82 protein-coding genes and 1 pseudogene are annotated in these 98,068 nt (G+C 61.3%); 58 read left to right on the top strand and 25 right to left on the bottom strand.

Annotation, left to right across the window (positions count from 1 at the left end; translation table 11 throughout):
• Window positions 1-378: 378 nt before the first annotated feature.
• On the top strand, window positions 379-855 hold the full coding sequence (locus tag BMY98_RS05410; RefSeq protein ID WP_074885784.1) for a hypothetical protein: 477 nt from the start codon (window positions 379-381) through the stop codon (window positions 853-855).
• Here the strand turns inward: BMY98_RS05410 and BMY98_RS05405 are convergent.
• On the bottom strand, window positions 845-1,774 hold the full coding sequence (locus tag BMY98_RS05405; RefSeq protein ID WP_074885781.1) for a polyprenyl synthetase family protein: 930 nt from the start codon (window positions 1,772-1,774) through the stop codon (window positions 845-847). The two genes, BMY98_RS05410 and BMY98_RS05405, sit on opposite strands and share 11 nt — an antisense overlap.
• A gap of 198 nt (window positions 1,775-1,972) precedes the next feature.
• On the opposite strand from BMY98_RS05405, the gene fni reads away from it, so the two are divergent.
• The 5 genes from fni to crtB are packed head-to-tail and all read left to right on the top strand — an operon-like array spanning window position 1,973 to window position 7,964.
• The gene (gene fni, locus BMY98_RS05400) at window positions 1,973-3,028 is read left to right on the top strand and encodes a type 2 isopentenyl-diphosphate Delta-isomerase (protein ID WP_074885779.1); all 1,056 of its coding nucleotides are present in this window, start codon (window positions 1,973-1,975) and stop codon (window positions 3,026-3,028) included.
• Window positions 3,025-4,299 (top strand): glycosyltransferase, encoded by a 1,275-nt coding sequence (locus BMY98_RS05395; protein ID WP_074885777.1) that lies wholly within the window; start codon window positions 3,025-3,027, stop codon window positions 4,297-4,299. Before fni ends, BMY98_RS05395 begins: the two co-directional genes overlap by 4 nt.
• Window positions 4,296-5,486 (top strand): lycopene beta-cyclase CrtY, encoded by a 1,191-nt coding sequence (gene crtY, locus BMY98_RS05390; RefSeq protein WP_074885774.1) that lies wholly within the window; start codon window positions 4,296-4,298, stop codon window positions 5,484-5,486. Before BMY98_RS05395 ends, crtY begins: the two co-directional genes overlap by 4 nt.
• A gap of 1 nt (window position 5,487) precedes the next feature.
• A complete protein-coding gene (locus BMY98_RS05385; RefSeq protein ID WP_074885771.1) occupies window positions 5,488-6,978 on the top strand; it encodes a phytoene desaturase in 1,491 nt (496 codons plus the stop codon).
• Entirely contained in the window at window positions 6,975-7,964 is a 990-nt protein-coding gene (gene crtB / locus BMY98_RS05380; protein WP_074885768.1) for a 15-cis-phytoene synthase CrtB, read from the top strand. Before BMY98_RS05385 ends, crtB begins: the two co-directional genes overlap by 4 nt.
• Here the strand turns inward: crtB and BMY98_RS05375 are convergent.
• On the bottom strand, window positions 7,846-8,391 hold the full coding sequence (locus BMY98_RS05375) for a sterol desaturase family protein (RefSeq protein WP_074885764.1): 546 nt from the start codon (window positions 8,389-8,391) through the stop codon (window positions 7,846-7,848). The two genes, crtB and BMY98_RS05375, sit on opposite strands and share 119 nt — an antisense overlap.
• A gap of 476 nt (window positions 8,392-8,867) precedes the next feature.
• Between BMY98_RS05375 and BMY98_RS05370 the strand changes: the two genes are divergently transcribed.
• The 3 genes from BMY98_RS05370 to BMY98_RS05360 all read left to right on the top strand — a co-directional run bounded on the left by BMY98_RS05370 (window position 8,868) and on the right by BMY98_RS05360 (window position 11,965).
• The gene (locus BMY98_RS05370) at window positions 8,868-9,683 is read left to right on the top strand and encodes a hypothetical protein (protein ID WP_074885762.1); all 816 of its coding nucleotides are present in this window, start codon (window positions 8,868-8,870) and stop codon (window positions 9,681-9,683) included.
• A 103-nt stretch (window positions 9,684-9,786) separates the two neighbouring features.
• Complete coding sequence (locus BMY98_RS05365) at window positions 9,787-10,035, top strand: hypothetical protein (RefSeq protein ID WP_074885759.1); 249 nt, start codon at window positions 9,787-9,789, stop codon at window positions 10,033-10,035.
• Between the two features lie 316 nt (window positions 10,036-10,351).
• Entirely contained in the window at window positions 10,352-11,965 is a 1,614-nt protein-coding gene (locus BMY98_RS05360) for a methyl-accepting chemotaxis protein (RefSeq protein ID WP_074885816.1), read from the top strand.
• 100 nt (window positions 11,966-12,065) lie between these two features.
• Here the strand turns inward: BMY98_RS05360 and BMY98_RS05355 are convergent, their stop codons facing one another.
• Complete coding sequence (locus BMY98_RS05355) at window positions 12,066-14,468, bottom strand: glucose/quinate/shikimate family membrane-bound PQQ-dependent dehydrogenase (RefSeq protein WP_074885756.1); 2,403 nt, start codon at window positions 14,466-14,468, stop codon at window positions 12,066-12,068.
• A gap of 467 nt (window positions 14,469-14,935) precedes the next feature.
• On the opposite strand from BMY98_RS05355, the gene BMY98_RS05350 reads away from it, so the two are divergent.
• Window positions 14,936-15,346, top strand: coding sequence for a hypothetical protein (locus BMY98_RS05350; protein WP_139214439.1), 411 nt, complete (start codon window positions 14,936-14,938; stop codon window positions 15,344-15,346).
• A gap of 82 nt (window positions 15,347-15,428) precedes the next feature.
• Window positions 15,429-16,160, top strand: a complete 732-nt coding sequence (locus tag BMY98_RS05345) for a GNAT family N-acetyltransferase (protein ID WP_074885751.1) — start codon at window positions 15,429-15,431, stop codon at window positions 16,158-16,160.
• A 9-nt stretch (window positions 16,161-16,169) separates the two neighbouring features.
• On the opposite strand, the gene BMY98_RS05340 is transcribed toward BMY98_RS05345, so the two are convergent.
• Genes BMY98_RS05340 through BMY98_RS05330 form a run of 3 tightly spaced genes read right to left on the bottom strand, consistent with a single transcriptional unit; the run spans window position 16,170 to window position 18,570 of the window.
• Window positions 16,170-16,769, bottom strand: a complete 600-nt coding sequence (locus BMY98_RS05340) for a methyltransferase domain-containing protein (protein WP_074885748.1) — start codon at window positions 16,767-16,769, stop codon at window positions 16,170-16,172.
• The gene (locus tag BMY98_RS05335; protein WP_074885746.1) at window positions 16,766-17,527 is read right to left on the bottom strand and encodes a PIG-L deacetylase family protein; all 762 of its coding nucleotides are present in this window, start codon (window positions 17,525-17,527) and stop codon (window positions 16,766-16,768) included. The genes BMY98_RS05340 and BMY98_RS05335 overlap by 4 nt, the downstream gene beginning before the upstream one ends.
• On the bottom strand, window positions 17,524-18,570 hold the full coding sequence (locus BMY98_RS05330) for an acyl-CoA dehydrogenase family protein (protein WP_074885743.1): 1,047 nt from the start codon (window positions 18,568-18,570) through the stop codon (window positions 17,524-17,526). Before BMY98_RS05330 ends, BMY98_RS05335 begins: the two co-directional genes overlap by 4 nt.
• Window positions 18,571-19,011: 441 nt before the next feature.
• Between BMY98_RS05330 and BMY98_RS05325 the strand changes: the two genes are divergently transcribed.
• Window positions 19,012-19,620 carry an SCO family protein gene (locus tag BMY98_RS05325; protein ID WP_065987131.1) on the top strand — a complete coding sequence of 203 codons (609 nt, stop codon included), beginning with the start codon at window positions 19,012-19,014 and terminating at the stop codon, window positions 19,618-19,620.
• A complete protein-coding gene (locus BMY98_RS05320) occupies window positions 19,620-20,111 on the top strand; it encodes a copper chaperone PCu(A)C (protein ID WP_074885740.1) in 492 nt (163 codons plus the stop codon). The genes BMY98_RS05325 and BMY98_RS05320 overlap by 1 nt, the downstream gene beginning before the upstream one ends.
• 369 nt (window positions 20,112-20,480) lie before the next feature.
• Here the strand turns inward: BMY98_RS05320 and BMY98_RS05315 are convergent, their stop codons facing one another.
• The 4 genes from BMY98_RS05315 to BMY98_RS05300 all read right to left on the bottom strand — a co-directional run bounded on the left by BMY98_RS05315 (window position 20,481) and on the right by BMY98_RS05300 (window position 23,927).
• The gene (locus BMY98_RS05315) at window positions 20,481-21,755 is read right to left on the bottom strand and encodes an Nramp family divalent metal transporter (protein WP_217648304.1); all 1,275 of its coding nucleotides are present in this window, start codon (window positions 21,753-21,755) and stop codon (window positions 20,481-20,483) included.
• A 185-nt stretch (window positions 21,756-21,940) separates the two neighbouring features.
• Window positions 21,941-22,606 (bottom strand): glycosyltransferase family 2 protein, encoded by a 666-nt coding sequence (locus tag BMY98_RS05310; protein WP_074885733.1) that lies wholly within the window; start codon window positions 22,604-22,606, stop codon window positions 21,941-21,943.
• A gap of 199 nt (window positions 22,607-22,805) precedes the next feature.
• On the bottom strand, window positions 22,806-23,369 hold the full coding sequence (locus BMY98_RS05305; RefSeq protein ID WP_074885730.1) for a type 1 glutamine amidotransferase domain-containing protein: 564 nt from the start codon (window positions 23,367-23,369) through the stop codon (window positions 22,806-22,808).
• 210 nt (window positions 23,370-23,579) lie between these two features.
• Window positions 23,580-23,927 carry a hypothetical protein gene (locus BMY98_RS05300; RefSeq protein ID WP_074885727.1) on the bottom strand — a complete coding sequence of 116 codons (348 nt, stop codon included), beginning with the start codon at window positions 23,925-23,927 and terminating at the stop codon, window positions 23,580-23,582.
• A gap of 301 nt (window positions 23,928-24,228) precedes the next feature.
• Here BMY98_RS05300 and BMY98_RS05295 point away from each other — a divergent pair, with 301 nt between their 5' ends.
• The 4 genes from BMY98_RS05295 to BMY98_RS05280 all read left to right on the top strand — a co-directional run bounded on the left by BMY98_RS05295 (window position 24,229) and on the right by BMY98_RS05280 (window position 27,701).
• Window positions 24,229-25,314 carry a glycoside hydrolase family 3 N-terminal domain-containing protein gene (locus BMY98_RS05295; protein WP_074885724.1) on the top strand — a complete coding sequence of 362 codons (1,086 nt, stop codon included), beginning with the start codon at window positions 24,229-24,231 and terminating at the stop codon, window positions 25,312-25,314.
• Between the two features lie 109 nt (window positions 25,315-25,423).
• A complete protein-coding gene (gene tam, locus BMY98_RS05290) occupies window positions 25,424-26,188 on the top strand; it encodes a trans-aconitate 2-methyltransferase (RefSeq protein ID WP_074885722.1) in 765 nt (254 codons plus the stop codon).
• Between the two features lie 78 nt (window positions 26,189-26,266).
• Complete coding sequence (locus BMY98_RS05285; protein WP_074885719.1) at window positions 26,267-26,770, top strand: cupin domain-containing protein; 504 nt, start codon at window positions 26,267-26,269, stop codon at window positions 26,768-26,770.
• A 145-nt stretch (window positions 26,771-26,915) separates the two neighbouring features.
• Window positions 26,916-27,701, top strand: a complete 786-nt coding sequence (locus BMY98_RS05280) for a sulfite exporter TauE/SafE family protein (RefSeq protein ID WP_074885716.1) — start codon at window positions 26,916-26,918, stop codon at window positions 27,699-27,701.
• Between the two features lie 270 nt (window positions 27,702-27,971).
• Here the strand turns inward: BMY98_RS05280 and BMY98_RS05275 are convergent, their stop codons facing one another.
• The 8 genes from BMY98_RS05275 to glgA all read right to left on the bottom strand — a co-directional run bounded on the left by BMY98_RS05275 (window position 27,972) and on the right by glgA (window position 40,654).
• Complete coding sequence (locus tag BMY98_RS05275; protein ID WP_074885713.1) at window positions 27,972-28,277, bottom strand: DUF6482 family protein; 306 nt, start codon at window positions 28,275-28,277, stop codon at window positions 27,972-27,974.
• A 253-nt stretch (window positions 28,278-28,530) separates the two neighbouring features.
• Complete coding sequence (locus tag BMY98_RS05270; RefSeq protein ID WP_074885710.1) at window positions 28,531-28,860, bottom strand: hypothetical protein; 330 nt, start codon at window positions 28,858-28,860, stop codon at window positions 28,531-28,533.
• Window positions 28,861-29,522: 662 nt separating this feature from the next.
• Window positions 29,523-31,709 carry a glycogen debranching protein GlgX gene (gene glgX / locus BMY98_RS05265; protein WP_074885707.1) on the bottom strand — a complete coding sequence of 729 codons (2,187 nt, stop codon included), beginning with the start codon at window positions 31,707-31,709 and terminating at the stop codon, window positions 29,523-29,525.
• Between the two features lie 174 nt (window positions 31,710-31,883).
• Window positions 31,884-32,342 carry a DUF2934 domain-containing protein gene (locus tag BMY98_RS05260; RefSeq protein WP_074885704.1) on the bottom strand — a complete coding sequence of 153 codons (459 nt, stop codon included), beginning with the start codon at window positions 32,340-32,342 and terminating at the stop codon, window positions 31,884-31,886.
• Between the two features lie 16 nt (window positions 32,343-32,358).
• A complete protein-coding gene (locus tag BMY98_RS05255; protein ID WP_074885703.1) occupies window positions 32,359-35,145 on the bottom strand; it encodes a malto-oligosyltrehalose synthase in 2,787 nt (928 codons plus the stop codon).
• Window positions 35,142-37,226, bottom strand: a complete 2,085-nt coding sequence (gene malQ / locus BMY98_RS05250) for a 4-alpha-glucanotransferase (protein WP_074885699.1) — start codon at window positions 37,224-37,226, stop codon at window positions 35,142-35,144. The genes BMY98_RS05255 and malQ overlap by 4 nt, the downstream gene beginning before the upstream one ends.
• Window positions 37,216-39,042, bottom strand: a complete 1,827-nt coding sequence (gene treZ / locus BMY98_RS05245) for a malto-oligosyltrehalose trehalohydrolase (protein ID WP_074885696.1) — start codon at window positions 39,040-39,042, stop codon at window positions 37,216-37,218. Before treZ ends, malQ begins: the two co-directional genes overlap by 11 nt.
• Window positions 39,043-39,067: 25 nt before the next feature.
• Window positions 39,068-40,654 carry a glycogen synthase GlgA gene (gene glgA / locus BMY98_RS05240; RefSeq protein WP_074885693.1) on the bottom strand — a complete coding sequence of 529 codons (1,587 nt, stop codon included), beginning with the start codon at window positions 40,652-40,654 and terminating at the stop codon, window positions 39,068-39,070.
• A 604-nt stretch (window positions 40,655-41,258) separates the two neighbouring features.
• On the opposite strand from glgA, the gene BMY98_RS05235 reads away from it, so the two are divergent.
• Both BMY98_RS05235 and BMY98_RS05230 read left to right on the top strand, forming a co-directional pair.
• Window positions 41,259-41,750 (top strand): GNAT family N-acetyltransferase, encoded by a 492-nt coding sequence (locus BMY98_RS05235; RefSeq protein ID WP_074885690.1) that lies wholly within the window; start codon window positions 41,259-41,261, stop codon window positions 41,748-41,750.
• A gap of 403 nt (window positions 41,751-42,153) precedes the next feature.
• Window positions 42,154-43,710, top strand: a complete 1,557-nt coding sequence (locus BMY98_RS05230; RefSeq protein ID WP_074885687.1) for a TerC family protein — start codon at window positions 42,154-42,156, stop codon at window positions 43,708-43,710.
• Between the two features lie 94 nt (window positions 43,711-43,804).
• On the opposite strand, the gene BMY98_RS05225 is transcribed toward BMY98_RS05230, so the two are convergent.
• Window positions 43,805-45,550, bottom strand: a complete 1,746-nt coding sequence (locus BMY98_RS05225; RefSeq protein WP_074885683.1) for a phosphoethanolamine transferase CptA — start codon at window positions 45,548-45,550, stop codon at window positions 43,805-43,807.
• A gap of 336 nt (window positions 45,551-45,886) precedes the next feature.
• A complete protein-coding gene (locus BMY98_RS26685; RefSeq protein WP_108121958.1) occupies window positions 45,887-46,060 on the bottom strand; it encodes a DUF6026 family protein in 174 nt (57 codons plus the stop codon).
• A gap of 322 nt (window positions 46,061-46,382) precedes the next feature.
• Between BMY98_RS26685 and gnd the strand changes: the two genes are divergently transcribed.
• The 39 genes and pseudogenes from gnd (at window position 46,383) to BMY98_RS05035 (ending at window position 94,587) form a co-directional block, all read left to right on the top strand.
• The gene (gnd, locus tag BMY98_RS05220) at window positions 46,383-47,360 is read left to right on the top strand and encodes a phosphogluconate dehydrogenase (NAD(+)-dependent, decarboxylating) (protein ID WP_074885681.1); all 978 of its coding nucleotides are present in this window, start codon (window positions 46,383-46,385) and stop codon (window positions 47,358-47,360) included.
• Window positions 47,360-48,883 (top strand): glucose-6-phosphate dehydrogenase, encoded by a 1,524-nt coding sequence (gene zwf, locus BMY98_RS05215; protein ID WP_074885678.1) that lies wholly within the window; start codon window positions 47,360-47,362, stop codon window positions 48,881-48,883. The genes gnd and zwf overlap by 1 nt, the downstream gene beginning before the upstream one ends.
• A complete protein-coding gene (locus BMY98_RS05210; protein WP_074885675.1) occupies window positions 48,880-49,698 on the top strand; it encodes a Cof-type HAD-IIB family hydrolase in 819 nt (272 codons plus the stop codon). Before zwf ends, BMY98_RS05210 begins: the two co-directional genes overlap by 4 nt.
• Window positions 49,699-49,795: 97 nt before the next feature.
• Complete coding sequence (locus BMY98_RS05205) at window positions 49,796-51,601, top strand: glycoside hydrolase family 15 protein (RefSeq protein ID WP_074885672.1); 1,806 nt, start codon at window positions 49,796-49,798, stop codon at window positions 51,599-51,601.
• Between the two features lie 403 nt (window positions 51,602-52,004).
• Complete coding sequence (locus tag BMY98_RS05200) at window positions 52,005-52,409, top strand: antitoxin Xre-like helix-turn-helix domain-containing protein (RefSeq protein WP_074885669.1); 405 nt, start codon at window positions 52,005-52,007, stop codon at window positions 52,407-52,409.
• On the top strand, window positions 52,403-53,095 hold the full coding sequence (locus tag BMY98_RS05195) for an RES family NAD+ phosphorylase (protein WP_074885666.1): 693 nt from the start codon (window positions 52,403-52,405) through the stop codon (window positions 53,093-53,095). The genes BMY98_RS05200 and BMY98_RS05195 overlap by 7 nt, the downstream gene beginning before the upstream one ends.
• 87 nt (window positions 53,096-53,182) lie before the next feature.
• Entirely contained in the window at window positions 53,183-53,614 is a 432-nt protein-coding gene (locus BMY98_RS05190; RefSeq protein ID WP_074885663.1) for an HhH-GDP family DNA glycosylase, read from the top strand.
• 59 nt (window positions 53,615-53,673) lie between these two features.
• Window positions 53,674-54,393 (top strand): DUF72 domain-containing protein, encoded by a 720-nt coding sequence (locus tag BMY98_RS05185; RefSeq protein ID WP_074885813.1) that lies wholly within the window; start codon window positions 53,674-53,676, stop codon window positions 54,391-54,393.
• 163 nt (window positions 54,394-54,556) lie between these two features.
• Window positions 54,557-55,681, top strand: a complete 1,125-nt coding sequence (locus tag BMY98_RS05180) for a GGDEF domain-containing protein (RefSeq protein WP_074885659.1) — start codon at window positions 54,557-54,559, stop codon at window positions 55,679-55,681.
• A gap of 143 nt (window positions 55,682-55,824) precedes the next feature.
• Window positions 55,825-57,450 (top strand): NADP-dependent glyceraldehyde-3-phosphate dehydrogenase, encoded by a 1,626-nt coding sequence (locus BMY98_RS05175; protein ID WP_074885656.1) that lies wholly within the window; start codon window positions 55,825-55,827, stop codon window positions 57,448-57,450.
• A 389-nt stretch (window positions 57,451-57,839) separates the two neighbouring features.
• Entirely contained in the window at window positions 57,840-58,343 is a 504-nt protein-coding gene (gene tssB, locus BMY98_RS05170) for a type VI secretion system contractile sheath small subunit (protein WP_074885653.1), read from the top strand.
• A 31-nt stretch (window positions 58,344-58,374) separates the two neighbouring features.
• Complete coding sequence (gene tssC / locus BMY98_RS05165) at window positions 58,375-59,913, top strand: type VI secretion system contractile sheath large subunit (protein ID WP_074885650.1); 1,539 nt, start codon at window positions 58,375-58,377, stop codon at window positions 59,911-59,913.
• A 23-nt stretch (window positions 59,914-59,936) separates the two neighbouring features.
• Window positions 59,937-61,292 carry a type VI secretion system baseplate subunit TssK gene (tssK, locus tag BMY98_RS05160; RefSeq protein ID WP_074885648.1) on the top strand — a complete coding sequence of 452 codons (1,356 nt, stop codon included), beginning with the start codon at window positions 59,937-59,939 and terminating at the stop codon, window positions 61,290-61,292.
• An 8-nt stretch (window positions 61,293-61,300) separates the two neighbouring features.
• Window positions 61,301-61,972 (top strand): type VI secretion system protein TssL, short form, encoded by a 672-nt coding sequence (gene tssL, locus BMY98_RS05155; RefSeq protein WP_108121845.1) that lies wholly within the window; start codon window positions 61,301-61,303, stop codon window positions 61,970-61,972.
• A 7-nt stretch (window positions 61,973-61,979) separates the two neighbouring features.
• Window positions 61,980-63,767: an OmpA family protein gene (locus BMY98_RS05150; protein WP_074885641.1), complete on the top strand. Its 1,788-nt coding sequence runs from the start codon at window positions 61,980-61,982 to the stop codon at window positions 63,765-63,767.
• Window positions 63,768-63,786: 19 nt separating this feature from the next.
• A complete protein-coding gene (locus BMY98_RS05145) occupies window positions 63,787-64,278 on the top strand; it encodes an Hcp family type VI secretion system effector (protein ID WP_065991578.1) in 492 nt (163 codons plus the stop codon).
• A gap of 192 nt (window positions 64,279-64,470) precedes the next feature.
• Window positions 64,471-67,119: a type VI secretion system ATPase TssH gene (gene tssH, locus BMY98_RS05140; RefSeq protein ID WP_074885638.1), complete on the top strand. Its 2,649-nt coding sequence runs from the start codon at window positions 64,471-64,473 to the stop codon at window positions 67,117-67,119.
• Window positions 67,119-69,653, top strand: coding sequence for a type VI secretion system Vgr family protein (locus BMY98_RS05135; protein WP_074885635.1), 2,535 nt, complete (start codon window positions 67,119-67,121; stop codon window positions 69,651-69,653). Before tssH ends, BMY98_RS05135 begins: the two co-directional genes overlap by 1 nt.
• Before the next feature lie 135 nt (window positions 69,654-69,788).
• Window positions 69,789-71,819 (top strand): lipase family protein, encoded by a 2,031-nt coding sequence (locus BMY98_RS05130; protein WP_074885632.1) that lies wholly within the window; start codon window positions 69,789-69,791, stop codon window positions 71,817-71,819.
• 1 nt (window position 71,820) lies between these two features.
• A complete protein-coding gene (locus tag BMY98_RS05125; RefSeq protein WP_074885631.1) occupies window positions 71,821-72,615 on the top strand; it encodes a hypothetical protein in 795 nt (264 codons plus the stop codon).
• Window positions 72,616-72,655: 40 nt separating this feature from the next.
• The gene (locus BMY98_RS05120) at window positions 72,656-73,450 is read left to right on the top strand and encodes a hypothetical protein (protein ID WP_074885628.1); all 795 of its coding nucleotides are present in this window, start codon (window positions 72,656-72,658) and stop codon (window positions 73,448-73,450) included.
• Complete coding sequence (locus BMY98_RS05115; RefSeq protein ID WP_139214438.1) at window positions 73,447-74,289, top strand: hypothetical protein; 843 nt, start codon at window positions 73,447-73,449, stop codon at window positions 74,287-74,289. Before BMY98_RS05120 ends, BMY98_RS05115 begins: the two co-directional genes overlap by 4 nt.
• The gene (locus BMY98_RS05110; RefSeq protein ID WP_074885625.1) at window positions 74,289-75,113 is read left to right on the top strand and encodes a hypothetical protein; all 825 of its coding nucleotides are present in this window, start codon (window positions 74,289-74,291) and stop codon (window positions 75,111-75,113) included. The genes BMY98_RS05115 and BMY98_RS05110 overlap by 1 nt, the downstream gene beginning before the upstream one ends.
• A 185-nt stretch (window positions 75,114-75,298) precedes the next feature.
• Entirely contained in the window at window positions 75,299-75,565 is a 267-nt protein-coding gene (locus tag BMY98_RS05105; protein WP_065991584.1) for a PAAR domain-containing protein, read from the top strand.
• Between the two features lie 2 nt (window positions 75,566-75,567).
• Window positions 75,568-76,725 (top strand): hypothetical protein, encoded by a 1,158-nt coding sequence (locus BMY98_RS05100; RefSeq protein ID WP_074885622.1) that lies wholly within the window; start codon window positions 75,568-75,570, stop codon window positions 76,723-76,725.
• Window positions 76,722-80,090: an ImcF-related family protein gene (locus tag BMY98_RS05095; protein WP_083398719.1), complete on the top strand. Its 3,369-nt coding sequence runs from the start codon at window positions 76,722-76,724 to the stop codon at window positions 80,088-80,090. Before BMY98_RS05100 ends, BMY98_RS05095 begins: the two co-directional genes overlap by 4 nt.
• Window positions 80,087-81,697 carry a type VI secretion system protein TssA gene (gene tssA / locus BMY98_RS05090; protein WP_074885618.1) on the top strand — a complete coding sequence of 537 codons (1,611 nt, stop codon included), beginning with the start codon at window positions 80,087-80,089 and terminating at the stop codon, window positions 81,695-81,697. Before BMY98_RS05095 ends, tssA begins: the two co-directional genes overlap by 4 nt.
• 22 nt (window positions 81,698-81,719) lie before the next feature.
• On the top strand, window positions 81,720-83,489 hold the full coding sequence (gene tssF / locus BMY98_RS05085; RefSeq protein WP_074885613.1) for a type VI secretion system baseplate subunit TssF: 1,770 nt from the start codon (window positions 81,720-81,722) through the stop codon (window positions 83,487-83,489).
• Window positions 83,453-84,544 (top strand): type VI secretion system baseplate subunit TssG, encoded by a 1,092-nt coding sequence (tssG, locus tag BMY98_RS05080; RefSeq protein ID WP_074885610.1) that lies wholly within the window; start codon window positions 83,453-83,455, stop codon window positions 84,542-84,544. The genes tssF and tssG overlap by 37 nt, the downstream gene beginning before the upstream one ends.
• Window positions 84,525-85,061, top strand: a complete 537-nt coding sequence (gene tssJ, locus BMY98_RS05075) for a type VI secretion system lipoprotein TssJ (protein WP_074885607.1) — start codon at window positions 84,525-84,527, stop codon at window positions 85,059-85,061. The genes tssG and tssJ overlap by 20 nt, the downstream gene beginning before the upstream one ends.
• A gap of 2 nt (window positions 85,062-85,063) precedes the next feature.
• Entirely contained in the window at window positions 85,064-85,504 is a 441-nt protein-coding gene (gene tssE / locus BMY98_RS05070; protein ID WP_074885605.1) for a type VI secretion system baseplate subunit TssE, read from the top strand.
• Window positions 85,505-85,521: 17 nt separating this feature from the next.
• Window positions 85,522-86,247 (top strand): type VI secretion system ImpA family N-terminal domain-containing protein, encoded by a 726-nt coding sequence (locus tag BMY98_RS05065; RefSeq protein ID WP_074885602.1) that lies wholly within the window; start codon window positions 85,522-85,524, stop codon window positions 86,245-86,247.
• Between the two features lie 195 nt (window positions 86,248-86,442).
• On the top strand, window positions 86,443-87,075 hold the full coding sequence (locus BMY98_RS05060) for a biliverdin-producing heme oxygenase (protein ID WP_245760021.1): 633 nt from the start codon (window positions 86,443-86,445) through the stop codon (window positions 87,073-87,075).
• Window positions 87,065-89,302, top strand: coding sequence for an ATP-binding protein (locus BMY98_RS05055; protein ID WP_074885600.1), 2,238 nt, complete (start codon window positions 87,065-87,067; stop codon window positions 89,300-89,302). Before BMY98_RS05060 ends, BMY98_RS05055 begins: the two co-directional genes overlap by 11 nt.
• Window positions 89,303-89,427: 125 nt before the next feature.
• Window positions 89,428-90,685 (top strand): annotated as a pseudogene (locus BMY98_RS05050) (MFS transporter).
• Window positions 90,686-90,768: 83 nt separating this feature from the next.
• Window positions 90,769-92,064 (top strand): sensor histidine kinase, encoded by a 1,296-nt coding sequence (locus BMY98_RS05045; RefSeq protein WP_074885597.1) that lies wholly within the window; start codon window positions 90,769-90,771, stop codon window positions 92,062-92,064.
• A gap of 326 nt (window positions 92,065-92,390) precedes the next feature.
• On the top strand, window positions 92,391-92,576 hold the full coding sequence (locus BMY98_RS26680; RefSeq protein ID WP_139214437.1) for a hypothetical protein: 186 nt from the start codon (window positions 92,391-92,393) through the stop codon (window positions 92,574-92,576).
• 175 nt (window positions 92,577-92,751) lie between these two features.
• A complete protein-coding gene (locus tag BMY98_RS05040) occupies window positions 92,752-94,179 on the top strand; it encodes an ATPase domain-containing protein (protein WP_074885593.1) in 1,428 nt (475 codons plus the stop codon).
• A 45-nt stretch (window positions 94,180-94,224) separates the two neighbouring features.
• A complete protein-coding gene (locus BMY98_RS05035; RefSeq protein WP_074885590.1) occupies window positions 94,225-94,587 on the top strand; it encodes a response regulator in 363 nt (120 codons plus the stop codon).
• Window positions 94,588-94,606: 19 nt separating this feature from the next.
• Here BMY98_RS05035 and BMY98_RS05030 read toward each other — a convergent pair whose 3' ends face one another.
• From BMY98_RS05030 to ehuC, 5 genes are all read right to left on the bottom strand, one after another.
• Complete coding sequence (locus BMY98_RS05030) at window positions 94,607-95,278, bottom strand: DUF3313 domain-containing protein (RefSeq protein ID WP_074885587.1); 672 nt, start codon at window positions 95,276-95,278, stop codon at window positions 94,607-94,609.
• 248 nt (window positions 95,279-95,526) lie between these two features.
• Window positions 95,527-95,763, bottom strand: a complete 237-nt coding sequence (locus tag BMY98_RS05025) for a hypothetical protein (RefSeq protein WP_074885584.1) — start codon at window positions 95,761-95,763, stop codon at window positions 95,527-95,529.
• A gap of 96 nt (window positions 95,764-95,859) precedes the next feature.
• Window positions 95,860-96,651 carry an amino acid ABC transporter ATP-binding protein gene (locus BMY98_RS05020; RefSeq protein ID WP_074885580.1) on the bottom strand — a complete coding sequence of 264 codons (792 nt, stop codon included), beginning with the start codon at window positions 96,649-96,651 and terminating at the stop codon, window positions 95,860-95,862.
• A complete protein-coding gene (gene ehuD, locus BMY98_RS05015; protein ID WP_074885576.1) occupies window positions 96,644-97,294 on the bottom strand; it encodes an ectoine/hydroxyectoine ABC transporter permease subunit EhuD in 651 nt (216 codons plus the stop codon). Before ehuD ends, BMY98_RS05020 begins: the two co-directional genes overlap by 8 nt.
• On the bottom strand, window positions 97,291-97,971 hold the full coding sequence (gene ehuC / locus BMY98_RS05010; RefSeq protein WP_074885573.1) for an ectoine/hydroxyectoine ABC transporter permease subunit EhuC: 681 nt from the start codon (window positions 97,969-97,971) through the stop codon (window positions 97,291-97,293). Before ehuC ends, ehuD begins: the two co-directional genes overlap by 4 nt.
• Window positions 97,972-98,068 lie beyond the last annotated feature (97 nt).

Genomic DNA, 98,068 nt, shown 5'->3' with positions numbered 1-98,068 from the left:
CCCACAGTCGAGGTTTGCCAGTCTCACTGGGGTACGCGGTCGATTAGTGGGACCGGCTTCAGCCGGGAAGAGGCCAGTCTGAACGCCATCAATTCTGCAGTGTGACTGCCGACGCCTTCCCGGCTAAAGCCGGCCCCACGGTCGAGGTTTGCCTGTCCCACTGGGGTACACGGTCGATTAGTGGGACCGGCTTCAGCCGGGAAATCACCTGCAAAACCCATAACAGGCGAACCGGGCGGACCGCTTGCTGGTAAATTGGCGCATGCGTCATGTGTTGGGCCATTATTGGTTCCAGAGAGGGTGATTCGGGCCGGTTTGTCGGCCCTTGTCCTCGACGCTTGTCTTTGTTCAATCTTTCCTGCTGAAGGGATTTAAACCATGCGGCAATTTGCGGCCCTCGCTCTGTTTCTCAGTCTCAACGCATTCGCCCAGGACGCCCCCCAGCCGATCGCCAAATGGACGCTGCTCGACCAGTTCGACAAGGCCTACACGCTGGACGATCAGGCCCAGGTGTTGTTGATCGCCCGCAGCATGGCGGCGGCGAAGATGGTCAACGCCGCACTGGAAAACAATCCTGAGGGTTATCTGGAGCAGCGCCACGTTGTGTACGTGGCAGACATCGAGAAGATGCCGTCCCTGATAAAGATGGTCGCAGTGCCTGCCATGCGTTCGGCCAAGTTTCGCATCTTGCTTGACCGTGACGCCCGGGTCGCCTCGGCGTATGACGGCGACCGCGAAACCGTGCAGTGGCTGACGCTGAAAAACGGCACGGTCGTCCGTCAGGAACGTTTCTCGGATGGCGAGCAGCTCAAGCAGGCCATTGCCAAACTGGGTTCGCAGTCGGCTAGCCGTTGAGCGCGGCCTTCTCGAAGATCAGGCGCAAGTAGCCGGCGATGGTCGACGCATCGCCGTAGACCTCGCGCAGCGCCTGCTCGGCGCTGGACAAGTGCAGCGCCAGTTGCCGCTTGACCTTGTCCTCGCCGTAGAGCGAAACGAACGTGGATTTGCCGTCGTCCTTGCCTTGATCCTTGTCGCTGTCGGCGCAGCGGTCGCGCAGATCGTCGTACATCTGAAACGCCTGACCCAGCTCCATGGCGAAGTTCTGCAAGCGCGGCCGCTGATCGTCCCGCGCGCCGCTGATCAGCCAGACCATGTCCATAATCGCGCCGAACAGCACGCCGGTTTTCAGGTTGTTGGTCAGGGCGATCTCGTCCGCATCACGGCTGCGCTGGCCGTCGCGCAAATCCTGAAACTGCCCGCGCACCAGGCCTTGCATGCCAACGGTATTGGCCAGCACTTCGACCAGTTCGGTACGGGTGGTGGCGGCCAGATCGCTGATGCTGGCAACGACACCGAAGGCGCGGCTGAGCAGGGCGATGGCGGTCAGAATGGCCACGTCCTCACCGAACTTCAGGTGAACCGTGGGCTGACCGCGCCGCAGCGAGGCGTTGTCCATGCACGGCATGTCGTCGAGCACCAGCGATGCAGCATGAATCATCTCGACGGCGCAGCCCAGGTCCACGGCCTGGCGCCTGATCGTGTGGCTGTTTTCACGGCCGTCCTCAACCAGTCCTTCGGCGGCGAGCACCAACAGCACCGGGCGCATGCGCTTGCCCGGCGCCAACGTCGATTCACGCATGGCCAGCGCCACCAGATCGCGCTCGTTGCCGGATTCCGGCAGCAGCTCGGAGAGGCGCGTTTCGATGGCCGCCCGGACGTCTCCCAGTCGTCCGGCAAAGCCCGATTTGATTGTTGTGTCGACGTTACCTGCCATCGGTCTTTCCCTATGCTTTAGCGGTAAAACTGTTCGTCGCGGAACGGTTCGGCGTGCGAGACCGGTCATCACGGAACGACTGCTGTTTCTTAATGCCTCAAGATACGGCAAAGTTGTACAGGAAAATCGGTTTTGTACAAGATTGCGTATACAGAAGACCGTAGAGCCCGTTCAATAATTCAGCTGCATGGAGCGAGTATGACTCACAGCGATATGGGTCGTCGCAAAGACGATCACCTCGATATCGTACTGGACAGGCGCGCCAGCGTGCGCTCCTCCTTTTCCGGACTGGACGACATCCGCTTCGAGCACTGCGCGCTGCCGGAGTTGAATCTGGACGACATTGATGTGAGCAGCTCGCTGCTGGGCATTGCATTGCGCGCGCCGCTGCTCATCAGTTCCATGACCGGCGGGGCGGACCGGGCTACCGCGATCAATCGTCATCTGGCCGAAGCCGCCCAGGAGCTGGGCATCGCCATGGGCGTCGGGTCGCAGCGGGTGGCCTTGCAACGCGGCGGTGATCAGGGCCTGACCCGCGAACTGCGGCGTCTGGCGCCGGACATCGCCTTGCTGGGCAATATCGGCGCCGCGCAGTTGATCGAGCCCGACGGCCTGGACATGGCCCGCCGTGCGGTCGACATGCTCCAGGCCAATGCATTGATCATTCATTTGAACCCCTTGCAGGAAGCGGTGCAGGCCGGCGGCGACCGGCGCTGGCAGGGCATTCTCGACGCCATCCACCGCGTGGTGCTTGATGTCGGCGTGCCGGTGGTGGTCAAGGAAGTGGGCGCTGGCCTGTCTGCCGATGTGGCGCTCGCGCTGGTGCAGGCCGGGGTGCAGGTGCTGGACATCGCCGGACTCGGCGGCACCAGTTGGGCCGCCGTCGAGGCCGAGCGCGCCGAGAACCCGGCCGATCGCGAAGTCGCCATGGCGTTTGCGCAGTGGGGCATCCCCACCGCCGTGAGCCTGGCCATGGTTCGCCAGGCGCTGCCGGACACGCCGTTGATTGCTTCCGGTGGCATTCACAATGGCATCGACGTGGCCAAGGCCATTCGGCTGGGCGCGGATGTCGTCGGTCAGGCCGCGGGCGTGCTGCGCAATGCGACACTGTCCACCGCTGCCGTCATCGAACACTTCGACATCGTCATCCGCCAGTTGCGCATCGCCTGTTTCTGCACCGGTTCAAGGGACCTTCGCGCGTTGCGCAGGGCCCGCTTGCTGGCCCCCGACACCCTGCAGTCGTTGCTGTCATGACGCATTTTGCCGTCGTGGCGCCGGCGTTCTACAGCCACTTTCAGGCGTTTCAGGCGCTGGCCGGGACGCTGATCGACCGCGGTCATCAGGTGACCTTTTTTCAGCAGGCCGATGCACGGCGCTGGCTGACCGATCCGCGCATCGGCTTTCATGCTCTCGGTGCCCTCAGTCATCCGCCGGGCAGTCTTGAGGCAGCGTTGCGGCGTGCCGCCTGTTCGAACAATCCGTTGCGCCTGCGCCGGGTGATCCGCGACCTGTGCGACACCACGCGCATGCTCAGTGCCGAGCTGCCATCAGCCCTGGCGGTGCGGCAGATCGAGGCCTTGCTGTGTGATCAGATGGAAGCGGCCGGCGGGATGGTCGCCGAAGGGCTGGGCTTGCCGTATGTCTCGGTGGCCTGCGCCTTGCCGGTCAATCGCGAGCCGCAGTTGCCGCTGCCGGTGATGCCCTTTGCCTACGCCACCGATGAACGCAGTCAGCATATGTTCGAAGGCAGCCGCAAAGTGTACGACTGGCTGATGGGGCCTTTGAGCAAGGTGCTGCGTGAAGCTTCACGGCGCCTGGCCATCGAGCCCCGCGACGGGCTGCATGAATGCCTCTCGCCCTATGCGCAGATCAGCCAGACTCTCTCCGGTTTCGATTTCCCCCGTCAGCATCCACCGGCGAATTTTCACGCGGTCGGGCCACTGCGGGCGGCTCAACACGAACAACAGGGTGAGTGGCCGATAGACGCCGGTCGGCCGTTCATCTTTGCCAGCCTCGGCACGCTGCAGGGCAGTCGTTTTGACATGTTCAAGCGCATCGCTACGGCCAGCCGACAAATGAATGCGCAGTTGCTGGTCGCCCACTGCGGCGGGCTCGATGCGCGGCAGGAGCAGCGGTTGATAAAGGCCGGTGCGACCTGGGTGACCGACTTCGCGCCGCAACAGTGGGCGCTGCAACACGCTGATGCGGTGGTGAGCCACGGCGGGCTGAACACCGTGATGGACGCCATCGTCGCGCGCACGCCGATGCTGGTCATGCCCATCGCCTTCGATCAGCCGGGCGTTGCTTCGCGGGTTACCCACGCCGGGATTGGCCTGCAACTGCGGCGCGGCGCCGGAGCAGGGCAGATTCGCGAGCGACTTGCGCAACTGCGCGGGTTGTCCACCGAACCTTTTGATCGCTTGGCAGCCGAGCTGACGAACGCTGGCGGCACGTCCCGCGCCGCCGACATTGTCGAAGCCGTGGTGCGCACCGGTGAGCCCGTGCTGGCGGGGTTGGTACCATGACCTATGACCTGATTCTCGCCGGCGGCGGGCTGGCCAACGGGCTGATCGCCTGGCGTCTCAAACAGCTGCGACCGGGGCTGCGGGTGCTGTGCATCGAAGAGCAGACGCACCTGGGCGGCAACCACACCTGGTCCTTTCACGAAGGCGACCTCACCGCCGAGCAGCATCAATGGTTGCAGCCGTTGGTGGTGCAGCGCTGGGCGACCTATGACGTGCACTTCCCGCAACGCTCGCGACGGTTGAACAGCGGCTACGCCAGCATCACGTCGGAACGCTTTGCCGAGGTCATCGAGCCCGCCTTGGACGACGCGCTGCTGACCGGCCGACGCATCACCGAACTCACGCCGAACGCCGTGGTGCTGGACAGCGGCGAGCGGCTTCAGGCCAACGCGGTGATTGATGGCCGCGGTGTGCAGGCAACGGCGCACATGGTGTTGGGGCAGCAGGCATTCCTGGGACAGTTGCTGCGCTTGCAGGCCCCCCATGGCCTGACCGCGCCGATCATCATGGACGCCCGCGTCGCGCAAAGTGAGGGCTACCGCTTCGTCTACGTGCTGCCTTTTTCAGCCGACACCTTGCTGATCGAGGACACCCATTACGTCGATCAGCATTCGTTTTCCGCTGACCAGCTTCGTCAGCACATTGCCGACTACGCCGCCGAACAGGGCTGGGAAATTGCCGAGTGCCTGCGCGAAGAGCAGGGCGTGTTGCCGATCACCCTGGCCGGGGATTTCGCCGGATTCTGGCGTGAGGTAGCGGGGCAGCCGCGATCCGGATTGCGGGCCGGGCTGTTTCACTGCACCACCGGCTATTCGCTGCCCCATGCCGTGCGGCTGGCGGAGTGGATTGCCGCTCAGCCCACGCTTGACGCCGAATCACTGGACGCAGGCATCCGCGGCATCGCTCAGCACGCCTGGCAATCCCAACGCTTCTACCGGCTGCTTAACCGCATGCTGTTTCTGGCCGGACGCCCTTCCAATCGCTGGCAGGTGATGCAGCGGTTTTATGGCCTGTCCGAAGGCCTGATCAGCCGTTTCTATGCAGGGCGCAGTACCCTGGCCGACAAGCTGCGCGTGCTCACCGGCAAACCGCCCGTACCGATCAACGAGGCGGTCAAGGCCGCTGTTCGTTACCTGCCCAGGCACTACCAGGCCAGGCATCACCTGCCTAAGCACAACGAGAATTGAAATGACTCAAGCAAAAAGCGCAATTGTGATTGGCGCCGGTTTCGGCGGCCTGGCCCTGGCCATCCGGCTCCAGGCGGCGGGCGTGCAGACGACGCTGCTGGAAAAACGCGACAAGCCCGGCGGCCGCGCCTACGTCTACGAAGATCAGGGTTTTACCTTCGACGCGGGGCCGACGGTGATCACCGACCCGACAGCCATCGAAGAGCTGTTCACCGCCGCCGGCAAATCCATCAAGGATTACGTCGAGTTGTTGCCGGTGTCGCCGTTCTACCGGCTGTGCTGGGAAGACGGCACCAAGTTCGATTACGCCAACGATCAGCAGTCCCTGGACGCCCAGATCGCCGCACTGAACCCCAAGGACGTCGCCGGTTATCAGCGCTTTCTGGCGTACTCCAAAGCGGTCTTTCAGGAAGGCTATCTGAAGCTCGGTGCGGTGCCGTTCCTGTCCTTCCGCGACATGGTCCAGGCCGGGCCGCAGCTGGCCAAATTGCAGGCATGGCGCAGCGTGTATTCGATGGTGTCGCAGTTCATCGAAGACGACAAACTGCGCCAGGCGTTCTCCTTCCACTCGTTGCTGGTCGGCGGGAACCCGTTTGCGACGTCCTCCATTTACACGCTGATTCATGCCCTGGAACGTCAGTGGGGCGTGTGGTTTCCCAAGGGCGGGACCGGTGCGCTGGTGCAGGGCATGGTCAAGCTGTTCGAGGACATAGGCGGGCGCTTCGAGCTGAACGCCGATGTCGCCAGCATTGACACCAGTGGCCAGAGAGTGACCGGCGTACGACTCAAGGATGGCCGGCAGATCAGCGCCGATTGCGTGGCTTCCAATGCCGATGTCATGCACACCTACGCCGAACTGCTCGGCGGCCACCCGCGCGGGGTCAAGGAAGGGGCACGGTTGAAGGGCAAGCGCTTCAGCAATTCGCTGTTCGTCATCCACTTCGGGCTCAAGCGTCCGCAGCCCCAGTTGCAGCACCACACGGTGTGCTTCGGCCCGCGCTACAAGGCGCTGATTCAGGAAATTTTCAAGGGCGCGGCGCTGGCCGAAGATTTCTCGCTGTACCTGCACGCGCCGTGCATCACTGACCCCAGCCTGGCGCCTCCTGGCTGTTCGAGCCATTACGTGCTGTCGCCGGTGCCGCACCTGGGCAATGCCGATATCGACTGGGAAGTGGAAGGGCCGCGCTATCGCGACCGCATCTTCGCGTACCTGGAGAAGTACTACATGCCGGGTCTGCGTGAGGACCTGGTCACCAGCCGCATCTTTACGCCTCAGGATTTCAAGGGCGAGCTCAACGCGCACCTCGGTTCGGCGTTTTCCCTGGAGCCGATCCTGCGCCAGAGCGCGTGGTTCCGCCCCCACAACCGCGACGCAAGCCTGAGCAATATGTATCTGGTCGGCGCGGGCACGCACCCGGGCGCTGGCGTGCCGGGTGTCATCGGTTCGGCCAAAGCCACCGCGGGGTTGATGCTGGAGGACCTGCACTCATGAGCGTCGCCGATCAGGCGCTGCTCGACCACGCCACCCAGAGCATCGAAGTCGGCTCGAAAAGTTTCGCGGCCGCGTCACGCCTGTTTGACCCGGTCACTCGTCGCAGCGCGGTGATGCTCTACGCGTGGTGCCGGCATTGCGACGACGTCATTGACGGTCAGGAAGCGGGGCACTCGGCGACGGTGGTCAGTCAGCAGGAAGTCACCGAGCGCCTGCAACGGCTGATCGCCCAGACCCACGCCGTGTATGCCGGTACGCCGACCCACAGTCCGGCGTTCGAGGCGTTCCGGGAAGTTGTTCTGCGCCATGGCATCGAGCAGCGGTACGCCCTGCAGCATCTGGACGGCTTCGCGATGGACGTCAGCCAGCGCGAGTATCGGCGCATCGACGACACCCTGGAGTACTGCTATCACGTGGCCGGGGTGGTCGGTTTGATGATGGCGCAGATCATGGGCGTGAGTGACGAGGCCACGCTCGACCGCGCCTGTGATCTGGGTCTGGCCTTCCAGCTGACCAACATTGCCCGGGACATCGTCGAAGACGCCTCGGTAGGACGCTGCTACCTGCCGGGGGACTGGCTGGATGAGTTGGGTATTCCCCACGATCGCCTTGCAGCCCCGGAATACCGTGCGGCGTTAGCCGTGTTGGCGAAGCGGCTGGTGGACATGGCCGAGCCGTATTACGAGAGCGCCAACGCCGGGCTGACCGCGCTGCCGTGGCGCTCGGCCTGGGCGGTGGCGACGGCGGGGTGCGTCTACCGCGAAATCGGTGTGAAGGTCAGGCAGCGCGGCGCTCGGGCGTGGGATACGCGGGTTTCCACCAGCAAGCTGGACAAGCTTCGTCTGGTAGCGCTGGGGGCGTGGAAGGCTAGCGCGTCTCGAGGTCGGCACTGGCCGGCGCGGCCTGCGAACCTTTGGCAACGTCCGGGTCGGATTTGTGCAACGGGCCGTCATGCAAGCGTCGAAGCTGGGCGCGTAAACGAGTGACGCTCGGCGCGTAGAGAAAGCCGAACGACACGCAACGCTCCTTGCCCGACACCGCGTGGTGCATCAGATGCGCCTGATAGAGGCGCTTGAGATAGCCATTGCGCGGCACGTATTTGAACGGCCAGCGCTTGTGCACCAAGCCGTCGTGGGCAACGAAATACAGAAAGCCGTAAGCGGTCATGCCCGCGCCGATCCACTCCAGCGGATGCGCTCCCGCAGTGCCCAGCGCGATCAGCACGATGGCGAGCCCGGCGAATACCACGGCGTACAGATCGTTCTTCTCGAACCAGCCGGTTCTCGGCTCATGGTGCGACTTGTGCCAGCCCCAGCCCCAACCGTGCATGATGTACTTGTGCGCAAACACGGCAAAGCCCTCCATGCCGATCACGGTTGCGAAAAATACGAGGGCATTGATCATCGGGCTCATCCGCGCAAAGGTCTCAACGTCAGACCGTAAAGAGGTCGACGATGTTCGGTGCGTGATTGTCGCATGCTGGTGGCCGGAGGCGGAGGCCGGTTTGTCAGTTGCCGATTTGCGGTGTGACGGTTCGGGTTGGTGTGGCGTGACGCATGACGCCTTCCCGGCTAAAGCCGGTCCCACAGAGCCAGGTTCAGCCAATCCCGATGGATGCACGCGATGCTTTTAGTGGGACCGGCTTCAGCCGGGAAGAGGCCGGTTTAAACACCCTCATATCAGCGGCGTAACGGACGACGCCTTCCCGGCTGAAGCCGGTCCCACTAGGAGTGCGCGGTGCACAGTGGGACTGCAGTGCTGTTCGTGGGACCGGCTTTAGCCGGGAAGGGGTCAGTTCATACACCATCCGAGGCGAGACTTGGCGTAGACGCACTGCCTTCAGCGGCGGTATCTTCGCGCGCTTTATTCCCTGTCGTTCAAGGATGATCATGTCGCCTGCTGTCCCTCTGTCACGCCTGTCACTGATTCGCCCAATTTCTCCCTGGCTCCGCTTGACCGCAATCATCGGTATGGCCTGTGCTCTGATGGCCTGTGAGTCCCGGCAGGTGGCGTCTCCTGCCTCTGCCCCAGCGGTCCTGAGCCCGGAAGACGTCAAAAGGCAGCAATTCAACGCCTTCGTTGCACGTTTTCAGTCCATTCTCGGAAACAGAGCGCTTGAGGCCAACAGCGAAGACCTGACGGGTGAAGTCCGCCTGCGCATCAAGATCGATCGCAACAATGAGGTATTCAGCTGCGAAACCCAGGCCATGGGCCTTGCGACAGCCAATGCACCGCTTGCCGAACTTTCAAAAAAAGTGTGCTGGAGCGCGGTGTTCCCGGTCGTACCCGCAGATCGGTTAAACAAAGACGGCAACGTCGAAATCGTCGCCCCTTTGATCTACCTGCCGATGAACGACATCTTGCGCTTGTCCATGCAGCCCCGTTATCAGCAATACACACAGAGCCGCTATTTCGCCGAGCGGACCCTGCTGAAAGCGCCGCCGAACAGCATTGGCGTGGTCACTTTCGAGTATCTGGCGAACAGGCAGGGCAAGGTTGAGGAATGCGTCGTTAACCTAGAACGCCACCGCGAACGTCCGGAGGCCTTCAAATACGACAACGTCTTGCAAAGCCGACTGACCGAGCAATGCAAGCACCTGGACCTTGCGCAGATGCCGGGTTTCTCCGTGGATGAAACCGGCGTGTCCAGAGGCGCGGTTGCGTTCGAATACAGCCCCTGGATGGCCGGGCCACGCTCGCGCTAACGAACTTGTTGATCCTGTCGTTGGGCGCCGTGGGTCATAACCGACTGAACTGTGCCGGCCTGGTGGGGCCTCAGACTTACACCCGCTAAAGGAGGCCAAGGCCATGAACAACGACGAATTCAATCAATACGACGCAGAGCGCTTCCACGGTCAGGTCGCCGAGCAACTGGGCATCAGCGTGGAAGAGCTGAAAACCTGGATGATCAACGACATCGAGCGCGTCACCGAGGGTGGCGAGGAGGTGGGGCACATGGTGGTGTTCCGCGAGTCCACGCCCGATGAAGTGCTCGACAAGCTCAAGAACCCGCAGAGCCGTTTCACGGCGATGACGGGTGTGATCCATACCGAATAAAGACCCGGGAGGTCGGTTCGAATATCACCGGCTGACCCCATCATTCCCAATCCAGCAATCCCGGCCGTGGTGTTCACTTAACATTAAGTGGGCACCCGCGGTTGACTGTCAGTAAGGCCCGCGTCCCTCCGCGCCGCGCCGTCCACGCCCCTCGCGACACAACTATCTTGCCTTTCTCGCCCCTCTCTATTTATCGGTGGAGAAATAAGCCGTCATGTCAGTGGGTCAATCAATAATTGGTCTTAAATAACCGTTGGTAAGCGCCGATAAGATTTGCATGGCGGCAATTTTTCCATCGATGACCTGAGGCCTGATGATGTCGATAAAACTACGTCTTTTGCTATTGACTGGCACCAGCGTGCTCGCGGTCCTGATAATCAGTCTGGTCAGTTATTTGAGCAATGCGCGAACGGAAGCCGCGATGATCGACAGTGAGGTCAGCATGATTGCCCTGAGCAATCATCTGGAAGCCGACATGATGCACGATGCGCTGCGTGCTGACGTGCTGTTGGCGATGCTGGTCGGCATAGGTAAAAGTGATACCGACCGAGATCAGGTCGTGGCGGGTCTGGCCGAGCATGCTGCACATTTTCGCAAGGTCCTCGCCGATAACCTCGCACTGCCCCTCAGCCAAAGCCTCACGTCAGCGTTGGAGAAAATCAAGCCCGGTCTGGACGCCTATATTGTCGCAGGCGAGCGAATTGTCGATCTGGCACTCAACAGTCCTGAACGGGCACAGCAGGAGCTGGCACAGTTCAGCAGCGCCTTCACCCGGCTGGAAGGTGAAATGTCCAGTTTGAGCGAGCTGATCGAGAGCAATTCCAAGGCCAGTGGCGAAAGCACACGTACCGCGACCCGCAATGCCAACTTCGCCCTGGGGGTGGTGCTGGTGATCAGTATGCTGCTACTGACAGCGCAGGGCTTCTGGGTGATGCGAAGCATCATGACACCCTTGCAGAATGCGCGACGGATCGCCGACAGCATTGCCCATGGCAACTTGAGCGAACCTATCGCTGAACCCGTTAATCGTGATGAAGCCAGCGTGCTGATTCGTAGCCTGGCCGCCATGCAGCGAGACTTGCGCGGCATGATTGAGGCGGTGCGTAACAATGCTCAGGGCGTGAGCACGATCAGCCAGCAGTTGGCGGGTAGCTGTCATGAGGTCGCCGGCAGCAGTCTGCAGCAGAGTGCCGCAGCCGGCACGATGTCAGCGGCCACCAGCGAAATGACCGCGAGCATCGAGGAGATTACGCGGCATGCGGAGCAGGCGCTGGCCATGGCCAATCAGGCTGAAACCCTGGCCAAGAATGGCGGCCGCGTCATTCATCAGGTGGTCAGCGACATGGATGGCATCGCCCGATCGTCTCAGCAGTCGGCGCAAGTGATTCGTCTGCTGGATAAAGAGTCCGAAGGCATCTTCAACATTATCCAGGTGATCAAGGGCATTGCCGACCAGACCAATCTGTTGGCGCTGAACGCCGCCATTGAAGCGGCCCGAGCCGGTGAGCAGGGGCGAGGTTTTGCGGTGGTTGCCGATGAAGTGCGCAGTCTGGCGGGACGCACCAGCGCCTCTACCCAGGAAATTGCCACCATGGTGGCACGTATCCAGCAAAGCACTCGTGACGCCGTGATGAGCATGGAAGCGGGTGTTGCTCAGGTCGATAAGGGTATGGCTGTGACTGCTGAAGTGGAGCAGGCCATAGGCGAAATCCTTGAGGCAACGCTGGGCACCACTCAGTTGGTCAATGACATTACCCGGACTATTGGCGAACAAAGTCTGGCCAGCAACGAGATTGCCCATCAAGTGGAGATGATCGCCAGCATGTCGGCCGGTAATAGCCAAGTGATTGGCCAGACGGCCAGTACCACCGATCAGCTGGCAGTGCTCGCAGGCCAGCTCTCCCAATCGGTGGATCGCTTCCGGCTTTGACGCAAGCGTCCGTTTACATCGCATCGACCAGCGCGATGCTTGAATTGCAGACAACAAAAAGCCCGATCACTCGGGCTTTTTGTTGTCCCTCAGCCGCTGATTACTTCGACGGCAGAGCGTAGGCGATCAACGAGTCGCCCATCTTGGTACCAAACGAGCCATGCCCGCCGGCCATGATCACAAGGTACTGCTTGCCATTGCTTTCATAGGTCATCGGTGTGGCTTGACCGCCTGCTGGCAAGCGCGCTTCCCAGAGCAGATCGCCATTGGTGACGTTGTAGGCGCGCAGGTAGTTGTCCTGGGTGCCGGCGATGAACATCAGGTTGCCGGCCGTGGAGATCGGACCACCGAGCATCGGCACACCGATTTTCAGCGGCGGCAGCTGGATGCCTTTCAGGCTGTCGCGGATGGTGCCGATGCGTTTGCGCCAGACCACGTCATGGGTCTTCATGTCGACGCCGGCAACATAACCCCACGCCGGCTCTTTGCACGGCAGGCCCAGTGGCGACAGGAAGGCGTTGATTTCCACACCGTAAGGCACGCCGTACTGTGGCTGAATGCCCATTTCGGTACCGGTCCCGGTGGCACCTTCTTTAGGCCACAGCGGGTTGTTCGGGCCACGGGGGATCAGCTTGGACACGAACGGCAGGGCCATCGGGTTCATCAGCGCGACCTGACGGTCGGCGTTCACCGAGATGCCACCCCATTCAAAGACGCCCAGGTTGCCCGGGAACACCAGCGTCCCTTGCTCGGACGGCGGCGTGTACTGGCCGTTGTAGGACAGCTGCTTGAAGATCACACGGCAGACCAGTTGGTCGAACATGGTCGCGCCCCACATTTCCTTGTCGGACAGCGTCTGGATCGACGTCAGATTCAAGTCCGAGCGCGGTTGGGTCGGGCTGACCCGATCCCCTGGCGCCGCTTCACCTGCAGGCACCGGCATTTCATGGACCGGCACGATTGGCTTGCCGTCGCGACGGTCGAGCACGAACAGGTTGCCGGCCTTGGTCGGCACGTACACCGCAGGGACCGCCTCGCCGCTGCCGGTTTTGACGTCAGCCAGGGTAGGCTGAGCGGGTACGTCCATGTCCCACAAGTCGTGGTGGGTGGTCTGGAAGCTCCACACCAGTTTGCCGGTGGAACCGTTCATGGCGACGATCGAGCTGGCGTAACGCTCCATGACCGGGGTGCGGTTGCCGCCCCAGATGTCGGGCGTCGGGTTGCCGGTTGGCACGTAGACCACATCGGTCTTGGCGTCATACGCCAGCGGCGCCCAAGCGTTCGGCGAGTTATTGACCAGAGTCTTGCCGTCGCCCGGAATCGCGTTCGGGTCTTCCGCGCCAGTGTCGAAGATCCACTTCAGCGCGCCGGTGTTGACGTCGTAGCCACGGATCGCACCGGATGGCTCATGCACCGACAGGTTGTCGGTTACCGAACCGCCGATGATCACGGTGGTGCCGGTCACGACAGGCGGGGAGGTGGGTTCGAGGCCGCCCGGATACGGGTAGGGCTGCAGGTGCAGAAGGTCCAGCTCGCCGTTTTTGGCGAAGTCGGCGCACGGTGCGCCGGTGTCAGCGTTGATGGCGAACAGACGGCCGTCGTTGACCGGCAGGAACACCTTGCGCGGGCAACTGGTGGCGACCGGCTGGGTGCCTTCCAGGCTTTTCGCAAACTGCGTAGTGTCCGCCTGATCGAAGTAAGCAACGCCACGGCAGGTCAAGTGCTGGAAGGACGGATCGGATTTGAGCTTGGGATCGAATCTCCACTTCTCTTTGCCGGTGGCCGGGTCCAGCGCCACCAGGATCTGGTGGGTGGTGCAGATGTACATGTTGTCGCCAACCTTGATCGGCGTCAGTTCGTTGGTGGTTTCACCGGAGTCATTGGCGGTTTTCGATTCACCGCTGTTGAAGGTCCAGGCCACCTGCAGGTCTTTGACATTGCCTTCGTTGATCTGGGTCAGCGGCGAATAGCGCGTGCCCGACTGGGTGCGGCCATAAGCAGGCCAGTCGCCGTTGGCGATGCCTTCGACAGGCTGGTGCTGCGCGGGTTGCGCCGTCGCCATGCTGCCGTTGATTTCCTGCGGGTCGTTGAAGATGGCATACACCATCACCACGATCGCCAGCGCCAATGTTGCGGATAAAAAGGTTTTGCCCGGCTTCAGACGCTCCGGAATGTCACGGGTGACGCCCGGTATCAGCAACCACAGACCCAACACCCCAAGGATGTCGAAACGCGGCACCAGGGCCCAGAAGTCCGTGCCTGCTTCCCAAAGGCCCCAGACCACGGTGATCAGCATCAGCGCGCCGTAAAGCCAGAGCGATGCCGCGGAACGTCGCCACAAAAGAACGGCGAACACCAGCAGCGCAGCGCCCATGAACAGATAATAAAAAGAGCCGCCCAATGTAAGCAGCCAGATACCGCCTACCACCAGAAACAGGGCAAAGATGCCTGCAATGATGGAAGTAAAACGCCTCAGCCCTGAAGCTTTTGATAAGTCATTCATCGATGTTCCCCCTTGGGATGTAGTGCATGGACTGTGCGCCGTATATGGGGTTCAACTCCCGGACATGCGGTTTAGATGAAATTTTTCGGCATCACTGACCACCCGCTCTTCAAAGCATAGGCCGTGTTTACGATCTGATCCCGGGGCAAAGGCATTCAGATGGCAAATGCTGATGCGTTGCGCGAGTTCGGTGCTCGAAGAGAGGGCTTAAAAGGCCGGTCAAAGGGCGGTTAAGAGCGGGGAGGTAATGCCCGCTGCCATGCATCCCATCGCTCAAAGTTGCGGGGGGGATGGGTGCAGACTAGAGTCGTAAACAGCCCACTCAACTTACAGCAGGCGTACGAGAGGGATTCCATGGATTCCATCTGGCCTGCCCTCTAATCAAGCGCGGGAAGTGTAAGTTCTCTATGGACAAACGGTTAAGCAGGACGCGAGCCACGACGTTGCTGATCACAGCGACGGTTTTAGTGTGTGTATCCGGGTGCACGACCAAGGCCACGACCGGTGCCTCACTGGTCGATTACACCTCAGTCAGCGCATCTTCACCGCCAGACAAACTCACCGGCCTTTGGGTCGGTCCCCATGCCGGCGGCACTTTTTTCGTGGAAATCTTCGAGGACGGCGACCTGCGCACGTGCCTGAGCGCTCCGCCTTATTACCGGGCGATGGACGGAAAATATGCCGACGAGGCGTTGTATCTGGAAGACGGCACCCGCATTGAATTTCAGCCGGCGGGTGCGCAGCAGATCACTATCTACTCGCCTCCAGGCAGGCCCGTTACCACGCTGGAACGCGGCGCGCCAGGTCTCTCCGCCAGCGAGTGCCAGGGAGGCGCCGATGATGTCCAGCGCAAACTTTCCCACTGGGCTGCGCAGTAGCGGCGGGGTTCGATAATTGAGTCAGTGCGCAGGTATCATGCACGGCTCGAACCCACTGCCCGACCCCGTATTCAGGATCACAATGCCCAGCCCCACGTTTACCGTCATGCGCCTCGACGCCACGCCACCGGAATCGATCAAGAGCCAGATCATGCAAATGGTGATCGACTACGTCACCGAGCTCAGCATGGTCGCCATCGCCCCTAGCAATCCGTTGTACCCGCTGTACCAATACGGCGTCGGCCATGAAGTGCATCAGTACGTGCAGGCGATGGACGGCTCGCGTGGGATTGCGGTGGAATTGATCGTGGCGCTGGACGCCGAGGATCCGTCGGTTGTCATCGGCTTTTTGCTCTACCTGCCGGTTCAGCACGACCCGCAGGCGTGCGCCGTGGCGTACATGGCGGTGCAAGCGGCGCGTCGTCGTGAGGGTGTGGCGCGGGCCATGCTGGTGAAAATGACCGAACGCTATCCCCATGCCGAACTGGCGTGCTTCGTCTCCAGGGTTGCGGTGTTCGAGGCGCTGGGTTTTCGGGTACTGGGCGCGCGCGGGCCGCAGGTGCTGATGAACACCCGCGAGCAGCAGACCGATGGCTTGTTGGCCGTGCTGGACATCGCACCGATCTACAACTCGCTGGAAGTGCGGCAGATTCATAGCTATTTGTTGAAGCAGCACGGCAAGCGCGCGATGACCGATGCGGAGAAACAGCGCGATCGCCACATCGATCAGTTGACCCGGCAGGCGCGCCTCTTCGTGAACGGACTGCTGGGCGAGTCGGGCGCGCAGGCCTTTATCGGTCCGCGACTGGTCTGATACGAAAGATCAGCGAACAGCCTCGTTGAGGTCAATCCCGCACGAGTCCTTGCTCCACATTTCCAGGAGGAAATCCCGTTCGGCGTGATGCAGCGTGCGTTCCATGGCCAGGTGCCGCGCCAGGATCTGATGCACTTCGTGGCCTTCCATCGGGCAGCCTTCGATAGGGTGCAGCCAGTGGCAAGCCAGTACTGCGCCATCCGGCGTCAGGCTTTCGCGAATGCGCTCGATGATCTCGCCAAAGGCATCCGGGGTCAGGTAATAAGCCCATTCGCTGATGACCACCAGATCGAATTCCCCCGCCGGCCAGTCCTGGGGCAGACAGCCTTCGAGCACCTGAACATGTGGATGTCCGCTCAAGCGGTCGCGGGCCAGGGTGACGGCCCGGGGGCTAAGGTCCATGCACAGCAGCGCGTCGCAACGTTCGGCCAGGCGCAGGCTCAGCTCGCCATTGGCGCAGCCCGGCTCGAAGATGCGCTCATAGCGCTGACGCGGCAGAGCGGCGAGGGTCAGGTCGCGCTTGCGGTGTTCGTACCAGCGCGTGCGAAAGGCCCATGGGTCGTCGCTGCTGGCGAACAGCTCGTCGAAATACTCACCGGTAATGCTCACAGAAACACCAGTTCGAAGGGTTGCAGCAGACGCTCCAGCGTCTGGGGGGTCAGCACCGCAGGAGCGCCGGTGCTCGGGTCGTTTTCCAGCTGACTCAAGTGGGCACCGATGGCCTCGCGCTTGCGCCGCAGTTGCTCCTCGCTGAGCCAGAATTTGCGGGCCTGTTCCCAGGGGAGTCGCGGGTCGTTCGGTTCCGCCCAATGCCAGGCCCACACCGGAATTTCCACCAGGGTCGCGCCGCTGTTGGCCACGGCCTGGGCAGCGCAGTGGCCGACGGCTTCGTGGTCGCAGTGGCCGTCGTGGCGCCAGGTGGTCAACAACACATCCGAGGGGCGCAGGTCTTCGCTGAGCAGCGCAATCAATGACTCGGCATGCTCGGCGACCTGGCCATCGCCCATGCCTAGCCGTTGCCAGGACAACCTCGACACGTCCAGGCCCAGGTGCGCGACGGCTTGCTGGCTTTCCCGGCGCCGCTCCGTGCGCAGGCGCTGTAGTGGCCACAGCGGTGATTGCGGATGACTGCCTTCGCCGTCGGTGACCGCAACCAGCTGCACATCATTCTGCCGCTGGGCCATCGCCGCGAGCAGGCCGCCGCAGGTCAGCACTTCATCGTCGGGGTGGGGGGCAAGGACGATCAGACGCGCGCCGGGAGGGACGAGTTCTTCAAGGGTGATCGGGCGCACGCCGCGCAACGCCACACTGTTCTGCCAGGCGCTTAACGGGGTTCCGGTTACGCCGAATGGCTGTGATTCGTTCATAGTGACCAATCCTCGGTTTCGCCCGTAGCGATTCGCTGGCCCAGATGCGCCAGGTCGCGTTCAGCATGGCTTTGTCGGATAAACACCTGCAGGTCGGCGGCCAGCCGCGCAAAGTGCGGATCACGGCAGAAAGGCGTCGCGCCCAGCGCCCGGCCGACATGCCGGCACACCTGCTCAACCGCCATTTCGACCTGTGCACGTAAGCGCTGGACCGGCAGGCTCGCGTCGTCCCGGGGATGCGCGTCGATCCATGAGGCGCACTCGCGCAAGGCAGCCGCCGCGCCGCACAGCGCGGCATCCGCGCTGCCCAGATGAGCGTCGGCGTGGGGTTCCGGCCGTCCGTGATGTCGGTGCGTGCGCAAGCTTTTTGCCAGCGCCGCTGCCGCGCCGTACCAGGCGGCGGCGATGCCGGCGCCGCCTTGCCAGAATCCAGGCCGGGTTAAATAGTCCCCGCTGTTGCCCACGCAAATGCCGACAGCGCCATCGAAGTGCACGTCACCGCTGGCGGTCCCCGCCATGCCTACGGCCTGCCAGGTCTCGCTGCTGAAACGTACGCCCGGCTGCTTCAGGTCCACGGCGACCAGTTGCGGCGCGTCATCGCTGGCCCAGGCGGTGAGCAGGGCGTAATCAAGTTGCTGTGCGCCGGAGCACCAGGCCTTGCGGCCGTTCAGGCGAACCTTGTCGCCGTGGCGTTGACTGACGCCGACCCTGGCATCGGGCGGCTCAGCGGCCCATACGCCCCAGATGCCGGGCGTTTCGAAGGGCGAGGCACCGAGCTCCTGCGGCCTTAGTTCATACAAAATGGCGAGGGCGTCGGTATGGCCTTCGTAGAGTTTGAGCAGCGCCAGATCAATGCCGGCCACCGTTGACAACTGGCGCCAGCGCTCGAGTGTGCGACCGCTGCCGGGCAACGGCAGTTGATCGAGTCCGCTGTGGAGGCAGCGCTGCATGGCGTGACGCAAGGGAGCGTCCGGCACGCGGGGATTGTCACGGTGGGCGAAATCCGCCAGCAGTGATTCAAGTCCTTGTGCATCGTCCCGCATGGCTGACCGTCTCCGTCCCGTTGACGCCGACGCGAGGTGCGCGGGCATTTTGCCTGGCCCGCTTGCGCGGCCTGCTGATGAAATTCGGCAGCGCCAGCGGGGAGGGGTTCAAACATTTCTTCCGCCAGCCGTGCCGGTTGCATCCGGCAGGGACTCAGCGCCGACGAGTCGATCCGCGCTTTGGAGTTGGGTGCGCGGTTTTGTCGCAGCGGGGGATTCTCAACCCATGGGCGTCAAGGTGTGCAGCGTCATCGGATGGCTTCTGTAAAATTCGCTCGTAACCTTTTCAAGCCGCTTTTGCGCGACACTGTCGGGCACCTGTTTTTTTCGATTCGTCCCTCGCGGCTAGCAGTGCGGCTGCCAATGACGCCTGCGGTGCCGCGAGGTGGACGAAAAAAGGGTTGGCGTTGGCGCCAGCCGCTGCTTTCGAGAGTTCGCCAGATGAATGAGTTTCTGACCCGCCGTCAGGTGGTCACCGGCATGGGCCTGTTGGGGCTGGGCCTGCTGGCCGGCTGTGACGGTTCGACCACTGCGCTGGATTTCAAGTACGGCAAAGATCTGAGCAACAAGATCATGGGCCGCACCTTCAAGCTGACCGACACCGACGGTGAGGTCAAAACCCTGTCGAGCTATCGCGGGTTGATGCCGATGGTGTTTTTCGGTTTCACCCAATGCCCGGCGGTGTGTCCGACTGCGCTGGCCCGCGCTGCGCAGATCAGGAAGATGATGGGCGAGGACGGCAAAACGCTGCAGGTGATCTTCATCACCGTCGACCCCGAGCGCGACACGCCGCAGGTCCTTGACGCCTACGTCAAACAGTTCGACCCCACGTTTGTCGCCCTGCGCGGCACGCTGGAAGAAACCGCTCACGTCGCCAAAGAATTCGGCGTGTTCTACGAAAAGGTCCCGGCGGGCAACACCTACACCATGTCCCACACCGCGACCAGCTTCGTTTTCGACTCCCGGGGCAACCTGCGCCTGGGGCTGTCGCCTTCGCTTTCCGCCAAGCAATGCGCGGAAGACCTGCTCACTGTCATGGAAGTCTGCTGATGAATGCTCTGTTTTCTGCTGCGTCGCGCGCGTTCGTTTCGCGCACCTTGGTCGTTGCCCTGTTGGCCGGGGTTAGTGTCAGTGCGATTGCCCAGACGCGTGTCGAGGACCCGTGGGTGCGGGCGACGGTGGCCGGGCAGCCTTCATCGGGCGCCTTTATGCGTATTACCGCTGACACCGACAGTATGCTGCTCAGCGTGAGCTCGCCGGTGGCCAAAGATGTGCAGATCCACGAAATGAGCATGACCAACGACGTCATGCGCATGGGCCCGGTCGACGCCGTGCCGCTGCCCGCGGGCAAGACCGTGGCGCTGGACCCGGATGGCTACCACGTCATGCTCATGGGCCTGAACGGCCAGATCAAAGAGGGCGACCAGGTGCCACTGACCCTGACCGTGAAGAACGCCAAGGGCGAGACCGAAGTCGTGAAGGTCAGCGCCCCGGCCCGCGCCGCGATGGACATGAGCCATGACCACGGGATGACCCATTAAGCAGTATCGCGTATCCAGTGTGGGACCGGCTTCGGCCGGGAAAGCGTCAGGCGCCACGCCGCAGAATTGATGGTGTCCGAACCGACGTCTTCCCGGCTAAAGCCGGTCCCACAAAGGCACCGCGTATGCAGTGTGGGACCGGCTTCGGCCGGGAAAGCGTCAGGCGCCATACCGCAGAATTGATGGTGTCCGAACCGACGTCTTCCCGGCTAAAGCCGGTCCCACAAAGGCACCGCGTATCCAGTGTGGGACCGGCTTCAGCCGGGAAAGCGTCAGGCGCCACACCGAAGAATTGATGGTGTTCAAACCGACGTCTTCCCGGCTAAAGCCGGTCCCACACTTTCAACGCGGTCTCCTGTGGGACAAGCTTCAATCCCCAAACGCCCCCAGCAGCAACACCACGTTCAGCACGATGATCAACAGTGCGATGCCCCAGGCGAGGGTCGTCAGAACCGGGCCGGTCACGAAGTCGCCCATCAATTTGCGGTCCGACACAAAGCGCACCAGCGGCACGATGGCGAAGGGCAGTTGCATCGACAGGATGACCTGACTCAGCACCAGCAACTTCGCAGTGCCCTGAGCCCCATAAATACTCGTCACCACAATCACCGGAATGATCGCCAGCCCCCGCGTCAGCAGGCGGCGGATCCAGCCCGGCAAACGCAGGCGCAGAAAACCCTCCATGACGATCTGGCCGGCCAGGGTCGCCGTGACCGTGGAGTTGATCCCCGAGGCCAGCAGCGCCACGCCGAACAGCATCGACGCCATGCCCACGCCCAGCATCGGCGAAAGCAAATGATAGGCCTGCTCGATTTCCACCACGTCGGTCTTGCCGGCCTTGTGAAACACCGTCGCTGCGGTAATCAGAATCGCCGCATTGACGAACAGGGCCAGGGTCAACGCGATGGTGCTGTCGGTCACCGCCCAGCGCAGGCCGAGGCGTCGGCCTTCATCCGTGCGCGGATAGGCGCGGGTCTGCACGATGGACGAGTGCAGGTAGAGGTTGTGGGGCATCACCGTGGCGCCAATGATGCCGATCGCCAGGTACAGCGCCTCGGGATTGGTCACCACCTCGGCCTTGGGAATGAAACCGGCAAACAGCTCCGCCAGATCAGGACGGGCCAACACCATCTGGATCGCGAAGCAGGCAAAAATGACCAGCAGCAGCGCGATGACAAACGCCTCAAGCGCCCGGAAGCCGCGGCCCATGAGCAGAAAGATCAGAAACACGTCGACGGCCGAGATCACCGCGCCCCATATCAGCGGAATGCCGAACAACAGATTCAGCGCAATGGCGGTGCCGATCACCTCGGCCAGATCGCACGCGATGATCGCGATCTCGCAGGCAATCCACAGGGCGATGCACACCGGGCGGCTGCAGCGTTCGCGGCAGGCCCGCGCCAGGTCCCATCCGGTGACGATGCCCAGGCGGGCCGACAGCGCTTGCAGCACGATGGCCATCAGGTTCGACAGCAGAATCACCGACAGCAGCAGGTAGCCAAATTTCGAACCGCCGGCGATGTCGGTGGCCCAGTTGCCCGGGTCCATGTAGCCCACGGCGACCATATAGCCGGGGCCGGTAAACGCGAGCAGCCGCTTGAACCAGTTGCCGCTCTTGGGCATGGCGACACTGGCGCTGGGCATGCCGCCGCCGAGTGTGTCGTCGCCGGGGCGGGCAGAATGATCGATGGGCGGCATGGAGGATCCTGGCGTTGGATACTTAAGAATGAGAGGAGTCGTAAGGCACGGAATTCCGGACCTGCCGCCGGTTTCAGCGCATGGCTACCACCTGCCGGCGTGCCTGCCGTGGCGCATCCAGACGCAGCACCTCAGCTGGACAGCGACGTCGCTGACAGTGAGTTTAGATAATCCCCAAAGCCTTCTTTGCACCGGTAGTCTTTTCGTGCGCTGGTGGTCACGCTGTTCGCGGAAATCCACGCGATGGATGCACCGATGCGTTGCAGATCGGCGACCAGATGCACGTCTTCATGGGCAGCCAGCGCCTTGAAACCGCCGGCCTGCCGATAAGCATCGGCGCTGACACCCAGGTTCGCGCCGTGGATGTGCCGATGGTCATCGACCGGGCGGTACAGCGAGTCGTAGCGTTGACGCACCTGCTCGGGATGCCCGGACCAGTCATCGACTTCGACAATGCCGCACACCGCGTCCACCTTCAGGCTGACCTGGTGCGCCAGCCAGGCGTAGGGCACGACGCTGTCGGCATCGGTAAATGCCAGCCAGCGGGCGCCGCGTTCGAGCATGAGTCGAGCACCTTCCGCGCGGGTCATGCCGACGTTGCGGTAGGCGCAAACGTGGGTGGTAACGCCATGGGCGGCCGCCACTCGGGCCGAAGCATCGGAGCAGTCATCGAGCATGATCAGAATTTCCACGGGCTCGCCGTGAAGGTCTTCGTGGACAGAGGCGGCGATCAGGGACTTGATGCAATCGTCCAGGAAATCTTCTTCGTTGTGCGCGGGGACAATGATTCCAATCATCGAAGTGTCTCGTCTCGACACCTGCGCTGATCGCGGCGTCCTTCGATGTCGACCGAACCGATGGAAATTTGGTTTCAAGTATTTTCGTTTGCGAAGACCACCGTCTCGCGTGTCGGGCGTTATCCCATCCCCCAAACGCAGCGACGCCGCTGATCAGCGGCGTCGATGTGTTCTCACGTTACGGCGTACTGATGAAGCTTCAGCCCGCCATCAGCGCCTTGGCGATGGCCTCGTTGAAGGCCGGCAGATCGTCTGGCGTGCGGGAGGTGATCAGGGTCCAGCCATTGGCCGGGCATACCTTGACTTCGACGTCGACCCAGTTGGCCGCGCCAGCATTGACCAAGTCAGTGCGCACGCTTGGGAAGGAGGTCAGGGTTTTGCCTTTGATTACGCCCGCATCGATCAGCAGCCACGGGCCATGGCAGATCGACGCGACAGTCTTGCCGGCGTCGGCGAACGCTTTGACCAGCTTCTGGGCATCGCTGTCCTGACGCAGGGTGTCGGCGTTGACGGTGCCGCCGGGAATGACCAGTGCATCGAAATCAGCGGCAGACAGACCGACCAGCTTGGTATCGGAGGTGACAACGGCGTCTTTATCGGTGTCGTTGAGGAACAGTTGCGCAGTGCCGCCTTCGATGGAGGCATGGGTGACCGCAGCACCGTGACCCTTCAACGCTTCCAGCGGCTTGAGCAGCTCGTCGCGCTCGATGCCGGTGTTGGACGTGATGATCAAAACCTTCTTGCCGTTCAGTTGATTGCTCATGTTTCGCTTTCCTCTGAAATAAAAAGTGTTGAGCTGCGCCCGCTATCAGCGGGCGGTGTCACTTTCAGAGGAAGCCGTAAAAGCAAAAGTTCAGCCCGATTGCGTGGCCGGATGGCGGGGCCGTGGCGCATGTCTCAAGCCAAGCCCGCGATTCCGGGCGCTAGGAGCAGTGCTGTGCGACGAATCGGCGCACCACGATCCACGCCAGGGTTACAGGCAGTCGCGGACCGCGGTTTCCAGTGCATTGCGGCCAAAGGCTGACGAAAGTGGAGCGCGCTGGTACAGGAAGACCCGAGTGTTTGGGTTGCCTTTGTAGACCTCGAGAATTTCATCGGAGGCGATCTTCCCGGAGATCAGCAATTTGTAGTGGCCCTTGCTCTCGGTCATGGTCGTGCCGGGCTTGATCTGCTGCCATTTGGGGTAAATGCACTTGGCGTAGTCAGACGGCGTCTTGGCGGTATCGAAATTGAATGACGGGTTGTTCGGTGTAGAGCTGCAACCCGCCAGCACCACGGCCACGGTGCAGCCCAGCAACGAGTACGGAAATAAACGGCGCATCAATTCATCCTGAATAAGAAAACGAAAACAATTCGACCGGGTCGATGGGCGCCTATGTTGACCAGCAACCGTGCAAATGAAAAGTGCACGCTCTGAAATTTTTCACCGCCTCTTCAAACCCCCATCGCACCGGCGCCGTCGAGCCTTCGGGTCATTCCCGCTGATGCGTGCCATCGCTCAGTCAAACGCTAATCTATGCTCGATACGTTTGCATACTGCTTGATCACTGAATAGAGTGAGCGCAAACGAGCATATTATTCCCCCCGTCGCTGCTCGTTACTGCCTGATAAACGGAGCACACATGTCTCACGATGAACTGCAACGGGCTGCACGGTCAGTCTTGATGCCGGCGATTACCGGCCTCGCGCTGGATGAACCCGTGCGCCGGCATCTGCAAGGCGGCGGCGTGTCGGTACTGCTGGGCGAGACCCGCGAGGAATACCTGGCGCGGCGCATGAGTTTCGAGCGTCGCCGAGAAGAAACCGACGCGCAATTTTCCGCGATCGCCAGGGAGGCGGCACTGTGTGCGGAGACGCCGGTGCTGATCGCTGTGGATCAGGAGCTTGGCGGCATCCAGCGCCTGCACAGTCTGGTGCCCGGTATGCCGGCTTCGGCCGAATTGACTCACATGAGCACCGAAGACGTCGAATCGCGCAGCTATGAAATGGCCAGCTCGGCCCGGGTGATGGGCGTCAACCTGTTCCTGGCGCCGATCGTTGACGTGGTCACCGGGGTGAACCCATGGCTGCACCAGCGCAATCTCGGGTCCGATCCCGCCGAAGTAGCGCGCATTGCCTGCGCCTTCATACGCGGTGTGCAACGCGCGGGCGTGATCGCCACGGCCAAGCACTTTCCCGGTCATCCCCAACTTGAGCAGGACCCGGCGGTGGAGCGGGTTACCGTGGCTGATGACCCAGCTGCGCTCAGCGACGGGCTGGACGTGTTCCGGCAGGTCATTGCGGCAGGCGTTGGCGCGATCATGCCCGGGCCGGCGGTGTTCCCGGCGCTGGACCCGTACCGCTCGGCCAGCACTTCGGGGGCGGTGATCGGCCTGCTCCGTGATGCACTGGGGTTCGAAGGGCTGATCGTGTCCGACGACCTCGACGCCGTTTCCATTCTGCGCGGCAACAGCATTGCCGACACCGCCGTCGCCGCCCTGAACGCCGGCGCACACCTGTTGCTGGTGTCGGCGGAAGCGGGGCTGGACGACATCTCGCGCGCCATCGTCAATGCAGTAATCAATGGGGGACTGGATGCGCAACGCCTGCTGGCAGCGGCCCACAAAGTCCGCGCCCAAGCCCGGGCATCCCGGGCCCAGGTTGATTCAGGCCTGTACGTGTCCTTCCCGGTCTCAGGCGGCCACCTCACCCGGCGCGTCATGATCTGAACCCCCGCTGCTCGCTGCCAACCGCTTGCCGCTTGCAGCTCACCCCATTTGTACTCCCGGCCCGCGCGTTTTACTCTCGGCCACTCCGTACACCCAGAAGGAAGGCCCGATGAGCTGGTCCGCCACGCAGTACTCCCTGTTCGAGCAGCAACGCACGCGACCGGTACGCGACCTCGTCGCCGCCATTTCCCTGGCCTCGGCCCACATCGCGGTCGACCTCGGCTGCGGTCCCGGCAATTCCACCGAAGTGCTGGCCGAGCGGTTCCCGGAGGCCACGGTGACCGGGCTCGACAGTTCCGAGGACATGCTGCGCGACGCCCGTCAGCGGCTGCCGAACATTGCATTCGAGTTGGCGGACATCGGCAACTGGAATCCTTCGCAGAGTTACGACGTGATCCTCGCCAACGCGTCGCTGCAATGGGTGCCCGACCACGCGTCGCTGTATCCACGGCTGGTCAGCCTGCTCAATCCAGGCGGTGTGCTGGCGGTACAGACCCCGGACAATCTGGAGGAGCCTGCCCATCGTCTGGCCCGGGAGATCGCCGCGAGTGCGCAGTGGGCCGACAGGATCGGCGGGGTCAAGCACCCCGATCGCCACCCTGCGGCCTATTACTTCGAGCTGTTGCGGCCGCATTGCGCCGAGGTCGATGTCTGGCGCACGACGTATCACCATCCCCTCGCCGGAGGGCACGGGGCGGTGGTCGAGTGGTTCAAAGGCTCGGCGCTGCGGCCGTATCTGCAAAAGCTGGACGAAGCAGGTCAGCAGGCGTTTCTCGATGCGTACCTGCAGGCGATCAGTCAGGCCTACCCGGCGCTGGACGACGGCACGGTGCTGCTGCCATTCCCGCGCCTGTTCATCGTTGCCACCCGTTAACGCGTGCGCCTTGCATCAAACGCTCTGATGCAGATGTTCCGCGACCCGTGATTGAGACCGTTTTCTGATGGAGTGAGCATGGACAACGACCCAACCCAATTGGCCGCGCGCCTGATTCGCAACTTCAATGAGGTGCCGCTGCAGCACGAGCGCCGCGACCCGTTGTACGAAAGCCATGCTGCGCGACTGGGCACCGACACCGCCGCACAAAAGCTGGGTGCATCGGTGGACATCGTCGCGCCGGGCAAGCGCTCGTGCCCTTATCATTTTCACTACGCTCAGGAAGAGATGTTCGTCATTCTGGACGGGCAGGGCACGTTGCGTGTTGCCGGGGAAATGCTGCCGATCCGCAGCGGCGATGTCATTTTCATTCCGCCAGGACCTGAGTATCCCCACCAGTTGATCAACACCTCGGACGCGCCGCTAAAGTATTTGTCCATCAGCACCCGGGAGACGCCAGAAGTATGCGAATACCCGGACTCCGGCAAGTATCAGGCGATGGTCACCATCAATGGGTCCCGAGCATTTGCCGCTGTGCAGCGCTCCGACGCGACGCTGGATTATTGGGAAGGCGAGCCGTGATTCACGCCCAAGCGTGTGCCGATGACTCATTCGGTTATAACCATAGAACGTCTTGATCTAGCGTCGATATAAGAAAAACAGAGGTCGTCAGAGCAAAAATCGCTATTCTGCCCGCCGGCTTTCAAATGTGCAGTCAGGCAGAACAATGGATTTTGGCAACGCAGGTTTCGTCGTCGCAGGGCTGGTGGTCGGTTTTATTGTCGGCATGACGGGTGTGGGCGGCGGATCGCTGATGACCCCGATCCTGTTGTGGTTTGGCATCAACCCCGCTACGGCGGTAGGCACTGACCTGCTGTACGCCGCCATCACCAAGAGCGGTGGCGTACTGGTTCACAAAAAGAACGACAACATCGATTGGGGCATTACTGGCTGGCTGACCCTGGGCAGCGTGCCGGCCGCCGGGCTGACACTGTGGTTTCTGAGCAGCCTGCACGCTGCGCCGGACGCGATGAATTCGGTCATCAAACAAGCGCTGGGGGTGGTGCTGCTGCTGACCGCGCTGGCGATCTTTTTCAAGAAACGCCTGTTGGCATTTGCCCAGCGGCATGCGGGTGATCGCTACCGCCTCAGCCCGCGTAGCCTGAACGCACTGACGGTGCTGACCGGCGTCATCCTGGGCACCATGGTTGCGCTCACGTCCATCGGCGCCGGCGCGCTCGGCACAGTAGCGCTGTTCCTGCTTTATCCCTTCCTCGAAACCCGGCGCCTGGTCGGCACCGAAATCGCCCACGCCGTGCCGCTCACCCTCGTCGCCGGCATCGGCCACGCCAGCATGGGTAACATGGACTGGTCGATGTTGGGCTACCTGCTGATGGGATCACTGCCGGGCATCTACATCGGCAGCCATCTGACTGGTCGCATTCCCGACGGCATCCTGCGCCCTTGTCTGGCGCTGATGCTGGTGGCGATCGGGTACAAGCTGGCGTTTTAAAGCGGGTTTCGCTGGCACGATGCGAAACCCTGCAGGCCAGGCTTTCAACAGGAAAAAGTCAGTTTTCACACCGCAAGCCCGAGGGTGTTTACGCTGGCCTCTTCCCGGCTAAAGCCGGTCCTATTCAATGCGCCGCGCGGATCCAGAGAGGCCCGCTGCGACCCGGACTTGTGGGACCGGCTTCAGCCGGGAAGACGTCAGTGGTCACACCATAAAATCCGGGTTGATCACACATTCCTCTTCCCGGCTGAAGCCGGTCTCACATCCCGATCAATTACCCGAGCGAAACGGAATGGGTTGGCGTGGCGCTTCGGGCGTGGTGTGCGGCTGGCCGACCATCTCGTCGTAAACCACGGGATGGACGATGAAAAGCTTAACTTCCTCGGTGGACGACAGGCATTTGCGCGCTTCGTCGATGGAGGCGACGTGCAGGACTTTGCCGTCCGGGCTGCTGACGGCATTGGACTTGCCATCCATGAGCGCATGAATAACATAGGAGCCACCTTCGACCGAGACCAGATTGACCTCAGTGACTTCTCCGGCTTTGACGTGTTTGCTGAGCTTGTCCAGATCCATTACGGCACCTTAATGACGCCCGCGGGCGTTGTCTGTTGCATGGATTGATGCGAGACCGTCTATGCGGCCTGCCTGTATTGGAAGAGGCTGGCGGTGGCAAGTTCAACGCAAAAACAGGAGAGGCGGAGAAGGGGGGAGGAGGGGTGTTTCAAGAAGAGTGCCGGCACATCAAAGAAGGAGCCGGCACCTGAAAAACCCGCCGCCACCTGCGAAAACCATCAGCAGGCGGCAGCGTAAGTCAGGACAGCGGCGGTCAGCAGAGCTTGTCGATGACGCGCAGGCCAGGCGCTTGCTGCACGGCGCCCCACTCACTGCTCAGGGTTTCCAGCACCTGGCCGAGGAACTGCTTGTCCGCTGCGGCCTTCTTGCCGACGTAGCCGTGGCCTTTGCGGTACATCTTCAGTCGGGCACGCATGTGCGGGTGCTGACTCTCGAATTGTTCTTCCTCGGTGCAGGCACCCAGACCGTCCATGTGCACGTTGCCTTCCTCGCACACCCAGAGGATATGGCTATCAAGAGAATCCTTGCGTGCGGCGAACAGTCGAGCCAATTGATCAATGGTAGGTTGGTTGTTCAGGTTCATGGTTGTTACCCCTTTTTGACCACTGGTTAATCTATCGAGTGAGTTCAAACGCAATGGCGAATCGTCCGTCGACTCGCACTCCTTCCATATGCTGACAAGCAAGGTCCGTCGGTACACAGAGCCGGTGCCGGGCCGCAAGGTGTGGGCATTGATGAGAGCAGAGGTGGAAGGTCGAGCCTGGGGGAGTGAGGGCGGACGCCTCGAGGACACGGGCGACTGGGTGGTCGACCACAAGTGTCATGAGGACGTGTCGCCAGCGCTCGGCCTGGTGGGTCGATCTTGCCGGTTCGGCTTCATCAATCTGCCTTGTGGGCAGCACACATCCAGAGGTTGTTCGACGGCTGTGTCGAACGGGCCCGGAATACATTTGCCAGCTCTCCCGATCGGGGAGACGCCTGCACTATGCAGTCGGCAAAAGACATCGTCAATGGCTTTGTAGTGATTATTTTAAGGCACTACATATTTTGTAGTTTCAGAACACAAAGGTCGATTCGTGACTACAAGGTCAATGAATCCGGGGGGTACAGCGCAGGGGCAATACGAAGGTGGTAAAACCGGTGCCTGAAACGAAGCTTGCCCGCGACCGGATCGTTCAGCCGTTGTGTCCGGCTGACCGACCCTGTCGCGGGCAAGCGTGTCGCTATGAATCCAGACGCGAGTAATTACGCCTGTGGAGATTTTTGCAGTTCAAACAACAACAGCGAGCGCGGTGTGACCGTGTATTCGCTGCCGAACTCGAACTGATCCTTTCCATCGATCTCCGGCTGATTGGTGTCAATCAGGCTGGTCCAGTTAAGGCCTTCCGGCACTTCCGGCAGGGTGAAATTGACGCCGTCGTGGTGCGAGTTGACCAGCAGCAGCAGCGTGGCTTCAGAGCCGCGACGACGGATACCGGTTTCCTGCGCACGGCCGTCCATCAACATGCCCAGGCACCGCCCGTTCGGATCTTCCCACTGCTCGATGGTCATCTCTTCGCCGCTTGGCGACAGCCAGGTGACGTCTTTGACGCCCAGTGCCTCGTTGTAATCGCCTACCAGGAAGCGGCTACGGCGCAGGATCGGGTACGACTGACGCAGCTTGATCAGGCGCTTGACGAAGGCCAGCAGGGCCTTGCCGTCTTCGTCCAGATCCCAATTGACCCAGCCAATCTCGCTGTCCTGGCAATAGGCATTGTTGTTGCCATGCTGGGTGCGGGCGAACTCGTCACCGGCGACCACCATCGGCGTGCCCTGGGCCAGCAGCAGCGTCGAGAAAAAGTTGCGCATCTGACGCAGGCGCAGCGCGTTGATTTCCGGATCGTCGGTCGGGCCTTCGACGCCGCAGTTCCATGAACGGTTGTCGTTGCTGCCGTCCTGGTTGTTCTCGTCGTTGTCTTCGTTGTGCTTATCGTTGTACGACACCAGGTCGTGCAGCGTGAAGCCGTCATGGGCGGTGATGAAGTTCACCGAAGCGTACGGCCGGCGGCCACGCTGGTTGAACAGATTGCCCGACGCCGTCATGCGGTTGGCGAAGTCTGCCAGCTGGCCTTCGTCGCCTTTCCAGAACGCACGGATGTTGTCGCGGAATTTGTCGTTCCACTCCGCCCAGCCCGGCGCGAAGTTGCCGACCTGGTAACCGCCCGGACCGCAGTCCCACGGCTCGGCGATCAATTTCACCGAACGCAGCACCGGATCCTGGCGGCAGGCCACGAGGAAGCTGTGGCGTTCGCTGAAACCATCGTGGTAACGGCCGAGGATGGTGGCCAGGTCGAAGCGGAAACCGTCGACGTGCATCTCGGTTGCCCAGTAACGCAGGGAGTCGGTGACCATCTGCAGCACGCACGGGTGGCTCAGGTCGAGGGTGTTGCCGGTACCGGAGTCGTTGATGTAGTAACGCTTGTCATCCGGCATCAGGCGGTAGTACGAGGCGTTGTCGATACCGCGCATCGACAGGGTCGGGCCGCGCTCGTTGCCTTCGGCGGTGTGGTTATAGACCACGTCCAGGATCACTTCCAGGTTGGCATGGTGCATGTGCGCAACCATTTCCTTGAACTCGGAAATCTTGCCGTGGGCCAGGTAGCGTGGATCCGGTGCGAAGAAGGCCAGGGTGTTGTAACCCCAGTAGTTGGTCATGCCTTTTTCCAGCAGGTGCTGGTCATTGACGAAGGCGTGGATCGGCAGCAATTCGATCGAGGTCACGCCCAGACCTTTGATGTGCTTGATCACGTCATCGACCATCAGGCCGGCGAAGGTGCCTTTGACTTCATCGGGCACAGACGGGTGACGCATGGTGAAACCGCGGGTGTGGGTCTCGTAGAAAATTGTCTTGTCCCACGGCACGTCCACACGCTGTTCGCGGCCCCAGGTGTAGGCAGGGTCGATGACCTTGCACTTGGGCACGAACGGGGCGCTGTCACGCTCGTCGAAGCTGAGGTCGTCGTCCGGGTGACCGATGGTGTAACCGAACAGCGCTTCAGACCACTTCAGCTCGCCGACCAGTTGCTTGGCGTACGGGTCGATCAGCAGTTTGTTGTGGTTGAAGCGGTGGCCGTTCTTCGGGTCGTACGGACCGTAGACGCGGTAGCCGTAGACCTGACCCGGGTGGGCGTCGGGCAGGTAACCGTGATAAATCTCGTCGGTGTATTCCGGGAGCTCGATACGCTCAAGCTCGACTTCGCCGGCGGAGTCGAACAGACACAGCTCGACCTTGGTGGCGTTGGCGGAAAAGATGGCGAAGTTGACGCCCAGGCCATCCCAGCTGGCGCCCAGCGGGAAGGGCAGGCCTTCACGAATGCGCGAGGCGGTGACTTCGGGGCTGCCAGCGTTGCCGGATTCATTCTGTGTAGCGGCGTTCTTATCTTGCGTGCTCATGTGTATTCCTGACGTTCGAATGAGTTCCTGAAGGCGAACAAAGCCGTGGCCTCAGTACGTGACTGCGCCATCGATGCAACAGGTTTGAAAGTTACCGCAGGGTCAAGACCGTTTTAAGGCGATCCCTGCGGTAGGGGTGTTAGCTGCGCAGCAGTGACGCGTTAGGGCATGTGATCAAGGTGCAGGCTTCGCTGCGGCAGGCTTCTTGGCAGAAGGCTTGGCGGCTGGCTTGGCCGGTTTAGCGGCAGCACCGGTTGCGGCGGACTTGGGCTTGGCAGGTGCCTTCGCTGCCGGTTTGGCGGCGGGCTTGGCATCGGCTTTTGGCTCAGGCTTGCTCGCAGTCTGATCAGCGGACTTCTCTGCAGGCTTGGCAGCAGACTTCGCAGCCGGTTTTGCAGCAGCCTTAGCAGCAGCCTTAGGAGCAGGTTTGGCGGCGGCAGCCTTGGGCTCCGCCTTGCCGTCAAGCTTGGACTTCGCCGTCTTAGCAGCCGCCGGTTTTTTAGGCGACTTCGCCTCGGCGGCTGCCAACTTGCTGGCCATTTCCCAGTGGCGGGCATCTTGCCCATGTGGCTTGCCTTCCGTTTCCCAGATCTGGTGGGCAAGCTCGCTGATTCTTTTATCGTCGGCACTCATCTCGACACTCCCGGTATCACAAGGTTTGTATAAGCAGGTTTACAGAAATTTCCTTGAGCGCTGCGCTGAGCAACATTTCCTTGCTGGATGTGACTGTAGCCTGTGAAAAAAGTCCCTTCCAATTTGGATGTGAATCAGCGAACGGCAGGTTGATTCGTGTATCGCCCCAATTTGCTGCATTGATGAATGGAGTTTGCGCAGTGCCCAATAGTTCAGCCGGCAAGCGCGGAACCACAACAATAGCCCGCATCTCCTTCGTTACCCGGGCAAAAGCGATGACGTGATCGGCTTTTTCCCCGACCACCTCAAGCGGTTGATATTCCCCTTCACTGAACAGGGCGGGGTACTGGTTGCGCAGGTTAAGCACCTGGGCGACCAACGCCTGCTTGATCCGGCCGTCGTGCCACTGGTCCAACAGCTCGGTGACTGGCGAAGAAGCCTGCAGCGCACGTTCGCGAGCGGGGTAATCCACCGGACGACGGTTGTCCGGATCCACCAGGCTGAAGTCCCAGAACTCGGTGCCCTGATACAGATCAGGCACACCGGGCGCCGTCATTCGCAGCAAAGTTTGCGCCAGACTGTTGAGCGCGCCGGCGGTCGCGATGCGATTGGCCGTTGCACCGATGGATTGGCGCAGCGCCACGCCGTCAGCATTGAGCAGCACATGCTGCAGAAACTCGCGGCAAGCGGTCTCGTAGGCTTCGTTGGGCGCGCTCCAGCTGCTCTGCAACTTGGCTTCACGCAGGGCCTTTTCCTGCCACTGAGTCAGGCGCTTGGCATAGGCTTCGAAAGCCGGCTCGCCCTCCAGATCCAGCGGCCAGCTGCCGATGATCGCTTGATACAGCATCAGCTCGTCACCGGCGCTGATGTGGGTGTCTCCAGCCTTAAGCGGTGCCGACAGCTGCTGCCAGCGCTCGACCTGCTCGGCATACCACGGCGCCAGTTCGCTGAGCACGGCCAGACGGGTGCGAGTGTCTTCGCCGCGCTTGTGGTCGTGGGTTGCAGTGGTCAGCAGGTTGTTCGGGAAGGTTTTGTGACGTTCGGCGCTGACCTGGTGAAACGCCTCCACCGGCGCACTGAAATGTTGCGGGTGAAAGCCCACATCGTTGCGCGACAGCAGCACGGCGGAGCGATAGAACGAGGTGTCTTCCACCGATTTGGCCGCCACGGGCGAGGTCAGTTGCTGGAAGCGGTTGCCGGCCTTGCGGCGCATTTCGCGCAATGGGCCCGTCGGGTAGTCGCGCAGCTTCTCGCCACCCAGCCACAACTTGAGCGAATCCAGCACCGGCCAGTCGCCTTCGCCGAGCATCTCGCGCGCGCCGTCCATGGCCTGCTGGAAGAAGCGCTCGTCCTCGGCAGAACGGCCGCACGCGGTGAGATAGGTGCGATACACCGGGAAATTGCTGACCAGCGCCAGCAGCGCGCGGCGGATCGCCCCAAGGGTCATGTCGCGGGTCATCACGTCACTGCGCGAAACCTGCAGCAACGCCTGGGCAAGGTTCTCGAAGTCGCCCGCCAACGTGCCGTGGAGGACCAGATCGCGGGCTTCCAGCACTTCCTTGTTGAAGTCGGCCGTGCGTCCGCTGATGCGGCTCCAGAGCTCGCCCAGCACGGCTTCACCTTTCGGGTCGTGCTGCAGAAGCGACACCTGGTTCATGAATTCATAACCGGTGGTGCCATCGGTATTCCAGTCGGTGCGCAGTTGCTCGTCGGAACCGAGGATCTTCTCGACGAAGATCGGCAAGCGCGCAAGCTCGGTGCCCGCCGGACGCAGCTTCATCAGGCTGTCGACGCGACGGCGCAGCTTGCGGCAATAACCGCGCGGGTCGGCCAGGCCGTCGATGTGGTCGATGCGCAGGCCGTCTACAAGGCCTTCAGCGATCATCTCGAAAATCTTGCCGTGGGTCGCTTCGAACACCTGCGAGCGCTCGACCTTCAGGCCACCCAGCTCGTTGATGTCGAAGAAACGCCGCCAGTTGATGTCATCGCCCGCGGTGCGCCAGCTGGCCAGACGATAATCCTGTTGCTCAAGCAAGCGGTGCAGGCGATCGAAGCCTTCAGGCGTGCTGGAGTCAAACTGCCCCAAACCTGCTTCGATGGCCATGACCAGCTCGGGCTTGGCTTTGACCGCTTCGGCCAGTTCCGCTTTGGCCTGACGGGCACGCTCGTAGGCCTGAGGGTAGTGATCAAGCTCGGCGAAACGCTGCGCCAGTTCGTCCAGTTCGGGACGCTTCGCTGCTTTCAACAGCGGCGCGTACGTGGCCGGATTGATAGGGAAGAGGTGCTGGTAGTGCTCGGCGTGGAAGCTGCCGTTTTCTGCATCAAAACGCAGCGGTACTTCACCGTTCTGCAACACCGTGCCGTAATCAGTGCTCAGGAAGGGCAGCAACAGTTGCCCCTTGAGCAGCGGGTCCGGTGAATTCCACTGGATGTCGAAGAACTTGGCGTACGGGCTGCGTTGACCCCACTCCAGCAGGTCCAGCCACCAGGGATTGTCGTTGCCGCCGACTGCCATGTGGTTGGAGACGATATCGAGAATAAGGCCCATGCCGTGTTCGCGCAGCGCCGCGACGAAGCGCAGCAACGCAGGCTCACCGCCCAGTTCGGGGTTGATCACGCGCGGGTCGACAACGTCATAGCCGTGCATGGAACCGGCGCGGGCTTTCAGCAGCGGCGAGGCGTATATGTGGCTGATGCCCAGGCTGGCGAAGTACGGCACCAGTTTGGTGGCGTCGTCGAGGGTGAAGTCTTTGTGGAACTGCAATCGCTGGGTGGCGCGCAGGGATTTAAGCGGGGTACTCATTTTTGATCACGCTCCGCGGCTTGTTTGCGTGCCGCTGCCAGAATTTCAAGGCGTCGCGCTGCATCGGCGTTATCCAGCAGTGAACCGCTGTCGCCGTTGAGCCGACGTCGCCAATTGGGATGACTGTCGATGGTGCCGGGGAAGTTCGCCTGTTCTTCGATACCGAGGGCATCCTCGATCGGGAGCAACACCAGCGGTGCCGGGGTGTGGCCGAGGTAAGCGATGCTGTGGTCGATGATGTCGGCGGCGCTGATGTTGTCCTCGCCGGCTGGCATCTTGTAGTTCTGCTTGAGTGCAGTGATCAGACCTTTGCGTTCACGCTCGCGACCGTCGCGCATCTTCTGTTCGGTTTCGTCATCGACAAAACCCAGGGTCTTGTTCCACTGAATATCCAGCTCGCTCAGCCAACCGGTGAGGGTGGGCAGGTCGTGGGTGCTGGTGGTCGCCAGTGCATCTTTGGACCATTTGGTGATCGGCTTGAACACCGCATCATCCTGCTCGAACAAGAGCACGCGCATGCCGAGAATTTCACGCTCGGACAGCTTCTCGTGCAGACCTTCGGGCACGGTGCCGAGGTCTTCGCCCAGAACAATCGCTTCGTGACGCCAGGATTCCAGGCTCAACAGACGCAGCATGTCGTCCAGCGGGTAGTTCAGGTAAGCGCCTTCACTGGCAGGCGATCCCAACGGGACCACCCACAGGCGCTGCAGCCCCATCACGTGGTCGATGCGCAGGCCACCGGCGTGGGCGAAGTTGGCCCTGAGCATTTCAATGAACGCCTGAAAGCCGTTGCGCTTGAGGCCCGTCGGCGAGAACGCCGAAATACCCCAGCTCTGGCCCGAGCGGTTGAGGATGTCCGGCGGCGCGCCCACGGTCAGCGCGGACAGTAGTTCGTCCTGACGGCTCCAGGCCTGACTGCCGGCACCGTCTGCACCGACGGCCAGATCGCCGATCAAGCCGACGCTCATGCCGCTCGAACGGGCAGCGGTCTGTGCGCGCTCAAGGCCGCGAGCGATCAGCCACTGGGCGAAAGCGTGGAAGCCGATCTCTTTCTCATGCTGTGCAGCAAAGGCATCAAGAGCAGGGTTCTTCGGATTCTTGAACTGCTCTGGCCATTCATGCCAGTTGCCGCCGATGCCCAGTTCATCGCCTGCATCACGCAAGGCCTCAAACCGACAGTGGTTTTCCAGGGCTTCACCACCCGCGCGACGGAAGCTCTTGAAGTCCTCATGGAAGGGGTGATCGCTGCCGATGAAACCGGCATACAGCTCGCGAAGCAGGGCATATTTTGCCTTGGCTGCGGCGGGCCATTCGATCAGCTCCAGGGATTCCAGACGCTTGAACTCGTCAGCCAGGCCGGACTTCTCGATCGCCAGCTCAACCGCACGGTCACCCAGAATGGTGCCCGGCGCGGCATACAGCGCGTTGAGGAACAGCCGGCTGGAAGGCGAGTAGGGGCTATAGCGCTCGCTGTCGTTGGAAAACATCGCATGAACCGGGCTGATCGCGACCGCCGAGGCGCCACGGCGACCCGCTTCGCGAACGAAGGCTTCCAGCCCCTGGGTGTCGCCGATACCGCCATCGCCGTCTCGACGCAGGTAGTACAGCTGAGTGGTCAGGCCCCAGTCGCGGGCAATCGCCTTCTTGTTGGCCATGGTCAGGCTGAAGCAGGTCTTCGGCGCAACGGCGACGGTCAACTGCTGGCCGTCCACTTCCAACTGGTGGTAACCGACTGTGGCTAACCCTGGAAGGGCGGCTTTGTCGGTGAGTTTCGCCTCAAGCAGCGAACCGTCTTCCAGCGTCAACTTGAATGCAGTGCCTGCGGTGAACCAGCTCGACAGATCCAGATCCTGGCCATGGTCGACGGTCATCAACGGCGGCGGAGTGGCTGACTGGCTCTCCTCGTTCAGACGTTTGAGGCTGGCTTCGACGTCTTGATCTGTCTCAGCGGGGTAACCCAGGCCGCCGAGGACCTTGCGCAGGACCTCGGGGCTTACGTGCTGCGGTTTGGCGTTGGCGTCCTTCCAGTCAACCGACAGGCCCGCCTGGGCCGCCAGTATTTCCAGTTGCTCATTGCTCATCCTGTTCCTCCACAACATCACTCGATTTCAGGCTGACAATGGCCGTGTATGGATTGAGGGTGGCGGATGGGGAAAGTTCTGCGGACTTGGCGTGGGACTGATGAAGCACTCTGTAGCCGGTGTAGTCATCGGTGTCGACCGCCTCGGTGCCGAGGTTCAGATCGATGCGCAGCTCGCTGTCGTCGCCCAGTGTCCAGCGTGCGCTGACGGCTTTGTCGCCCAGCTCTTTCACGCCGAGGGCACTCGCACCGTGCAGGCGAGGGAAGAGCTCGGTGCGACGGATTTCCAGTAGCGTCTTGTACAGCGCCAGCCAGTTGCGATGGTCCTGACCCTTGTCGGTTTCCAGCAGCAACGCATCGAACGCCGGGCGTGAGGCTTCGAAGGTTTTCAGCGCGTTAGGGTCAGGGATCTGCTCGCGCTTGGCCGGGTCCTTGAACGCGGCGAAATCCTTGAACTCGCCTCGACGGCCTTCACGCACGGCGTCTGCCAGCTCGTCATGGAAGTCAGTGAAGAACAGGAAGGGTTCGCTCGCGCCCCATTCATCGCCCATGAACATCAGCGGAATCATCGGTGAAAGCAGCAACAGCGCGGTCGCCGCCTTCAGTGCTTGCGGTGGGCTCAACTGGACGAGACGCTCGCCGAAGGCACGGTTGCCGATCTGATCGTGGTTCTGCAGAAACAACACGAAGGAGGTCGGCGGCAGGTGGCCGCTTGGTTCGCCCCGGGCATGACCATGGCGGGTGGATTCGCCTTGATAGACGAAGCCTTCGCCCAGCAGGCGCGCCAGCTTTTGCGTGGGCTTTTCGGCGAAGTCGGTGTAGTACGCGTCAGTCTCGCCGGTCAGCAAGACGTGCAGGGTGTTGTGGCCGTCATCGTTCCACTGGGCGTCGTAGCCCTGATCCATGCGCCCGGCTTCGTTGAATTCGTTTTCCAGGGTCAGCCAGACGTGACGCTCGGCCGGAATCGCATCGCGTACGTGCTGTGCCAGGTCTTGCAGGAAGGTCGGGTCTTCGATGGCGTGTACAGCGTCGAAACGCAGGCCATCGAACCGATAGTCCTGCAGCCACATCATGGTGTTGTGGATGAAGAAGTCGTGCACTTCACGACGGCGGAAGTCGATCGCATCGCCCCACGGGGTCTTCTTGTCGCTGCGGAAGAAATGCTTGGCGTAGGCGCCGAGGTAATTGCCGTCCGGCCCGAAGTGGTTGTAGACCACGTCGAGAATCACCGCCAGACCCAGACCGTGGGCGGTGTCGATCAGGTGCTTGAGCTGGTCGGGTGTACCGTAGGAAGACTGCGCGGCATAAGGCAACACGCCGTCGTAGCCCCAGTTGCGATCACCCGGGAACTGCGCGATGGGCATCAGCTCGATGGCGGTGACACCGGTGTCAACCAGATGCTGGAGGCGCTTTTCAACGCCTGCGTAGCCACCCAGCGCACCGACGTGCAACTCGTAAATGACCGCCTCGTGCCAGGGCCGACCTTGCCACTCGGTGTTCTGCCACTGATAGGCGTCTTGGTCGACAACGATGCTGTAACCATGCACGTCGCCGTCCTGAGCCCGGGAAGCCGGGTCAGGAACAGTGAGGGTGTCTTGTTCATTGAGGGCGACGTTGTAACGGTAGCGTGTGCCGGCAACACACTTGGCGTCGAGAACGAACCAGCCGTCCTGCTCTGGCTGAAGGGCCTGTGCAGGCCCGTTTTCGAATTCGACGCTGACGCTTTTGGCATCCGGTGCCCAGAGGGCGAACCGGGTGTGTTGTTGATCCAGCATGACGGCGCCGTGGCGCCAGTTGTGATCCGTGCGCGAAGGCATCCGTAATTCCTTAATCAGTGAGTTATCAATAATGCAATGCCGCACCTGCGGTCTTCTTCAGCAGCTCCTGATAGAGATCGGCATAGGGTTCAACCGCCTTGTGCCAATCAAATGGAGCAGCCATGGCCCTGCAACGCATGGCGTTGAGCAGCAGGGAGCTCTCGAAGACCTTGAATGCGCGGGTCAGGGCGTCGGTGTAGCTTTCGACGGTGGATTCGTCGAACAGGAAGCCGGTGCAGCCGTCCTCGATGGTGTCCGCCAGGCCGCCCGTGCGACGGGCGATCGGCAGGGAGCCGAAGCGCTGGGCGTACATCTGGCTCAGGCCGCATGGCTCGTAGCGCGATGGCATCAACAGGAAGTCACTGCCGGCGAACATGCGACGTGCGTCGGTTTCGTTGAAGCCGACACGCACGCTGACCTGGCCCGGAAAGCGAGCGGCGAGGTCGCGCATGGCGTCTTCTTCTTCAGGCTCGCCACGGCCGATGATTGCGATCTGGCCACCGTTGTTGACGATGTACTCGGCAACACCGATGGTCAGGTCCAGACCCTTTTGGTAAACCAGACGAGAGACCACGGCGAACAGCGGGCCGGTGGACGGCTCCAGCTCGAACAGCTCGCGCACGTAGTCGGCGTTGATTTCCTTGCGGGTCCACTCATTCGGTGCGAAGCGGCAAATCAGGTGTTCGTCCGTCGCAGCGTCCCAGCTTTCGTCAATGCCGTTGGGGATGCCGCTGAGCTGACCGCGATCGGCTTTGCTCTGCAGGAAACCTTCCAGGCCACAGCCGAAATCCGGTGTGGTGATTTCTTTGGCGTAGGTCGCGCTCACGGTGGTGATGTGGCTCGAATACGCCATACCGGCCTTGATGAACGACAGCTGACCGTAAAATTCCATGCCTTCCGGGCTCAGTGCCGAGTCCGGAATACCCAGCTCACGGCTGGAGGCGATGCTCACAAAGCCCTGATACGCCAGGTTGTGAATGGTGAAAATCGACGGCGTGGTCTGGCCGCGCCATTTCATGTACGCCGGCGCCAGACCTGCTGGCCAGTCATGGGCATGAACCAGCTCGGGGCACCACTGGGTCTTGACCGCGCCGGCCGCAAAGTCGGCGGCTGCCAGGCCCAGACGGGCGAAGCGAATGTGGTTGTCGGACCAGTCGCGACCGTCATTGTCACCGTAGGGCGTGCCTTCACGCTCGTACAACTCGGGACAGATCAGGACGTATATGACCAGGCCGTCTTTCATGTCCATCCGGCCGATCTTGCAAGGTGGCAGCGCGGCGTGGCCGGGCAGCTCACTGATGATGTGGATCGGATTGCCACTATTGATGACTTGGGGATAGCCGGGAATCAGCACGCGTACATCGTGCAGGTGGCGCATGGCGCGCGGCAGTGCAGCAGACACATCGCCCAGACCGCCGGTTTTCACCAGGTCGGCCATCTCTGAAGTCACGAACAGGACTTTCTTGCGGGTTACCGAAGAAATCACTGGTTGAACAGGAGGCAGTTGCAGCACAGGTGCGCTCGTCGTTGCGAAGACCGGCAGATGGGTCAGCTCGCTGGCCGGCTGATTAAAACTCTCTCCCTTCTGGGTTTTGACAGCGGCACTAATCATCGTTTTCTCCAGTTCGATATGCAGTGTTGGTACAGCACTTAGTTGTAAACGGCCATTTCCTATGGCCAGGCACACAAGACCTACGCAAGATCGATACCCATTTACCGACTGCACATTAAGGGACAAGGTGAAAGCGGACTCTGCTTCGATTTTTCAACAGCATAGTTGCTCTATTCACATGACCCCGGCGCCTGTGTAGAAGTTTCGACTATTTTTCCGGGCCATGTCTGGCATGCGGGGTTGCGATGGGGTGCAGGGTGAATGGCGAAGCGTTGCAGTGATCTGCGGCCCCCTGAATGCGCCGTTGTGGAGCATGGGGTGGCGGCCTTTATAAAGGGGTACCGCCGGTCGGATTGTTGGACAATGATCGAGCCGTTGGTCTACTCCGATGCAACTCATGCGCTTTTGTGGGACGTGACGCGGGCAATCCGATTGCCGTGCCTTTTCTCGGTGCATGGCGGAAGAATTCCTGACCGATCAGAGACATTTCCTACTTCTGTATAAGGATATTTTCTCCGCCAGGGCGTTAGAATCGCCGCCACGTGGCACGTCGGCACACTGAGTCGAGCGCCTGTTGAGGTTTCTCCAGCAGTAGAGGAAGTCAATGCAAGCCCCTGAGGTTCTGGTACTGCAAGCCAGCTACAGCAATTCGGTTCACGCTGACGCGATCGGATTTCTGCTTAATCAATATGCCGAAGACGCGATGGGTGGCGGCAAGTCGCTGTCCATGGACACCCGTCAGCAATTGGCGATCGAATTGGCCAAGCGGCCTCATGCGTTCAGCGTGCTGGCGTTCATCGCCGGTGAGCCGGTTGGCCTGGTCAACTGTTTCGAGGGCTTCTCGACCTTCGCCTGCCGACCCTTGGTCAATGTCCATGACGTGGTGGTGATCGCCTCCGCCAGAGGGCAGGGTATCAGCCAGAAGATGCTGGCCAAGGTCGAGGAAATCGCCCGCCAGCGCGGCTGCTGCAAAATCACACTGGAAGTACTGGAAGGTAACGACGCGGCGAAAGGCGCTTACCGCAAGCTGGGGTTTGCCGACTACCAGCTGGACCCGCAGATGGGCCGAGCGTTGTTCTGGCAGAAAGCGCTGTAGCGGAGTGGTCATGGCGAAAGCCGATTCCACGGGATGCACGCGATGCTTTTAGTGGGACCGGCTTCAGCCGGGAAGAGGCCGGTTTGAATGCCCTCAATTTTGCGGTGTGACGCCTGACGCTTTCCCGGCTAAAGCCGGTCCTACTCAATGCGCAAACCATTTGTAACGGTTCTGTCCTGTAAGACGATTCCGGGAGCGCGATAGGATCGCCTCCCGTATTGCTTTCAGGACTCACATGTCGCTTTCTCTGGAACCTCCCAGTCGCCGACTCCCTTCCAACGGGGTCGAAGGCGTTCACTTCGCTTTATCCCGCTTGAACACGATATCTCCCTGGCTCGACCCACTTCGCGGTGCGTCGGGCCTTTTCGTGGTTGTTCCATTGACTGTAAAGGGGCGCTGACCCATGGAATGGATCGCTGACCCTACGGCCTGGCTTGGCCTGTTGACCCTGATCGTGCTTGAGCTGGTGCTCGGCATCGACAACCTCGTGTTCATCGCCATCCTCGCCGACAAGCTGCCGCCCGAGCAGCGCGACCGTGCGCGAGTCCTGGGCCTGTCGCTGGCGTTGATCATGCGCCTGGGCCTGCTCGCGAGCATTTCGTGGATGGTCACGCTGACCGAGCCGCTGTTCGAGGTTTTCGGCAAGAGCTTTTCAGGGCGCGACCTGATCATGCTGTTCGGTGGGGTGTTCCTGCTGTTCAAGGCGACCATGGAACTGCACGAGCGGCTGGAAGGCCACGTCGCCCAGCGAGCGGGCAGTACGACCTACGCGTTGTTCTGGCCCATCGTCGCGCAGATCGTCGTGCTGGACGCGGTGTTCTCCCTGGACGCCGTGATCACCGCCGTGGGCATGGTCGATGAGCTGTCGATCATGATGATCGCGGTGGTGTTCTCGATCGGCATCATGATCATCGCCAGCAAGCCGCTGACCGCCTTCGTCAACGCCCACCCGACGGTGATCATGCTGTGCCTGGGCTTTCTGATGATGATCGGTTTCAGCCTGACCGCCGATGGCCTGGGTTTCCATATCCCCAAGGGCTATCTGTATGCGGCCATTGGTTTCTCGATCCTGATCGAGGTGTTCAACCAGATCGCCCGGGCACGGCGCAAGCGCAGCGTCAAAGGCGACCTGCCACGTCGCGAGCGCACCGCCCATGCCGTGCTGCGCCTGTTGGGTGGCCGCAGGCCGAGCGCGGAGGAGGTCGGTGAGGAGATCGCCGACATGCTCGATGGCGACAGCGACGAGGTGGTGTTTGACCGCCGCGAGCGGGTCATGATCAGCGGCGTGCTTCAGTTGGCGCAGCGGCCCATTCGCGGTGTGATGACGGTGCGCAACGACATCGACGTGATCGATCTGGATGACACGCCGGAAGGCATTCGCCAGCGACTGGTCACCTCGTCGTACTCGCGGCTGCCGCTAATCCGCGGGGGCCGTATCGACGAGCCGCTGGGCTTCGTGCACAAGAAGGAAATGCTCAACGCCTGGCTGTCCGGCGCCGAGCCGAACATCGAGCACCTGGCGCGACCGACCCTCAACCTGCTGGAGAGCTTCTCGATCCTCAACGCTCTGGAACAGATGCGCGCGCAGTCGACGCACATTGCGTTCGTGATCAACGAGTTCGGCGATTTCGCCGGCATCCTGACCATGACCGACATTCTCGAATCCATCGCCGGCGAGCTGCCGGACGCCAGCGAAATCGAGGGCCCGGACGTGATCGAAGAAGGTGAGGACGTGCTGGTCAATGCCGCCATGAACCTCAGCCATCTGCGCGAACGCATCGGCTTCAAAGCGAGGGCGACGAGTGATTATCAGACCCTGGCCGGGCTGGTGGTGAGCCTGCTTGACCGGTTGCCGGTGATCGGGGATGAGGCGCAGTGGGAGGGCTGGCACATGAAAGTCGTGCAGGTACAGGAGCGTCGGGTGACCCGCGTGCTACTGCGCCAGACACCGCCTTTATAATGTCGCTGATGCACACCCATCCCGGCGAAAACACAAAAGGCCTGCATTGCGCAGGCCTTTTTAGTTGGAGCGAAGATTACTTCACAGCTACTTATTACTTCTGTACGACGTCGGGCGTGGTGCCGGGCTGGCTGGCGGCCTTCTCCATGTGGGCAAAGTCACTCAGGCCTTTCGGCGCATAGGGATCGCCGATCAATCGAGGGCGCGCCTTGAAGTCCAGGCTGACCAGACTCTTGGTGGTGTCGAGTTCGTCAAAGCTCAGTCCCGCCAGTTGTGCCCAGGTGTGGATCAGGTTCGAACTGGTGTAAGGCCGATCATGAATGCTTTCGAAATTCCAGTCATGGGTCTGCTTCCACTTCGGCGAGGCGTAGGCAATGAACGGCACGGTGTACATCGGGATGGTCGGCTTGTTCTCGTTACGGCCCAGGGTGTTGCGGCCTGGCGAGTCGTAGACATCTTCGCCGTGGTCGGAGAGGTACAGCAGGAAGCCGTTCGGGTCGGCCTTGCCGTATTCCTTGATCAGGCTGGACACCACGAAATCGTTGTACAGCACCGCGTTGTCGTAGTTGTTGTAGAACTCCAGCTTGCTGTCATCGATGTCAGGTGGCACGCCGTCACGTCCGCTGAATTTCGCGAATTCTTCCGGGAAACGGTACTGGTAAGCCATGTGCGTGCCGAGCAAGTGAACCACGATCAGTTTGCGCGGCGCGGCATCGGTCAGTGCCTTGGTGAACGGCGCCAGCACGTCTCCGTCGTACTGTCGGGCGTTCTGGTTGCGGTTGTTGTTCAGATAGACCTGCTCGTCAGCCTGCTCGGAGAAGGTAGTGAGCATGGTGTTGCGCTTGGTCATCGTCTGCTGGTTGGTGATCCAGAAGGTCTTGTAACCCGCCTGTTTCATCACGCTGACGATGGATGGCGTCTTCAGGTAAAGGTCCGGGTTTTCCTCGTCGGCGAAGGTCAGTACCTGCTGCAGGGCCTCGATGGTGTAAGGCCGTGGTGTGATGACGTTGTTGAACACCTGCAACTGGTCCTTCATGGCGTCCAGGTTCGGTGTGGTCTGGCGCGGGTAGCCATAAAGGTGCATGCGCCCGCGGTTGGTCGACTCGCCGATCACCAGCACCAGGGTGGTGGGCAGATTGGCTTGCTGGTCCTTGAGGTTTTTCAGCGGCGCGATGTTGTTGCTGCTGGTCAGCATGTCCTGCATGCCATCCAGTTGCTGGGTGTAACGGTGATAGGCAACGATCATCTGCCATGGCACCGCCGGCTCGATGCGTGATTCAAAGGCTTCCAGCGCGGTCGATGCTTCGTCGAACCGCGCAAACTGCTTGGCCAGCGGGTAGCCGATGATGCCGATCAACAGCGCCGCTGCAACGGCGTAGGCGCGGGGGCGTGGCATGTATACCGGGCGCAGGCGAGTCCACAGGAATATCGCGAACGCGGTGTGGGCGATGAACGCCAGCACGATCCACCACGCGAAGTACTGGGTCATGTATTCGCCGGCTTCAGAAATGTTCGATTCGAACATGATGAAGATGACGCTCTGGGAAAACTCCTGCTGGTAAATGAAGAAGTAACCCAGGCTCGCCATGGAGCAGGCCCACAGAATCACGCCAATCACGGCCGCCATGACGCGGGTCTTTCGCGGGAACATCAGCATCGGCGCAAGCCAGATGCCACTGATGACGAACGCCTGACGGAAGCCGGCAAAACCGGTGATGCCGGTCAGCTGGATCAGCAGTTGAGTGATGCCGGAGAAGTACCAGAAAAACACGAACAGCCAGATAACGCCCGCCCAGTCGAACCCTTTCGGAGTCGCAGTGCTCCGTTTCATCGTTGCCATCAAGCGCTCCGCTATAGACCTTCCGGGCGACAGGACACCGCCCGAATTAATTCAAGTGCCGGCAAATGGCCAGCAATCAATGTGTTGAGGGTCGGGATTATGTTTTCAGTTGAGTGAAAATTTTGTCACGAGGGCGTTGCGAAACCGCAGCAAGCAGCTACAGACGCGCACGCTAGAGCAGGGCGGGGAACGTAACAGCCGGCACCGGGTCCGACGCAGGGTCGAAATCCGTGCCATGCATGGGGCGATGCGGGGTGAGTGCTCAAGATCAGGGCATGCGCCGGCAAGCCTGCAGATCGGGCTTGCCTTGGTCTTAGTGGCGCAGGGACGTGTGTGTCAGGCGTGAAGGGCAGTGCCGCTGCCGATGAGCTGGGCGTGTTGCAGCATCGAAGTCAGCTGGGCGACTTTGTTCTGCAATACGGCGCGTTCTTCCCTGAGCTGGCGCAGCTCGTCACGACGGATTGTGACGTAAAGGGTTTGTGGAGCGTTGGCTGTCAGTACTGTGCCCATTGCACACCTCGCAAATGGCGGGTTCAACTTCATAAGGTTCAAGCAAGGACGTCTGCTGAATCGGCATGTCCTGCTCACTACCTCTATCGGCCGGAATTCTGATTTCTTTTGCGTAAAAAAGGAACTTTTTTATTTTTGATTGTCGCGAACGTTTCTTGATCGCGAAAACCAGCGTCATAAGGCAGTCTTGCAGACATCTGTGCAGATGCACATGAAACTTTTTTCACCGGGAAACCATAGTTTGCCTCCCCGGATTAACCCACTATGCGGCACTGGGCTATAAACTGAGGCACCTCTGAATTTGATTAAGGAGCACCTCTACATGCAACTCGGGATTGTTGGACTAGGCCGCATGGGCGGCAACATCGCACGTCGACTGATGCTCAATGGCCACACGACTGTGGTCTATGATCGCGATGAGAAGTCTCGCACCGTGCTCGCCGCAGAAGGCTCGACCCCGGCAAAAGACCTCGCCTCGCTGGTCGCTGCCCTGGAAAAACCGCGAGCCGTCTGGGTGATGTTGCCTGCTGGCGCTCCAACCGAAGACACCATCAACGAGCTGGCCACTTTGCTCGATGCCGACGATGTGATCATTGACGGCGGCAACACCTTCTATAAGGACGACGTACGCCGCTCCCTGGCGTTGAAAGACAAAAACCTGCACTACGTCGATGTCGGCACCTCGGGCGGCGTCTGGGGGCTGGAACGCGGCTATTGCATGATGATCGGTGGCGAAACCGACGTCGTCACGCGACTTGACCCGATCTTCAAGACCCTGGCCCCGGGCATCGGTGACATCCCGCGCACCAAGGACCGTTCAAAGGACGCCGATCCGCGCGCCGAGCACGGCTACATCCACGCCGGCCCGCCGGGCGCAGGCCACTTCGTCAAGATGATCCACAACGGCATCGAGTACGGCATGATGCAGGCCTTCGCCGAAGGCTTCGACATCCTCAAGACCAAGAATTCGGACAACCTCCCTGTTGAACAGCGCTTCGACCTGAACCTGGGCGACATCGCCGAAGTCTGGCGTCGCGGCAGTGTCGTGTCTTCCTGGCTGCTGGACCTGACCGCCGACGCGCTGGCCACCGACCCACAGCTCAACGCCTATTCCGGCTCCGTGGCCGACAGCGGTGAAGGCCGCTGGACCATCGAAGCTGCCATGGAGCAGGCGGTACCGGTTCCGGTGCTGTCCACTTCGCTGTTCGCGCGCTTCCGCTCCCGTCAACAAAGCACGTACGGCGACAAGATGCTGTCCGCCATGCGTTTCGGATTCGGTGGTCATAAGGAACCAAAATAATGGGTTTATCCCGCAGCAAGCAGAATGCACCGGTCGCTCCGGCGACCACGCTGTTTCTCTTCGGTGCCCATGGTGACCTGGTCAAACGGCTGTTGATGCCGGCCCTCTACAACCTGTTTCGCGACGGGTTGGTGAGTGAAGACCTGCACATCGTCGGCGTCGACCACAACACCGTCAGCGATGCCGATTTCGCCAAAAAGCTCGAGGATTTCATTCGTCAGGAGGCGGCCAGCAAGGTCGCCCAGGGCGGCGAAGAGCCTCTGGACCCGGCGTTGTGGGGCAGCCTGTCGAAGCGCATCACCTACATCACCGGTGATTTTCTCGACGACTCCACGTACGCGGACATCGACGCGAAGATCAAGAGCACGGGCACCCGCAATGCCGTGTTCTACCTGGCGACCGCGCCGCGTTTCTTCAGCGAGGTGACGCAGCGTCTGGGCTCTTCCGGGTTGATGGTCGAAGACGATGACAGCTTCCGTCGCGTGGTGATCGAGAAGCCGTTCGGCCACGATCTGCCCAGCGCTGTGGCACTGAACAACTGCTTGCTGAAGGTCATGAGCGAGAAGCAGATCTACCGGATCGACCATTACCTGGGCAAAGAGACGGTGCAGAACATTCTGGTCAGCCGTTTCTCCAACGGTCTGTTCGAGTCGTTCTGGAACAACCATTACATTGATCACGTGCAGATCACCGCGGCCGAAACCGTGGGCGTTGAAACCCGTGGCAGTTTTTACGAAACCACCGGCGCGCTGCGGGACATGGTGCCCAATCACCTGTTCCAGCTGCTGGCCATGGTGGCGATGGAGCCGCCCGCTGCATTCGGCGCCGATGCCGTGCGTGGCGAGAAGGCCAAGGTGGTCGGCGCGATTCGGCCCTGGTCTGAGATGGAAGCGCTTGCCAACTCGGTGCGCGGTCAATATTCCGAGAGCAGCATCAATGGCAAGGCTGTCACCGGTTATCGCGAGGAAGACCGCGTCGATCCCGAGAGCAACACCGAAACCTACGTTGCGCTCAAGGTGATGATCGACAACTGGCGCTGGATGGGCGTGCCGTTCTACCTGCGCACCGGCAAGCGCATGAGCGTGCGCGACACCGAGATATCCATATGCTTCAAACCCGCGCCTTACGCGCACTTTCGTGACACCGATGTCGGCCGTCCCGCGCCAAACTTTCTGAAGATCCAGATCCAGCCTGACGAAGGCATGTGGTTTGATCTGCAGGCGAAGAAGCCCGGCCCGACCCTTGACATGCAGACCATCGAACTGGGTTTTGCTTACAAGGACTTCTTCGAGATGCAGCCGTCGACCGGGTACGAAACCCTGATCTACGACTGCCTGACCGGGGACCAGACGCTGTTCCAGCGTGCCGACAATATTGAAAACGGCTGGCGTGCTGTGCAGCCGTTCATTGATGCCTGGGCCAAGGATCCGCAAGTCGAGCTGTACCACGCGGGCGAAGACGGGCCGTCGGCGGCCGATGAGTTGCTGGCCCGTGATGGCCGAACATGGCAGCGTCTGGGATGAGTGATGCCACGCAACCCCTCATCCAGTTCATGTTGTCCGACATCGATGGCACGCTGCTGCACCCCGATCACAGCTTGAGTCAGGCCAACATCGATGCCGTGCGTAAATTGCAGGAGGCCGGGATTCATTTCTCGGTCGCCAGCAGCCGTCCGCCGCGCGCCATGCGTCAGCAGATCGATGCCTTGGGCATCACGCTGCCGACCGTGGCGTTCAACGGCGCCAACATCATTAATCCCGATGGCAGTCTGCTGCAGGCCCACCGGATTGATGCCGCCGCGGCGCGCACCAGCCTTGAGCTGTTCGCGAGCGAGGCGGTGGCGGTCTGGGTGTTCGCCGATGACCAGTGGCTGCTGCTCAATCCCGAAGGCGATTACGTCGACCACGAGCGCAACACCCTGGGCTACGACTTCGTGCATGTCGCCAGCTTCGACGATTACCTGGACCGCATCGACAAGATTGTCGCGGCGAGCAAGGATTTCGAGCTGCTCAAGCGCCTCGAGTTGGCGCTCAACCCGCTGATCGCCGGGTCGGCGCTGGCAGCGCGCTCCCAGTCCTATTACCTCGACGTCACCGCGCTGGACGCCAACAAGGGCACTGCCCTTGAAACGCTGGCCGATGCGTTGGGCGTGCCGTTGGCCCATACCGCAGCGATCGGCGATGCCGGCAACGATGTGGCGATGTTCCTTCGTGCCGGGCTGTCGATTGCGATGGGGCAGGCCGAAGTGGGCGTCAAGACACAGGCCAACTACGTCACCGACAGCAATGCCGATGACGGGCTGGCCAGGGCCATCGAGCGCTACATCCTGCCTCGTTGATTCGAGGCGGCGATTGCGCTGCTACTCATGGGTGCAGCTACTCAAGGGCCCGGCGTACAACAAGAATAAAGTGCTCACCAAGAGGGATAAACGCCCGATGGCTGTATTGATCGAAGATTACGCGCTGCTCGGCAACTGCCGGACTGCAGCGCTGGTGGCCCGCGACGGGTCGCTGGACTGGCTGTGTTTCCCGCGTTTTGATGCGCCAGCCTGTTTCGCCGCGCTACTCGGCGACAGCAACAACGGGCGCTGGAAGCTGGCACCGGTGGACGGCACCGCTCAGTCGCGGCGCCGCTATCGTGATGGCACGCTGATTCTCGAAACCCTCTTCACCACCGACACCGGCCAGGCGCTGCTTATCGATTTCATGCCCATGGAGATCGACAACAGCGTGGTGCGTATCGTCGTCGGCGTGGAAGGACGCGTGGATTTTTCGATGGACCTGGCGATCCGCTTTGACTACGGCAGCACTGTGCCGTGGGTCGAGAAGCGCGATCCCCACACCATGACCGCGGTTGCCGGCCCGGACATGCTGGTGCTGCGCACACCTGCTGAGCTGCACCCGATGGACCATCACACCGAAAGCCTGTTCAGCGTTGAAGCAGGCCAGCGTTTGGGCTTCGCGCTGTCCTGGCAGGCCTCTCACGAGCCGGTGCGTGGGGGCTTCGATGTGGAGCTGGCCCTGCAGCAGACCGAAACGTTCTGGCGAGATTTCTCCGGGCGCTGTCCGGATGTCGGGCAGTGGACGGATCAGGTCAAGCGTTCGCTGATCACCCTCAAGGCCATGACCTATGCGCCCACCGGCGGCATTGTCGCGGCGGTGACCACCTCGCTGCCAGAGCAGTTGGGCGGCGAGCGCAACTGGGATTACCGCTTCTGCTGGCTGCGCGATGCGACCATGACCCTGCTGGCGTTCATGAACCTGGGCTACTTCGAAGAAGCCACCGCATGGCGCAACTGGCTGCTGCGCTCCATTGCCGGCAACCCTGACCAGGTCCAGATCATGTACGGCCTGGCGGGCGAGCGGCGTTTGCTGGAGTATGAATTGCCGTGGCTGGCCGGTTACGAGCAATCGCGTCCGGTGCGGGTGGGCAATGGCGCGGCCAGCCAAGTGCAACTGGACGTGTACGGCGAAGTCGCCGACGCCATGACCCAGGCGCTCAAGAACGGCTTGCCGGCGCTGCCGCGCGGCACTGAAATCCAGAAAGTGATCATGCCGTTTCTTGAAAAGGTCTGGCATCAGCCGGACGCCGGCATCTGGGAAATTCGCTCGGCGCCACGGCACTTCACCCATTCCAAAGTCATGGCGTGGGTGTCGTTTGACCGAAACGCGGGGGTATTGGCCAAGAGCGATGACCCGGAAGACCGCGAGAGGGGACGGCACTATCGGGAGGTTGCCAACCAGATTCACGCCGACGTCTGCGCCAACGGCTACAACGCAGCACTGGGAAGCTTCGTGCAGACCTATGGCGGCACCGAGCTGGACGCCAGCCTGCTGCAGATTGCGCTCACCGGCTTCCTCCCCGTCGACGACCCGCGCGTCACCGGCACCGTCACGCGGATTGAACAGTCGCTGATGAAAGACGGCCTGCTGCTGCGCTACGACAGCGAACGCAGCACCGACGGCGTGTCGGGCAGCGAAGGGACGTTTCTGGTGTGTTCGTTCTGGCTCGCCGACGTCTACGTGCTGCAAGGCCGCGACGACGAAGCCCAAGTTCTTTTCGAACGCTTGTGCGGTTTGTGCAACGACGTCGGCCTCCTCGCCGAGCAATACGACCCCCAGCAAAACCGCATGCTCGGCAATTTCCCCCAAGCTTTCAGCCACATTGGCATCATCAACACAGCGCTGAATCTGCACCGCGTCATCTGCCCCGTGAAAAGCCGCGCGGCTACACCCACCTAGTGGGGCGGTGACAGGGGGATAGTTCTACGTGATGGGGCGAGATTGAGAGTGCGCACGCTGGCCTCTTTCCGGCTAAGGCCGGTCCTGCCAGGAATGCGTGTGCCTGATTGCATCGCTATAAGGCTGGGATGGACGCGGAGCGCCCCGGGATGCATACCCACGCCGAGCGTGGGCACGATCAGAAATATTTTTCACTTTTGGGGGCTCTGGAATGCGCCTTCAGAATTGAGTGCATTCAGTGAGCTTCGAATCGGCCCTTAAAAGAAGGACCGGCTTTAGCCGGGAGAGCGTCGGATACCGTGCTGCAAATCAATGCTGCTGAAACTTGACATTGCGTCTATGGATGCAAATGAATTAAGGTTGCGTCTACAGAAAATTTCTGCCGTGATCAAGAGGTAATTCCATGAGCATCGCCACTCCAGTGCGGCAACTATCGAAGTCCGAGTGCGTGGTGGGTTTACGGGCGGCGTTGCGGGTGCTGGACAAGTGGAAGGCCACCAGTGATCAGGCCTGTCAGATTTTGCGTATTTCCCGGAGCACCTACACTCGCGCCCGCCAGGACGATGCACAGTGGTCGGTAGCGCTGGATCAGGACCAGATGCAACGGGTCAGCTTCGTGCTGAACATCCACGCCGCCCTGCGGACCCTGTTCGATAACCCCGACAATGCCTACGGTTTCCCGTCGATGGAAAACCACAACGATTTCTTCAACGGCAGAAAACCACTGGATGTCATGGCCCAGGGCGACATGATCTCGCTGTACGAAACCTTCCGCCGCATCGACACGCTCCGGGGCGCCCAATGGTGACGCCGGACGCGCTTCCCGCGCTCGCCGGCGAGACGCAGCAGGGTTATCGACTGGTCAATTCCAAGTTCCCCCCGATCGAACTGTTCAGCGACGTCGCTGATGCCGCCGAGTTCGAGACGCTGTACCGCATTCAGGCGCTGACCAATCCGCGCCTGCAGAACGAAGTCGGCCGCATCGAGCTGATTCCCCTGGCCGAAATCCCGTTCGGGATCCCCGGTTGTTCCTACGCCGTCGCGCCGTTCACCCATGTCAATCCTGCGGGTTCTCGCTTCAGCAGCGGCGAGTTCGGCGTGCTGTACCTGGCCGACACGGTCGACACGGCCATCGCCGAAGTGCGCCACCATCAGCAGTTGTACTGGTCGCGGGTGGCGGCGCTGAAGTACGAGCGCTTCGTGTTCCGCTGCCTGAGTTGCAGCTTCAGCGAAGAGGGCAGCGTTGACGCCACCGCCATTCCGCTCTCCGACCCCGTGTATGCGCCTGACGACTACGCGCAATCTCATGTCCTGGGCAAGGCCGCGAAGCAGGCCGGGATGGCCGGGTTGCGTTATCACTCGGTGCGCTCGCCGGGCAATGTGTGCTGGGCACTGCTGACCCCGCGCCACGTCGCGTCCATCGTGCAAAGCGCCCATTACGAGATGATCTGGAGCGGCGAGGTCATCGGGATCAACCGGATTTCGAACGCCTAGACGGTTGTCGATCCCGATGCCGAGCAAAACATCGAACTCATCCGCCGCCCTGGAAGTCACTCGATCATTGGGGATCAAGGAGCGTTCATGGGCAAGAACATCACAGCGCAGGAACTGGGCATTGACCTTGTGCAGGGCGGTGAAGGCGCGTTGTTCAAATGGTTGCTGGCCAGTTTCCTGATGGGCAAGCGGATTCGGGCGCAGGCAGCAGTTCAGACCTATCAGGTCATCGTCGACCGGCACGGCCGCGACACGCCGGGCAAGCTGGCCGCCTGCTCCAGCCAGGAGCTGGTGAGGATGCTGGGCGAGGGCGGTTACGCGCGGTATGACGAATCTACCGCGGTGCGCCTGCTGGCCCTGGCGAACAAGCTGATGGATGAATACGGCGGCACGGTCAGCGCGATGTCCGCCGCCAGCGCCGACCGTCGCGAGTTCGAAAAGCGCTTGCGGGATTTCAACGGCATCGGGCCCAAGACCGCAGAGATCTTCATGGCCGAAGCCGGAGAGGTACTGTTTTGAACGATGCAGTATCGACTGCGGCTGTTTTGGAAGAGGGTGTGTTTGAAGGCGCTGGCAAAATCTTCGTGGGCTGTGCCGGCTCGAGTCTGGGCCGCGAGTATGCGCCGTCGTTTCCGGGGGACGGCACCCACTTGCAGCGCTACGCACGGCAATTCAGCTCGGCGGAGATCAACAGCTCGTTCTACCGGCCCCATCGTCCGCAAACCTACGCGCGCTGGGCCGACTCGGTACCGGCGAATTTCCGCTTTTCGGTGAAACTCCCCAAGCTTATTTCCCACGAAAAACGCTTGCAAGACAGCGACCAGGCGCTGGACGAATTCCTCGGTCAGTGCCTGGAACTGGGCGATCGGCTGGGCTGCCTGTTGCTGCAACTGCCACCGTCGCTGGCGTTCGAGCCACAGGTAGCGGAGGTGTTTTTCACCCGGTTGCGCGAGCGCTTTGCGGGGCAGGTGGTAATTGAGCCGCGCCATGAAAGCTGGGTGCACGGCGAGCCAATGCTGACGCACTACCGCATCGCCCAGGCACGTGTCGATCCGTCCAGGCTGAGCAACGACGGCCAACCGTCAGGGTGGGCGGGATTGCGTTACTGGCGGCTGCACGGCGCGCCGCGCATTTATCACAGCGCCTACGAAGAGGATTATCTGATCCGTCTGGCCGCCGAGCTGAAGAGTGGAGCGCGAAGCGGCGAGCCGACGTGGTGTATTTTTGACAACACTGCCAGCGGCGCCGCTACCGGGAATGCGCTGAGGCTGATCGAGCTACTGGGTGAGCCACAATGACCTTCTCCCGGAACGCCCGAGCCAGACGGGTTCAGGCGATACCTGGCAGCGATCTGCAACGCTGATTTTCGTTAGGTGTGAGTTAATTGGCGCGCGAGTTGTTAAGCGTCATAGCACGATGCCACAATCTGCCCTTTTCCAGTGCCAGGCTCGGGCGAATTCGATGTACCTCCATGATTCTCAACCGGCGCGCGAGGACCTGATACGGGCCCAGGTGCGCAATGATCGTTTGCAGTTGCTCTTCCGTCAGAGTTTTTTCTCTGTGTTCGGCAGCGCGCTGGCGGCTGTGATGCTCTCGTGGATCTGCTGGGAGCGCCTGGAACAATCAATGATTCTCTGGTGGCTTGGGCTGCTGGGCGCCTCGACCAGCTTGCGCCTGATCATGTTGGTCACCTACTTCCGGGTGCCGGAATCCGTACGGACCCCCGAACGCTGGGAAACCACTTACTGGGTCACGCTGGTATTGTCCGCCGGCATCTGGGGCAGCGGCGCGCTGGCGCTGATGCAGGCCGGGGATATGCTGATCCAGACGTTGGTGCTGTTGTTCACCGTGGGCATGTCGGTGAGTGCGGTCTCCTGCTATTCGGCGTACCGCTCGATGACCCTGGCGTCGATTGCGTTAGTGCTGCTGCCGTGCTCGATCTGGCTGCTGTTTCAGCCCCAGACCGCGCAACAGGGGATGGCAGTTGCGTCGCTGATCTTTGCCGGTTTTGTGGCGAGCGCAACGCGCAAACTGGGCCGGGCCATGGAGCGGGCCTTTCGCCTGAGCCGCGAAATGGAACATGCCCATCGCATCGCTGCCCATGCCGCGCAGACCGACGAGCTGACTGGACTGCAAAACCGCCGTGCTTTCTTCCATCGCGCCGAAGGCGTGTACGAGACCTGTAAGCAGGCCCATCTGCCGCTCTGCGCCCTGATGCTGGACATCGACCATTTCAAACGCATAAACGACGGCCACGGCCATCAGGCGGGTGACGACGTCTTGCGGCAGATCGGCAGGGTCATCCGTCAATCCGTGCGCGACGCAGACGTCAGCGGCCGCCTGGGCGGAGAGGAATTCGCGCTGCTGCTGGCTAACACTCCGATAGACGTGGCGCGAGTCATTGCCGAGAGACTGCGCTCGGCCATCGCCGACATCACCTGCCTGCACGACGAAGGTGTGACCGCGAGCCTGGGCATTGCAGAGCTGAACCACCTCGATCAGGACTTGCATGGGCTACTGGCTCTCGCAGACAAGGCGCTGTTCCGGGCCAAGGCATCCGGTCGCAACCAGACTGCGGTGGGCTAGACGGAGCCTCTGGCACGGGGTCGGCAGACGGTTTTCGTGTCACCCGGACGTGACATTTATCTCGACGCTTCTCATTCGGCGGCGGCTGTGGCGTAGTGTGTCCAGCCTGTTTGGCACGATACCGACTGGAAGAGGTAAATGAGATGACCCTGCAAAACCGCCTGGACAACCTGTACCCGCGCGCCGACGAGATCCCTGAGCCGTTTCGCGCAGGCCCGGCCATCGAGCAGCGCGATTACCTGGTCAACGGCGAACTGCACCAATGGAAAGGGCCGTTGGCGCCCGTGCTAAGCCCGGTCTCGCTGAAGACCGACGCGGGCCTTGAATCCGTGGTGCTGGGCAGCACGCCGCTGATGGACGCGGAAACCGCAATGACCGCGCTGGACGCCGCCGTCAAAGCCTACGACCGTGGCCAGGGCGCCTGGCCGACCATGCGCGTCGCCGACCGTATTCATCACGTCGAGACATTTCTCAAGCTGATGCGCGAGCAGCGCGACGCCGTGGTCACGCTGCTGATGTGGGAAATCGGCAAGAACCTCAAGGACTCGCAGAAAGAGTTCGACCGCACCTGCGATTACATCGTCGACACCATCAACGCCCTCAAGGAACTGGACCGTCGCTCCAGTCGCTTCGAGCTGGAACAGGACACCCTCGGCCAGATTCGCCGCGTGCCCCTGGGCGTGACCCTGTGCATGGGCCCTTACAACTATCCGTTGAACGAGACCTTCACCACGCTGATTCCGGCCCTGATCATGGGCAATACCGTGGTGTTCAAGCCGGCCAAGTTCGGCGTGCTGCTGATTCGTCCGTTGCTCGAAGCGTTCCGCGACAGCTTCCCGGCCGGGGTCATCAACGTGATCTACGGCAGCGGGCGCGAGACGGTCAGCGCGCTGATGGCCAGCGGCAAGATCGACGTGTTTGCCTTCATAGGTACCAACAAGGCGGCCAGCGCCCTGAAAAAGCTTCACCCCAAGCCGCACCGTCTGCGCGCCGCGCTGGGTCTGGACGCGAAGAACCCGGGGATCGTGCTGCCGGATGTGAACCTGGACAACGCGGTGACGGAAGCCATTACCGGCTCGCTGTCGTTCAACGGTCAGCGTTGCACCGCCTTGAAGATCCTGTTCGTGCACGAAAACGTGGTCGGCAGTTTCCTCGAAAAGTTCGAAGAAAAACTCGCCCAGCTCAAGCCGGGCATGCCGTGGGAGCAGGGCGTCTCACTGACACCATTGCCGGAGCCGGGCAAGACCGACTACCTGCAAGGGCTGGTGGACGACGCCGTGAGCAAGGGTGCCAAAGTGGTCAATGAGGGCGGCGGCACGACCCACGGGCAGTTCTTCTACCCGGCTGTGCTGTACCCGGTGACGCCGGACATGCGCGTCTACCACGAAGAACAGTTCGGCCCCGTGGTGCCAGTGGTGGCGTACCGCGATCTGGAAACGGTGATCGAGTACGTGCTGGATTCCGATTTCGGCCAGCAGTTGAGCATCTTCGGCAACGACTCCAAGCAGGTCGGGCGTCTGGTCGATGCGTTCGCCAATCAGGTGGGGCGTATCAACATCAACGCCCAGTGCCAGCGCGGCCCTGACAGCTTCCCGTTCAACGGTCGCAAGAATTCGGCCGAGGGTACGCTGTCGGTACACGATGCACTGCGGGTGTTCTCGATCCGCACCTTGGTGGCGACCAAATTTCAGGAGAGCAACAAGGCGCTGATCAGCGACATCATTCATAACCGTGAATCGACGTTCCTGACCACCGACTACATCTTCTGATTCATTTGCTCGAATTAGCCGCAGGCGCGTTGCACAGCTGATGCTGTTCAACCGCTTGCGGTTTTTTTATATCTGTACTTTAAAACCCGCCGCCACTGTATTGGGCAGGCATTTTTAATGCTGTAGCCGATCCACTGTCTGGGCTTTTTTTGTAGGAAGGATTCTAGACTTCCGTAGGACAGCTCTCTTCCTCTCTTTGGTGGGTAGAGTTTTTATTCGTAGGGAATTAGCCTTGCCGCTTCCCGAATTCGATGAAAACTTCATCAGCCCATTCTTTGCTCACACTTGTTAAAACTTGACCGCTTGGGGTACGAGCGCCCGGCTGATAAAAAGGCTCCGCGATCCAGATATTCCCCTTTGTGACGTGTGGCATTTTCGACGGAGGAGTTATGGCTTCAAACAGCTTTCAAAATGAAGTGCCCAAGGCCCGGGTCAATATAAAACTCGATTTGCACACCGGCGGTGCGCAGAAAAAAGTCGAATTGCCGCTTAAATTGATGGTGCTTGGGGATTACAGCAACGGTCGGGAAGACCGGCCCTTGTCCGAGCGCACCAAGATCAATATCAATAAAAACAATGTCGACAGCGTGCTGGCGGAGTTTTCGCCTGCATTGAAACTCACCGTTGAAAACACCTTTGCCGACGACGGTTCCGATGCTTCAGTCGACTTGAATTTCGAAAGAATGAAGGACTTTGAACCGGAACAGGTGGCCAGACAAATACCGTCATTGCGCGCGCTGCTGGCGACCCGCAATCTGTTGCGTGACCTCAAATCAAACCTGCTCGACAACGCAACGTTTCGTCACGAACTTGAACGCATCGTCAAAGACGAAACGCTCAGTGATGAGTTGCGCGCCGAACTGGCAGTGCTCGCTGCACCCACTGAGCGTTAATTACCCGGGTCTCTGATAGCAGGTATCAAACATGTCCTCGAAACACTCTTCCGCAGTCTCAGGCGGTAGCACCGTTTTGTCTGAAGAAAGCACCGGCGTCTATAGCGCGCTGTTTTCAAAAATAAACCTCAACCCGGTTTCCGCACTGGGCGATATCGAAGCGTTTCAGAACAACGAAGCCCTGTCGGAGATCTCCGCCGATGAGCGCGTGACCGCCGCGGTCAGCGTGTTTCTCAACCTGCTCAAAGGCTCGTCGCGCAAGGTCCAGCGCCTCGACAAGACCCTGCTCGACGAACACATCGCCTGCCTCGACGCGCAGATCAGCCGCCAGCTTGACGCCGTCATGCATCATCCCGAGTTCCAGAGGGTCGAGTCGACGTGGCGCGGCGTTAAATCGCTGATCGATCAGACCGACTTCCGGCAGAACGTGCGCATCGAGTTGCTGGACATCAGCAAAGACCATCTGGTCCAGGATTTTGAAGACGCGCCGGAGATCGCCCAGAGCGGTCTGTACATGCACACTTATACCCAGGAATACGACACGCCAGGCGGCGAACCCATTGCCGCAGCTATTTCCAGTTACGAATTTGATCGCAGCCCGCAAGATATCGCATTGCTTCGTAATATATCGAAGGTCGCGGCGGCAGCGCACATGCCGTTCATTGGTTCGGTGGGGCCGGCCTTCTTCGGCAAGGACACCATGGAAGAAGTCGCCGCCATCAAAGACATCGGCAATTACTTTGATCGCGCGGAATACATCAAATGGAAGTCATTCCGCGACACTGACGATTCCCGTTATATCGGTTTGACCATGCCGCGTGTGCTGGGACGGCTGCCCTATGGGCCGGACACCATTCCGGTGCGCAGCTTCAACTATGTGGAAAGTGTCAAAGGCACCGATCACAGAAAATATTTGTGGACCAATGCGTCTTTTGCCTTCGCTGCAAACATGGTGAAGAGTTTCGTCAACAACGGCTGGTGCGTTCAGATTCGCGGGCCACAATCCGGTGGTGCGGTAACGGATCTGCCGATTCATTTATATGACCTCGGCACCGGCAGTCAGGTGAAGATCCCGTCGGAAGTGATGATTCCTGAAACCCGTGAATTCGAATTCGCCAACCTGGGATTTATTCCGCTTTCCTATTACAAAAATCGCGATTACGCCTGTTTCTTCTCCGCCAACTCAACACAAAAGCCTGCGTTGTATGACACCGCCGATGCCACGGCCAACAGCCGCATCAACTCGCGCCTGCCTTATATCTTTCTGCTGTCGCGCATTGCCCATTATCTGAAATTGATTCAGCGGGAGAACATCGGCACCACCAAAGACCGGCGTCTGCTGGAGCTGGAATTGAATAAGTGGATTAGCGGGCTGGTCACCGAAATGACCGATCCGGGTGATGACTTGCAGGCCTCGCATCCGCTGCGCGACGCCCGGGTAACGGTGGAGGACATCGACGATAACCCCGGCTTCTTCCGGGTGAAGTTGTACGCCGTGCCGCATTTCCAGGTGGAAGGCATGGACGTGAATCTCTCGCTGGTTTCCCAGATGCCCAAAGCCAAAACCTGACGTCGGCCATAGGTGAGCACAACATGAAAATCGACCGACCTCTCTGGGCTGCCGGGGCGCTGCTGTCCCAGCAGCAATTCCAGCAGCAAGGGCGCTGGGAAGCCTGGACAAACGAATGCATCGCCCATTTGTCGCGGGTTCATCCGTGGGGCGTGCAGACGGCGACGTTTGATCCAGAAGCGTTGCGGCTGGGCAAACTCAAGGCGTCCGCGCTGCGCGTGCGGCTGCCGGATGGCACCTTGATCGACACCGACAGCGTTGATCGGCTGCCCGCCGCGCTGTCCCTCGAACAGATTCAGATCGATCCGGAGCAGGGCGCGACGGTGCTGTTGTGCCTGCCGCTGGAGCAGTCCAACGGTGGCAATTGCCTGTTTGAAGACGCTCGCGCTGACCGGCCGGTGCGTTACCGCCAGGATTGGCGACAGGTGCAGGATCTCTACGGCGACGATCAACAGTCGATCGGTGTGCTCGAGCACATGCTCAGCCTGCGTCTGGCCAGCGATGACAACGCCGATTACCTGACCTGTTCCGTGGCCCGGCTGGTGCGTGACGGCCAGGGCCGGGTGTGCCTGGACGAGGCGTTCGTTCCGCCGCTGTTGAGCTTTGCCGGGCATGCGGGTTTGCAGGTCCAACTGGACAATCTCCTCACCCAACTGGCGTCCAAGCGTCAACGCTTGATGGGCATGCGCCGTGAAAGCAATCAGCGCATGGCCGACTTCGCGGTGGCGGATGTTTCGCTGTTCTGGCTGCTTAATGCGCTCAATACCTACCAACCCGTGCTCGCCGATTTCAAGGCCAGCCCGGCGCGCCATCCCGAGCAGGTCTATCTGGAACTGGTGAAGCTGGCGGGGGCGCTGCTGACGTTCTCCCTTGAACACGACGTTGACGCTATTCCGGTCTACCGTCACGAAGCGCTGGAAACGGTCTTTCCACCCTTGATGCAGATGATTTCGACGCTGCTGGAAGCCAGTCTGCCGTCGCGGGTGATCGCTCTGGAGCTGGAGCGGGTGCTCCCCGGTCGCTGGCAAGTGACGTTCAACGATCCCCGTCTGCGTGAGGCCGACGCCGCTGACTTTTACCTGTCGGTGCGCTGCCGCGAGGCCCCTGCGCAATTGCAGGCGCAGTTCCCGCGGCTGTGCAAGGTCGGCACTCCGGACGACGTTGATCAGTTGATCAACGCAGCCCTGGACGGCGTTCCGCTGCAGCCGCTCAGTCACGTGCCGGCGGCGATTCCGCTGCGTCTCGAAAACCAGTATTTCGCCCTCGACTTTGCCCATCCGAGCGGTCAGGCCGTGCTCGCCGAAGGGGTTTGCGCGTTCTACGTCCCGGCAACGCTGCCGGACGTCAAGCTTGAGCTGTTTGCGGTGCTGCGCTCATGAGCCGGCCAATGAAAAGCCAAGCGGCTGCGCGGTCCGTCGATGTCGATCAACTGCTGCAGGACAGTTACCTGTTGGTGGTCGAGTTGCGTCATGGCGCATCCGCTCCGGACAGCGATGCGCTCTGGGCGGTGTGCACCCGGCAGGTTGTCGAGGTTCGCGATGCGCTGACCCAGGCCGGCGTCAGCCAGCGCAATGTCGACTTCATCAGCCATGCCCAATGTGCGCTCATGGATGAAACCGTGCTGATCCACGCCGATGCCGCTGCACGCGCCAAATGGACCCACGAACCGCTCCAGGCGCATTACTTCGGACGTCATCAGGCGGGGCAGTTTCTCTACGAAGAAATGCGTGAGGTGCTGCACGAGCCGTCTCCGGACCCGAGCGTGCTGAGGGTGTATCACCGCGTTCTGATGCTGGGATTTCTTGGTCGCTACAAGGAACCGAACCATCCCGAGCGGCAACAGTTGATGGCCGAGTTGACCGCCCGAGTGGCGCCGTTGACCCTGGATCAGGCGTTGCCCACGTGGATCGACGCACGGGGTCGCAAACCGTTGCCAGCGTGGCTGCGCGCGCCGCTGTTACACCTGCTGGCGGCCGGTTTGCTGCTGGCCGGCATCTGGTGGTTGCTGGATTCGCATCTGGCGGCGCTGGTCGCCTCCCTTGTGACCGAGCGGGTGTGACGCGCCCATGACACTCAAGTTGATGCGTGCACTTGCCCTGTGGTCCGGATGCCTGGCGCTGATGGTGATCAGCGTGTTGCCGCTGAGCCTGGTCGATCAAGCGTTCGCCGTCGTTGGCGCCCTGATTCTGGTGACCGGGGCCTGGCTGCTGGCGGGTCGACGTACTTCCCGTCTCGGTGATTCGCTGCGCCTGGAAGCGTTTCGGACCTTGCCGGGCAGTGAATACCGGCTGCCTGTGGTGCTGATATGCGGTGAGGGGGCGTCGGCGCTTATTGCTGTTGATGCCGATGCCGATGCCGATGCTGCCGAGCAAACCCTCGTACGGAACACGGCCAGCGGGTGTTACGTCTGGGTGCCGAGCATTGAGCGATTGCCCGAAGTGACCACTGCGCTGCTGGCGGTCCGTCCGCAATGGCGTGGGCAGCTCAGCGTCATGTTCGTCATCAATCCGGCCCAACACGCTGACAGCGCGGTGCTGGCCGGCCAGCTTCGTGCGCTGACTCATCAGCTTTCGGTCATCCGCAAGCGTGCGCAAACGTTGCCGTTGTGGGTAGTGAGCTATCAACACACCTCACCAAGGCCGCACGGTGTTCGTGGGACGGGCTTCAGCCGGGAAGAGGGAAGTTCGGCCACCGAAGCCGTCTGGTTCAGTTGGGAAAATGGCGGCCCCTTTGCGCGGGTACGAAACAACGGCACCTGCGTCAGCGTCGAGGACTGGCAGAGACAAGACGCCACCGTCCTCACCGACCGCATACAACTTGCCGTGCAGATGAATACCCACGCCGCATGGCTTGTTCAGTACGTCGCGCCGCACTTCACTCGGATCGGCCGGCATCGCGCGCCGTCGCCAGTGGCCTACGCAATCTGCCAAGTGGCGCGTCTGCCTGACCCCATTCCCGGCAGCGTCTGGCAGCACTGGATACAGGGAAAAACCGCGCTGGTGCCGACCCGGTTGACGAGGGACACGGGCGGTGTTTTGCCCGCGCCGGACCCTTTGCTGGAGCTGGTGCCCCGGCACACCGGCAACACAGCAGCGAGGCGCGCCACGGTCATCGGCATCTGGCTGACGGTTTTCTCTGCCGTCGTCGCCCTGTCGAGCTCGGCCCGGCAGAACACTTTGTTGATCCGTCAGGTGGGTGACGACCTGCGCCGCTACGCATCGATCAACGAAACCGACCGCGAGGATCAGCAGGCCGTGGCCCGGCGCGAAGCGGCGTTGACCGTTCTGCACGACGACGCCCGCCGGCTGGATGACTACTACCGCTACGGCGAACCACGGTCGTTGGGCTTCGGCCTTTATCGCGCCGAACAACTGCGCATCAGGGTCTGGCACGCCATCGGCCGTTACCGTCCGCCCACCGAGATGGCGCAGGCGTCCGCGCCGGTGCGTCTGGACACGCTGTCGCTGTTCAACATCGGCAGCGCCGAACTCAAGGCGGAGTCGACCCAAGTGCTGATCAATGCGTTGGTCGGCATCAAGGCCAGACCCGGCTGGTTGATCGTCGTCACCGGGCACACCGACGCCACCGGCAGCGCCGAGCAGAACCTGCGCCTGTCCCGCGACCGCGCCGCTTCAGTGCGCGACTGGATGCAACGCATGGGCGGCATTCCCGGCAGTTGCTTCGCCGTGCAGGGCTACGGCGCCAGTCAACCGATCGCCAGCAATGACACCGAACAAGGGCGCAGGGCCAACCGCCGCGTCGACATCCGTCTGGTGCCGGAAGAGGGGGCCTGCGGGTCGTTTTCTGCCGGGGCCGGGCCGGCTACCCCCGTCGCATTTCGCGGCACTCGATAACCCAAGCAAGGAGTTTCACATGGCAATTCCCGTTTACCTCTGGCTCAAAGATGACGGCGGCGCTGACATCAAAGGCTCGGTCAACGTGCAGTCCCGGGAAGGCAGCGTCGAAGTGGTCGCCCAGGACCACAGCGTCTACATCCCCACCGACAACAACACCGGCAAATTGACCGGCGCCCGGGTGCACACGCCGTTCCTGTTCACCAAGGAAATCGATGCCAGCAGCCCGTACCTGTACAAGGCTGTCGGCACCGGCCAGACCCTGAAAAGCGCCGAGTTCAAGTGGTACCGCATCGACGACGCCGGCCAGGAAGTCGAGTACTTCAACACCCTGCTGGAGAACGTCAAGGTCGTCCGCGTCGCGCCGAAAATGCACGACGTCAAGGACCCGGCCAAGGAGAAGCACAACCACCTGGAGATGGTCGAGCTGCGCTACGAGAAGGTCACCTGGACCTACAAGGACGGCAACATCATCCACTCCGACTCGTGGAACGAACGCCAGACCGCCTGACGCTGCAAGGCCGGCAGACAGGCAGCTTTTGCACGCCTGTCTGCCGGCTGCGGTGTGTTGGGTTGAGCGTCCGTAATCGGGCGCTGCGCCAAGCACATCGGCACGGCACGTTTCCCCAGACAACACAGCGAGGCGTCGACCGGCCAACCGTCGTCGCCGCTCCTTACTCCTTCCATTCAAGGACGATGACCCATGGCACAGAGCTCCTCCCGTTTGCTTCGCCGCCTCAACCCTTTCTGCGCCCAGGCCCTCAGCGCGGCGGCAACGCTGTGCCAGAGCCGCGGCCACGGTCACATCACCATTGAGCACTGGCTGCTGAAACTGCTGGGGCAGGGCGACGGTGATCTGGTGCTGATCGGCCGGCGTTACGAGTGGGACATCGAAGCGCTGTGGACCGGCTTGCTCGACCACCTCGACCGCCAGCCGCGCAGCGTCCAGGCCAAACCGCAGCTGTGTGACAAATTGCAGGTGCTGATCAAGAACGCCTGGGTGCGCGCTTCGATGGACGAGGACAACGAGCAACTGCGCTCGGCCCACGTCCTGGCGGCGCTGATCGAGACCCCCGACCTGCTGGCGTGTGTGGAAGCCTGGCCTTTGCTCAGCCTGAGCGAGGTGCAGTTGCGTCACTTGCTGCCTTTTCTTGACGAGCATTCCGATGAGCGCGCGGGTTCGGTACCTGGGCCGGAGCAGGGCCTGGATCTTGCGCCGGATCGTGCTGCGGTAGAGATGTCGTCCGCGGATTCAGCGGCGGAAAACCCTGTGCTGGCGAGGTTTACCCAGGACATCACAGAGAAAGCGCTCAAGGGCGAGATCGATCCCGTGCTCGGCCGTGACGACGAGATCCGTCAGGTCATCGATATCTTGAGCCGCCGGCGCAAGAACAACCCGATTCTGGTGGGCGAACCCGGCGTCGGTAAAACCGCGCTGGTCGAAGGGCTGGCCCTGCGCATCGTCGAAGGCAACGTGCCTGCCAGCCTGAAACCGGTCAGCGTGCGCACGCTGGACCTGGGGCTGTTGCAAGCCGGCGCGGGAGTGAAAGGCGAGTTCGAACAACGCCTCAAAGACGTGATCCAGGCCGTGCAGCAGGCCGAGCATCCGGTGCTGCTGTTCATCGACGAAGCCCACACGCTGATCGGCGCGGGCAATCAAGCCGGAGGCGCCGACGCTGCCAATCTGCTCAAGCCTGCCCTGGCCCGTGGCGAACTGCGCACCATCGCCGCGACCACTTGGGGCGAATACAAGCAGTATTTCGAACGCGACCCGGCGCTGGAGCGGCGCTTCCAGACGGTCAAGGTTGACGAGCCGGATGACGCCACGGCTATGATCATGCTGCGCGGGTTGAAGGCCCGCTATGCCAGCCACCAGGGCGTACACATCGAGGACACCGCGATACAGGCGGCGGTGGTGCTGTCGCGCCGCTATCTGCCCGGCCGCCAGTTGCCGGACAAAGCCGTCGACCTGCTGGACACCGCCAGCGCTCGGGTGCGCATGAGCCTGGATTGCGAACCCCAGGCGCTGATCGCGAGCAAGGCCCGGCAGTCCGCGCTGGAGCAGGAACGCCATGCGCTGCAAGAAGATCAGCGCATCAACGGACGCAGCGCCGATGAGCGTCTGGCGGTCATCGCCGAGCAGCTTTCATCCCTGAGCGATGAGCTGGGGCGACTGCAGGACCAGCACGCCCACGAACTCGATCTCGCGCAGACATTGCTCGCCGCCCGTCATGCCGAGGTGTTCGATCCCGACACCTGCGCGGATCTACAGGCGCAGCTCAAGGCGGTTCAGGGCGATGCGCCGTTGCTGTCCCTGGACGTCGATGATCGCAGCGTCGCCCAAGTCATTGCCGACTGGACCGGCGTGCCCCTGAGCAGCCTGCTGAAAGATGAACAGGCCAGCCTGCTGGCTCTGGAGCAGTCGTTGGCGTCTCGCGTCATCGGTCAGGACCGCGCGTTGACGGCAATGGCCCAGCGCCTGCGCGCCGCGAAAACCGGCCTGACCGAAGAAGACTCGCCGCTGGGCGTGTTCCTGCTGGTCGGCAGCAGCGGCATTGGCAAGACCGAAACCGCCCTGGCGCTGGCCGACACCTTGTTTGGCGGCGAGAAATCACTGATCACCCTGAACCTCTCCGAGTACCAGGAAGCCCACACCGTCAGCCAGCTGAAGGGTGCGCCGCCCGGTTACGTCGGCTACGGACAAGGGGGCGTGCTCACCGAAGCGGTGCGCCAGCGACCCTACAGCGTCGTGCTGCTGGACGAAGTGGAAAAGGCCCACCGCGACGTGCTCAACCTGTTTTATCAGGTCTTCGATCGAGGCTTCATGCGGGACGGCGAAGGGCGCGAAATCGACTTTCGCAACACCGTCATCGTCATGACTTCCAACCTGGGCAGCGACCTGTTGCAGGACTACCTGCTGGCCAACCCCGAAGCGCTCGACGGGGAGGTGCACGAGCAACTGCGGCCGGTGCTGCGCGAGCACTTCCAGCCCGCGTTGCTGGCGCGTTTTCAGACGTTGATTTACCGGCCGCTGCAGGCGGCGGCGCTCAAGCGCATCGTCGCAATCAAGCTGGGCAAAGTGGCGGAGCGGCTGCGCCGGCATTACGGGCTGGACTGCCGGATCGACGAACGCCTGCACGATGCGCTGGTGGAGGCCTGCCTGCTGCCCGACAGCGGCGCGCGGAACATCGACAGCCTCCTCAACCAGCAGATTTTGCCGGTGCTGAGTCAACAGCTTTTACAGCGCCAGGCGGCGCGACTGGCAACGCGGAGCGTGGTGCTTGGGCACTGCGAGGAGGACGGCATCACCGTTGAGTTTGTCGAGTCCCAGGCTTCGGTGGAGGGCGAATGATGAACGATGCCATCGGGGTGTTTTTCGACCATAGCCGTCACAAGCTTACCGTTCATAACCTGCCTGTCGCGCTGGATGTGCTGGCCTTTGAGGGCGAAGAACGGCTGAGCCAGCCGTTTCTTTATCGCGTGGAATTGACCTCGGTTGAGCGAGACATCGGCGCCGAGCGGATGCTCGGGCAGGATGCGCAGTTCAGTCTGCATGCGGCGGCCCATACCTTGCCGATTGCTATTCCTGGCTTGCCGGTGCCATCGGTTAAACCGCTGCGCACGTTGCATGGGGTCATCACCGGCTTCAAGCGGCTGTCCGGTTCCGCTGACGAGGCGCGCTATGAAGTGACGCTGGAACCGCGCCTGGCGTTGCTGGCCCGTGGGCGGCAGTTCCGGATCTATCAGCATCAGTCGGTGCCGCAGATTGTCGAGAGCATTCTGCGCACGCGCCATGACTTTGAGGGGCAGGATTTTCTGTTCACGCTGGTGCGGGAGTATCCCAAGCGCGAGCAGGTGATGCAGTACGGCGAGAGCGATCTGGCGTTTATTTCGCGCTTATTAGCCGAGGTGGGGATCTGGTACCGCTTTAGCAACGATGAGCGATTGGGGATTGCGGTCGTCGAGTTTCATGATGATCAGCGGCATTACCTTCGCCCGCGAGTGAGTTTGCCGTTTCGGCCGCAGTCGGGGTTGGGCAGCAGTGGCGCGGACGGGGTTTGGGGGCTGCAGGTCAGTCATGAGGTGGTGGAACAGAGCGTTCACTTTCGTGCCTATCACCATCGGGATGCGAGTGCCTGGCTGGATGGGACTGTGGATCAGACCCGGGGTGACACCACGACCTATGGCGAGGCGTATCACTATGCCGAGCCGTACAAGGTGCTCGGCGACAAGCTGGATCAGGATGAAGATTTAGAGGGTGAAAGCGGGTTTTTCTATGGGCGGTTGCGGCATGAGCGGTATCTGAATAACCAGACCCGGCTGAGCGGGATGAGCAGCAGTGCGTCTTTGGGATTGGCGCAGGTGCTGGCGATTTCCGGTGGAGCGCCCCAGGCGTTTGAGCCGGGGGCGGTGCTCACAAGGCTACGATTGCGTGCGGCGCGGGATCGCAGTTTTGAGTTGAGCTTTGAAGCCATCCCTTATTCCGAGAGCGTGTGTTTTCGGCCGCCGTTATTGGCCAAGCCTGAGATAGCCGGGACTGTTCCGGCGCGAGTCACCAGCTCGCTGGCCAACGATCCCTATAGCCACATCGACCGCGAAGGGCGCTACAAGGTCAGCTTTCTGTTTGATCGTGACAGCTGGGAAATCGGTCAGGAAAGCCTGTGGCTCAGATTGGCTCGACCCTATGCGGGCGATACCCACGGCTTGCACCTGCCGCTGATCTGCGGGACGGAAGTAGCGATTGCCTTCGAGCAAGGCGACCCGGATCAGCCCTACATCGCCCATGCCCTGCATGACAGTCGCCATCCCGATCACGTCACCCTCACGCGCAGCGATTACAAACGCAACGTGCTGCGCACGCCGGCGAACAACAAGCTGCGCATGGAAGACGATCGCGGCAAAGAACACATCAAACTCAGCACCGAGCACAGCGGCAAGAGCCAGCTGAACCTCGGGCATCTGGTCGACAACGAGAAGGACAAGCGCGGCGAAGGGTTTGAATTGCGCACGGATGGCTGGGGTGCGATTCGGGCCGGGCGCGGGGTGTTTATCAGTGCGGATCAACAGACCAAGGCTTACGGTCAGCAGCTCGATATGGACGCTGCAATCGAGCAGCTCGAAAGCGCGTTGTCGTTGGCCCGGTCCATGGCCCAAGCCGCCCGGAGTGCCCAAGCCATTGCCGCCGATACGAGCGGCCACGAACAACTCACCGCGGCCCTGACCAACCTGACCGAGCCCGGCCTGCTACTGCACGCGCCGGCCGGCATCGGCGTGGTCAGTCCCGAGGCTGTTTTGCTGTCCTCCGGCCGTGACAGCGTCGCCATCACGTCGTCGCGCTCGACCAACGTCAGCGCGGGACATGACATCACCGGCACCGCCGAGGGTGCGATCAGCCTGTGCGCTGTAACCAAAGGCCTCGACCTAAAAGCCGTGGATGGGGATGTACAGCTGCACGCCTACGGTGGGGCGATGCACGCGTTGGCGAATGACCAGATAAAAATTGAAAGCCTGGCCGGCCGTGTCGAGATCAGTGCGCCCGAAGAAATCGTCTTCAGCTGCGGCGGCGCGTTCATCCGCATCAAGGATGGCGACATCGAGCTGGGCGCGCCAGGGAACATCCATCACCGGGCCGCGTACGTGCTAAAGGGCGGTGCCACCACGCTGACCACCCCGGCGACGCCGATACCGCCGGGCTATGCCGCGGGTTACACCCTCAGCGAACCGGATAAGGGTTACGCGCCCTTCGCCCGTTACCTGATCACCACTCAGGAGGGCGAGCGGTTCCCCGGCGTGACCGATAAGGACGGCAGGACCATTCCGGTCCACACGCTGTTGCCCGGGAACGTGGTGATCGAGTTTCCCAATGACAAGCACGATGAGCAATGACCACCGCTCAGGGGCCCCGTCGCCCGGATGGATTGCGATCTGCATCGCAACGGCTTCCGACACCGCTCCTGCCGCCAGGCAATCGGCCGCGACGATCTATCACCGCATCAAATCTTCAATCAGGAAGGACCCGGCATGAAAGACAGAAAGCACCAGACGGACATTTTTTGCACCTACAAGCCTGTGGCCATCGGCCCGCAGAAAACCCATTGGGTTGAATTTCAACTGGTGGACGAACTCGGCGAGCCCTTGGCCGATCTGCCGTGGCGGGCGACCAATCAGGCAGTGCGGGATGGCTGCGTTGCTGAGTACTCGGGGAGCACCGATGCCCAGGGTGTGATTCGAGTTGAGGATCTTTATCCGCTCGACTTAACACTGCTAATGCCGGCGGCGCCGTTGGCTGAAGTCCTGCAGCAGCGGCGGTTGCGGGCGGTGCGCCCGGAGCCCGAGCGGCCAGGTGCAAGTGATAGCAAGCCTCTGTACGGAAAGCAGCGCCCCGGGTTTTCGCCGGTGGAAAAACAGGCGCTTGAGCAGGGGCATGCCTATCACTACCTGCGAATAGGGCAACTGTGTGATGAGCTGCCGGTGTTCAATCCGCCGTGGCCAGAGCTGGATACGCCACCGGCTTATCATTTTCCGGACGCTGAGTTTTCAGGGTTTACGGTGCAATACGAAGCGCTGAACTGCCGGCATGTATTGGAAGTTTGCCCACTGCGTGCGTGGTCGTTGGTGCTGCATGATGAGCAGAAGTACAGCCTCGCGAATGCCTACAACTTGGGGCTGATGAGCATCTTGTCGTATAGCAACAAGTCGAAGAATGTATTTGGTTCGCCAGAGGAGTTTTTTGAACAGCAGTGTATCGATCTGTCGAGAACTCCCAGGGTTTGGGACGGGGGCAAAAACTGGCCCTGTCTGGTCACCGACTTACCATTCGATGATCGATACGAGACCTGTGTGGTATTGAATACTGCTAAAGCAGCCGTTCCCAAGGGTGACACCCAGCTCTTCTACGTCAGAAACGCGACTCACATACTCGTGGCATGGCGCGGAACTGACTTTGACCGCCTCCATGCGCCAGACCTGATCACGGACCTCACATTTCGTCCTGTCCCCCCAGAACTGAAGTTGAATTGTGCTCCTTCGGTTCCATGCACAGATCTGGCGGTCGAGGGCCGGGTTCACCTAGGGTTTCGTGAGGCCTTCAAAGTAGCTGAAACCTTGTACGATAGGCACTTCAGTGAATTCATTCCAGAAGATACTCTGGTTAGGAAACTTTTCATTTGCGGACACAGCCTTGGAGGAGCTTTGGGTCTAATACATGCCGCAACACTCAAGGATAAAGGTCCGGTGTTGTACACCTACGGCATGCCACGTACGTTTACCATCGAAGCGATACAGGGATTAAGCGGATTTGCCCACTTTCGACATGTCCATGACACCGACACTATACCCAGCGTGCCGCCTGAGGCAGATCTGGATAACCATCTCTATAGGCTTTACGGCCCTTTAGGCACGACGTTAGGCTTCGCTTGGTCGATGGGTCAGGCCCTCGCAACTAATGTGATCGAATTCGGTGATTCATACGGCCATCATGGCGAACTTGCCATGTTTTACCGTGTAGAACAGCACATTCAGAGCCGTGGCTCCTCCTACCCTGCATATCGGAGTAAGGATGGTCTCGGCGCGCCGTACTACAACACCATAAAGACCCGATTGCGGGCGCGGCCAAACCTGTACCTGGTGCCAAGTATTAATGCAACATTGAGTGAGCAATGCGGAAAACTACAGCACCTGTTCATAAGCAGCCTTGACAAGAAAACGCTAGAGCGAATATTTCCACGCTACAAAAACCCCAAGCCGGGAGGGTTGCTAGGTATTGGGAACCATATGATGGGCGAATATATGGCACACATAACCAATCGACTACTCACAGCCATCGAACCTGATCGGAAGCCGCCGCTTGATGCACAGGACGAGATCAAGCGCTTCGCGGAACAGATGACAAAGCATGGCGGCACCTCGCCGAAAGATGAATATGAGCGGAATGACCTGTTTCTTAAAATGCATCAGCAGATAGATGCGGCATTGGAGGCAACAGTTCAGGCGGAGGGTGGGGTCGAAGCGTTGCAGCGGCTTGACTTAGTTGCTAGTGCGTCGAGAGTTTAGTATGAGTAGAGAAGGTTTGGGTTTGAAAGTATTGCTGCCTTGTGTTGCGACGGTTCTCTCCATTAGTGGTTGTGCGAAAGACTACAGCCTGGCGCCGTCACCGAGCGGCGAGCAAGTCAAGATTGCTATTAAGGTCTCCGAGGAATTAGAAGTAACACCCCTGAGGGTGATGTATCGATCAGCGATCTGCGAACGTGTCACCCATGACGGAGATGGACGACCCGAGAGGCTCGAAGGTTACAACTCGATTGATGTGAAATTGTCACGCCAGAACAACGGAAGTCTCTATGAGGCAGATTTATTTGTAAACGGCGGTGGGCCCTGTGAGTGGCGCTTAAGTAATGTTTTATTTGAGGTGAGCTATCGCGTGCCTAATCGTTTTGGAGAAAACGTGGGCTCAGGAGGGGGCGGTGGGGTAATTGTGATATTTGACCACAACGATGCACAGCTTCGGACATCTGGTTTGGTGAAAGTTAAAGGAGCAGACCTTACTATCATCAAGGACTATTACCCTTGGGTGAAGGATAGTTACTCGGGCGGGTATATCAAGCGAGCGGGTCTGGCAGGCGAGGCGAGAAGTTATCTAACCTACGAGGCCCGTGAAGCCCGGAGCGTGTATTTCGAGGCGGTGTTGCATTCTGATTATGTGGTGTCATCGACAGCACCAAAAAAACACAAGGTTGGTGAATTCATTACGTTTCAATACCCTGACGGAACAATAGAGTCTGATCGGAGATCAGAGCCCAACTTTAAAAAAATGCAGGAAATCCGCTTGAAAGCGGAAGCGGAGAAATGAAGTTGACCGCTGCCCCGTCGCCTGTATTGGAAAATACTCCATGAATCACGCTAAATCATTTTTCAAGACTTCGGTTTTGTGCTTCGTATTGCTCACATTCCTCAGCGGCTGCGCGAAAGACTACAGTATGAATCCGCCGCCAGATGGTGAGAAAGTCGAAATCGTTATAAAGATGCCCGAAGAACTGGAGCCACAACCTCTACGAGTCATGTATCGCTCGTCTGTATGCCGAAAAGTTGTGCATGACGGTGATGGTAGGCCTGAATCCCTGGAAGGATATAACGGTTACGGTTCGGAACTAACGAGGCGTGGGGCCACAGAGTTTTATGAGGCGAAGTTGTCCATCGATGGAGGTGGTCGCTGCAAGTGGCGTCTTAGTAATGTCGTATTTGGCATCAAATACCGTCTTCCAAGTCGTTTCGGAGAAAGTGTAACGCAGGGCACGGGCGGCACGGTCATCGTAAAATTTGATGGTAATAGAGCGCAGCTCAGCGTCGGAGGAACAAGGAAAGTGGTGGGCCCCTATTTAACAATCGTGAAGGATTACTATCCATGGGTAAGCGAAAAATTTATCGATGGTTATGCGAGGCGTGCGAATTTGTCTAGTGAGAATCGCGGCTATCTTAACTACGAGGCCCGGGAAGCAAGGTCCATATATTTTGAGCCGGTACTGCACTCAGACGTGGTTGTGACATCTGTGTCGCCAAAGAAACACGTCATTGGAGACTTCATAAAATTCTACTACCCCGATGGCTCTGTGGAATCCGATTGGCGAGCGCGGCCTAACTTTGAAAAAATGCAAAAAATTCGTCTGGCGGCGGAGGCAAAAAAATGAAGCCGCTCACTATGCCGCATAGTCCTAAAGAACCTTATATGAAACACGCCATGCTATTCGCAAAGCCAGCGATTTTATCTTTTGCGCTGCTCGCTCTCATAAGCGGTTGCGTAAAAGACTACAAAGTTTTGACTCCGCCACCCGACAGCGAAAAAGTAAAAATTGTTATGAAAGTGCCTGCAGAGCTTGAGCCGAAAACTTTGCTCGCCAAGTACGAGTCGACCAGATGCCGAATGTTCGTCGACTTACCCACTGTGAGCCGTATGCAGTTTCCAGGATCAAACTTTCAAAATTCGAAGTTCACGAGGCGGGGAGAAACAGATCTGTACGAGGCGGAGGTTTTCGTTGATGGCGGCGGTGAATGTGAATGGCAACTAAATAGCATCGAGTTTGGAGTCGTGTATCGTATTCCTAATCGTTTTGCAAAAAAAGTAACGGCTTATTATGGTGGGACAGTTATCGTTAAGTTCGACGGGCAGCACGCGCTCTTTAACACGGTTGATCAGTTTATCGAAGGGCCGAACCTGACAATCGTAAAGGACTTCTATCCATGGGTACGCGAAGCCTATGAACTCAGTTACTATGATAAGAGTGTAAATCTGGCCAAAGAGTATGAAAGTTATCGTACCTACAGGGCTCCGGATGCAAGAAACATCTATTTTGAGCCGGTGCTGCATTCAGATCTTGTCGTGACGTCGACTTCCCTTAAGAAACGCTTCGCTGACGAAATCGTAACGACAACATTTCGGTACCCCGACGGCACGGAAGAATCCAACAGGGAACTTGAGCCGGACTTTAAAAAAATGCAGAAAATTCGCTTGAAGACGGAGGCCAAATAATGAAGTTTTTCAGCGCCGCGAGATATTTTCAGGGCGATCAACCGAATCAGAAAGTATCAAGATTCAGCGCTTTACTCATAGGTATTACGTTGTTGGCATCACTCAGTGGTTGCGCACTTGACTACGAACTGCATCCGGACACGGAGGGGGAGAAAGTCACGATGAAAATTAAAGTATCGGAAGGGTTAGTCCCGCCGCCCATGGCCGTGGGTTATCTATCGACGATCTGCGAAAACGTTTATGAGGGGCCTGATGTATTCGGCAATATCCGGGAGCAGCGTGTAGCGTTGAAACGGCGCGGGGAGGGCAATTTATATGACGCCGATTTCGCTGTTGACGGTGGCGGGATGTGTAGGTGGCGCGTGGCTTACGTGAAGTTTGGTGTCCGTCCTCAATGGCCTGAGCGCATTGGCGAAGGTGCGGCAGTGGGAACGGGAGGTGATGTCCTGGTCGTGTTTCAGCATAACAATCCGGATTTTCCGTCTGAAGGGGTTAAAAACGTGGTGGGCACCTATCTTGATATCAAGAATAATTACTACCCATGGTTAAAAGATGTCCTAAGGAAGGATTACGTCAAGAGGCTTAATCTGGTGGGTGAAGCGGTGCCTTACCAGACTTACCTGGCTCCCCAGGTGCGAAAGATAAACGTTGAGGCAGTGCTTCACGCCAAATATGTCGTGACATCAAAACAGCCAGAGTTCAAAAGCATCGGAATTCACCCTGCCTTTATTTATCCAGACGGGACTTCGGGCCCAGATGACAGCGATACGCCAGATTTTCCCACGCTTGAGGCCATTCGTTTAAAGGCTGAAGCCATACGATGAGGACAGGTAATAACTTAACGTGTCACCCCTGATCTTTATATCGGCCTTCAAGTCGGTGAGTACAGGCCCGCACCGTTAAAACCCGGCACATATGACAAGCACGCGCAACGCATGAGCTCGCCCAGGCATCCGCTCGCGCGGAATAAATACACGGCTTCATCAATTCATTAACAAAGGATCTTTCAATGTCACAAGGATTCGTATTGTTGGGTGACAAGACCACCCACGGAGGAGCGGTAATTTCCGCGTCGTCCACTCACATCACTCAGGGCAAGGCAGTCGCTCTGGTGGGGGATAGGGTCATGTGTCCCATACCCGGACATGGCGTTAATCCCATTATTGAGGGTTGTGCCGACTGGTTGGAGGAAGGCCGTGAGCTGGTGGTCGATGGTTGCCACTCACAGTGCGGTTGCCAGGTTATGTCCAGCGCGCCTGACTGGGCGAAGGATTGAAGATGGCGTGGCAACGTGAATACGTGCAAGCAAGGCTCGCACCCAAACCGCCTTCACCGGTTCGCTGGCTGCTGATCGTGGTTTTAGCGGGGGCAGCGGCTGTGCTGATGTTCCTGCTCTACGTCGTGGTGCCTGAATTGCAGGCGTTAAACGTATGGGCGCTCACCGCCTCGCCGTTGGTGGTGGCGATTCTCGCGCTGGCGGCGCGGGTGCACGCCTACGGTGGCGCTCTGGATGAGTACAGACTGCGGCAGGAGCGGTCCCGGCTGGCACAGGTCGCCTGGGCGGAATGGGGTCAGCGTTACATGTCGGCCATGGGCGGGCTTGTTCTTTTGCCCGAGCATTTGTCTGCGGTGGCGATGATGAAACCGCCCCATACGCCTGTCCCACACTCAGGCAAAGCCCGCCGCATCGTTGGCCTGCCGAAGGGCCAAAAGGGCCGGGCCCTGGCGGGTCTTGCCCAATTGATGGGTTCGCTGTCGACAGTACTGGCGCCGCTGCCACCGAGTGAAAGTCTCAGTGTCACTGTCCTGACCGATGCGCCACAGGATGAGCATCCAGCATTGGCCGAAGCCTGCCAGCAGCACCTGTCCGATCTCACCCCGTCATCCACCCTCACCGGCGTCCACGTAACAACCCAGCTCTCCTTCGCCTGGATGGAAGAAACACTTAAAACCCCACGCGACGCCGTCGAGCTCATCCTCGTCGTCCAGGCCCACGGTAAAGAGGCTTACTCCGACGGACTCGCCGCCATCCTGCTGTGCCCCGACGGGGTCGCCAAAGCCCACAAGCTCCCAATCGCCGCGCGCCTGTTGCGCCCGATGCCCCTCGACGTCGATTCCCTGGAAACCGACTTCACCACTTTCCTGCAGATTCAGGCCAAAGCTCGCGAGGCAACAGGCGTGCTGGCTGACCGCGCCGACTGGCAACCCGAAACCACCACGTTACTGGCTGCAGCGGCGCGCGAGGGTGCAGCGCTGTCGGTGGACCACCGCTGGATTCTGGAACCCGTAAACGGCGTGCCGGGCCCCTGCGGCCACTGGCTGCTGGCAGCGCTGGGCATCGAGATGACCAAGCTCGCGAAGGAGCCCTTGTTGCTACTGGCCAGCGAACACTCAGGCCGATGGATCAACACCGTCACACCGGGAGAACTCGCATGAAATCCTTGATCGGCAATGGCTGGCGTCGCGCCGGTGGCGCGGTATGGCTGGTTGCCTTTGCAGTGGCGCTGGGCTGGCTGGTTTACACCTATGGCGCAAGGGTCGGACTGACGGAGAGACATCAGCAGATCACGGCGTTTCTGTTGCTGATGGTGATCGCGCTGTTGGTGCAAACCATTCCTCGTGCCCTGGCGCTGGTCAAAAGCCGCCGCAGCGTCGAGCGGCGGCCGGGTGACGGCGTGTTCCCGCCGGAGGCGTCGTCATCCACGCCTGAAACCAAGAAACTCCCGGGCGTCGCTGAACTCCAGGAGCACCTTGACCACCAGTACACCGCCTTCCAGCGCACCCGCACCCGCTTCATTCTGGTCGTCGGCGAGCCCGAACAGATCGAGGCCATCGCGCCAGGACTTGCCGATGCCCAGTGGCTTGAATCCCAGAACGCCGTGCTGCTCTGGGGCGGCAGCCCGCAATCCCCGCTCTGCAAAACCGCCACCCGCTGGCACGCGATAATTCATCGGCGCGGTCTGGACGCCGTGGTTTGGGCTCTCGACAAACAGCAAAGTACCAACGCCGCGACAATGGCCGGTGGCGTCGCCGGTTTGCAGCAACTGGCGCGAACCCTGGGCTGGCAGTTGCCGCTGCACCTGTGGGAAGTCTGCGACAGCCAATGGCCGCAGCACACCTGTCGTCGTGAGCCGGTTGGATCGTTGTTGCCCGCGCGCGTCACCGGGTCGCAGCTGGAAACGTCCCTTGCCCGTTTGGGCGAGCCTCTGCGCAAACAAGGCCTGGCCCAGATGGAACAAAGCGCAGAACACGACTTTGGCCTGCGCTTGTCCCAGCAGCTGAAAGCGGAAGGTATCGCCCGCTGGCTTCAGGCGCTGGCGCCGTTGCTGGGCAAGTTTGCGCGGGGCGTACCGTTGCGCGGGGTGTGGTTCAGCTTGCCGGCGCAGCCCACCCCCGCCGCTGACCATTTGTGGCTGCCCGATCCAGCGTGGGCGGGCGTGCTCCAGCCGCGGTCACGCCAGATCCGCCGGCTGGGTTGGCCCGTCACGCGCATCAGCTACGCACTGGCACTCGGCGCCATGCTGATCTGGTTGACGGGCCTGCTGCTGTCGTTTTCCACCCACCGCACCCAGATACTCGACATTCAGTCTACCCTCGCTGCGGTCCAGCCTTCGGGCCCCAGCGATGAGCAATTGCTCGCCCTCAACGCGCTGATCCTTGAAATGGGACGGCTGAAGGAGCGCGCGCGGCGTGGCGAGCCGTGGTACCAGCGCTTCGGGCTGAGCCAGAACGACGCGTTGCTCGCGGTAACGTGGCCACGCTATGTCGAGGCCAATAACCGGCTGATGCGAGACCCGGCGGCGGAGAACCTCAAACGCCAGCTGGCATCACTGGTGGCGTCGCCCGCCGACAGTCCGCGGCGGGCCAAGGGCGCGCACAACGCGTATGTGCAGTTGAAGGCCTACCTGATGATGGCCCGCCCGGAGAAGGTTGACGCCGCTTTTCTGGTGACCGCGCTGGGTCATGCCGAACCGGCTCGAATGGGCGTAGCGCCGGGTTTGTGGAAAGGACTGTCGCCGACCCTGTGGCAGTTTTACGCCGAGCAGTTGGCGGCCAATCCGCAGTGGCGTATCGAACTGGATGACGCACTGGTGGCCCAGGCGCGGCAGGTGCTGCTGGTGCAACTGGGCCAGCGAAATGGTGAGGCCAGCCTTTATCGGCAGGTGCTGGAGGCCGCCGCGACCCAAGCTCCCGATCTTGACCTCGAACAGATGGTCGATGACAAAGAGGCCTGGCCGCTGTTTTTCACGGAGGCAAGTGTGCCGGGTGTGTTCACCCGGCAGGCGTGGGAAGGGCAGGTGCGTCAGGCGATCGATGACATCGTCGAGGCCCGCCGCGAGCAGATCGACTGGGTGCTCAGCGATCGCGAAAACAGCGCCGTTGCCGACACCTCGCCCGAGCAGCTCAGAGCGCGCCTGACCGAGCGCTACTTCCATGATTACTCCGGCGCCTGGCTTGAGTTTCTTAACAGCGTGCAATGGCGGCGGGCCGACAGCCTCGCCGACGTCATCGATCAACTGACGCTGATGAGCGACGTCCGTCAGTCACCGTTGATTGCCTTCATGAATACCCTGGCCTGGCAAGGTCAGGCCGGCATTCGCAGTCAGGGGCTGAAGGACTCGTTGATGCAGTCGGCGCAGAAACTGATGGGCAGCGGTCGCTCCATGCCGGTGCCTGCCATCAGCCAGCAGCTCGACACACCGGCCGGGCCGCTGGATCCCACGTTCGGCCCGCTGTTGGGGTTGTTAGGCAAGGACCCGGAAGGCAAGGGCGGCGATGACGACCTCAGCCTGCAAGCCTTTCTGACCCGCGTGACCCGGGTGCGCCTGAAGTTGCAGCAGGTCAGTCACGCCGCCGATCCCCAGGGCATGACCCAGGCCATGGCGCAAACCGTGTTTCAGGGCAAGAACATCGACCTGACCGACACCCGCGCCTATGGCGAGCTGCTGGCGGCCAGTCTCGGCGAGGAGTGGGACGGCGTGGCCCACGCGCTGTTCGTGCAGCCGCTGGATCAGGCCTGGCGCAAGGTGCTCGAGCCTTCAGCGGCCGCCCTGAACCGGCAGTGGCAGCAGGCGGTGGTTGATGAATGGGACAAGGCGTTTCTCGGCCGTTACCCCTTTGCCGCCACCGGCAGCGACGCCTCGTTGCCGATGCTGGGCAAGATGATTCGTGGTGAATCGGGACGTATCGAACAGTTCCTGCAGCGCGAACTGACCGGCGTGTTGCGCAAGGACGGTGGCCGCTGGGAGGTGGACCCGACCCACGGTCAGGGCCTGTTGATCAACCCGAAATTTCTCGCGGCGGTCAATCAGCTCAGCCACCTGGCCGACGTGCTCTACACCGACGGCGGCATGGGCATCAACTTCGAGCTGCAGGGCAAGGCGGTGCGTGACGTGGTGCAGACCACCTTCGTGCTCAACGGCGCGCGGCATCAGTACTTCAACCAGAAAGAGAGTTGGCAACGCTTCGGCTGGCCCGGCAGCAGCGACTACCCCGGCGCCAGCCTGACCTGGACCAGCGTACGCAGCGGCGAGCGCCTGTATGGCGATTTTCAGGGCGTTTGGGGGCTGATCCGTCTGCTGGATGGCGCCACCGTCACCGCGCTGGATGACAGCGACAGCCGCTACCGCATCAGCGTGCCCGCGCCGGATGGTCTGGACCTGACCTGGCACATGCGCACCGAACTGGGCGCGGGACCGATCAGCCTGCTCGCGCTGCGCAACTTCAGATTACCGCGACAGATCTTCCTCAACGGGATCGCCAGCGCACAAACATCAGCGCGCGCCGAGGTGATCGAATGAGCCTGCCACGGTTGATCGCCACCGCCCTGGGCGAGCGCGATGCCGTGCAGATCGCCAAGGCCCACGCTGCGGAGTGGGGATCATGGCTGACGCCGATCAGCGCTGAGTCACCGGCCGGCCAGGACCCGGGCTATGACGATGATTTCCAGAGCATGCGCGAGGAGGTCAACAAGCTCTCCGGTGCTGACGCCGAACGGGTCATCATGCTGGCGGAAAAGCTGCTCAAAGGGACGTGCAAGGACCTCCGGGTGCTCACCTATTACCTGTGGGCGCGTCTGCAGCGGGATGGCGAGGCCGGGTTGGCCGCAGGCTTGAATTTGCTGGCGGCCATCGTTGAGCGCTACACCACCGACGTCCTCCCGGCGCGGCCCAAAAGCCGCAAGGTGGCGCTGGAGTGGCTGGCCAGCGCCAGGGTGCTGGACAGCCTGACGCTGTACCCGGAAGTGGTGAAGGCCGAGGCCGAGCGCACAGTTGCCGCACTCGCCTGGCTGGATCGCGTGCTGGAAGGCTGGCCTGCGCAACAACGGCCGGAACTGGGCGCGCTTTACTCGGCGCTGTCGGCACGGCTGACACAGGCTGGCGGACTCGACGCCGTGGTGCCGCAGTTCAGCGCCAGCCATGACGCTGCCAACTCTGAGGCCACCAAACAAGGCGCCACCCACAGCGCCGGCCCTGCATCGGGCGTCATCCGCTCAGGCCGTGACCTGCTGGACAACGGACGCGCGCTGGCCAGTTATCTGCGCGAACAACCCCAGGGCTGGCTGGCGGCCCATCGGCTGATGAAAAGTCTGCGCTGGGACACCGTGCATCAGTCGCCGCCCCAGGACGCGACCGGTCGAACACGACTGTCACCGCCCCGGAGCGAATATCGCGCGCAGCTCAAACGGTTGTACCTGCAACAGAGCTGGACCGAGTTGCTCGATCAGGTGGAGCGCATGTTTGCCGAGGGTGTGAACCATTTCTGGCTCGACCTGCAGTGGTTTCTGTATCAGGCGCTGAGCCGGCAACCCGCGCCGTCGGAAGGTTGGGCACGCATCGTAAAGGAGGATCTGGGCCTGCTCCTCGAACGCCTGCCGGGCCTCGAAAACCTGTGCTGGGACGATGGCTCGTCCTTCGCTGACGAGACCACCCGCGAGTGGATCGAGCAGCACGTCAGCACCCAGGGCGCGGCTGCATGGCTGCCCGTGCCGGCCGCTTGCGTCGCAGACGACGCCGACATTCTCGCGCTCGAAAGCGAGGCGCTGGCCCAGGCCGATCGCGACGGCGTCGAGGTGGCGCTGGCCTGGCTCGACACGCGGCCCGACATTCACAGCGGCCGGCAGCACTGGTTGCTGCGCCTGTTGATGGCGCGGGTCGCCGAGCAGTACGGCAAAAGCGAGCTTGCGGTGCACTTGCTCGGCGAACTGGACGCGACGGCCCAGCGTCATGTGCTCGCCCAGTGGGAGCCTGCGCGGGTGTTTGAAGTCAAGGCGCGGCTGCTCAAGCTGCTGCGCATCAAAGCCCAGCGCAGCGACGCTGACAAAAACGCGCTGAGTAAACGCATGGAGCCGCTGCTGGCGGCTCTGGTGGCCATGGACCCGGTCCGCGCAGCAGTGCTGTGCGGCTGACACTTTCAACCAGGAGGTTTCTTTGAGCACGGACAATCTGACCCTGCGTTATTTCGACGCCGAAATGCGCTACCTGCGCGAGGCGGGCAAGGAGTTCGCCCAGGCGTTTCCCGACCGCGCCGCCTCGCTGAATCTGGACAAACCCGGCGCCCACGATCCGTACGTCGAGCGGCTGTTCGAAGGTTTCGCGTTCCTGATGGGACGCCTGCGGGAGAAGCTCGACGACGACTTGCCGGAGCTGACCGAAGGCCTGGTCAGCCTGCTGTGGCCCCATTACCTGCGCACGATCCCGTCGCTGTCGATCGTCGAGTTGCAGCCCGACGTGGACCAGATGAAGCAGAGCGAGCAGGTGGCTGCCGGCTTTGAAATCCAGTCGCAACCGATTGGCCCCCAGCGCACGCGTTGCAGCTACACCACCACCCAGGCGTTGACCCTGCGTCCGCTGGCGCTGGACTCGGTGCGTCTGGCCCAGGAGCCGGACGGTCGCTCGGTGATCCGCCTGCGCTTTTCCTGCGGTGCGCTGAGCCACTGGGGTCAGCTGGACTTGCGCTGCATCCCGCTGTACCTCAACGCTTCGCCGGCGGTGGCCAACGCGCTGCATCACGCGCTGACCCTGGGCACTCAGGCGCTCTTTGTGCGTCAGCCCGGGGACGCACAACGTCAACCGCTGCAAGGACGTTTTGCGCCCCGGGGTTTCAGCGATGAGGACCGCCTCTGGCCCAAGGGCGACAGCGCCTTCAGTGGCTACCAGTTGCTGCTGGAGTACTTCAGTTTTCGCGAGAAATTCATGTTCGTCACACTGCACGGGCTCGAGAACATGAACATCGCGCCGGACGCGCCGTGGTTCGAGCTCGAGGCCGTGCTGACTGAGGCGTGGCCCCATGGGCTTGCCCTGAGCGCGGAGCATATTCGCCTGCACGCTGTGCCGGTGATCAATCTGTTCCCGCTGGAGGCCGACCCGCTGTCGCTGGACCCTCTGCAGACCGACTATCTGCTGCGACCGATGCGCCTGCAGGACGGCCACACCGAGATCTATTCCGTCGACCGGGTGACGGCGTCCCGGGATTCCGGGCGTGAAGAGTACGTGCCGTTCTCCAGCTTCCGGCACAAGGGCGGCATGCTCCGCGATGAGGCGCCCGAGCGTTATTTTCACACCCGCCTCAAGCGCGGAGCGAACGGGCTGCATGACACCTGGCTGATACTGGGCGGCGAGGGCGCCGACGTTGATCGGCTGACCGAGCGCGCGTGCCTGTCGCTGCGCCTCACTGGCACCAACGGCCAGTTGCCCAGAAAAGCCCTGCAAAGCACGATTCTCGACACCCCGCTGCACGCCACCCAAGCCGGTCTGCGGGTGCGCAATCTGTGTGCGCCGAGCCTGCCGTGCTATCCGCCGAGTCGCGACCGTTTTCACTGGCGGGTGTTGAGCCATCTGGGCTCGAACTTTCTGCCGATGCTCGACAGCGCCGAAGTGCTGCGCGGCACCCTGGCGTTGTACGACTGGACCGGCAGCGAGCTCAATCGCCGGCGTCTTGAGGCCATCGTCGACGTCCGTCATCACCTCATTCAGCGCTTTGAAAAAGGCTTTCTCCTGCGCGGTGTAGACATTGAAGTCACCCTCGACGCCAACGGTTTTGCCGGCGAGGGTGACATCTGTCTGTTCGGCGAAATGCTCAACCGGTTCTTCGCGCTGTACGCCGACATCCATTTGTTCACCCAGATCACCCTGATCCTGCAACCGACCGGGAGGAGCCTGCGATGGAGCGAAAATCACAGCCAGCGGATTCCCGGTTAAGGCTCATCGAATGGCTCGATGCTTTGCAGGGGCGGGTGGCGCAGGCGAGCGTTTACCGCTTCTGCCAGTTGCTGGAAAGCGTTGCGCCAGAGCAGCCGCCGTTGGGCAGCTCGGAAGACCCAGCGGACGATCTGGTGCGTTTTCGGCCCGATCCCGGCATGGGCTTTCCGGCCAGTGAACTCAGAGCCGTGGAGTGGTCATCTGCGGATCAGCCACTGCCGGCGACCGTGCGCACCCGCTTGCTCGGCCTCTATGGCGTGGACTCGCCGCTGCCCACGCGTTACCTCGACGACATCGCGCAACGGCGGGAAGGCCACGAGGCGCTGGAGGGGTTTCTCGACATCTTCAACCATCGGGTCTTCACTCAGTTCTACCGGATCTGGCGCAAGTATTCGTACCCGGCGTCGTTCGCGCCGGCTGGCGCCGACCCGACCTCGCAGTGCCTGTTCGGGCTGATCGGGCTGGGCATCCCCGGTACGGCAAAACGTATTGCCACTCCACTGTCGCGCTTTCTGGCGTTGCTCGGCGTGATGCGTTTGCCGACCCGCAACGCCGAGGGCATTTCGGCGCTGGTGCATTTGCTGGCGTCTCACACTCGGGTTTCGATAACGCCGCACTGGCCGCGAAACATAGCCTTGGACGTCCCCGCCAGTCTGTCCTGCGCGCGGCCGGTGAGCCTGTCACAGGGCACGCCGCTGGGCAGCCTCGGCCGCGACGTCAACAGCGAACTGCTGCTGACGCTGTTCACTGCCAACCACGGCGAGGCGCGGGAATGGCTGCCCGGCGGCGACTTGCACCGAGACCTGCGTGTGCTGCTGCAGGTGTACCTGGGCTGGCGCTGTACGGCGCGGTTGCGCCTGTCGCTGCCCATCGATTGCCTGCCGATGTCAGCATTGAGCGCAAGCGGCGTGCTGCTGGGCATGACCGCGGGACTCGGATTGAAAGGCCGCGCCGATGCGAAGACCGACACCATCATTATCCATCTGGGCCGTTATCAGGGGCTCCACGTCAATCCTCAGGAAAGAGAAACCACCCATGTCGCGTATGATTTTTAAGGCGTTGACCCTCTTCGCCCTCGGGCTCCTCGTCAGCGGCTGCGGGGTCACCCAAAGCGTGTCCGAATCCACTGCATCCATGACCAGGGCGATCTTCTACAAACAGGTCAGAACGCTGCGCCTGGACTTCGACGGCCGCCAGGCCCTGAACACCGTAGGCACGGACATGCGCGCGGTGTCGGTGCCGGTGATGGTGCGGGTGTATCAGCTGCACGATGGCCAGTCGGCGCACAAAGCCACCTACGACGACCTGTTGCAGAACGCTGACCAACTGCTTGGCGCTGACCTGCTGGACCAGCGGTCGATGGTTATCAAGCCAGGGGAGGGCGCGCAGCTGGATGTGCCGCTGAACGAAAACGCCGGGGTGATCGCCGTCGTCGGGTTGTTTCGCGAGCCCGATCTGCAGGTCAACGACTGGCGCTTGCTGCTCAACCGCGACGACCTCGACCCGGACCGCCCTCGGGTCATCGAACTGGGCGAAAGCCGGCTGACGCTGCGCCCCCTGGCCGAGGGGTGAGCATGACCGAACTCAATCCTTCGCTGTACGAAACCCTGCTGCAGAATTTCAGCGGGGAGCTCGACCTGTCCTGCGTGTCGGAGGACGATCAGTACGTGCTCTCGGTGCTGGACAATTTGCAGCGCGTCCTCAACAGCCGCGCGGGGACCCTCGCGCACTTGCCCGATTACGGTCTGCCGGACATGGGGGCGGTGCTCGAAGGATTGCCATCGGCCGCCCATGGACTGATGCGGACCATCGCCGACACGCTGCTCAAATACGAGCCGCGTCTGTTGTCGCTGCACATCGAACTCTTGCCGCAGACCCAGCCGGGCCATCTGGTCTACGCCCTCGACGCGACGCTGGAAGGCGAGCGCACCGCGACCTTCGGTACGACGTTGAGCCCGGAGGGAAGGGCGGTGGTGCGTCATCTCAAACGCCATGATGTGCAGGCCCTCGGTTGAGGCTGTCAGAGAGCCCGATGACCCAGGGCATTGCCGCGGGGATCAAGGCCGGCGGCGATCCACGCGCGTTGCGTGACTACCGGACGTTGTGCACCGAGATGGCCCGGCTCGGTCATCCGGCCTGCCCTGATGTGGACTGGCACTCCATCGAGCAGTGCTGCCTTGCGTTATTCGCCAGCAACGGCGCGGACCTGCAAACGACGGCGGCTTATGCCCTGGCGCGCAGTCATCTGGCCGGGCTGGACGGGATGTACGAAGGCCTGGAGGTACTGGTATCCCTTTTGCGGGCAGACGCCCAACCCTGGCCCCGAGGGATATCGGCGCGGGTGGAAATCCTCAGTGGACTCTTCGGCTCGTGGCAAGCGCTGCTGCGGGAGCTAGAGATCAATGTCTGCGATCTGGCGAGCCTGGTTGTGCTCAGCGTGCAACTTGAGCACGTGCGCCTGACGCTGCTCGAGCAGACTCCGGTGCCCATCACTAGCCTGGAAGGCTTGCGCACGCAGGTGGTGCAACGGGCGTCCCGGATCGAGCGCGATGCTCAGGCCGCGGTGCTGGTCGCGGCGAATGCCATTGCACCCTCACCGTTGCACCTCGGGATGCACTCCCCAACCCAAAGCACACCCGCTGTCCCGCAGCCAACGCCCGCCCTTATAAGGCCCGATGCAAAAACACGCCGCGGGATGTGGATCGGATTAGTGATCGGCGGGCTGATCAGCCTGCTCGCCGCGTTGGCGTGGGGGTGACAACAGCCGGTGTTTCAAGGCTTCCCGACGGCGGAGGTCGCGCAGAGGACGTACCGCCCGGCCGACCGTCGGGATTTACCTGTCAGCTATATTTACAGCCGGGCAATGTCTGCATTAGTGTGCGCGCATCATCTGCCTTAAGACTGCGGCTGCCGCAGGTTAAGGCACGTCCGCTCAGACCGGACACTTTTGCCCTTGGTTGAAATCACCCCTGCGTTGCGCGACCCTTGCATCCCGGCCCCCTGCGCCAGTGTCCTTCAGCAATTGCGAACGGCTACCGCCGTCCAGCACACGACACTCGAAGCCCGATTGCCACTGACCCACCCCCGGCTGGATCTCGGCACTTACAAACGGATCATCGCGGCCTATTACGGCTTCCATCTGCCCCTGCAACAGTCGATTGAGCGCTTTCTTGCGCCCCAGGCCATCGACCCTGAGCGGCAGAAAATCCCCGCGCTGATCAAGGACCTGCACGCCCTCGGGCTGAGCGATGCGCAGATCCACGCTTTGCCCCGGTGCAGCGCGCTGCCCGCCATCAACAGCGTCGCTGCGTTGCTTGGTGTGATGTATGTCATGGAAGGCGCTACGCTGGGGGGACAGGTGCTGCGCCGGATCATCGCCGACAGGCTGGGCGTCGATGCTGACAGCGGCGGCGAATTTCTGGACGTGTACGGTCGCGACACCGGGCGGTTGTGGAAGGCCTTCCTCAAGGAACTGGCTGACTTCGATACGCCGCTGCACAACGCCGAGGTGGTGAAGGCGGCCTGCGCCACCTTCGACTGCTTTCAAACCTGGCTGGAGCAAGCGAGAGTGCTGAATGACGCTTAATGACACGCCGCTCACGAAGCACGTGCTGGACGACCTGCTGGACACCTGCGCCAACGAACCGATTCGCATCCCGGGCGCCATTCAGGCCCACGGTGCTCTGCTGACCCTGCTCGAAACCGACTGGACCGTGCAACAGGCCAGCGCTAATGCCTGGCAGATGCTGGGCATCCCCGGCGACGTGCAGACCGGCGACTCGCTGATACGCTGGCTGGGCGAATCCCAGGCCAACGCCTTGCGCGACGCCGTTCAGGACGCGGATCTGCACAGCCTCGATCCATTGCCGATGCAGTTTGCCGGGCAGGCATTCGATGGCCTGCTGCACCGCCATGACGGCCTGTTGTTTCTGGAGATCGAGCCCGGCGCCGCGCAAGGGTCGATGGAGCACCTGGGACCGCGCCTCACGCGCACCCTGCGTCGGCTGCAGTCGGCCAAATCCCTGGACGATCTGTACGCCATCAGCGTCTCGGAGATCCGCGCCCTGACCGGCTACGACCGTGTGATGATCTATCGGTTTGAAGAGGAGGGCCACGGGCAGGTCATTGCCGAGTCGGCGACGGCCGAACTGGACGCCTACCTGGGGCTGTTTTTCCCCGCCACCGACATCCCGCAGCAGGCCCGCGAGCTGTATCGCCTGAACTGGCTGCGCATCATCCCCGACGCCGCGTATGTGCCGGCGCCTCTGGTTCCGGCCCTGCGCCCGGACACCGGCCAGCCGCTGGACATGAGTCATGCGGTGCTGCGCAGCGTGTCGCCGATCCACTGTCAGTACATGCATAACATGGGCGTGCGCTCCTCGATGAGCATTTCCCTGCTCAAGGATGAACAGCTCTGGGGCCTGATCAGTTGCGGCAATCGCGAGCCGCTGCAAGTGCCGCATACGCTGCGCTCGGCCTGCCAGACCATCGGACAAGTGCTGTCTATGCAGATCAGCCTGCTGGAAGACCAGCAGACTCAGCGCCAGCGACTGGCCAAACATCACATGCTGGACCGGCTGTCCAGGGCGATGAACGAGTCCGTGGACGACGTCTACAACGGGCTGCTTGAACATTCCCAGGCGCTGCTGACACTGGTCGACGCCAACGGCGTGGCGGTGATCATCGACGGTCAGGTGCACCTGATCGGCCAGTGCCCGAGCACCGAGCAAGTCATTGCGTTGCAGCAATGGCTGCAGAATCGGCCCGGGGCGGTGTTCGAGACGTCCAGCCTCGGCGCCGTGTTCCCTGACGCGCAGGCGTATCAACGCGTGGCCAGCGGACTGCTGGCGTTGAGCTTGCCCAAGCCGGTCACCAACGGGGTGCTGTGGTTTCGCGCCGAGGTCAGGGGCAGTGTGGAGTGGAGCGGCAATCCGCAGCAGGCCAAACGGGTCGTCAACGACCGTCTGCAGCCACGGGAGTCCTTCGCCCAGTGGGAACAGCAGGTTGAGGGCAAGGCCAGGGCGTGGAGCGCCGGCGAGGTCTACGCGGTGTCCGACCTGCGCCGCTCTGCGCTGGAGGCGGATCTGTCACGCCAGGTGCTGCGGGAAAAAGAGGCCGTGCGCGCCCGCGATGAACTGGTGGCCGTCGTGTCCCACGACCTGCGCAGCCCGCTGACGGTTATCGTCATGCAATGCGGCATGATGCAGCGGGTGATCAACGCCGACGCCACTGCGTCTACCAAGCGACTCAGCTCGGCCATCGACATCCTGCAGCGCGCGTCCTCGCGGATGACCAACCTGCTGGAGGATTTGCTCGATACGTCCAAGATCGAAGCCGGCCGCTACTTCATCGACGCCGAGCCGCTGGAAGTCAGCCGATTGTTCGAAGATGCCTGGTCGCTGCTGACGCCACTGGCGCTCAACAAATACATCGACCTGACGTTCGAAGCCGAACCCGACCTGACGATTTTCGCCGACCCGGAGCGCATGTTTCAGGTGCTCTCCAACCTGGTGGGCAACGCGATCAAATTCACACCCAAGAACGGCAGCGTGAAAGTCGCGGCGGCGGGTGCAGGCGACAATGTGGTGTTCAGCGTGGCTGATACCGGCGAGGGCATCCGTAGCGATCAGTTGCCCCACGTGTTCGAGCGCTATTGGCGCAGACGCGAAGGCAACCCGAGCGGGACGGGGCTAGGCCTTTACATCTCCCAAGGCATCGTCAGGGTCCACGGCGGTGAACTGACCGCCGCCAGTGAAGAGGGCGTCGGCAGTGAGTTCCGCTTCACGGTGCCTCGCGCCGCCCTGGCCACCTGAGCCCGCTTAGGGCTGTAGCAATGAGGGGGTATTCCTGTCTGGAATCCCCTGCATGAAAAACATGAATTTTATTTATGGCCGCCAGCCCTCTACCGTGAGCGTATTCCGTTCACGGTAGACCCGTCATGACCACGTCCTCTCAACCTCAGCCCTCCCTCGTCGAAGAACACTGGAAGCGTAACCTGGCCGTTTGTGTGTTCGGCGCGTTCACCACCATCGTGGCCATGACGCTGCTGCTGCCGTTTCTGCCGCTGTACGTCGAACACTTGGGCGTTACCAATGAGGCCGCCATCGTGCAGTGGTCGGGGGTGGCGTTTGGCGCGACCTTTCTGTCAGCCGCCCTGACGGCGCCGTTGTGGGGGCGACTGGGCGATCGCTATGGGCGCAAGCTGATGCTGATTCGCGCCAGCCTGGGCATGGCGGTGGCGATGTCGCTGATCGGCCTGGCGGAGAACATTTACCAATTGGTCGGGCTGCGTTTGCTGGCGGGGTTGCTCGGCGGCTATGCCTCTGGCGCGACCATTCTGGTGGCGACGCAGACGCCCAGGGCGCGCACGGGCTGGGCACTGGGCATGCTCTCTTCGGGGATCATGGCCGGTAATCTGACCGGGCCGTTGATTGGTGGGTTGTTGCCGCCATTGATCGGCATCCGCCACACCTTCTTCCTGGCCGGGGGGGGTGATCTTTCTGACCTTCCTCGCCACGCTGTTTCTGATGAAGGAAGCGCCTCGGCCCCAACGTCAGGCTGGCGTGCCGAAAGCGCCGGCTGTACGGGCGTGGGATGTCATCACTGACAAGAAGCCTGTACTGACCATGCTGGTCGTGGCCTGTCTGGTGATGTTTTCGATTATGTCCATCGAGCCGATCATCACCGTGTACCTGACCCAGTTGCACAGCGACAACGTCACGCTGATGGCCGGACTGGTGATGTCAGCCACCGCACTGGCCAGCGTGTTGTCGGCCTCTCGCATCGGCAAGCTGGCCGACCGCGTCGGTCACTGGAAAGTGGTCATCGGCTGCCTGAGCGCGGTGGCGATCCTGTTGATTCCCCAAGCGTTCGTCAATCACGCCTGGCAGTTGGTGCTGCTGCGCTTTCTAATGGGCATTGCCTTGGGCGGCCTGTTGCCCTGCATCGCAGCGATCATCCGTCATTCGGTGCCCGACGCGGTGGCCGGGCGCATGCTCGGCTATTCCACCTCGTGCCAGTACATCGGCCAGGTGCTGGGGCCGCTGACCGGGGGATACCTGGGTGGGCATTTCGGCATGCCGGTGGTCTTCATCGTGACCTGCGTGCTGATGGGCGGATGCGCGGTCGGGATGTTGCTGATGCGGCCTCTGATTTCCGGTGGGACCGACTTCAGCCGGCAAGAGCGCAGCGTTTGACAAAACCATGACATCCCGCACCGGATAATCGGCACTGGCGGGGCATTGCCCCGGATTCCGAGTACCGCCATGCACGGACCTTCATGGACATCAAACACAGCCTAAAGCAACGGATTGTCATCGTATTTGCGTTGATGAGCACCCTGGTCGCCGGCGTATTCGCCGTCGGCATCATCGCCACCGTGCACGTGGTCGAAAAGCGCCTGTCGATCATGAGCCTTAAGGGCAATATGCACCGTCTGCTGGCCGTGGACAGCGTCAGCGACTGGCGCCACCGCCCGGAAAAAGACGAGTTGTTCTATGCCGAAGAGGGCGTTGGCGACCTTGCCATGAGCGACGACCTCAAGGGTCTGCTTCCGGGTTTCCAGGAGTTCTTCCGCGGCAAGAAAGCCTACTACGCGATGGTCTCGGAAGTGAACGGGCGGCATTACGTGCTGCTGCGCGATCAGCGCAAATTCCAGAAGCGTGAACGGATTCTGTTTGGCATCGTGCTGGTCGGCTTCGTCCTCAGCGTGTTGCTGGCGGTGCTGCTGGGTCGGTTGCTCGCGTCCCGGGTGATCACGCCGGTGTCGCGCCTGGCCAGTCAGGTGCGTCATCGCGATCAGTTGCTGGAACTCGCGCCGGTGCTCGCCAGTGACTACGCCAACGACGAAGTCGGTGCGCTGGCCCGGTCCTTCGACGAAACCCTGGGCCGGCTGCGGGCCGCACTGAGTCGCGAAAAGCTGTTCACCAGCGACGTCAGCCATGAGCTGCGTACGCCGCTCATGGTCCTGGCGACGTCCTGTGAATTGCTGATGGAGTACCCGGCGCTGGACGAACGTTCCCGCACCCAGGTGAAGCGCATCGGCAAGGCCACGGCGGGTATGAACCAACTGGTCGAAACCTTCCTGCTGCTGGCCCGTACCGAAGGCAAGAATGTTCCCCAGGGTCAGCGCTCATCGATGGAGCAGATTGCCGATGAGCTGGTCGAGGCCTGGCGTGCCCCCATTGAGGCAAAAGGTCTCCGGTTCATTTACCAACAGGTGCAGACCGACGGCGAAACACACAATGCGCCCCTGCTGCGCTCGGTGATGGGCAATCTGCTGCGCAACGCTTGGCATTACACCGATCAGGGCTTCATCCGGTTGACCCTGCGCAGCGACGGTTTCAGTGTCGAGGACAGCGGCATCGGCATTCCGCTGGAAAAACAGCAGGCCATGTTCCAGCCCTTCGTGCGTGGCGACGAACAGCGCGGGGAGGGGCTCGGCCTGGGGTTGTCGCTGGTCCAGCGTATCTGCGCGAACCAGCACTGGACGGTGACGCTGACCAGCCGTGATGACGGCGGATGCTGTTTTACGGTGTTGTTGGAACCGGACGCCGCCGGGGAGAGGCTGGTGTGAGCGCTCTCCATTTAGCGTTGTGACGCCCGACGCCTTCCCGGCTGAAGCCGGTCCCACTAAGGGCCGCGTTTAGCCAGTTGCCCCCAGGCGATTTGCCCAGAGGTGCCAATCCTCCCGAATGCACTCAGTCGTATAGTGGGACCGGCGTTAGCCGGGAAGAGGCCAGTGCGGACACCTTAAGTCTTGCAGCGATATGAATGACGCTTACCCGGCTAAAGCCAGTCCTGCCGAGCGCGCGCGGCACCGTTCACTCCATTGGTCCGGAGAACCGCACGAGTGCCTGCCGGTGCGCTCCAACACCTGCCTCCCTCAATGGACCTGCAACCATGTGCCCAGACAGCTCATCACTCGTTCGCAGGACTTCTGACGATCAGTCCCCAGACCGCGACGACACGCCTGAATACCCGTTGTCCGCACCCATCAAGCCCGACGATCCCGAGCGGCGCACCGAGCATTCCCAGGCCGAGACGGACGGCCGTACACCGAAAGCCGTATCCTATTCGGCCGAGTGACAATCACTCGTACGAATTGATCGCCCACAATGTCTGTCGGCGAATGCATGTGAATCTGTCATGGGAATTGATGATTGCGCTTGGAAAGCTCTCTTAAAAACGGAAGAATGCGTGATTAGTCGCGCACATAACTCGCAACATTCACGACGCCAATACCGCGGCGGAGGAAGCAAATTTGAATCAGCTAAAACGCCTTCAGAGCGGAATTGAAGGGCTTGATGAGCTGTTAATGGGTGGTTTCGTCGCCGGATCCTCCTACATCATTCAGGGGCGGCCGGGCTCCGGAAAAACCATTCTGGCGAACCAGATCGGTTTCAATCACATCCGCAATGGCGGCCGCGTGCTGTTCGCGACCCTGCTCGCCGAGCCCCATGAACGGCTGTTTCAGTTCCTGTCCACCATGAGCTTCTTCGACAAGGACCGGGTCGGCGATCAGATCCAGTTCGTCAGTGCGTTCGACACCATGGAGAACGACGGCCTCGATGAAGTCGTCAAGCTGTTGCGTCGGGAGATCGTCCGCCAGAAATCCACGGTTATGATCCTCGACGGGCTGCTCAACGCCCGTTCGAAGGCCGAATCCACGATCAACACCAAACGCTTCATTTCCGAACTGCAGGGCCACGCCGCCTTCGCCGGTTGTACGGTGTTCTTCCTGACCAGTTCCCAGCTGGACGACGGCAGCCCGGAACACACCATGGTGGATGGCGTGCTGGAGCTGGGTGAAGAACTGGTCGGCAACCGTTCCGTGCGCCGCATCAAGGCGCGCAAGACCCGCGGCAGCGGCGCCATCCCCGGCGCCCACGAGTGCGAAATCACCGAAAACGGCCTGGTCGTTTACCCGCGACTGGAGAGCACTGTTACCCACTCCGCATTGCGCGACAGTGCCGAGTTCAGCGTCGTCCCCAGTGGTATCGACACACTTGATCCGTTGATCGGCGGCGGTCTGGTGGAATCGTCCGTGACCTTGCTCCTCGGCCCGTCGGGCACTGGCAAGACCACGTTCGGCCTCAACTTCCTCGCTCACTCGACGCCCGACGAACCGGGTTTGTTGTTCGGCTTTTACGAGTCGCCGCAGCGCCTTCGGGTGAAGGCGGCGTCGCTCGGGCTGGACTTCGACGCGCTGGAACGCGCCGGTGCGCTGCACCTTGCCTGGAGATCCGCGACTGCCGAGTTGATCGACAAACTGGCCCTCGACCTGCTCCGGATTGTCGAGCAGCAAGGCATCAAGCGGGTGTTCCTCGACAGCCTGGGTGGCATGGCCCGTGCCTCGGCCGATCAGTCGCGGATTCTCGACCTCTTCAGCGCCCTGATGAGCGAGCTTCGCGCCCGAGGCGTCACGGTGGTCTCGAGCTGGGAACTCCGCGGCCTGATCGGCGGCAAGATTGATGCCCCGGCTCCGGACCTGTCGGGCATTGTCGACAACCTCATGCTGATCCGCTTCGCGCAATCAACAGCGGGGCTGACCCGGCAACTGTCGATCCTCAAAATCCGCGATAACCCCTACGACCCGGCCCTGCTGGACGTCTTGATCGGCGAGCAGGGTCTGACTGTGAAAAAGGCTGCGTTCCATGCCCTCGACGATTCAGGCAATGCAAGGGTGTAGAAGTCGTCATCGAGCCGCTGATCGCTCTTCCGCACGGAGGGTTGCATGCCCACCATTCTGATTGTCGATGATGAATACCTCATCGCCGACATACTGAGTTTCGCGCTGGAAGACGAAGGCTACCTGACCGTCACCGCCGGCAGCGGGCAGAAGGCCCTGGGCATTCTCGAGCGCGAACGCCCGCAGCTGATCATCACCGATTACATGATGCCCGGGATGAACGGCATCGAGCTGGCGGAAGCGGTGCGGGTGAATCAAAGCCTGGGGCAGATCCCCATGGTGCTGATGAGCGGGGCGCAGTCTCATCTGGGCGTCGCCCGGCCGGATCTGTTCAACGAGGTGTTCGACAAGCCTTTCGAAATCAGCGCAGTGCTGGAAGCGGTGCGGGCGCTGGTGGGGACCCGCTAGCGCGCGGGCGCCTGGGCCACTACCTGGTCTTGAGCGTCTCGATACTCAGTCGCAGGTCTTTCGCCCATCCGTCGAGCACCGGCTTGACGGCGTCGAGGGTCAGCTGCGTCTTGTCGTTTTCCAGAGGTGTGCCGCCGCCTGTGCGCACCACTTGGGCCAGCACCTTCTGGGTATCGGCATCAAGGAAAGCCGCCTCGGTGGCGATTTCCACGTTCTGATCCCGGCCACCGGCAGCGGTATTCACTACAGCCGCCACCAGCGCGATGGGCACCACTTCATAGGGTTTCAAGCCTTGGGTGCTGGTCGACACGGCGGTGATCGCCGGGCGCACGAGAATGGTATCAGGACCCGGTCCGCTGACGATGCGCAGGCTCTTGCCAAGTTCGCGTTGAAGCGCGGCATCATAATAGCCGGTGATGTCTTGTAAGGTCTGTGCCGAGATGACCGCAGTCGGCTGCGGCTTGGGATAAAGCTGACTGGGTTCGATATACACCTTGTTGTACTTGCTCAGCTTCACGTCCGGATCGATCCAGCGCATGACCTGGAAACCCGTTGCGCTTTGCGCAGGTTTGAGGCGGCTGTAATCTTTCAGAAACCCCGAATACTGACCGGGATCCAACTGTGAGCCGGCGCAACCGCCGACTCCCAGAATGGCCGCGCAGATCAGTGCCTTGAGCACCGGCATTTTCATGGTGTGACTTCCTTGGCTGTTTTCATCTGTATGCCGAATCGCAACGGAGCAGGTAACCCACGCTGACGCAGAGCCTTCTGGGCAACCCCAGCACTGACGCGATGCTGGCAGTGCAATGTGTGGCGCCCAAGCAACGCTAGCAGCAAATTATGTCGCCGCCAGTTAGCTGAATCGATGAAGGGGAAAATAAGGCGGGGAATCAAGGTGCGGGAAGGATGAGGGCGGCTATAAGACCGCCCATGGGGATATCAACGGCCGTCAGCAACCTTGCGTTCGATTTCAGCCGATTTCCTGTTCAGTTCCTCAGCGTCCTGTTCCTTCTCGCGAATCGAGGTCGGGGTGATGACTTCGTCCACCGCGCGGGTGTCGTCGTCCGGGTCGTTGAGGTCGCGCTGTACCACGTTGACGGGTTTGCCAGCGCTGTCCAGGGTTGGCGCGTCGGGCTGGGTGACGTTGCGTGGGTCGACCGGGGTGTCGCTGCTCATGGGTTCATCCTCGCTGTGGGGTATGAACGTTGGATGTGTCGGCGGTCGGCGAGTTCGGGATTTTTTCGACGTCGCGCGGGCCTGATCCGAAACCGGTCAACGTTGCTCTACCAGATTGAGGAAGCGTCGCGTGCGCTCGTTGTCCGGATCGACCAGCACCTGGTTCGGTGAGCCATCGGCGACGATGCGTCCGGCTTCCATGAACAGCACGCGGTCGGCAATGTCCTGGGCAAACTTCATTTCGTGGGTGACCAGCAGCATGGTCATCTGCTGCTCGTGGGCGATGGCGCGGATCACCGCCAGCACTTCACCGACCAGCTCCGGATCCAGCGCGGAGGTGACCTCGTCGAACAGCATCACCTGGGGCCGCATGGCCAGCGCGCGGGCGATCGCCACGCGCTGTTGCTGGCCGCCGGACAGCTGCGCAGGGTAGGCATCGGCCTTGTGGTTCAAACCGACCAGCCCGAGGTATTGATGGGCGCGCTCCAGGGCTTCTTCGCGGCTGAGCTTGAGCACCTGAAGCGGCGCTTCGGTGACGTTCTGTTGCACGGTCAGGTGCGGGAACAGGTTGAATTGCTGAAACACCATGCCCACGCGGTGCACCACCGGCGGCTTTTTTACCCCCGGCCAGTGCCAGCCGCCAGCCTTGGCCGGCACCGGCGCGCCTGCCACCTCGATGCTGCCGTTCTGATAGGCCTCAAGGCCCTTGATCAGCCGCAGCACCGTGGATTTGCCCGAACCGCTGGGTCCGATCAGGGCGACTTTCTGGCCGGCGGGAATGCTCAGGTCCAGGTGATCGATGACCCGGGTCGCGCCGAAGTTTTTCACCACTTGCTTGAGGATGATCTGCGGCGAAGGGCCGGGCATAACGTGTGCGAGATCAGACATGGCTGCGCCTCTCGAAATATTTGAACAGCAGGGAGGTCGGCACGCTGATCGCCAGAAACATCAGCGCCATCACCGTGTAGGGCTCGTTGTAGCGGTAGGTCATGCCGGCAATCTGTTTGGCGGCCTGGAACAGCTCGGGAATGGTGATCACCGCCAACACCGGGGTCTCCTTGAACATCCCGATCAGGTAATTGCCGAGCACCGGCAGCATCGGCTTCAGGGCCTGTGGGAGGACGATCCGCCGCCACGTGGTGGCGCTGTCGAAATCCAGGGCCCTGGCCGCTTCCCATTGACCGGCCGGCACGCCCTCGATGGCGCCGCGAAACGCTTCGGCAATGTAGGCCGCGTAATACAGGCCGAGCCCGATGACGCCGGTGGAAATCGCCGGCAGGGTGAGGCCGGCCAGGGGCAGGGCGAAGAACAGCACGTACAGCTGAACCATCAGCGGCGTGTGCCGAAAGAAGCTCAGGTAGCCGGCGCTCAGTTTTTGCACCAGCGGGTTTTTCGAGCGCTGGGCGATGGCCAGCAGCAGACCGAGCAGCACAGCCAGCAGGAAGCCGAGGATCACCACTTGCAGCGTCACCAGCAATCCCTGAAACAGATCGGGGACGATAGACCAGGCGAAGGCGTAATCGAAGTTCATGGCGCCACCCCGCGACGCCAGTGGGTGACCCGTCGCTCATAGCGTTTGACCAGCCAACTCAGGGGCCAGGCCATGACGAAATAGCACACCAGCACGATGCTCCAGATCAGCGTCTGCTGGCCCAGCGTGGTGATCAGCTGACCGCCGGAAAAGGTCAGGTCGCTGAGGGTGATCAATGACACCAGCGAGGTGGTCTTCAGCAGTTCCACCAGTTGATTGCCCATCGGCGGCAGCATGAAGGGCAGCGCCTGGGGCAGGATGATTCGGCGAAATGCCGTGATCGAATCGAAGTCCAGGGCCTTGATCGCGTCCCGCTGGCCACGGGCGACGTTGCTCAGGGCCGAGCGGACGATTTCCGAACCGTAGGCGGAGAAAGTCAGGCCCAATCCGAGAATGCCGGTGGTCATCGGCGCCAGGGTAATGCCGAACAGCGGCAGGATGAAGAACAGGTAGAACAGCAGCACCAGGGCAGAAATGCCGCGCAGGATTTCAACGTAGACCGTCGCTATCCAGCGCAGCGCGCGCCACGGCGACAAGCGCATCAGCGCGATCACAAACGACATCACCACCACGACCACTTGGGCGAAGAAGGTGATTTCCAGGGTGACCAGTGCGCCGTTCGCCAGTTGGCGGGCGATGAAACCCGCGGTGTCCAGGGTGGAAGCATCAAAAAGCATGAGCCGTACTCGTATGGGCTGGGGCCGTCATGTTGCGGGGCAAAAAATCAACTTTGCGGTGTCGACGCCTTCCCGGCTAAAGCCGGTCCCACTGAAT

Source organism: Pseudomonas graminis, from assembly GCF_900111735.1.
GTDB classification, from domain to species: Bacteria; Pseudomonadota; Gammaproteobacteria; order Pseudomonadales; family Pseudomonadaceae; genus Aquipseudomonas; species Aquipseudomonas graminis.
Note: the sequence above shows the minus strand (reverse complement) of the source record. Positions and strands in the feature narration are given on the sequence as shown.

Bases quoted from the DNA above. Each gene is read 5' to 3' on its own strand.
- BMY98_RS05410 (WP_074885784.1), top strand. From the start codon at position 379: ATGCGGCAATTTGCGGCCCTCGCTCTGTTTCTCAGTCTCAACGCATTC.
- BMY98_RS05405 (WP_074885781.1), bottom strand. From the start codon at position 1,774: ATGGCAGGTAACGTCGACACAACAATCAAATCGGGCTTTGCCGGACGA.
- fni (WP_074885779.1), top strand. From the start codon at position 1,973: ATGACTCACAGCGATATGGGTCGTCGCAAAGACGATCACCTCGATATC.
- BMY98_RS05395 (WP_074885777.1), top strand. From the start codon at position 3,025: ATGACGCATTTTGCCGTCGTGGCGCCGGCGTTCTACAGCCACTTTCAG.
- crtY (WP_074885774.1), top strand. From the start codon at position 4,296: ATGACCTATGACCTGATTCTCGCCGGCGGCGGGCTGGCCAACGGGCTG.
- BMY98_RS05385 (WP_074885771.1), top strand. From the start codon at position 5,488: ATGACTCAAGCAAAAAGCGCAATTGTGATTGGCGCCGGTTTCGGCGGC.
- crtB (WP_074885768.1), top strand. From the start codon at position 6,975: ATGAGCGTCGCCGATCAGGCGCTGCTCGACCACGCCACCCAGAGCATC.
- BMY98_RS05375 (WP_074885764.1), bottom strand. From the start codon at position 8,391: ATGAGCCCGATGATCAATGCCCTCGTATTTTTCGCAACCGTGATCGGC.
- BMY98_RS05370 (WP_074885762.1), top strand. From the start codon at position 8,868: ATGTCGCCTGCTGTCCCTCTGTCACGCCTGTCACTGATTCGCCCAATT.
- BMY98_RS05365 (WP_074885759.1), top strand. From the start codon at position 9,787: ATGAACAACGACGAATTCAATCAATACGACGCAGAGCGCTTCCACGGT.
- BMY98_RS05360 (WP_074885816.1), top strand. From the start codon at position 10,352: ATGTCGATAAAACTACGTCTTTTGCTATTGACTGGCACCAGCGTGCTC.
- BMY98_RS05355 (WP_074885756.1), bottom strand. From the start codon at position 14,468: ATGAATGACTTATCAAAAGCTTCAGGGCTGAGGCGTTTTACTTCCATC.
- BMY98_RS05345 (WP_074885751.1), top strand. From the start codon at position 15,429: ATGCCCAGCCCCACGTTTACCGTCATGCGCCTCGACGCCACGCCACCG.
- BMY98_RS05335 (WP_074885746.1), bottom strand. From the start codon at position 17,527: ATGAACGAATCACAGCCATTCGGCGTAACCGGAACCCCGTTAAGCGCC.
- BMY98_RS05330 (WP_074885743.1), bottom strand. From the start codon at position 18,570: ATGCGGGACGATGCACAAGGACTTGAATCACTGCTGGCGGATTTCGCC.
- BMY98_RS05325 (WP_065987131.1), top strand. From the start codon at position 19,012: ATGAATGAGTTTCTGACCCGCCGTCAGGTGGTCACCGGCATGGGCCTG.
- BMY98_RS05320 (WP_074885740.1), top strand. From the start codon at position 19,620: ATGAATGCTCTGTTTTCTGCTGCGTCGCGCGCGTTCGTTTCGCGCACC.
- BMY98_RS05315 (WP_217648304.1), bottom strand. From the start codon at position 21,755: ATGCCCAGCGCCAGTGTCGCCATGCCCAAGAGCGGCAACTGGTTCAAG.
- BMY98_RS05310 (WP_074885733.1), bottom strand. From the start codon at position 22,606: ATGATTGGAATCATTGTCCCCGCGCACAACGAAGAAGATTTCCTGGAC.
- BMY98_RS05305 (WP_074885730.1), bottom strand. From the start codon at position 23,369: ATGAGCAATCAACTGAACGGCAAGAAGGTTTTGATCATCACGTCCAAC.
- BMY98_RS05300 (WP_074885727.1), bottom strand. From the start codon at position 23,927: ATGCGCCGTTTATTTCCGTACTCGTTGCTGGGCTGCACCGTGGCCGTG.
- BMY98_RS05295 (WP_074885724.1), top strand. From the start codon at position 24,229: ATGTCTCACGATGAACTGCAACGGGCTGCACGGTCAGTCTTGATGCCG.
- tam (WP_074885722.1), top strand. From the start codon at position 25,424: ATGAGCTGGTCCGCCACGCAGTACTCCCTGTTCGAGCAGCAACGCACG.
- BMY98_RS05285 (WP_074885719.1), top strand. From the start codon at position 26,267: ATGGACAACGACCCAACCCAATTGGCCGCGCGCCTGATTCGCAACTTC.
- BMY98_RS05280 (WP_074885716.1), top strand. From the start codon at position 26,916: ATGGATTTTGGCAACGCAGGTTTCGTCGTCGCAGGGCTGGTGGTCGGT.
- BMY98_RS05275 (WP_074885713.1), bottom strand. From the start codon at position 28,277: ATGGATCTGGACAAGCTCAGCAAACACGTCAAAGCCGGAGAAGTCACT.
- BMY98_RS05270 (WP_074885710.1), bottom strand. From the start codon at position 28,860: ATGAACCTGAACAACCAACCTACCATTGATCAATTGGCTCGACTGTTC.
- glgX (WP_074885707.1), bottom strand. From the start codon at position 31,709: ATGAGCACGCAAGATAAGAACGCCGCTACACAGAATGAATCCGGCAAC.
- BMY98_RS05260 (WP_074885704.1), bottom strand. From the start codon at position 32,342: ATGAGTGCCGACGATAAAAGAATCAGCGAGCTTGCCCACCAGATCTGG.
- BMY98_RS05255 (WP_074885703.1), bottom strand. From the start codon at position 35,145: ATGAGTACCCCGCTTAAATCCCTGCGCGCCACCCAGCGATTGCAGTTC.
- malQ (WP_074885699.1), bottom strand. From the start codon at position 37,226: ATGAGCAATGAGCAACTGGAAATACTGGCGGCCCAGGCGGGCCTGTCG.
- treZ (WP_074885696.1), bottom strand. From the start codon at position 39,042: ATGCCTTCGCGCACGGATCACAACTGGCGCCACGGCGCCGTCATGCTG.
- glgA (WP_074885693.1), bottom strand. From the start codon at position 40,654: ATGATTAGTGCCGCTGTCAAAACCCAGAAGGGAGAGAGTTTTAATCAG.
- BMY98_RS05235 (WP_074885690.1), top strand. From the start codon at position 41,259: ATGCAAGCCCCTGAGGTTCTGGTACTGCAAGCCAGCTACAGCAATTCG.
- BMY98_RS05230 (WP_074885687.1), top strand. From the start codon at position 42,154: ATGGAATGGATCGCTGACCCTACGGCCTGGCTTGGCCTGTTGACCCTG.
- BMY98_RS05225 (WP_074885683.1), bottom strand. From the start codon at position 45,550: ATGGCAACGATGAAACGGAGCACTGCGACTCCGAAAGGGTTCGACTGG.
- BMY98_RS26685 (WP_108121958.1), bottom strand. From the start codon at position 46,060: ATGGGCACAGTACTGACAGCCAACGCTCCACAAACCCTTTACGTCACA.
- gnd (WP_074885681.1), top strand. From the start codon at position 46,383: ATGCAACTCGGGATTGTTGGACTAGGCCGCATGGGCGGCAACATCGCA.
- zwf (WP_074885678.1), top strand. From the start codon at position 47,360: ATGGGTTTATCCCGCAGCAAGCAGAATGCACCGGTCGCTCCGGCGACC.
- BMY98_RS05210 (WP_074885675.1), top strand. From the start codon at position 48,880: ATGAGTGATGCCACGCAACCCCTCATCCAGTTCATGTTGTCCGACATC.
- BMY98_RS05205 (WP_074885672.1), top strand. From the start codon at position 49,796: ATGGCTGTATTGATCGAAGATTACGCGCTGCTCGGCAACTGCCGGACT.
- BMY98_RS05200 (WP_074885669.1), top strand. From the start codon at position 52,005: ATGAGCATCGCCACTCCAGTGCGGCAACTATCGAAGTCCGAGTGCGTG.
- BMY98_RS05195 (WP_074885666.1), top strand. From the start codon at position 52,403: ATGGTGACGCCGGACGCGCTTCCCGCGCTCGCCGGCGAGACGCAGCAG.
- BMY98_RS05190 (WP_074885663.1), top strand. From the start codon at position 53,183: ATGGGCAAGAACATCACAGCGCAGGAACTGGGCATTGACCTTGTGCAG.
- BMY98_RS05180 (WP_074885659.1), top strand. From the start codon at position 54,557: ATGTACCTCCATGATTCTCAACCGGCGCGCGAGGACCTGATACGGGCC.
- BMY98_RS05175 (WP_074885656.1), top strand. From the start codon at position 55,825: ATGACCCTGCAAAACCGCCTGGACAACCTGTACCCGCGCGCCGACGAG.
- tssB (WP_074885653.1), top strand. From the start codon at position 57,840: ATGGCTTCAAACAGCTTTCAAAATGAAGTGCCCAAGGCCCGGGTCAAT.
- tssC (WP_074885650.1), top strand. From the start codon at position 58,375: ATGTCCTCGAAACACTCTTCCGCAGTCTCAGGCGGTAGCACCGTTTTG.
- tssK (WP_074885648.1), top strand. From the start codon at position 59,937: ATGAAAATCGACCGACCTCTCTGGGCTGCCGGGGCGCTGCTGTCCCAG.
- tssL (WP_108121845.1), top strand. From the start codon at position 61,301: ATGAAAAGCCAAGCGGCTGCGCGGTCCGTCGATGTCGATCAACTGCTG.
- BMY98_RS05150 (WP_074885641.1), top strand. From the start codon at position 61,980: ATGACACTCAAGTTGATGCGTGCACTTGCCCTGTGGTCCGGATGCCTG.
- BMY98_RS05145 (WP_065991578.1), top strand. From the start codon at position 63,787: ATGGCAATTCCCGTTTACCTCTGGCTCAAAGATGACGGCGGCGCTGAC.
- tssH (WP_074885638.1), top strand. From the start codon at position 64,471: ATGGCACAGAGCTCCTCCCGTTTGCTTCGCCGCCTCAACCCTTTCTGC.
- BMY98_RS05135 (WP_074885635.1), top strand. From the start codon at position 67,119: ATGAACGATGCCATCGGGGTGTTTTTCGACCATAGCCGTCACAAGCTT.
- BMY98_RS05130 (WP_074885632.1), top strand. From the start codon at position 69,789: ATGAAAGACAGAAAGCACCAGACGGACATTTTTTGCACCTACAAGCCT.
- BMY98_RS05125 (WP_074885631.1), top strand. From the start codon at position 71,821: ATGAGTAGAGAAGGTTTGGGTTTGAAAGTATTGCTGCCTTGTGTTGCG.
- BMY98_RS05120 (WP_074885628.1), top strand. From the start codon at position 72,656: ATGAATCACGCTAAATCATTTTTCAAGACTTCGGTTTTGTGCTTCGTA.
- BMY98_RS05115 (WP_139214438.1), top strand. From the start codon at position 73,447: ATGAAGCCGCTCACTATGCCGCATAGTCCTAAAGAACCTTATATGAAA.
- BMY98_RS05110 (WP_074885625.1), top strand. From the start codon at position 74,289: ATGAAGTTTTTCAGCGCCGCGAGATATTTTCAGGGCGATCAACCGAAT.
- BMY98_RS05105 (WP_065991584.1), top strand. From the start codon at position 75,299: ATGTCACAAGGATTCGTATTGTTGGGTGACAAGACCACCCACGGAGGA.
- BMY98_RS05100 (WP_074885622.1), top strand. From the start codon at position 75,568: ATGGCGTGGCAACGTGAATACGTGCAAGCAAGGCTCGCACCCAAACCG.
- BMY98_RS05095 (WP_083398719.1), top strand. From the start codon at position 76,722: ATGAAATCCTTGATCGGCAATGGCTGGCGTCGCGCCGGTGGCGCGGTA.
- tssA (WP_074885618.1), top strand. From the start codon at position 80,087: ATGAGCCTGCCACGGTTGATCGCCACCGCCCTGGGCGAGCGCGATGCC.
- tssG (WP_074885610.1), top strand. From the start codon at position 83,453: ATGGAGCGAAAATCACAGCCAGCGGATTCCCGGTTAAGGCTCATCGAA.
- tssJ (WP_074885607.1), top strand. From the start codon at position 84,525: ATGTCGCGTATGATTTTTAAGGCGTTGACCCTCTTCGCCCTCGGGCTC.
- tssE (WP_074885605.1), top strand. From the start codon at position 85,064: ATGACCGAACTCAATCCTTCGCTGTACGAAACCCTGCTGCAGAATTTC.
- BMY98_RS05065 (WP_074885602.1), top strand. From the start codon at position 85,522: ATGACCCAGGGCATTGCCGCGGGGATCAAGGCCGGCGGCGATCCACGC.
- BMY98_RS05055 (WP_074885600.1), top strand. From the start codon at position 87,065: ATGACGCTTAATGACACGCCGCTCACGAAGCACGTGCTGGACGACCTG.
- BMY98_RS05045 (WP_074885597.1), top strand. From the start codon at position 90,769: ATGGACATCAAACACAGCCTAAAGCAACGGATTGTCATCGTATTTGCG.
- BMY98_RS26680 (WP_139214437.1), top strand. From the start codon at position 92,391: ATGTGCCCAGACAGCTCATCACTCGTTCGCAGGACTTCTGACGATCAG.
- BMY98_RS05035 (WP_074885590.1), top strand. From the start codon at position 94,225: ATGCCCACCATTCTGATTGTCGATGATGAATACCTCATCGCCGACATA.
- BMY98_RS05030 (WP_074885587.1), bottom strand. From the start codon at position 95,278: ATGAAAATGCCGGTGCTCAAGGCACTGATCTGCGCGGCCATTCTGGGA.
- BMY98_RS05025 (WP_074885584.1), bottom strand. From the start codon at position 95,763: ATGAGCAGCGACACCCCGGTCGACCCACGCAACGTCACCCAGCCCGAC.
- BMY98_RS05020 (WP_074885580.1), bottom strand. From the start codon at position 96,651: ATGTCTGATCTCGCACACGTTATGCCCGGCCCTTCGCCGCAGATCATC.
- ehuD (WP_074885576.1), bottom strand. From the start codon at position 97,294: ATGAACTTCGATTACGCCTTCGCCTGGTCTATCGTCCCCGATCTGTTT.
- ehuC (WP_074885573.1), bottom strand. From the start codon at position 97,971: ATGCTTTTTGATGCTTCCACCCTGGACACCGCGGGTTTCATCGCCCGC.